Here is a 112,148-nt window from a genome sequence, read left to right on the forward strand (position 1 = left end):
CCAGAAGCTGGGCATGAACATCATCAGCACCAAGGACCATGGCCAGTCGTTCCTGACTCTGGAATCGGGCCGCGCGGTGGCGTTCATGATGGACGACGCGCTGCTGTACGGCGAGCGCGCCAAGGCCAAGAACCCGGCCGACTGGATCGTGGTGGGCAAGGCCCAGTCGCGCGAGTCGTATGGCTGCATGATCCGCAAGGACGATCCGCAGTTCAAGAAGCTGTCCGACACCGTGATCACCGGCATGATGAAGGACGGCGCGGTCAACACGCTGTACACCAAGTGGTTCATGCAACCGGTGCCGCCGAAGGGCCTCAACCTGGACTTCCCGCTGTCCGAAGACATGAAGACCCTGATCAAGGCGCCGAACGACAAGGCGCTGGACTGATCTGACCGGGACAGCAGTGCGAAACGGAAGGCATGTCCTTCCGTTTCTTTTTGAGGACGCAACATGAACTACAACTGGCATTGGGGAGTTTTCCTCGAACAGGCCGCCCAGAACGAGACCTACCTGGACTGGATGATCTCCGGCCTGAAGGTCACGCTCGCGCTGGGGCTTTCGTCCTGGGTCATTGCCCTGGTCATCGGGTCGGTGCTCGGCGTGCTGCGCACCGTGCCCAACAAGTGGCTGTCGGGTTTTGCCGCCACCTACGTCGAGATATTCCGCAACATCCCGCTGCTGGTGCAGCTGTTCATCTGGTATTTCGTCGCACCCGAGCTGCTGCCCGGCGGCGAGGCGATCAAGCAGATGAACCCGTTCGCGCAGCAGTTCCTGGCCGCGATGCTGTGCCTGGGCACTTTTACCGCCGCGCGGGTGTGCGAGCAGGTGCGCTCGGGTATCAACTCGCTGGCGCGCGGGCAGAAGAACGCGGGCCTGGCGATGGGCTTCACGCTGCCGCAGACGTACCGCCACGTACTGCTGCCGATGGCCTTCCGCGTGATCGTGCCGCCGCTGACCTCCGAATTCCTGAACATCTTCAAGAACTCGGCGGTAGCGTCGACCATCGGCCTGCTGGAACTGGCCGCGCAGGGCCGCCAGCTGGTGGACTACACCGCGCGTCCGTATGAATCGTTCATCGCGGTCACGCTGATGTACGCGCTGATCAACGTCACGGTGATGCTGCTGATGCGCTGGGTCGAGGCCCGCACGCGCGTGCCCGGCTTCATCGGCGGCAAGTAAGGGGGCGCCATGGCTTATTCCTTCGATTTCACCTCGATCAACCCCAGCACGCTGCACGTGCTGGGCGAGGGCATGATGGTCTCGCTCAAGATCACCGTCACCGCGGTGGTGGTCGGCATCATCTGGGGCACCATCCTGGCGATGATGCGGCTGTCGTCCTACAGGCTGCTGAACTGGTTTGCGCAGGGGTACGTGACCATCTTCCGCTCCATCCCGCTGGTGATGGTGCTGTTGTGGTTCTTCCTGATCATTCCGCAGGTGCTGCAGGGCATCTTCAACCTGTCGCCCGCGACCGACCTGCGCATGACGTCGGCGCTGGTGGCGTTCGCGCTGTTCGAGGCGGCGTACTACTCTGAGATCATCCGCGCGGGGATCCAGAGCGTGTCGCGCGGGCAGATGTTCGCGGCGCAGGCGCTGGGCATGACCTACGGGCAGTCGATGCGGCTGGTGATCCTGCCGCAGGCATTCCGCAACATGGTGCCGCTGCTGCTGACCCAGGGCATCATCCTGTTCCAGGATACGTCGCTGGTGTACGTGAGCGCGCTGGCTGACTTCTTCGGCCAGGCTTACGGCATCGGCGAGCGCGATGGGCGTATCGTCGAGATGCTGCTGTTCGCGGGCCTGGTGTACTTCATCATTTGTTTCTCCGCTTCGCTGCTGGTCAAGCGTTACCAGAAAAAGGTGGCTGTATGATCGAAATCAACAATGTTTCCAAGTGGTACGGCTCCTTCCAGGTGCTGACCGACTGCACCACCAAGGTTGCCAAGGGTGAAGTGGTGGTGGTGTGCGGCCCGTCGGGTTCGGGGAAATCCACGCTGATCAAGACCGTCAACGCGCTGGAGCCGTTTCAGAAGGGCGACATCCTGGTCGATGGCACCTCGGTGGGCAATCCCAAGACCAACCTGCCCAAGCTGCGTTCGCGCGTGGGCATGGTGTTCCAGAACTTCGAGCTGTTCCCGCACCTGTCGATCACCGAGAACCTGACCATCGCGCAGATGAAGGTGCTCGGCCGCTCGAAGGACGAGGCGATGGCGAAGGGCATGAAATACCTGGAGCGCGTGGGCCTGAAGAGCCAGGCGGAGAAGTACCCTGGCCAGCTTTCGGGCGGCCAGCAGCAGCGCGTGGCCATTGCGCGCGCGCTGTCCATGGATCCGATCTGCATGCTGTTCGACGAACCCACCTCGGCGCTGGACCCCGAGATGGTCAACGAAGTGCTGGACGTGATGGTGCAGCTGGCGCAGGAAGGCATGACCATGATGTGCGTGACCCATGAAATGGGTTTCGCGCGCAAGGTGGCCAACCGCGTGATCTTCATGGACCAGGGCAAGATCGTCGAGGATGCCGAAAAGGAAGAGTTCTTCGGCGATATCGAGCACCGCTCGGAGCGCGCCAGGCAGTTCCTGTCGAAGATCCTGCATCACTGAACGGACTGCCAGCCATAGGAAAAGGGACGCCTCGGCGTCCCTTTTCAGTTGTGCCTTCCGTTGTGCCAGGCTCAGGTACAGGCGTGCTCAGGTACAGGCGGTATTGGCCGCGTTCTTGGCCTGGACTTCGGGCGGGATCGGTACGGTCAGCGTCATCACCGGACGCCCGTGCTCGAACATGATCAGCTCGCCTGGGGCGAACTGGGTCCAGGTCTCGTTGTCAGTCAACGGGGCGGTGGCGATCACGGCAACGCGGTCGTCCGGCGTGGTCACCTGGGCGAAGTCGATCGACAGGTCCGCATCGATCAGGTGCGCGGTGGAAAACGGCCACTCCCGCACGATGTAGTACAGGCGAGTCGAGCAGTGGGCAAACAGGGCCTGGCCGTTGCTCAGCAGGAAATTGAACACGCCATGCAGCGTGATATCGCGCGTGATGTCGGCCAGCGCATGGCCCAGTTCATTCAGCGGCGGTTGCGAGCCCGGAAAGCGCTTGCGCAGGCCTTGCATCAGCGTGCAGAAGGCCAGTTCGCTGTCGGTATCGCCGACCGGCTGGTACACGCCCGACAGGAATGGCGAGAAATTCAGCAGGTCCCCGTTGTGGGCAAAGATCCAGTGGCGGCCCCACAGCTCGCGCATGAACGGGTGGCAGTTCTCCAGCAGCACGGTGCCCTGCGTCGCCTTGCGGATATGCGAGATGACGTTCTTGGACTTGATCGGGTAGCGCTTGATCAGGTCGGCCACCGGCGAGGTGCCGGCGGACTGGTTGTCGATGAACAGGCGGCAGGCCTTGTCCTCGAAGAAGGCGACACCGAAACCGTCGGCGTGGTGGTCGGTCACGCCGCCGCGGGCGGCGAAGCCGGTGAAGGAGAACGTCACGTCGGTCGGCGTGGCGCAGTTCATGCCTAGCAACTGGCACATATCGGGGCACCGGTCGGCAGCGGGCTGCCGCTTTGCAATAGAATGCAGACATTATCCCGCGCGCCCGGGCCGCTGCCAAGCAACCCGCGGGCGCTCCAGTGCGGTGCCACCGGTACCCCATACCTGCTAGCAATCCCGAGAACGATGAGCCAATACAAGATCGCCGTGATTCCCGGAGACGGAATCGGCACGGAAGTCATGCCCGAGGGCATACGCGTGATGGATGCCGCGGCGCGGCGCTTCGGCATCGACTTCCAGTGGGATCATTTCGATTTTTCCAGCTGCGACTACTACGCCCGCCACGGCAAGATGCTGCCTGACGACTGGTTCGACACACTGGTCAAGTACGACGCCATCTACTTCGGCGCGGTCGGCTGGCCCGATACGGTGCCCGACCACGTCTCGCTGTGGGGCTCGCTGCTGCAGTTCCGCCGTTCGTTCGACCAGTACGTCAACCTGCGCCCGGTGCGGCTGATGCCCGGCATCAAGAGCCCGCTGGCGGACCGCAAGCCCGGCGACATCGACTTCTACGTGGTGCGCGAGAACACCGAGGGCGAGTATTCCAGCATCGGTGGCCGCATGTTCCCCGGCACCGAGCGCGAGATCGTGGTGCAGGAAACGGTGATGAGCCGCACCGGCGTCGATCGCATCCTGAAGTTTGCCTTCGAGCTGGCCCAGAAGCGGCCCAAGAAGCACCTGACGTCGGCGACCAAGTCCAACGGGATTTCGATCACGATGCCGTACTGGGACGAACGGGTCGAAGCGATGGCCGCCAACTACCCCGGCCTGAAGGTCGACAAGTACCACATCGACATCCTGACTGCCCATTTCGTCCAGCATCCGGACTGGTTCGACGTGGTGGTTGCCAGCAACCTGTTTGGCGACATCCTGTCCGACCTGGGGCCGGCCTGCACCGGCACCATCGGCATCGCGCCGTCGGGCAATATCAATCCGGACCGCACCTTCCCCAGCCTGTTCGAACCGGTGCACGGATCGGCCCCGGATATCGCCGGGCGCGGCGTGGCCAACCCGATCGGCCAGATCTGGTGCGGCGCCATGATGCTGGAGCACCTGGGCCATGCCGAGGCCGGCGCGGCCGTGCTGGGCGCGATCGAAAAGGTGCTGGCCGCCGGGCCGGAGCATGCGCCGCTGACGCGCGATATCGGCGGCAAGGCCGGTACCGCAGACCTGGGCCGCGCCATCGCGGAGGCGCTGTGAGCGCCGCGTTCGCGGGGGACGCCCGCGCACTGCTGCTCGAGACCTTCCACGCCGCCGTGGCGGCGGCGGACCCGCTGCAGATCGTCGCGCAGCACCTGCCGCCGCCGCACGCCGGCGGCCGCACGCTGGTGGTGGGCGCGGGCAAGGCTGCCGCGTCGATGGCCGCGGCGGTCGAGCGCGCCTATGCCGGCAAGGCTACGCTCGAAGGGTTGGTGGTCACGCGCTACGCACACGGCATGCCGACCGACCATATCCGCGTGATCGAGGCCGGCCACCCGGTGCCGGACGAGTCCGGCGAGCAGGCTTCTGCCGGGATCCTGGCCGCGGTGCAGTCGCTGACACCGCAGGACCGGCTGCTGGTGCTGGTTTCGGGTGGCGGTTCGAGCCTGCTGTCGCTGCCGGCCGAGGGCATCCCGATGGCCGACCTGAAGGCGACCACAAAGGAATTGCTGCGCTGTGGCGCACCGATCACCGACATGAACATCGTGCGCAAGCATGTCTCGCGCATCCAGGGCGGGCGGCTGGCGCAGGCCAGCCAGGCGCCGGTGACCACTCTGATCGTCTCGGACGTGGCCGGCGACGACCCCAGCGCTATCGCCTCGGGCCCGACCGTGGCCGATCCCAGTACTTTCAACGACGCGCTCGAGATCCTGCGCCGCTATGGTGCACAGGTGCCGGCCAGCGTGCAGTCGCACCTGGAACGCGGCGCCCGCGGCGAGGTGCCGGAGACGCCCAAGCCCGGCGATCCCTTGTTCGACCGGGTCGACAACGTCATGATCGCCACCGCCCACGGCAGCCTCGAGGCCGCCGCCGCGCTGTTCCGCGAACGCGGCGTCACGCCGGTGGTGCTGGGCGACACGGTGACGGGTGAGGCGCGCGAAGTGGCGCGCGTCTACGCGGCGCTGGTGCGCGAAATTCGCGCGTACAATGCGCCGTTCGCCACGCCCGTGGCGCTGATCTCCGGAGGTGAGTGCACGGTCACTTTGCCGGCCGGCGGCGGTGCCAGCAAGGCGCGCGGCGGGCGCTGCTCGGAGTTTCTGCTGTCGCTGGCGGTCGAACTGGCAGGCATGCCCGGCGTGCACGCGATCGCGGCCGACACCGATGGCATCGACGGCTCGGAAGACAACGCCGGTGCGCTGGCCGATCCGACCACGCTGGCGCGCGCCGAAGCCGCCGGCCTGCCGGGCCAGCGCCAGCTCGACGCGCACGACGCCTGGGGCTTGTTCGGCGCCATCGGCGACCTGGTGGTCACCGGGCCCACGCGCACCAACGTGAACGATTACCGCGCCATCCTGATTCTCTGATTCTGAAATAGCGCCCGCCGCCGTCCCCCGCGGTGGGCCCAAGCAAGCCATGACCCAGAAGCTCACCATTACCCGCCCGGACGACTGGCACCTGCACCTGCGCGACGGCGCGGCGCTGGCCGCCGTGCTGCCCGACACCGCCCGCCAGTTCGCGCGCGCGATCATCATGCCGAACCTGAAGCCGCCCGTGACCACGGTGGCCCAGGCGCAGGCCTACCGCGCCCGCATCCTCGCGGCGCTGCCGGCCGGCATGCAGTTCGAGCCGCTGATGACGCTGTACCTGACCGATAACACCAGCGCCGAAGAGATCGTCGCGGCCAAGGCCAGCGGCTTCGTGCACGGCGTCAAGCTGTACCCGGCGGGCGCCACCACCAACAGCGACGCCGGCGTGACCGACATCCGCCGTTGCTACGCCGCGCTGGAAGCGATGCAGCGCGAAGGCCTGCCGCTGCTGGTGCACGGCGAAGTCACCGACCCGGCGATCGATATCTTCGACCGCGAGGCCGTGTTCATCGAGCAGGTGATGACACCGCTGCGCCGCGACATGCCTGAACTGAAAGTGGTGTTCGAACACATCACTACCAAGGATGCCGCCCAGTACGTGCTGGAAGCCAGCGGCCCGGTCGGCGCCACCATCACCGCCCACCACCTGCTGTACAACCGGAATGCGATCTTCACCGGCGGCATCCGCCCGCATTACTACTGCCTGCCGGTGCTCAAGCGCGAAACCCACCGCGAAGCGCTGGTCGCGGCCGCCACCTCCGGCAACCCGCGCTTCTTCCTGGGCACCGACAGCGCGCCGCACGCGCGCGGCCTGAAGGAACATGCCTGCGGCTGCGCCGGCTGCTACACCGCGCTGCATGCGATGGAGCTGTATGCCGAGGCCTTCGACGCCGCCGGTGCGCTGGACAAGCTGGAAGCCTTCGCCAGCTTCAACGGTCCGGCCTTCTACGGCCTGGCGCGCAACGCCGGCACGCTGACGCTGGAGCGTGAAGACTGGCAATTGCCGGCCGAACTGCCGTATGGCGACACCACGCTGGTTCCGCTGCGCGGCGGCGAAACGCTGCGCTGGAAGGCGCGCTGACCGCTTCGGCGTTGCAAGCCGAAGCAACCGCGGCGGGCGAATCCTTCGCCGCCGCGCTGGCCGGGATCGACTGGTCCCGGCCATGGTTCCAGCCCTTTGCCCCGCACGGCGCAGCGCTGGCGTCGGCAGTGCAGGGCGGTGCCGACCTGCGCGCGCTGCTCGATGCCCAGGCAAGCACGCTGGGCTTGCACAGCGCGCGCGGGGTGCCGCTGCGCTTTATCCCGCAGCAGGCCTTGCCCGAGGGCAGCGCCTATGAAGCGCACATCCACGCCACGGGCGAAGTCCCGACGCGCGACAACCTCCACGATTTCTTCAATGCGCTGGTATGGCTGCATTTCCCGCAAGCCAAGCGCGTGCTCAACCAGATCCAGGCCACGGTGATCGCGCGCGAGGGCGTGCAGACCACGCGCGGCGGCGTGCGTGACGCGGCCACGCTGTTTGACGAGAACGCGGTGCTGTTCCTGAGCGAGGGCGGCGAGCATGCCGACGCGCTGCGCGGGTTTGCCTGGCAGCGTCTTTTTGTCGCGCAACGCCACGCGTGGGGCACCGCGTGCAGGGTGGTGCCGTTCGGCCACGCGCTGCTGGAAAAGATGGTGCAGCCGTACAAGGCCGCGACCGCGCATGCCTGGATGCTGCCACTGGTGCCGGGCGACGCGCTGGATGGCGCGGTGGCGTCGTCGCTGGAAGAGGCCGCCGATACCGGCACGCTGCGCGGGGGTCGCTGCTTTGCGCCGCTGCCGGTCATGGGCATCCCCGGATGGTGTGCCGGCAACGCCTCGCCTGATTTCTATGCCGACACCACGGTGTTCCGGCCCGGGCGCATGCGGGACTTACGCCGGCAACCTGGCTGAATCGGTGTTAGACTGCGGCCCGCAAAGCAGGCCAGACAACCGCTGCCTGTACCGCAAGGTGCAGGGGGAGGAAAGTCCGGACTCCACAGGGCAGGGTGTTGGCTAACAGCCATCCACGGCAACGTGCGGAATAGGGCCACAGAGACGAGTCTTGCCGCCGGGTTCGCCTGGCGGGAAGGGTGAAACGCGGTAACCTCCACCTGGAGCAATCCCAAATAGGCAGGCGATGAAGCGGCCCGCTGAGTCTGCGGGTAGGGAGCTGGAGCCGGCTGGTAACAGTCGGCCTAGAGGAATGGTTGTCACGCGCCGCTGGCCGCAAGGCGGGCGGTGCGCACAGAATCCGGCTTATCGGCCTGCTTTGCTTCAGTCTTCGGCATGACCCGGCGCCTTCGCGGTCCGGGCCGGCCAACTTCCATCAGCCTTCGACGATTTCCATCGTGTGCGTGATCTCGGCCGTCTTGGCCAGCATGATCGACGCCGAGCAGTACTTTTCGTGCGACAGCTTAATCGCGCGCTCGACCGTGGCGGGGTTGAGATTCTTGCCGGTCACCACAAAATGGAAGTTGATGCGGGTGAAGACCTTGGGGTCTTCGCCGGCGCGATCGGCCTGCAGCTGGACGCTGCAGCCGCGCACGTCCTGGCGGCCGCGTTTCAGGATCAGCACCACGTCATAGGCGGTGCAGCCGCCGGTGCCGACCAGGACCATTTCCATCGGGCGGGGCGCAAGGTTATGGCCGCCGCCCTCGGGCGCGCCGTCCATCGCAACGATATGGCCGCTGCCGGTCTGGGCCACGAAGCTCATGCCGTCGGCGCCCATCCATGTTACTTTGCATTCCATTCTGTTCGTTCCTGTCGTTTGTGTTGTGAGATTGCGATCACTATCGCGTGATCTCGAATCTTGCAATTCTCAGTATATGGCATCGTCAAGTTCACGCCCGTGATGCCGATATCCCTGGGAAAGCTGAGGGTTTCCTCTAGTGTGACGGTTCTGTGACAACGGTTTTATGTGTATAAACCATTGTTTTAAAAGGAAAATATGGCGCAGAATGGAAGGGGCGTGTCATCCCGCCATATGAAATCGCATTTCGTACTACAAATTTCCCTTGCATCCGGGAAAACCCCATGTATAATTCCAATCATTGAACGACGGCGCTGACAGCGCGCCAGAGTGCGAAAGCGAAGCCTTCCGGATACGCCACCCGCACCGCCCGCAGTTTCCCCGTCGATCTCCAAGTGTCTCCTCCACCCTCCTCCTTTGGTGGATTCAAACCCAAGCTAAACCAGCTTGGGTTTTTTTTCGCCCCTGCGCGGAAGCGGTTCCGGTGGCCAGAGTGGCGTACGCTGCCCGGGCAGGCGATTTGTAGCAACGATCTTGACGAAAACCTCAGTCTTTGCTTGTGCCAGTCCGATAGCCGCCATTATAATCGTGGGCTTTTCCGTCATGCCCGCGGGAAAGAGAAGCAGTATCCGGCCAGTCCCAGACGGGCCACAAGACTTGCAGGGGCGAGTACAAGCCTTCGCGAGTCGGATTTCGGGCACGAACTAATAGTCAGGAAAAATCATGAAGACCTTTTCCGCCAAGCCTCATGAGGTAAAGCGCGACTGGTACGTGATTGACGCGACGGACAAAGTCCTCGGCCGTGTCGCCAGCGAAGTGGCACGCCGTCTGCGCGGCAAGCACAAGCCGGAATTCACTCCGCACGTCGACACGGGTGATTACATCATCATCGTCAATGCAGCCAAGCTGCGTGTCACGGGTACCAAGGAAACGGACAAGAAGTACTATCGCCATTCGGGCTACCCGGGCGGTATCTACGAAACGACGTTTGGCAAGATGCAGCAGCGTTTCCCGGGCCGTGCCCTGGAAAAGGCTGTGAAGGGCATGCTGCCGAAGGGTCCGCTGGGCTACGCGATGATCAAGAAGCTGAAGGTTTACGCCGAAGCCGAGCATCCGCACGAAGCGCAGCAGCCGAAGGCGCTGGAAATCTAAGGAGGCCAATCCATGATCGGTAACTGGAATTACGGTACTGGCCGCCGCAAGAGCGCTGTGGCTCGTGTCTTCATCAAGTCGGGCAAGGGCGAGATCGTCGTCAACGGCAAGCCCATCAAAGAGTATTTCGCTCGCGAAACCTCGCTGATGATCGTGCGCCAGCCCCTGGAACTGACCGCCCACGGGGAAACGTTCGACATCAAGGTCAACGTGACCGGCGGTGGCGAAACCGGCCAGGCCGGCGCAGTGCGCCACGGCATCACCCGTGCCCTGATCGACTATGATGCGACCCTGAAGTCGGCTCTGTCGAAGGCTGGCTACGTCACGCGCGATGCACGTGAAGTCGAGCGTAAGAAGGTCGGCTTCCACAAGGCGCGTCGTCGCAAGCAGTTCTCGAAGCGCTGATGCGTTTTCGCGGTACCGGTTCTGCCGGATACTGCGAAATCCAAAAAAACCGCACGCTTGCCGTGCGGTTTTTTTTTGCCACGACGCTACGGTTTCAGCGGAGGCTGCCGAAATAGCGGATGGGCCACCAGACTTTTGTGGGGTATGCGCTGCACGCGGCTACAATCACGCCCTGTCGCCATCGGCAAGCCGTCTGCCACGGCGACGCGCTCCGGGCCCGGCGGCCCGGTACGAACGAGAGAGGAGTGAGAGCGATGCTGTTTTCGAAGAAGAAGGGCCTTTCGATCGATACGCTGATCGGCGCGGACACCGCCATCGACGGCAACCTGGTGTTTGCCGGCGGCCTGCGCCTGGATGGGCGCGTGCGCGGCAATGTCACCGCGGCGCCCGGCAAGCCGAGCATGCTGGTGGTCAGCGAGAAGGGCATGGTCGAAGGCGAGATCAGCGTTGGCCACCTGGTGCTCAACGGCACGGTGAAGGGCCCGGTGCATGCGACCGACCTGCTGGAACTGCAACCGCAGGCGCGCGTGCTGGGTGATGTGCGCTATGCAGCGCTGGAGATGCACCAGGGCGCGCTGGTCGAAGGGCGGCTGGTCCCGCTGTCGCAGGGCGCGGTCGGCGAAATCAAGGCGTTGCCCAACGTGGTCGATGCCGGACCGGTCACTGAAGTGACGGAAACGCCGGCCGGGGACGATGCGGCGGCCGAGGAAACTCCGGTGGACGCCGCCAGTCCCACGGAAAAGGCCGCCTGAGCGGCCTGCCGCACGCTCGAAACCCTTGAAAACAAAGGGCTTCGGCACGATCTTCCAGTAACGCTTAGAATACAGGCGTATCGTGCGACACGCACTATCGTGTCCGGGCAGCTCCAACGTAAGGAGCATCGACCTTGTTGGGACACGGAAAGGCTTCTGCCAGACCGTCTAATCCCAACCAATTTCTTGCTTAGACGAACCCAGCCGAACAGCCAGGGGGAGTCCGATGTGCTGCGGGAGCCGGAGTATTGGCTACCCGCGGTTTGCTTTCTGCTGGATGAATTTCCAGCCATTGCCCAAGGGCGGGGACGCTCGCCTTTGGGCGAGTTTCTTTGTAAACGCCTCCTCTACGGAGGGTGCGGGCGGTTGCGCAACGTTAGTTTGGTTGCGAAGTCGTTACACGGCATTCAAACCGACCCAGTCGGGTCGGCGCTGTACGCCTTGGGACGGAGGTCTGCGCTCGAAAGAGTTCACCCACCGTCAAGCGCTCGCCAATATGGGAGCACATGAAGTAGGAAGTGAGGTCCCGGAGCGCAAGCTCTGCGCGTTATGGTTCGGTCGAATGTGCCCGTGAGGGTGTTTCGATAGAGAACCTGCTATGCGACTAGCAGTAGCCTAAGGGGACATGCGTCACTGGTAACGGTGGGGTGTGAAGCTCTCCTGACAATGTTTCCCCCGCAAGGGTGTCGCCTAGTCGTGAGACTGGACGGCAGAGACTCCGAGCAGCAATTGGGGTTGAGGAGCTAGGCTGGCTGGCATGGGCAACGTATGTGAACTGCTGGTAAACGTCGTCAGTATTGAGATGCCAAAGCTGCTGATAGGCATCAACCAAAAGGTGTGCGGTTGGTTGTTCCGCTGGTACGCCGGAACACGTCGCCATACAACCGCCGGCGGAAAGGCAGGCCCTAACCCGGTCGTGTAATGCGCAGGGAACGTGGTAAGCCCGTATGGCTGCCGGAGCGCAGTTTGGCTCAGGCAGGCGAACCGCAAGGAACGCTGTTGGCTGTGCGGGTATGGGAGGTTGGAGAAAGCGAATGCCGGGCTGTAATGGCTCGGATAGGGATTGAAACATCATCCCACGCGAAAGCGGGCAGACTTCCAACTGGTCAATCGTCGCAGGACGGCTGACTAATCTCGCTTGTTTAAATTTTCTTCCCTTGAGGGGCAACACGTCCCTCAAGGGGCGTGCTGTCTCTTGATGTTGGGGAAGATCCTCAAGATAGGAGAGCAGCATGGAAGCATTGATCCGCAAGGATGAATCTGCGCTCTCCGGCGGGCCGCAAACCTGGGGTGCCATTGATTGGCGCCGCGTGGAGCGGAACGTCCGAGAGATGCAGATTCGAATTGCGAAGGCGACACAGGAAGGGGATTGGCGCAGGGTGAAAGCTTTGCAACGGTCTCTGACCCGCTCGTTTTCTGCCAAGGCATCGGCAGTGAAGCGAGTGACGGAGAACCAAGGTAAGCGAACGGCAGGCGTCGATCGCGAAAAATGGGACTCGCCTGAAACCCGATGGGAAGCCATCGGGCGGTTGAAGCGCCGGGGATATAGACCTTTGCCACTACGGAGGGTTTTTATCCCCAAGGCCAACGGGAAGGAGCGCCCTTTGGGCATTCCGACCATGTTAGACAGAGCCATGCAAGCGCTGTATTTGCTGGCCCTGGAGCCGGTGTCCGAAGGGACGAGCGATCCGAACTCCTATGGGTTTCGGATCAACCGCTCTACCGCGGACGCCATGTCTCAGCTATTCCTAAACCTGTCCAGAAAGGCTTCGGCCCAATGGATCTTGGAAGCGGACATCAAAGGCTGCTTTGACCATATCAGTCACGACTGGCTGGAAAGCAATGTCCCTATGGACAAAGCAATCCTTCGGAAGTGGTTGAAAGCTGGCGTGGTATTTCAAGGCCAGCTTCAGGCGACCGAAGCCGGAACACCGCAGGGGGGCATCATTTCCCCCACTCTGGCAAACGTTGCGCTGAACGGGTTGGAACGACAACTGGTTAAGTCTCTCGAGACTAAACTGGGCGTGGTCAACACGAAGAAGCTAAAAGTGAATGTGGTGCGCTATGCGGACGACTTCGTGATCACTGGCAGTACGCCGGAGATCCTAGAAAGCGAAGTGAAGCCGTGGGTGGAACAGTTCCTGGCAGTACGGGGGCTGACGCTATCGACGGAGAAAACGCGGATCGTCAATATCGCTGACGGCTTTGACTTCCTCGGGTGGAATTTCCGGAAGTATTCGGGAACGCTGCTCATTAAGCCGAGCAAGAAGAATGTGCAAACGTTCTATCGCAAGGTGAAAGGGGTCATCAGTGCCAACAAGACGGCGAAGCAAGTGAACATCATCAACTTGCTGAACCCGATGCTAAGGGGCTGGGCGCAGTATCACAGCCCGGTGGTTGCGAAGGCCACGTTCAACCGCTTGGAGTACGCAGTATCCAAGGCTCTATGGCGGTGGGCGAAACGGCGACATCCACAGAAGACCACCGATTGGGTGCGGAAGAAGTACTACGCGCCAGTCGGGGATCGGAGCTGGGTGTTTGGAACCACGATCGTGGATGACGGCGGCAATAGCCGATGGGTGGGGCTTTATTCCCTTGCGGGTACGCCTATCCAAAGGCACAAGAAGGTTCGAGGGGACTATCACCCCTTCGACCCAGCGCAGGAAAGATACGGCGAAACGCTGCGTCAGGAGCGGATGTTAAACAACATGTCGCACCGGAAGCAGTGGATTAAGCTCTACATTTCCCAGCGGGGCTTGTGTGCGGTGTGTGAGTGCAAGATCACCAAAGAGACAGGATGGGAAGATCATCACATCGAGTACCGTACATACGGAGGCTCGGACGCTCTAGGGAATCGTGTGCTGCTACACCCTGATTGCCACAAGCAAGTGCACCACCACGGCAGACCCGTAGTGAAACCGGTACAATAAACCGTACTTTGAAAGGCTTGAGCCGTATGCGGGGAAACTCGCACGTACGGTTCTTAGGGGGGGATGGGTCAGCAATGACCTGTCCCTACCCAACTAAACAGGAGAACACCCCATGAACGCAGTCGCAGAGGCACCCGTTACCGAGGACGTGCCGGCACCGTTCGTCTTTACCGACAGCGCCGCCGACAAGGTCAAGCAGTTGATCGAGGAAGAGGGCAATGCCGAACTGAAACTGCGCGTGTTCGTGCAGGGTGGCGGCTGCTCGGGCTTCCAGTATGGCTTCACCTTCGACGAGGAAGTCAACGAAGACGACACCACCATGGTCAAGAACGGCGTCACCCTGCTGATCGACTCGATGAGCTACCAGTACCTGGTCGGCGCCGAGATCGACTACAAGGAAGACATCAATGGCGCACAGTTCGTGATCAAGAACCCGAATGCCTCGACCACCTGCGGTTGCGGCTCGTCGTTCTCGGTCTGAGCGGTTCCGACCCCAAAAAAACGCACCTTCGGGTGCGTTTTTTTGTTTGATGCCGTGACTACCGGCCGGCGCGCCAGACCACCGGAAACCAGTCCTCGCGCAATCGCTCGCCACTCTGCTGGCCGATGCCGGGAAACGGCGGCGAGGTACGCCCCGGCCGCTGCAGGAAGCGCACGTCGTCACCCAGGAAGCGTGCCGAGAACGCGCGCCGGCGGCCAGTGCCGGTATTGCCCGCCGCGCCGTGCACGGTGCGGAAGTCGAACACCACCGCATCGCCCGGTTCCATGTCGGGCGCGAGCAGCGTGTGGCTGCCGTCCTCGACATCCGGCATGTCCATGAACGCGCTGTCATCGTTGCCCCGGCCGCCATAGAAGTTTTCGTTGCTGGCCCAGCGCTTGGGCCGCACCAGCCGCGGCCAGCGATGCGAGCCGGCCACCACGCGCAGCGTATTGGCCTGCGTGACGGGGTCCAGCGGAATCCAGTAGCTCGCGGTCTGGGTGCCGTCGACGCAGTAGTAGGGCAGGTCCTGGTGCCACGGCGTGGGCTTGGCCGTGCCGGGTTCCTTGACCAGGATATGCTCGTGGAACACCTGCACGGCTTGCGATTGCATGATGCGGCCCGCGATGGCTGCCGCCGGCGACTGGCGGATAAAGGCATCGAACGGCGCGATGCGCTGCCAGTTGCAATAGTCCTCGAAAAAGCGCCCGCCTTCGCCGGGCCGTACGTTCTCGATGGCGAAGGGGCCGGGCACGGCCAGGTTCTGCGCGAAACCTTCGCGCAGCGGCTCGATCCAGTCCGCGAAGGCACCGCGCAGCACCAGCACGCCGTCGCGCTGGTAGGTCTCGATCTGTTCCTGGGTGATTTCCATGGGGGGGCTCCGGTTGGCGATGCTCGCAGTATCGGCATCCGGCATGGATAGGAAAAGCATATATTTCCTATGTTGCGATATAGGAAATCATGATTCCTTTTTCTTTCCGCCAGCTCGAGTACTTTGTCGCCGCCGCCGAGCACGGCAGCATCAGCGCGGCGGCCCGCGCCCGCCATGTGTCGCAGCCGTCGGTGTCGACCGCGATCGCGCAGCTGGAAGACACGCTGGGTGAGCCGCTGTTCCGGCGCCAGGTCAGCCGCGGCCTGTTGCTGACGCCGGCCGGCCAGCGCTTGCTTGGCCGTGCGCGCGATATTCTGGCGCTGGCGGCGGGACTGACCGCCGACGATGCCGGCGAGCGCGGCCTGAGCGGCCAGTTATCGCTGACGTGCTTCCAGGACCTGGGACCGTATTTCGTGCCGCGATTGCTGGCCGGCTTCCGCGCACGGCACCCCGGGGTCTCGGTGACCCTGTTCGAGGCTGACCTCGCCACCGTGCATCGCGCGCTGCAGGCCGGCAAGGCGGAACTGGCGCTGACCTATGACCTGGGCCTGGATGCGCGCACCGAGCGCTGCACGCTCGCGCAACTGCCGCCCTACGCGCTGCTGCCCGCGAGGCACCCGCTGGCGCGGGGCGCGGACGTGAGCCTGGCCGACCTGGCCGGCGAGCGACTGATCCTCGAAGACATTCCGCAGACACGCGAATACTTCCTGTCGTTGTTCTGGGCACATGGCCTGCAACCGGTGCTGCACCAGTACACGCAGACCTTCGAGATGCAGCGCGGGCTGGTGGCGCACAGCTACGGCGTGGCGTTGTCGTGCACGCGGCCGGCCGGCGATCACAGCTACGACGGCATGCCGATCGCCTGCCTGCCGCTGCGCGAGCCGGTGACGCCGCAGCGCGTGGTGCTGGCGCGCTCGCCGGCCATGCGGGCGTCGCCGCTGGCGCAGGCCTTCATGGCATGGGTGGAGGAGGGTGCTACCGGCGCGGCAGCTGCTTAGCGCGGATAGATCGCGCCCAGCACCCGCGGGCCGGCGGCGCCGGTCACGGTGGGCACGTTGCCAGGCAGGCGCAGTGCGCACTGGCGCGCCAGCCAGGCAAAGGCGATGGCCTCGACCTGCGAGACCGGCACGCCGTAGTCTTCCGAGGTTTCGATCGCCACGCCAGGCAGCGCCTGCGCCAGCCGCGCCATCACGAAGGCGTTGCGGGCGCCACCGCCGCAAACCACGAGGCGTCTTGCATCGCGCGCATGGACGCGTACGTCGCGGGCGATGGCTTCGGCGGTCAGCGCCGCCAGCGTGGCCTGCACGTCGGCGGGGGCAAGGTGCCCGAAAGCCCGCAGTTGGGAGTCGAGCCAGCCGGGGTGGAACAGGTCGCGGCCGGTGCTCTTGGGCGGTGATGCGCTGAAGTAGGGATCGGCGAGGCATCGCGCCAGCAGCGCGTCGTCGACGCGCCCACTGGCCGCCCAGTCGCCATTGCTGTCGAACGGAAACCCGCGATGGCGGTGGATCCAATGGTCGAGCAGGGCATTGCCCGGGCCGCAGTCAAAACCGCTGACGGCGCCGGCGGCAGGCAGGATGCTGATATTGGAGATGCCGCCGATATTGCAGGCGACGCGCGTCTCGGCGTCGCTGCCAAACAGGGCATGGTGCAGCGCCGGCACCAGCGGTGCCCCCTGACCACCCGCGGCGACATCGCGGCTGCGGAAATCCGCGATGACGTCGATGCCGGCCAGCTCGGCGAGCCGGGCCGGATGCTGGCTCTGACGGGTGTAGCCGATGCCGTCGTACTGGCCCGGCCGGTGGCGGATGGTCTGCCCGTGCGCGCCAATGGCGGCGACCGAGGCGGCCGGCACGCCAGCCTCGCGCAGCAACGTCGCCACGCAAGCCGCGTAGACCTCGGCCAGCGCGTTCGCCGCCAGTGCCTCGCGGTGGATCTCGTCTTCGCCCGGCTGCTGCAGGGCGCCGTACGCCGCGCGCAGGGTCTCGGGAAAGGGTTCGCTGGCGGCGGCCAGTACCTCTGGCCGCGTGCCGTTGAAATCGACCAGCACCGCATCGGCACCGTCCATGCTGGTGCCGGACATGATGCCGATATAGCGCTCGCTGCCTGGCACGGGCTGGGTCACGGTCGGCGCGTCAGTTGGAAGCGGTCAGCACGTTGTAGGCACGCAGTGCATTGATGCGGCTGAGCAGCCCGCTGGTGTAGGTCTGGAATTTCTGGCGTGACTTGCCGGTCAGCGGCGGCGATTCCATCAGCGTGATGGTCAGCGGGTTCTGCGGCACGTCGTTGAAGCGGAACTCATAGTGCAGGTGCGGCCCGGTGGCCCAGCCGGTCGAGCCGACGTAGCCGATCAGTTGCCCCTGCCGCACCGGTTGGCCCTGACGCATGCCGGCAAAGCCGGACAAGTGGGCGTAATAGGTCGAGTAGCCGTTGGAATGGCTCAGGATGACGATGTTGCCGTAGCCGTTCTGCTGGCCGACGAATTCGACCACGCCGTCGCCGGTCGCCAGCACCTTGGTGCCGGTCGGTGCGGCGAAGTCCACGCCCTTGTGCTGGGCCCAGTCGTGGTGCAGCGGATGCTCGCGGCCGCCGAAGCCCGACGACACGCGCGAGAATTCCACCGGCGAACGCAGGAACGGCCGCTTCATGCTGCGCCCGTCGAACGTGTAGTAGGCGCCGGTGCCATCCTTGCTGTCTTCGGGCGCGAACCACAGCGCCTGGTGCAGCTGGTTGCGGTTGATCAGTTCGATCGCGATCACGCGGCCGTTGCGCACGAAGGTGCCGTCGCGGAAGCCCGCTTCATAAATGATGCGGAAACGGTCGCCGCTGGCGATATCGTGGTGGAAGTCGATCACGCCGGAGAAGATCGACAGCATCTGCTGCACGACCTCGTCGGGCACGTTGGCCGCGTCCATGGCCTTGAAGAAGCCTGCGCCGGAAATCGCGCCCGAAGCCATCTCGTAGTGCACGTCGTTATCGACGCGCTGGACCTTGGCCTTGTAGCTGGCGGTGCCGCTGTCGGCAGCCGCGCGCACGCGCTCGATCACCAGCTCGCGCGAGGCCGCGGCGTCGCCGCCGAGGTTGGCCTGCAGCGACACCAGCATGTTGCTTTCGTCGATTTCCGCCTGAACTGCCTGGCCCGGGTTCAGGCTGAACAGGCCCCGTGCGGTCGGATTCTTGACGATAAAGGCCTGCGCATCGGGATCGTCCACGCCGAGGCGGCGCAGCAGGCTGCCGATGGTGTCGCCGCGCTGCATGCGCTCTTCGCGCACGTACACGGACTGGCTGTCGGTAAGCAGGTCGAGCTGCTCGCGCACGTCGGGCATGCGCAGGGGCTGCTCGGTGCGCGGGGCGAGCGGATCATCGAAGGCGCTGCGCGGTGCAACGCCCATCGCCGCGGCCATGCCGAGCGTGAAGATTGCGCCCACCGAGGCAGTAAGTTGCTTGCGCCGGCGCGCATGCTGGGGGTTGGTTGGGTCAACAAGAACCACCAGCTCGCGCGCGAAAACTTCGCGGAGTCTTGACCACATCACGTAAAATTCAACCTTGGTCTGAGCACCGCTGCTGCAACGATGTGTCTCGTCTGCCTTCCTCCCCCGAGGTGCGGCGCGTGCTGTTCACTTTATCGGGCCACCTGCATCGGATCGCGACCTCGATTTGGACCGAGTGCCGCGGCAGGTGACTAATGGCGCACAGGAAGCGGTTCCGCTGGCGCCCGGAAAGGCGGATTATACCAAAATCCGCCGCTCGCGGCTGTCGGAATCTTTCCTAAAATTTCATGTATTTCAAAGACTTACGTCATGACTGAAGTTTCCACGGGCCCCGCGGCCAAATTCCCGCTGACGCCGTCGGTGATGCACGCCCTGGAGGTCTCCAGGCGTGGCTGCGACGAACTGCTGATCGAATCCGAATGGGCGCAGAAGCTCGCGCGCAGCGAGGCCACCGGCGTGCCGCTGCGCATCAAACTGGGCCTGGACCCGACCGCGCCCGACATCCATATCGGCCACACCGTGGTGCTGAACAAGCTGCGCCAGCTGCAGGACCTCGGCCACCAGGTGATTTTCCTGATCGGCGATTTCACCTCGACCATCGGCGATCCGTCGGGCCGCAACAGCACGCGCCCGCCGCTGACGCGCGAGCAGATCGAGGCCAACGCGCAAACCTACTACCGCCAGGCCAGCCTGGTGCTCGACCCGGCCCGCACCGAAATCCGCTACAACAGCGAGTGGTGCGACCCGCTGGGCGCGCGCGGCATGATCCAGCTGGCGGCCAAGTACACCGTGGCGCGCATGATGGAACGGGACGACTTCACCAAGCGGTTCCGCTCCGGGATTCCGATCTCGGTGCACGAGTTCCTCTACCCGCTGATGCAGGGCTATGACTCGGTGGCGCTCAAGTCCGACCTGGAGCTGGGCGGCACGGACCAGAAGTTCAATCTGCTGGTCGGCCGCGAACTGCAGAAGGAGTATGGCCAGGAGCCGCAGTGCATCCTGACCATGCCGCTGCTGGTGGGCCTGGACGGCGTCGAGAAGATGTCAAAGTCCAAGGGCAACTACGTCGGCGTGACCGAGGCGCCCAACGACATGTTCGGCAAGCTGATGAGCATCTCGGACGACCTGATGTGGCAGTACTACACGCTGCTGTCGTTCCGCCCGCTTGCCGAGATCGACCTGATGAAGCAGGAAATCGCCGCGGGCCGCAACCCGCGCGACTGCAAGGTGCTGCTGGCGCAGGAGATCGTGGCCCGCTTCCACAGCCAGGCCGATGCCGAGAAGGCGCTGGAAGACTTCAACCACCGCGCGCGCGGCGGCGTGCCCGACGATATCCCCGCCATCAGCCTGGAAGGCGCGCCGCTGGGCATCGCGCAGCTGCTCAAGCAGGCCAACCTGGTACCGTCCACGTCCGAAGCCAACCGCAATATCGACCAGGGCGGCGTCAAGATCGACGGCGCCACGGTCAGCGACAAGGCCACCAAGGTCGCCGCCGGCACCTACGTCGTGCAGGTCGGCAAGCGCCGCTTCGCGCGCGTGACGCTGTCCTGAGGCGGCGGGCATGATCGCTCTGATCCAGCGTGTCGCGCAGGCCCGCGTGACGGTCGAGGGCCGCACCACGGGCGAGATCGGCGCCGGCCTGCTGGCCCTGGTCTGCGCCGAGCGCGGCGATACCGAGGCGCAGGCCGAGCGGCTGCTGGCCAAGATGCTGTCGTACCGGGTGTTTTCGGATGCCGCCGGCAAGATGAACCTGCCGGTGCAGAACATGGACGGCAACGGCAACCCGGGTGGCCTGCTGGTGGTGTCGCAGTTCACACTGGCGGCCGATACCAACAGCGGCACGCGGCCCAGCTTTACGCCGGCGGCGTCGCCGGAGGACGGCAAGCGGTTGTACGAACATTTCGTGGCAAAAGCGCGCACATCGCATCCGCTGGTGCAGACCGGCGAGTTCGGCGCGATGATGCAGGTCAGCCTGGTCAACGATGGGCCGGTCACGTTCTGGCTGCGGGTGCCGCCGGCCTGATACAGAACGCCAGACAGATCCCAAGCTGTCGCGCCCTGGCGCGGCACCAAGACAGGAGAGACAAATGAAACTCTGGAGCAAGTCCTTCAACGACAACGCGCCGATCCCTGGCGAGTTTGCTTTCTGCGTTCCCGACGCGGCCAGCCACGTTGCCTTGTCGACCAATCGCAACCCCGACCTGCACTGGGAAGACGCGCCCGCCGAGACGCGCTCGTTCGTGCTGATCTGCCACGACCGCGACGTGCCCAGCAAGGGCGACGACGTCAACCAGGAAGGCCGCGAAGTGCCGGCGTCGCTGCCGCGCGTGGATTTCTTCCACTGGGTGCTGGTCGACATTCCGCCGGGCCTGAGCTCGATCGCCGCCGCCTCGCACAGCGACGGCGTGATCGCGCGCGGCAAGCCGGGCCCCGAGGCCACCGGCGGCACCGCCACCGCGGGCGGCCTGCGCCACGGCATCAACGACTACACCGGCTGGTTCGCCAGCGATGCCGACATGAAGGGCGACTACTACGGCTATGACGGCCCGTGCCCGCCGTGGAACGACACGCTGATGCACCACTACGTGTTTACGCTGTATGCGCTGGACATCGACCGCTTGCCGCTGGATGGCACCTTCACCGGCGCGCAGGTGCGCGACGCGATCCAGGGCCATGTGCTGGCGCAGGCCAGCCTGACCGGCACCTACACGCTCAATCCCAAGCTGGCGAAGTAAGCGGCTTCTAGGAAACCGAAGGAATCGGCATGTCGCTAAGCCCCGGGCTGCAATCGCTGGCCTTTACCCACCTGATCGTAATCCGCCATGGCGAAACGGCCTGGAACCGGGAGCGCCGGCTGCAAGGCCAGCTCGATATTCCGCTGAACGATACCGGCCGCGCCCAGGCGCGCGCGCTGGCCGCCGCGCTGGCCGGCGAGCCGATCGACGCGGTGTATTCGAGCGACCTGTCGCGGGCCATGGAAACCGCGGCGCCGCTGGCCGAGGCGCTGGGGCTGCAGATACGCCCCGATGCGCGCCTGCGCGAACGCAGCTACGGCACGCTGCAGGGCAAGACCTACGCCGAAGTGGCCGAAGACTTGCCCGAGGAGTTTGCACGCTGGCAGGCGCGCGTGCCGGACTACGCGCCGCCCGAGGGCGAATCGCTGCTGGGTTTCCATGAGCGCACCGTCGACGCCGTGCTGGCGCTGTCGCGCCGCCACCCCGGCGAGCGCATCGCGCTGGTCGCGCACGGCGGCGTGCTCGACTGCCTGTACCGCGAGGCCACCGGCATGACGCTGGAAGCGCCGCGCCAGCATGAGCTGCTAAATGCCAGTGTCAACCGGCTGCGCAGCGACAGTTCCCACCTGATGCTGGCGGCGTGGGGGGATGTGAGCCATCTGGAAAACCTGGCGCTGGACGAGGTGGACCGGCGGGTGCCTTGAAGCTCTGGATGTCCTTCTCCCGCCCGGCGGGAGTGGGCCTCAGACCCGCACGCGGAACGGCGTGAAGTCGGTATGCCGGTCGAAGTAGTCCTCGTTCTCCGCCCGTTTCAGGAAACCCACCACCTTGTACGTCACCGGCGTCATCACGACTTCCCAGCCGGTCTTCAGCACATACTGCGCCACCGCCACCTGGAGAACTTTCTCCAGCGGCCAGATGCCGTAGAAGGCAATCACGTAAAACAGCGACGAATCCACCAGCTCGCCTGCCAGCGTCGAGCCGATCGTGCGCGTCCATAGCCACCGCCCCCCGGTCCACAGCTTCATCTTCGCCAGCACATAGCTGTTGGTGAAACTGCCGCAGCAGAACGCGATCAGCGATCCGAGCGCGATGCGCCAGGTGTTGCCGAACACGTCCTGCAGGCTCTTCTGGTAGTCCGCCATGAACGGCGCGACCGGCATGTTCAGTACCACCAGGCTCATGAAGGTGGCGAACGCCAGCGCGGCGAAACCGGCCCAGACCACGCGCCGGTCACGGCCATAGCCGTAGACCTCGGTCAGCACGTCGCCAAAAATGTACGAAATCGGGAAGAACAGCACGCCGGCGCCGAAGGTCACCGTGCCGATCACGGGCAGCGTCACCTGTGCCGCCTTGGCAGCACCGATCAGGTTCGAACACAGCAGCACGGTAACGAACGCCGCCATGACGAAGTCATAGTAGCGGTAGACGCGGCCCGGTTGGGTCGTGCTGGCGGGGACGGCGGACATGGGGGCTCCCGGTCGGTGGCGCTGGCGCGCGGTATTTTGGGCGCGATTATGCCAGCGGCGCCGCAATCGGGTGCCACGCTGTCCTGCAAAAGAAATTCCCGGCGAAAGCCGGGAATTGGGTTCTGAAGGCCCCCGCCGGGGGAGCAGCTGTGTCAGATATCCAGTTTGCTGATCTTGGAGCCGTTCACCGAGACGTCGAACATCAGGCCGGCGTTGGTCTGCACGAAGGCGATCACCGGCTGCTGGCTGGTCAGGGTGTCGAGCCTGCCGTCCGCGCCGACCTTGGCCACCGCCACGTTCGCATCCGCGCCGGCCGTCCAGCCCTTGCTGGACACGAACTTGTTGTAGGCCTCCGGCGTCATGAACATGATGATGACGGACTTGGACTGCCCGCCGGCGGTCAGCCCGACCGAGGCCTGCGTCGTGCTGTAGTAGCCGACCGTCGCACCCTTCGATCGCAGCGCCCCCTCGCCGTATTCGCCGCCTACCAGGAAGCCGGCTGCGATGACACGTGGGAACACCAGGACCCCTTGCGCGCGCTGCGCCAGGTCGCGTGCGCCGGCGTTGGCGGAGAACAGCCGGTTCAGCGCGCCGTCCACCCCGGCATCGATTTCCTGCTTCTTGGCGACCGGATCCTTCGAGGCGCTGGTACCGGTGGTGGTACAGCCTGCCGCCATTGCGGTGGCGACGAGCAGGCCCGAGCCGGCAACCCGGGTAACAAAGTGGCGACGATTCATAGGTAACCTCCTGGTGGGGAAAAGTACCGCGCCCGGCACGGCGGCTTAGTTGGCGGCGGCCGCCGCTGGGGCCTTGACCGTAATGGCCACGACTTCGCGGTAGACAAGCTTGGCCATCTGTCCGCGCTTGATCTGGTTCAGGTCGATGGCGGGATCCTCGACCTTGACGGTACGCAGCGTTTCACGCGGTCCGCGGAACGTGACCAGGCGCTTGGCCGGATCGACCTTGGTGATTTCCGCGGTCACCGTGGTGGTGATCTCGCGCATGATGCCCGGCTTGCCGCCCTCGGCGGCACGGGAGGTGCGATCGACCTGTTCGGCCATGGCCGTGGCCTTGCTGTCCAGCGGTTCCAGCGATGCCACCAGAGCCGCGCCGCGCGTCACGGTAACGATGTCGCCCTTGCGGATCTGGCCGAAGTTCTTCGCCTCGTCGCCCGCGACCAGTTCGACCACATTGCCACGCGGGCCTTGCACCAGCACAGCCTTGGAAGTGGGATCGATATCAATGATCTTGCCGCTGATCACGGCTTCCTCGGCGACGCCAACGGGGCCCTGCGCGCGCTGGGCGTTGGCGTTCCCGGCAGACAGCAACAAGATGGCGGCACTGGCCAGGCTGGCGGCGAGCAGGGACGAAGTGGAACGGCGCTGGGGACGGCTCATGGCATTCCTTGCAGGGTCGGAAACCGGTTCACAATGGCGCCGCAACCGTGGCAGGCGGCCCTTGGGGCCTCCCTGCGGGGGCGGTCATCGGCGGGCACCAGGCAGGTGCCGATGAAGCCATTGTGGACAAACGGGCATGGGCCAGCAATCCACTTCGAAAAAATTTGGTGGGCGAGATTAAAACGTTTAATTGGCTGATGCCGGCCCCCCGCCGGCGGCATCCCTGCGCCGCGCCTTACTGCCCGTCGAGCAACTCGCCGCCGCCGCCAGATTGCGGTGCCGCCAGCCCGAAATGCCGGTAGGCCGCCGCAGTGGCCACGCGCCCGCGTGGCGTGCGCTGCAGGTAGCCCTGCTGGATCAGGTAGGGTTCGAGCACGTCCTCGATGGTGTCGCGCTCCTCGCCGATGGCCGCGGCCAGGTTGTCCACGCCCACCGGGCCGCCGCCGAACTTGTGCAGCACCGCTTCCAGCAGCTTGCGGTCCATCAGGTCGAAGCCGACACGGTCCACGTCGAGCATGGCCAGCGCGGCATCGGCCATCTCGCGCGTGATGGTGCCGTCGCCTTTGACCTCGGCATAGTCGCGCACGCGGCGCAGCAGCCGGTTGGCGATACGCGGCGTGCCGCGGGCGCGCCGCGCGATCTCCAGCGCGCCCCGCGGGTCGATGCTGGCGTGCAGCAACTGGGCCGATCGCGTGACGATGCGCGCCAGTTCCTCGGCATTGTAGAACTCCAGCCGCGCCACGATGCCGAAGCGGTCGCGCAGCGGGTTGGTCAGCATGCCGGCGCGCGTGGTGGCGCCCACCAGCGTGAACGGCTGCAGGTCGAGCTTGACCGAGCGGGCAGCGGGGCCCTCGCCAATCATGATGTCGATCTGGTAGTCCTCGAGCGCCGGATACAGGATCTCCTCGACGACCGGCGAGAGCCGGTGGATTTCGTCGATGAAGAGCACGTCGTTGGCTTCCAGGTTGGTCAGCAGCGCCGCCAGGTCGCCGGGGCGCTCCAGCACCGGCCCCGAGGTCTGGCGCAGGCCCACCCCCATCTCGCGCGCGATGATATGGGCCAGCGTGGTCTTGCCCAGCCCCGGCGGGCCGAACAGCAGCACGTGGTCGAGCGCCTCGCGCCGCTTGCGCGCCGCCTGCATGAAGATATCGAGCTGCCCACGCACCTTTTCCTGGCCGACGTACTCGTCCAGCAGCTTGGGCCGCAATGCCCGCTCGAACGCCTCCTCCTGCGACGAGGCGGGGGTGGCGGAGATCACGCGGGCGGGGGCGGAAAGCTTGTCGGTCTCGATCATGGCGCTAATGGGGCATGCCCCGGAGGAAACCCCGCCATTCTACGCTTCAGCCCTTGGACAAGGCCTTGAGCGCCAGCTTGATGCCTTCGGACACGCCGGTGCCGGCCGGCACCTGCTTGATCGCCGCGGCGGCTTCCTTCTCCGAGTACCCGAGCGCGAGCAGCGCGTTGAGCACATCGACGGCGTTGTCGGGCACCGCCGCGGCGCCGGGCGCGTGGCCCAGCTCCGCGCCGAGCTTGCCCTTGAGCTCGAGCAGCAGCCGTTCGGCGGTCTTCTTGCCAATGCCCGGCACGCGCGTCAGCCGGCCCGCTTCCTGCAGCGTGATCGCCTGGGCCAGCTCGGACACCGACATGCCCGACAGTACCGCGAGCGCCATGCGCGCGCCGATGCCGCTGATCTTGATCAGTTCGCGGAAGGTATTGCGCTCGGCCGCCGTGCCGAAGCCATAGAGCAGGTGCGCGTCCTCGCGCACGATCAGCTGGGTCAGCAGCGTGACCGGCTGGCTCACCGCCGGCAGGTTATAGAAGGTGCTCATCGGAACGTCGACCTCATAGCCAACGCCGTGGCAGTCGACCAGCAGGTGCGGGGGATTCTTCTCGATGAGGGTGCCGGCGATGCGTCCGATCATGGTGTGGTATGTCAGGTAGGGGATGAGGCGGCCGCAAGTGTACCCCGCGGCCGTCCCGTGGCTTCAGCGGGTTGGCGTATCGACCGCGCGGCGCCCCAGCGCCGGGTCGTCGGTGAAGAAGCCATCGACGCCCGCGGCGATAAAGGCTTCCAGCTCGCGCACCATGCCCGACGGGCTGCGCGTAGCCTCGTCGCCGCCGGTCTGCAGTGGCTTGGGCAGGAAACTGTTCTCTGGGCGGAAGGTGTAGGGATGGACGAACAGGCCGGCGGCATGGGCCTGGCGGACGACCGCGGTCGGCGTGGCCAGCGCGCCCTGGGCATCGCGCGGCACCACACTGCTCTTCTCGGGCCCGATGCCGTCGGCATAGGTCGCGACTTCGCGCAGGCCGGTCGCATTCAGCATGTCGCCGAAGGTACGGTTGTCGCCGGCAAGCTTCCAGTCGGCGGGGCCCTTGCGCGGGTTGCCGACCAGCTGGACCAATTTGACGTTGGGCTGCGCGTGGCCGAACGTGCGCCGCAGCGCGCGCAGGCTTCCTGCCTCAAAGCACTGGATGTACAGCGGTGCCCGGCTCAGGTAAGGCTGGGCACGCACGGCGGCGGCGAGCTTGTCTTCCAGTGGCAGGCCGATGCCGCGAAAGTAGCTCGGATGCTTGAGTTCGGCGTAGATGCCGATGGGTTTGCCGGTGCGCAGCGAAGCCTGCTCGGCCAGCCGCACGATCTCGTCCAGGGTAGGCACCTCAAACTGGTCGTTCAGGCGCGCATTGGCCGGGCGCAGGCGCGGGATGCGTTCGCGCGCGCGCAATGTCTTGAGTTCGGCCAGCGTGAAGTCCTCGGTGAACCAGCCGGTGAGGCGCTCGCCGTCGATGACCTTGGTGCGCTTGCGGTCGGCAAACTCCGCCACGTCGGCGACATTGGTGGTGCCGGTGATGTCGTTCTCGTGGCGGGCCACCAGCACGCCATCGCGGGTCATGACGAGATCCGGCTCGATCGCATCGGCGCCGTCCTCGATCGCCTTGGTATAGGCGGCCAGCGTGTGCTCGGGCCGCAGTGCGCTGGCGCCGCGGTGGGCGATAACCAGCGCCTTGGGTTTTTCGGCGGTGGGGGGCTGCGGCGCGCCTGGTGCCGGGGTCGTGGCCGGCGCCGGTGCTGGCGGTGCAGGTGGCTTGGGCCGGGGCGCGGTGACACAGCCGGCGACCAGCATGGCGCAGGCCGCGGCCGTGGTGACGGGGAACCGCCAGCGCCGCAAGGCAAGCATTACGGGGCGGGCGAGGACATCAGTCTGGCTTGGCATTCAGTATTCCTGCGGGAAGACGAATGCCAGATTGTAAGAGACACGGGGCGCAGGACCCGCGTGAGATGAGGGGCAGGCTTAGCCGACCAGGCGGCCGCGCCGCACGCGCATGCCCTTGCGCACCAGTTCGGGGGCCATGCCTGCGAGCGTGCCAAGCGTATCGCCGCCATTGGCATGGCAGATTGCGACGCCCAGCGCGTCGGCCGCGTCGCTGCCGGGCTGGCCGGGGAGCATCAGCAGGCGGGTCACCATTTCCTGGACCTGGGCCTTGTTGGCCCGCCCGTAGCCGACTACTGCCACCTTCAGTTGCAGCGCGGTGTATTCGAATACCGGCAGGCCGTAGCCGACCAGCCCGCAGATCGCGGCGCCGCGGGCCTGGCCGAGCAGCAGCGTCGATTGCGGGTTGACGTTGACGAAGACCTTTTCGATCGCGGCGCAGTCGGGGGCATAGGTGCGAGATACCTCGCTGATGCCGTCGTAGAGCGTCTTCAGCCGTTGCGGCAGGCTTTCATTGCCGTTGCTCTTGATCGTGCCCGAGGCGATGTAGGCAAGCTTGTTGCCTTGCTTCTCGATCACGCCAAAGCCGGTGGTGCGCAGGCCGGGGTCGATGCCTAGGATTCGCATATTGGGTTGAATTGGTTGGGTCTTGGCGCTGTTGTCGCATGTCACCAACAGCGACAAGCCCCAGCCGTCAAACAAAACCCTTAATGCCGGAAATGCCGCGTCCCAGTCAGCACCATGGCAATCCCCCGCTCATCAGCAGCAGCAATCACCTCATCATCCCGCACCGACCCGCCCGGCTGAATCACGCAGGTAGCGCCAGCGTCCACAACCACATCCAGCCCGTCACGGAACGGGAAGAACGCATCCGACGCCACAGCGGAGCCAGCCAGCGTCAGCCCGGCATTCTGCGCCTTGATGCTGGCGATGCGAGCCGAATCCACACGGCTCATCTGCCCGGCACCGACACCCAGCGTCATACCGCCACCGCAGAAGACGATCGCATTGGACTTCACGAACTTCGCCACCCGCCAGGCAAACATCAGATCATCCATCTCCTTCGGCGTCGGATGACGGCGCGTCACCACGCGCAGTTCCGAAGGCTGAACGTTCTTGGCATCCGGGCCCTGCACCAGCAGACCGCCGCCAACACGCTTGAAGTCAAACTGGTTGATGCCCTTGCCCAGCGGAATCTCCAGCAGACGCACGTTCTGCTTGGCCGCGAACACCGCACGCGCAGCAGCGCTGAACGACGGCGCGATCAGCACTTCAACGAACTGCCTGGCCACGGCCTGCGCGGCGGCTTCGTCCAGCTCCACGTTGAAAGCGATGATGCCGCCGAAGGCCGAGGTCGAATCGGTCTTGAACGCCTTCTCATATGCTTCCAGCGCGTTGGCGCCCAGCGCCACGCCGCACGGATTGGCGTGCTTGATGATCACGCAGGCAGCGCCGTTGGCCGCGTCGAACGACTTGACGCATTCCCACGCCGCATCGGCGTCGGCGATGTTGTTGTACGACAGCTCCTTGCCCTGCAGCTGCACGTAGTTGGCCAGCGCGCCATCCACGGCCTTCAGGTCGCGATAGAAGGCGGCCGACTGGTGCGGGTTCTCGCCGTAGCGCATTTCCTGCACCTTGTCGAAGGCCAGGTTCAGCGTCTGCGGGTAGGCGCTGCGGCCCTGATGCGACTTGTCGGCGCCGAGGCTGGTCAGGTAGTTGGTGATGGCGCCGTCGTACTGCGCGGTGTGCGCGAACACCTTGGTCGCCAGGCGGAAGTTGGTGTCGTAGCCGACGCTGTTGCCGTTGGCGCGCATTTCGTCGAGTACCACGGCGTAGTCGGCCGGGTCGACGATCACGGTCACGTCGCGGTGGTTCTTGGCCGCCGAGCGCAGCATGGTCGGACCGCCGATATCGATGTTCTCGATCGCGTCAGGCAGCGTGCAGTCATCCTTGGCCACGGTCTGCTGGAACGGATACAGGTTCACCACCAGCAGGTCGATCGTGGGGATATTGTGCTCGGCCAGCGCGGCCATGTGCTCGGGCAGGTCGCGGCGCGCCAGGATGCCGCCATGGACCTTCGGGTGCAGCGTCTTGACGCGGCCGTCGAGCATTTCCGGGAAGCCGGTGTAGTCGGCCACCTCCGTCACGGGCAGGCCGCTGTCGGCCAGCAGCTTGGCGGTGCCGCCGGTGGAAAGCAGCGTCACGCCGAGCGCGTTCAGTTCGCGCGCGAATTCGACGATGCCGGTCTTGTCGGATACGGAAAGGAGGGCTTGCTTGATCATGGCTGTGGGAGACGCTTCAAATTCAAAGTAAACCGTGCTGCTGCAGCTTCTTGCGCAGCGTGTTGCGATTGATGCCCAGGTAGGCGGCCGCCAGCGACTGGTTGCGCTCGGCGCGCACCATCACGGCTTCCAGCAGCGGCCGTTCGACCGCTTCGAGCACCATGTTGTACATATTGGAAGGCTCTTCGCCGTCCAGGTCGCGAAAATACGTGTCCAGGCTTTCCCTGATGCACTGGTCGATAGCGTTGCGGCTCATGCGGCAAGCAACTCCCCGTTTTTGTTGTTGTTCGCTTCGTCTTTATCTTGTTTGCCCTGGTCGTCGTCCACGTACACCAGCCGGTCCGAGAACTGCGCCTGCTCTTCGAAGAAAGCGTTGACGGCCGCAAGTTGCTCGGTGGTGGATTCCAGCGTGTTCATCCGGTGCCGGAACAGGTTCGCGCCGCGCAGGCCACGCGTGTACCAGGCAATATGCTTGCGCGCGGTGCGCACGCCGGTGAACTCGCCGTAGAAGGCGTAGTGGTCTTCCAGGTGCGCGTTCATGATCGCGCGGATCTCGGCCACTTCCGGCGACTGCAGCATTTCGCCGGTCTTCAGGAAGTGCTCGATCTCACGGAACAGCCACGGCCGGCCCTGCGCCGCGCGGCCGATCATGATCGCGTCCGCGCCGGTCAGCGCCAGCACTTGCTTTGCCTTCTGCGGCGTAGTGATGTCACCGTTGGCGACCACCGGGATCGAGATCGCTGCCTTGACCGCGGCAATGGTCTCGTACTCGGCGTCGCCGTGGTACAGGTCGGCGCGGGTGCGCCCGTGGATGGTGAGCATGCTGATGCCCGCGTCCTCGACCATGCGTGCGATGCGCAGCGCATTGCGGTTCTCGCGGTTCCAGCCGGTGCGGATCTTCAGCGTGACCGGCACGCGCTCGCCGACAGCGGCGACCACCGCCTCGACGATGCGCACCACCAGCGGCTCGTTCTGCAGCAGCGCCGAACCGGCGGCGACGTTGCACACCTTCTTGGCCGGGCAGCCCATGTTGATATCGATGATCTGCGCGCCGCGGTCGACGTTGTAGCGCGCCGCCTCGGCCATCATCGCCGGCTCGGCGCCGGCGATCTGCACCGAGATGGGCTCGACCTCGCCGGCGTGGTTGGCGCGGCGCATGGTCTTTTCGCTTTTCCACAGCTGTGCGTTGGACGCCACCATTTCCGATACCGCATAGCCGGCGCCGAGCTGCTTGCACAGCTGGCGGAACGGCCGGTCCGTCACGCCCGCCATGGGGGCGACAAACAGGTTGTTGCGGAGTTGGTGAGGTCCGATCTGCACGATAGGGCGGCGGTTCTGCTGGGGCCCTGCCGCCCTGGCGGCGCGCGCGCCGGGAAGGGATCGGGATGGCCTGCTCTGGTTCGGGAGACCTTGTGACGATCGGGCGAAACAGAGACGAAACGGAAAAACATGCCCCTGCCGAAACTGCAGCCGGCGATGGATCGGGACATGTGCGAGGCCGAGATTCTACCGCCAAACGGGAGCGACTGCCCAAGAATTGAGCATCGGCGGCGCATTTTGCCCGGCACAACGCCAACAGAACGCCATATCAATCCCGCCATTTCGCCGGCCGCGGGCAATAACAGGCATACGCGGCGGGCGGACCATTACGCGCTGGCGCAATGGTCCGGTTCCTGTGTTGCGCCAGCGCCACTCACGCCAGGCCAGCGCCAGGGACTTTAGCGGCGCATGCCGAACATCATGTGGCGCGCCAGCGCGTGCCGCAGCGGCGGCAGGCAGGCCAGCGCCGCCAGCGACGCCCCGCGGGCATGCGCGGCAAGCGGGTAGGGCACGCCGAACAGGCGCGGCAGCAGGTCGGTGACGCCGATGGTGACCGCGCGGTCGAGCCGATGGCGGCTGGCAAACGCCTGCAGCGCCTGCGGCGTGCAGGCGGCGCGCAGCGAGTCGGCCAGCGCGAAGGCGTCGCGCAGGCCCAGGTTGAGGCCCTGGCCCGCCACCGGGTGCAGCGTCTGCGCCGCATTGCCTACCGCCGCGACGCGGCCGCTGACCGTGACCGGCGCGGCGTTCAGTCCCAGCGGGAAGGCATGGCGCTTGCCCGCCAGCGTGAAATAGCCCATCCGGTCGCCGAAGGCGCGTCCCAGCTCCAGCGCGAACTCCGCGTCGGGCAGGGCCAGCCGCCGTGCGGCCTGTTCCGGCGGGCAGCACCACACCAGCGCGTAGCCCGCGACGCCGTGCTCGTCGTGTGGCAGCAGCGCCAGCGGGCCTTCCTCGGTAAAGCGCTCCCAGGCCCAGCCGGGCTGCGGGCGCGAGCAGGTCACATGGGCGATCACGGCGGTCTGCCCGTAATCGCGCGTACGCGCGCCGCGGCCCTGGTGCCGCGCCTGCTCGTGGAACAGGCCACCCTCGGCCTGTATCGCGAGCCGGGCGAGAAAGCGCACCACCTGGCCGTCATGGGCAGTGCCGGTCAGCTGCACCGTGCCGGCGTCGGCATCGTCGCCGGTGCCGGCCGATGGCGGTTGCTCGATCTGGTCGATGCGGGTCTCGAATACGCGCTGGAGCCTGTCATCCGCGCAGGCCTGCGCGGCGCGCGCGAGGGCGCGTTCGAGCACATCGCACAGCTCGCCATAGCGGACCACATAGCCCAATGCCGGCACGCCGTAGTCGTCATGGTGCAGGCGAACATGGCCGAAGCGGCCGCGCTGCGACACATGGATATGCTCGATCGGGCTGCCGGGCACGGGCCAGGCGCCGATCTGCTCGAGCAACTGGCGGCTGCCGTGCGACAGCGCGATCGCGCGCGGGTCGCGCGCGGCGCGCGCAGGCGTGGCGGCGTCGATCAGCGCGATGCGCCAGTCGGTGGTGCGCAGCAGCTGGCAGGCCAGCGCCAGTCCTACCGGGCCGCCGCCGACGATGGCGATGTCGCGCATCTCAGCTGGCGCGGCCGGCATCGTCACTGCTTCCTGCATTGCCGCCAGGGGCAGCGCCGCCGTCTCCGGCCACTCGCTTCCAGCAGATCGCGTCAGTGCGCGACCTGCCGGCCGCGGCATCGCGCAGCGCGTTGTCGAGCTTCTGCTGGTTGAAGCCGGGCAGCGCGCGCAGTTGCTCGGCCAACGCAGCATAGTTGGCGGCATCGACCGGGACCACGCAACCCTGGCCGCTGTCGGGCGCGCCGACCAGGATCAGCCAGGCAGTGCCGGTCCAGGGCTCGCGGTTGGAGACGCGTACTACGACGCGTTCCAGTGCGTCCCACGCGATTTCCTCGCGCTGGCCATCAGGGCGGTGCACCACCACGCGGTCGTCGTACAGGTTGATGATGAACGGTTCCGACGGGTCGCGCGGTTGCGCGGCCGCGGCCTGGGTGCCGCCCTGTCCGGGGAAGAGTCTGCGCAGCCAACCGGTCATCGCTGGCCTCCGGCATCGCGCATCAGCGCTTCGATCTCGGCGGCATGCACCGGCACGCCGCGGGTGATCAGCTCGCAGTCGCCATCGGTGACCACGGCGTCATCCTCGATGCGGATGCCGATATGCCAGTAGCGCTCCGGCACGTCCTGCGCCGGGCGCACGTAGATGCCGGGCTCGATGGTCAGCACCATGCCCGGCTGCAGCGGCCGCCACGGGCGCTCGCCTTCACCATTATGGCTGGCGACGCGGTACTCGCCCACGTCGTGCACGTCCATGCCAAGCCAGTGCCCGGTGCGGTGCATGTAGAAGCGGCGGTAGCTGCCGCTGGCCAGTACGTCGTCGAGCGTGCCTTCCTTGTTGCGGTCGAGCAGGCCGGTATCGAGCATGCCTTGCGCCAGCACGCGCACGGCGGCATCGTGCGGCACGTTGTAGGGCACGCCGGCGCGGGTCTCGGCGATCGCGGCTTCCTGCGCTGCCACCACCAGGTCATACAGCTCGCGCTGCGCGGGGGAAAAGCGTCCCGACACCGGGAAGGTACGGGTGATGTCCGAGGCGTAGCCGTCAAGCTCGCAGCCGGCGTCGATCAGGCACAGGTCGCCATCCTTCAACTCGGCCGGGCCGGCCCGGTAGTGCAGCACGCAGGCATTGGGGCCGGCCGCGACGATCGAGTTGTAGGCCACGCTCTGCGCGCCGTGGCGGCGGAATTCATAGAGCAGCTCGGCTTCGAGGTGGTATTCGCGCAGGCCGGGGCGCGTGGCCTGCATCGCGCGCGCATGGGCCCCGGCGGAGATTTCGCCCGCGCGGCGCATGATGGCCAGTTCGCCCGCGTCCTTGAACAGCCGCATCTCGTCAAGCAGCGTGCGGATATCGATCGCCACCGACGGCGCGGCCACGCCGGCACGGCCCTGCATGCGCACGGCGTCGAGCCAGCGGCGCATCTGCATGTCGGTGCGGGTCGACTCGGCCAGCGGGTAGGCCACCTGGGCACGATTGGCCAGCAGCGGCGGCAGCGTCGCGTCGATCTCTTCGACCGAATGCGCTTCGTCAAAGCCAAACGCGGCGCGCGCTCCTTCGGGGCCGTAGCGGAAGCCGTCCCAGATTTCGCGCTCTTCGTGCTTGGGGCGGCAGAAGAGGATGCTGCGGTCGGCATCGGCGGGGTCGCCCGGCGCGCCGGCCACCAGCACCAGCACGGCTTCTGGCTCGGTAAATCCGCTCAGGTAATAGAAGTAGCTGTCGTGCCGGTACGGATAGTCGCTGTCGCGGTTGCGCATGGCTTCCGGCGCCGTAGGCAGGATCGCCACGCCACCGCCGCCGGCGCGCAGGTGCTGCAGCACACGGGCGCGGCGTTCGCGGCAGGCGGCGAGGAGGGCGTTGTCGGGTGCGGACATGATGTGGCCTGGTAAGAGGAGGATCAGGCCGATTCTACCGCCGGTAGGCGCGTTGCAGCGGCGGTGAAGCAAAAGGCGCGCAGCGCCACCGCCATGGCGCAGCGCCGGTACCCCTGAACTAACGCCCGACGGAGGCGGCCGGCACAGGTTCAATCCTGGCGTTCAATTCAGCCAGCTGCGCCGGCGTCCCCACGTTTTCCCAGCGCCCGTCGAAGCGTTCGCCGGTGGCGGTGCCATCGGCAATCGCGGCGCGGTAGAAGGGTGTCATCGGAACACGGGTGCCAGCCGCGATGCCGGCAAACAGGCGCGTATCGTACAGGCCGATATTGCCGAAGGTAAGGCGCTCGCCGATGGCCGGGTGCTCGTCCAGCGATAGCCGTCCTTGCGCATCCATGGCGAAGTCGCCGCGCGGATGGAAATCGGGGTTAGGCACCATGACCAGGTGCATGCGCGGCTCGGCGGCGCCGGCCATCGCGGCGGCGCGGGGCAGCAGCGTGCGGAAGTCGTAGTCGCAGAAGATGTCGCCCGACACTGCCAGGAAGATCTCGCCTCGGGCCGGGTCGTGCGAGAGCAGCGGCAGGGCCTTGGCGATGCCGCCGGCGGTTTCCAGCGCCTCGGTTTCGGGCGAGTACGCGATGCGCACCCCGAAGCGGCTGCCGTCGCCGAGCGCGGCTTCGATCTGCTCGCCTAGCCACGCGTGGTTGATGACGATGTCGCGCAGTCCAGCCCGCGCCAGCGCTTCGATCTTCCATACGATCAGCGGCTTGCCGCCCACGGCCAGCAAGGGCTTGGGGCAGGTATCGGTCAGCGGACGCATGCGGTCGCCGCGGCCGGCGGCGAAGATCATGACCTTCATCAGAACAGTGCCTCCAGGGCAAGCAGCGTGGCCATGCCGCCGGCAATGGTCCAGCCGACGCTGCGGGTACGCGCGGCGATCAGGATGGCGACCACGCCGGCCACCAGCCGCGCATTGGTTGGGGTGAGCGCGAGTTCGCCGCCCTGCATCAGCAGGTCGGGGGCGATCAGCGCCGACAGCATGGCGGCCGGCACGAACTGCAGCGCGGTCCGGAACCACGCTGGCAGCCGCACCCGGCCTTCCACGGCGATAAACGACAGGCGGATCAGGAACGTGGCCAGGCCCGCGGCGAGGAAGACCCACAGCAGGGTCATCGAATTCATGCGGCCTCCTTGCCGACCGATCCGGCATGGGCGGCTGCACGCGGGCCCGGGCGGTTTCCTCGGCCCAGCACCAGCATGCCGACGACGATGCCGCCCAGCGCCGCCACCATCAGCCCGAGCTTGTGCGGCAGGCCGAAGCAGGCCACCGCCAATACGCTGGCAGCCACCGCGGCGGCCACATGGGAGCGATGCTTGAGCCCGGGGACGATGATGCCGATGAAGGTCAGCGGCAGGAAAAAGTCGAGTGGCCAGTCGCGCGGCACCTGGGCGCCGACCAGCACGCCGGCCAGCGTCGATACCTGCCAACTGGCCCACAGCGCGAAGCCGCCGCCAAAGTAATACCAGTGACGGTATTGCGCGCGCGGACCCGTATCGCCCAGCCGGCGCGTCATCGCGGCGAAGGCTTCGTCGGTCAGCAGGTAGGCGATCAGCGCTTTCCAGCGGCGTGGCAGGTGTGCCAGCGTGGGCGCTATCGTCGCGGAATACAGCGCATGGCGCAGGTTGACCATAGCCACCGTCAGCGTGATCACCACCGCGGGCGTGCCGGCGGTCCACAGCTGGGTCAGGATCATCTGCGACGCGCCGCCGAACACGATCGCGCTCATGGCACAGGCCAGCCAGGCCGGCATGCCGGCGCCGACTGCCAGCACGCCGTAGATCAGGCCGAACGGCACCACGCCCAGCAGCATCGGCGCGAGCGCGCGCGCGCCTGCCAGCCATTCGCCGAAGGCGGTAATGGCTGGAGGCTGGGCCGGGTCGTTCACGTCAGGCACGGCGTCAGAATGTATAGCCGGCCGGGCTGGCCGCGCCTTCCAGCGCGTCCAGCAGCCGGATCAGCTTGCGCAGCTCGGTATAGCGGCCGGCAACGCTGCGGGTGTACTTCAGCACCAGCGGCAGGTTGGCGAGGTAGCCGTCCTTGCCGTCGCGGTGGTACAGGCGGGCGAAGATGCCCAGCACCTTCAGGTGGCGCTGCAGGCCCATCCATTCGAAATCGCGGTAGAACTCGCCGAAATCCGCGTTGACCGGCAGGCCGGCCTTGCGCGCGCGCTCCCAGTAGCGGATCAGCCAGTCGAGCTGCTGTTCCTCGTCCCATTCGATATAGGCGTCGCGCCACAGCGAGACCGCGTCATAGGTGATCGGGCCGATCACCGCGTCCTGGAAATCCAGCACGCCGGGATTGGCGCCGCCGTCCAGCACCATCAGGTTGCGCGAGTGATAGTCGCGGTGCACGTAGACCTGCGGCTGCGCCAGGTTGTTCTCAAGCAGCGCATCCATCACTTCGCGCAGGTCGGCCTGCTGGCTGTCGGTCAGCGTGGCGCCAAGGTGCCTGGCGACATACCACTGCGGGAACAGGTCGAGCTCGCGCTGCAGCAGCGCGCGGTCGTAGGCGGGCAGCTCGCCGGGGCGCGTGGCGGCCTGGATGCGGACCAGCGCCGCGGCGGCGTCGGCATACATGCCATGGGCGGTGGAATCGTCCAGCCGGGACAGGTAAGTCTGGTTGCCCAGGTCCGCGAGCAGCAGGAAACCCTGCGCCAGGTCCTGCGCCAGCACGGTCGGCACGGTCACGCCTGCGTCGCCGAACAGCTGGCAGACGTGGATGAAGGGTCGGCAGTCCTCATGTGCCGGCGGCGCATCCATGACGATGGCGGTCGGGTGCGCCGGGTTGCCGGTGCGCACGCGGAAATAGCGGCGGAAGCTGGCGTCGGCCGATGCGGGAGCGCAGGAGTCGGGATCGGCGGACCAGGCCGGGCCAAGGCCGGACACCCAGGCCTTGAGCTGGTCCAGGCGCGGGTCGTGGGGAAGAGCTGCCATACAGGAAGGGCGCGGAAAAATATCGTGGAGCGGGGGAAGCCGGCCGCAAGGGCAGGTTTGGTTGCCCCGTATAATACCCGACCAGACCCGGGCGCCGGGCGGCCCCCGGGAGGGGCCTTCGTTGCCCTGCAGCCTGCTCTGGCAGGGGTTGGCGGCTTGCAGGCGGCCGCAGCCCACGCCGAGACTGACAACCCGTGCGAATGACCGAACAACGACGAACACCGAATAACAGGGCCTTGCTTTCGCCTGCCCCCACTGGCGCCGCCGCCCGCGCCAGGCGTGCCGGCCGCCTGAGCGCTGGCCGGCTGCGTCCGCTGGTGCTGGCCATGGCCGGGCTGTCGGCCGGCGCCCAGGCGCAGATGTCGGGCTCGGCGATTCCGGACCTGGACCAGGTCGAGCCGGTGTTCGAAGCCGCGCCGCAGGCGCCCGAACTGCCCGCGGTTTCCGGCGAACTGGTGCCGCGGCTGGCCGAGCCCCCCAAGACCAGCGAGCCTGATTCCGGCGCACCGACGTTCATCGAGGGTGACCGCATGACCGGCTACAGCGAGCGCGGCGTCGAGCTCGAAGGCCATGCCGAGCTGCGTCGCGACGGCGGCGTGGTCAAGGGCGACAAGCTGAGCTACGACCAGGATACCGACGAGGCCCATGCCCAGGGCAACGTGCGGCTGTCGCGCAGCGGCACGCTGGCGGTGGGGCCCGAGGCCAAGCTGAAGGTCGAGGCCAACGAAGGCTACATGCTGTCGCCGGACTACTACTTCCAGCAGACCGGCGGCGCCGGCAAGGCCGAGCGCATCGACTTCCTGGACAAGGACCGCAGCACCATCAAGCGGGCGTCGTACACCACCTGCTCGCCGGACAACGCGGACTGGTATTTCAGCGCGAACCAGATCGACCTGGACAGCGACCGCCAGGTGGGCGTTGCCTATGGCGGCGTGCTGAATTTTTTCGGCGTGCCGATCGCGGCGGCGCCGGCGTTCAGCTTCCCGCTGAACGATGACCGTCGCAGCGGCTTCCTGGCGCCGCTGATGGGCTACGGCTCGCGCTCGGGTTTCGACCTGACGATGCCGTACTACTTCAACATCGCGCCGAACCGCGACCTGACCATCTACCCGCGGCTGATGACGGAGCGGGGCCTGCAGCTGGGCGGCGAGTACCGCTACCTGGGGCAGGGCTACTCCGGCCGCATCCGCGCCGAGTTCCTGCCTGACGACCAGAAGACCAACTCGAACCGCTGGGCCTACTCGATCCAGCACAACCAGAACCTGGCCAAGGGGCTGAACGCCTACCTGAACGTCAACCGGGTCTCGGATGACCAGTACCCGGACGACTTCAACCGCAGCGTGGCGCAGTCCGCGCAGCGCCAGTATGTGCAGGAAGGCGGCGTCACCTACAACTGGCAGGACTTCTTCCTGATGGCGCGGGTGCAGAAATTCCAGACGCTGCGCCCCAGCGAGCCGTCGTACGAGCGCGTGCCGCAGCTCAACGGCAAGTACATCCGCTATGACCTGGGCGGTTTCGACGTGCAGGTGGAGGCGGACTATACGCGCTTCCGAATCCCGCTGACGTCCACGGGCTTCCAGCAGCCGCAGGGCGAGCGCATGTTCATCCAGCCGAGCATCAGCTATCCGATCGTGCGCGCTGGCTGGTACGTGACGCCCAAGGTCACATTCAACGCGACCCAGTACCAGATGGAGTCGCAGGACAATACGCCCAACGCGCAGACCAATTTCTCGCGCGTGCTGCCCACGGTCAGCCTGGATTCGGCCATGACGTTCGAGCGCGATGCGCCGACTGTCAGCCGGCTGTTCGGCGTCAACTACCTGCAGACGCTGGAACCGCGCCTGTTCTACGTGTATACGCCGTTCCGCGATCAGAGCCAGTTTCCGCTGTTCGACACGGTTCAGTCCGACTTCGGTTACGGCCAGATCTTCAGCGAGAACCCGTTCACCGGCTACGACCGGATCGCCGACAACAACAAGATCACCGGCGGCCTGACCACGCGCCTGATCGAGGCCGACTCCGGCATCGAGCGTTTCCGCGGCACCATCGCGCAGCGCTACGACTTCACCGGGCAGCGCGTGCAGATCAATGGCACGCTGGCAGACCCCAAGCCCGGCGCCTCCGATCTGCTCGCGGCGACCACTATCCAGATGTTCCGGGGCTATTACCTGGACATGGGCGTGCAGTACAACCTCGATACCGACCGGGTCAACTACGGCAACGTGGCGTTTTCATACCGCCCCGAGCCGCGCAAGGTCTTCAACGCCGGCTACCGCTACCGCCGTCCGACCGCCGTGACCGACAACACCGCGATCGACCAGTTCGAGCTGTCAGGGCAGTGGCCGATCACGCGGCGCGCCTATGCCATCGCGCGCTTTGCCTTCGACCTGAGCGCCAGCCAGATGGTCGATACGCTGGCCGGCGTCGAATACGCCGCGGACTGCTGGGTCGGCCGCGTGGTCTATCAGCGTTTCCGCAACACCACACAGGGCTACACCGGGCGGGTCTTCCTGCAGGTGGAGTTCCGTGGCCTTTCCAAGATCGGGTCCAATCCGCTGAACATCCTGCGGCTGAACGTGCCGGGCTACGAGCCCGTGTCCGCCAAGCCGGTGCCGACGACCCAGTACGATCACTATGAATGACGGATTAAGATGAAACGTCAAGAATTCGCCGTGTTTTCCTTTCTCATGACGTCGTGGCACCGCCTGCTGCTGCCGGCGGTGCTGGCCGCGGTCGCCGTTCCGGCCGCCGCGCAGCTGAAGGCGCCGGGCGCGGGCCGTGCCACCGGCATCTTCGTGCCGCAGTCGTCCGACGTCACCGCGCCGGCGAGCCAGCCCAAGCTCGGCGTGCCGCAGCCTGGCGACCAGAAGCGCTCGCAGTTGGTGGACGAGGTGGTCGCCGTGGTCAACAGCAGCGTGATCACGCGCCGCGAGCTGCTCGACCGCGCCGACGAAATCGAAGGCCAGCTGCGCGCCGCCGGCCGTCCCGTCCCGCCGCGCGCTGACCTGCTCGGCGAGGTGCTGGAGCGCCTGGTGATGGAACGCGTGCAGACCCAGGCCGCGCAGGAAGCCGGCATCCGCGTGACCGACCAGGAGATCGACCGCGCCATCGAATCGGTGGCGCAGCAGAACCGCATGAACGCCACCGAGCTGCGCCGCCGCGTGGAAGCCAGCGGCATGACCTGGACCAAGTACCGCGACGAACTGCGCAAGCAGGTGCAGGTGATCCGCCTGCGCGAACGCGAGGTCGATTCCAAGGTGCAGGTCTACGACGGCGAGATCGACAACTTCCTGGCTGCCCGCGGTGGCCAGGCCGCGGCCACCGGCCCGACCGAGTACAACGTGGCGCAGATCCTCGTGCGCGTGCCCGAGAATGCCTCGGACGCGCAGAAGCAGGCGCAGCGCGCCAAGGCCGAGGGGCTGCTGAAGCAGGCCCAGGGCGGCGCGGATTTCGCGCAGCTGGCGCAAGCCAATTCGGAAGGCCCCGAAGCCGCGCAGGGCGGCGCCATGGGTTTCCGCGAGATCGGCCGCCTGCCGGCGCTGTTTGCCAACTCGGTGGTCGACCTCCAGCCTGGCGCCCTGGCGCCCCAGGTGGTGGAGAGCGCAGCGGGCTTCCATGTGGTCAAGCTGATCGCCAAGCGTGCCGCGCCGGCATCCGGCCCGGCCGCGGCAGGGAAGATCACCCAGACCCAGGTGCGCCACATCCTGATCCGCACCGGCCCGAACATGCCCGAGGCCGAGGCGCGCCGCCAGCTCAGCACGCTGCGCGATCGCATCACCCACGGCGGCGACTTTGCCGACGCGGCCAAGCGCTTCTCGCAGGACGGCTCGGCGCAGAACGGCGGCGATCTCGGCTGGGTCTCGCCGGGCGAGCTGGTGCCCGAATTCGAGCAGGCCATGAGCCGCCTGCGCCCGAACGAGATCTCCGAGCCGGTGGTCACGCAGTTCGGCGTGCACCTGATCCAGGTGCTGAACCGCCGCGAGACCGAGCTGTCGCCCGAGAAGCAGCGTGACTTCGCGCGCGCCGAGGTCCGCGAGCAGAAGCTGCGGGCCGCGTATGATGACTGGGTGCGCCAGCTTCGCTCGCAGGCGTACGTCGAGTACCGCATCAACCGGCAGCGCTGACACGCGCACTGCCGCCGACCCGCCCACGCCGACATGCCTGACCCGCTATCCCTGGCCATTTCCACCGGCGAGCCCGCCGGCATCGGTCCCGATATCACCATCGGGGCGTTGCTGCAACTCGCCGGCGCCACCCATGGCAACAACGGCGGCAGCGGGCACTACCGCTTCCATGTGCTGGGCGATGCCCGCCTGCTGGCCGAGCGCGCCGCGGCGCTGGGCGTGACCCATGCCTGGGAGCGGCGCATCGCCGCCGGCGACGTGGTGATCGAGGATATCCCGCTGGCGGTCGCGTGCGAACCCGGCCGCCTGGACGCGCGCAACGGCCCCTACGTGCTGGCGCTGCTGGATGCCGCCATTGACGGCTGCCGCGCGCACGGGAAGGCCGCGCCGCGCTATGCGGCCATGGTCACGGCGCCGGTGCAGAAGAGCACCATCAACGACGCCGGCGTGCCGTTTACCGGCCACACCGAATACCTGGCCGACAGCGTCCGCGTGCCGCGCGTGGTGATGATGCTGGCCGGCCCGCAGCCCGCCCACGACAACGCCATGCTGCGCGTGGCGCTGGCGACCACCCACCTGCCGCTGCGCGCGGTGCCGGATGCGCTTTCCATTCCGCTGCTGCTGCAGACACTGGCCATCATCGATGCCGACCTGCGCCGCTACTTTGGCATCGCGCGGCCGCGCATCCTGGTCACGGGCCTGAACCCCCACGCCGGCGAAAGCGGACACATGGGCCGCGAAGAGATCGACGTGATCGTGCCCGCGCTGGCGCAGGCCAAGGATGCCGGCATCGATGCGCGCGGTCCCTTTCCCGCCGACACGCTGTTCCAGCCGCGCCACCTGCGCGATGCCGACTGCGTGCTGGCGATGTACCATGACCAGGGGCTGGCGCCGCTGAAATACGGCACCTTCGGCCACGGCGTGAACATCACGCTGGGGCTGCCTTTCATCCGCACTTCGGTGGATCACGGCACCGCGCTGGACCTGGCCGGCACCGGCCAGGCCGAGCATGGCAGCATGATCGAGGCCATCCGCAGTGCGGTCACCATGGCCGGCCATGCCAACGGCCGCCATCCCGATGGCGCCGGCGCCAGCCATCCGGGCCATACCAATCCTGGCTTGCAGCCGCCTTGCTGAAGCCGGACCTCATGCTGCAACATCGAACCATGCGTTCCAACGTGCACCAGGGCCATGTGGCCCGCAAGCGATTCGGGCAGAACTTCCTGGTCGACGACACCATCATCCACGGCATCGTCAATGCCATCAGTCCGCAGGCCGAAGACGTGCTGGTCGAGATCGGGCCGGGCCTCGGCGCGCTGACCAGCCCGCTGCTCGAACGGATCCCGCAAATGCAGGTGGTCGAACTCGACCGCGACCTGGTCGAGCGCCTGCGTCGCCGCTACGGCGAGCGCCTGCAAGTCCATGCCGGCGACGCGCTGGACTTCGACTTCGGCAAGCTGGAAGTGACGGGGCGGCCGCTGCGCATCGTCGGCAACCTGCCATACAACATTTCCAGCCCGCTGCTGTTCCACCTGATGGAGTTTGCCGACCAGGTGCGCGACCAGCACTTCATGCTGCAGAAGGAAGTGGTGGAGCGCATGGTGGCCGAGCCCGGCAGCAAGGCCTTTGGCCGGCTCTCGATCATGCTGCAGGTGCGCTACTACATGGAGCATGTGCTGGACGTGCCGCCGGGCAGTTTCAACCCGCCGCCCAAGGTCGATTCCGCCGTGGTGCGCATGATCCCGTGGCCGCGGCATAACGATGGCCGCCTGCGCTCGCCGCATGCCGATTGCGACATCACCGTGCTCGGCGACGTGGTCACCGCGGCGTTCTCGCAGCGGCGCAAGGTGCTGCGCAATACGCTGTCGTTCCTGCGCGACCAGGTCGACTTCGACGCGATGGGCTTCGACCTCGGCCGCCGTGCCGAGGAAGTGCCCGTCGGCGAGTATGTCGAACTGGCCCGCCGCCTGGGCGGCGGCGCCGCAGGGCAGGCCGCCTGAAGCCCCAGATCAACGAACCCGAATTCCCGCGACCATTTCGTGCAAGACCGTCCCATGACAGCCCAGTCCCAATCCAGCCAAACCAACCGGCGTCCCGTGATCCTGACCGGCGACCGTCCCACCGGCCCGCTGCACCTCGGCCACTTCGTCGGCTCGCTGCAGAGCCGCGTGGCGCTGCAGGATTCGCATGAGCAGTACCTGCTGCTGGCCGACACCCAGGCCATGACCGACAATGCGCACGATCCCGACAAGGTACGCCGCAACGTGCTGGAAGTGGCGCTGGACTACCTGGCGGTCGGCATCGACCCGGCCAAGACCACCATCACCGTGCAGTCGCACCTGCCGGCGCTGGCCGAGCTGACGCTGATGTACCTGAACTTCGTCACGGTATCGCGGCTGGAGCGCAACCCGACCATCAAGGAAGAGATCCAGGCGCGCGGTTTCGGCCGCGATATCCCGGCCGGGTTCCTGTGTTACCCGGCCGCGCAGGCGGCCGACATTACCGCCTTCAAGGCCCAGGTGGTGCCGGTGGGCGAAGACCAGGCCCCGCTGATCGAGCAGACCAACGAGATCGTGCGCCGCATCAACAACCAGGTCGGCCGCGACATACTGCCGGAGTGCAAGGCGCTGATCCCGAAGTTCGGTCGCCTGCCCGGCGTCGACGGCAAGGCCAAGATGAGCAAGTCGATGGGCAACGCGATCGCGCTGGGCGCGTCGCCTGAGCAGATCAAGGCCGCGGTGCACAGCATGTACACCGATCCGAACCACCTGAAGGTGTCCGATCCGGGCCAGGTCGAGGGCAACGTGGTGTTCACCTACCTGGACGCGTTCGACCCGAACAACGAGGAAGTCGAAGCGCTGAAGGAGCACTATCGCAAGGGCGGCCTGGGCGACATGGTGCTCAAGCGCCGCATCGAAGGCATCCTGCAGGACATGCTGGCCCCGATCCGCGCGCGTCGCGAAGAGCTGGCCAAGAACCCGGACTATGTCTTCGATGTGCTGCGCCAGGGCACGCAGAAGGCGCGCGAGCTGACCCAGCAGACGCTGGAGGAAGTGCGCGACGCACTGGGGATGTTCTCGTTCGAGGCACGCCGCTGAGCGTGGCAATAAAAAACGGCGGCCCCGAGCCGCCGTTTTTATTGCAGGCATCCCGCCACTCACGCCCGCCGATTCACCAGCACAATCCCCGCCAGCACCAGCACGGCCGCCACCGCGAAGCGCGGCCCTACGGAGTCGTGCATCAGCACCACGCCGAAGGCCACGCCAAACAGCGGCGTGAGGAAGGAAAACACCGAAAGCCGCGACGCCAGGTAGCGCCGCAGCAGCCAGAACCATGTCAGGTAGCTCGCAAACGCGATCAGCACCGACTGGTAGAACAGGCTCGCCAGCACCACGCCGTCGATCTGCACGGTCGCGGTCTGGCCCGCGGCCACCGCCATCGCCAGCAGCAGCACCGCCGAGACCGCCAGCTGGTACAGCAGCGTCTTGCTGGCCGGTGCGGTTGCCAGCGGACTGGCGCGCACCACCACGGTGGTAGCGGCCCACAACGCCCCGGCCACGATGCCCAGCGCATCGCCGAGCAGCGTGCTGCCATGGGCCGACGGTGCCGCAATGCCATCGGCAAACGCCAGCGCCATGCCCACGAACGCCAGCGCCACGCCCAGCCATTGCCCGGCGTGCAGCCGCTCGCCGGGAACCACGAAATGCAACCCCAGCGCGGTGAAGATCGGCGCGGTGTACAGGAACACCGCCATGCGCGAAGCCGTGGTGTGGCCCAGCCCGACAAAGATGCAGAAGAACTCGGCGCCGAACAGCAGCCCCGCCAGCAGTCCGGCATTGAGCGTGCCGTCGCGGCGCCAGATCGGCGTGCCGCGCCAGGCGGCAAAGCCGAACACCAGCAGCGCCGCCACTGCCGAGCGCACGCCGGCCTGCAGCACCGCGCCCATCAGCGGCGCGGCCACCTTGATCACTACCTGTTGCAGGCCCCAGCCGGCGCACAGCACCACCATCAGGCCCACCGCCATGCCGTCCAGCGGCCGGCGGGTCAGGGTTTGCGCGTCCACGAGCGCGATGCTCAGGGACGGCTGGCGTCGCGGGTGGAATGGCGCTCGATCAGCTCGATCTTGTAGCCGTCCGGATCTTCGACAAAGGCGATTACGGTGGTGCCGCCCTTGACCGGCCCGGCTTCGCGGGTGACCTTGCCCCCGGCCGCGCGGATGCGCTCGCACGCCGCCGCGGCGTTGTCGGTCTCCAGCGCGATATGGCCGTAGGCGGTGCCCAGGTCATACTGGTCAACGCCGTAGTTGTAGGTCAGTTCCAGCACCGCGGTTTCGGTTTCGGGGCCATAGCCGACGAAGGCGAGGCGGTACTTGTATTCAGGGTTGTCGCTCTCGCGCAGCAGCTGCATGCCGAGAATGCGGGTGTAGAAATCGATGGAGCGCTGCATGTCGCCGACGCGCAGCATGGTGTGGAGGAGTCGCATTTGAGGGCCTTCAACTGTTTTAGGTATTGGAAGGCGCCATTTTAGTGCGTTTGGCCGAAACGCATCGGCTGCTTAAAACGTGGGCAGCAGCTCGGGCGGATGCGCGCGCAGCTGCGCGCGGGCGTCGCGGAATTCCGGGAAGATCGATTCCACGGTCTGCCAGAAGCGCGGCCCGTGGTTCATTTCCTTCAGGTGGGCGAGTTCGTGCGCCGCCACGTAGTCGATCATCGACAGCGGGAAATGCATCAGGCGCCAGTTCAGCCGGATCTTGCCGTCGGCGGTACAGCTGCCCCAGCGCGTTGCCGCCGAAGTCAGCGCAAAGCCGGTATGGCGCACGCCGAGCCTGTCGGCGTAGACGTCGAGCCGCTCGGCCAGCAGCCGGCGCGCCTGCTGCTGCAGCCAGCCCTGCACGCGGTCCTTGATCTGCTGCTCTTCCGCGTGCCCCGGCAGCGCCAGGTGCAGCACGCGGCGGTCTGCGTCGAACAGCAGCGCACCGATCGGTGATTCCAGAGACAGCGTCAGCGGCTTGCCCAGGAAGGGCAGGCTGGCGCCGTCGCGCCACTGCACCGTGGGCAGTACGCGGCGTGCCTCGCGGTGGCGCCATTCGCCAAGCTTGTTGAAGATCCAGCGCTGCTTTTCCAGGATGGCCGATTCGATGTCGGCCAGCGTGACCCAGCGCGGCGCGGTGATCGACAGGCCGCGGTCGTCGATGGTGAAGCCGATGGTACGCCGCGACGAGCGCTTGAGCGTGTAGTGCACCGGGCGCTCGCCCACGTGCAGCAGCCGCGCGTTGGGCTGCGGTACCGGCCATGCCGGCCGTTCCGGCACCGTTGGCGCGAGCGGCACCGACGGTGCGGACGTGGCTGGATGGGCGGACGGGGTCGCCTCCGCCAGCGGCAGCTCCAGCTGCGCGCCGTCGGCGTCGGAGGCGGGGCGCAGCAGCTTCATGCGGCCGGCTCTACCCGTGCTTCGCTGCGGTAGCTGTCCGCGTCGATGCGGCGCATGTCGCGCTCGATCCAGTCGGCCACTTCCTGGTTGAGCTGGTCGGCGGTCTTGTTGGCCGAGGCGATCGGCGGGCCGACCGAGATCGTCACCATGCCCGGGTACTTGAGAAACTTGTTGCGCGGCCAGACCCGGCCCGAGTTGACCGCCATCGGCAGCACCCAGGCACCGGTCTCGACCGCCAGGCGCGCGCCGCCGCTCTTGTAGCGCGTCTTTACCAGCCCCGACGGCGTGCGCGTGCCCTCCGGGAACATGATGATCCAGGCCCCTTCGGCCAGCCGCTCGCGGCCCTGGCGCACGGCCGAGGCGAAGGCGCGGGTGCCTTCCTTGCGATTGATATGGACCATCTTCAGCATGCCCAGCGCCCAGCCAAAGAACGGCACCAGCAGCAGCTCGCGCTTGAACACGAAGCACAGCGGCCTGGGCATCAGCGCCACGTAGGCCACCGTCTCCCATGCCGACTGGTGCTTGGACAGCAGCACCACCGGCTTGTCGAGCATGACATCCATATGCTCATGGCCTTCGATGCGGTACTGGATGCCGCAGATGCCGCGCGCGGCCCAGATCACCAGCCATGGCCAGCCGCGCACGAAGCGGAAGCGCTGGTCGGCATTCATGAAGGGAAACACGAGGAAGCAGGCGCAGGCGTAGGGAGGCGTCAGCACCAGCAGGTACAGCGCAAACAGCAGGGAACGGAGAAACGTCATGCGTGGGGGCGCAAAAAAAAAGGGTCGGTGCCAGCGTCAGCAATGGCTCAATGTGCGGACTCGCGGGTGGCGCCGTCGTTGCCGCCGTCGGTGCCGGTCAGCCAGCGCGCAAAGTCGCGCAGGTCGTCGTGCACCCGCGTGCCGGGGGGCAGGCCGCCTTTGTCGAGGGTCTTCAGGCCTTTGCCGCTGCGCACCAGGTGCGGCGTGCAGCCGACGGCGACACCGGCCTCCAGGTCGCGCAGGGAGTCGCCCACGATCGGCACGCCCTTGAGCTCGACGCCGAAGCGCTCGCTGATCTGTTCGAGCATGCCGGACTTGGGCTTGCGGCAGTCGCAGCCGTCCGCGGCGGTATGCGGGCAGAAGAACACGGCGTCGACGCGGCCGCCCACGCGCGCCAGCGCGGTGTACATCTTCTCGTGCATGGCGTTGAGCGCGCTCATCTCGAACAAGCCGCGGCCGATGCCGGACTGGTTGCTGGCGATCACCACGCGATAGCCGGCCTGGTTCAGCGCTGCAATGGCTTCCAGGCTGCCGTCGATGGGGATCCACTCGTCGGGCGACTTGATGAACTGGTCGCTGTCGAGGTTGACCACCCCGTCGCGGTCCAGGATGACGAACTTGGGCGGCGTCTGCGGCATGTGCGGCTCCGGTATCGCGTGCTGGCGGCGCTCAGGCGGCCAGCTTGGAGATGTCGGCCACGCGGTTGGCCAGCGCATGCAGCGTGGCCAGCAGCGCCAGGCGGTTGGCGCGCAGCTGCGCGTCCTCGGCCATGACCATCACGTCGTTGAAGAAGCGGTCGACGGCATCGCGCAACTGGGCCAGGTCGCGCAGCGCGGCGGTGAAATCGCCGCTGGCGAAGGCAGCTTCCACGGCCGGACGCACTTTCTCGATCGCCGCGTGCAGCGCGCTTTCGGCCTCTTCCTGGAACAGCGCCGGGTTCACCGCGCCGACCGGCTCGGTGTTCTTGCGCAGGATATTGGTGATGCGCTTGTTGGCGGCGGCCAGGGCCTCGGCCTCGGGCAGCGCGGCGAAGGTGCGCACCGCTTCCATGCGGCCCAGCACGTCGTGCAGCTGGTCGGGGCGCAGGCTGACCACGGCCTCGACCTCGTTGGTGGTGTAGCCCTTTTCCTTCAGGTAGCCGCGCACGCGGTCATACAGGAAGTCGGCGATGGCGTCCGGCGCCGGCTTGACCGCAGCGATGCCTGCGAACGTCTGCTGCGTCAGCGCCAGCAGCCCGGTCACCGACAGCGCCAGCGGCTTCTCGATCAGCATGCGCAGGATGCCCAGCGCATGGCGGCGCAGCGCGAACGGGTCTTTCTCGCCGGTCGGCTGCAGGCCGATTCCCCAGATGCCGACCAGCGTTTCCAGCTTGTCGGCCAGCGCCACCGCGGTGCTGACCGAGCCTTCGGGCAGCGCGTCGCCGGCAAAGCGCGGGCGGTAGTGCTCGGAGCAGGCCAGCGCCACGTCTTCGGCTTCGTCGTCGTGGCGGGCGTAGTACGTGCCCATGGTGCCCTGCAGCTCGGGAAACTCGCCCACCATGTCGGTCAGCAGGTCGGCCTTGGCCAGCTCGGCGCCGCGCATCGCGGCCGCCTTGTCGGTGGCCACGCCGGCGGCGTTGAGCGCATCGGCGACATGGCCGGCGATCTGCTGCAGGCGCTGCACGCGGTCCAGCTGCGTGCCGATCTTGTTGTGGTAGACCACGCTGGCCAGCTGCGGCACGCGCGAAGCCAGCGTCTTCTTGCGGTCCTGGTCGAAGAAGAACTTGGCATCGGCCAGGCGCGGGCGCACCACGCGCTCGTTGCCGGTGATGATCGACTGCGGCGTCTCGGTGGCCAGGTTGGAGACGATCAGGAAGCGGTTGCGCAGGTGGCCGTCGGCATCGGTCAGCGCAAAGTACTTCTGGTTGGTCTGCATCGTCAGGATCAGGCATTCCTGCGGCACGGCCAGGAAGGCTTCCTCGAAGTGGCAGGCGTAGACCACCGGCCATTCCACCAGCGAGTTGACTTCATCGAGCAGCGACTCGGGCATGATCACCTGGTCGGCGCCGGCCTCGGCCAGCAGCGCGGTGCGCATGCGCTCGCGGCGCTCGGCATAGCTCGCCAGCACGCGGCCGGCCGATTCGAGCTGCTTCGCATAGTCGTTGGCATGCGCGATCTCGATCGTGCCATGCGACAAAAAGCGGTGGCCCTGCGTCACGTTGCTGGCCTGCAGGCCCAGCAACGACACCGGCAGGATCTCGCTGCCGAACAGCGCGATCAGGCTGTGCGCCGGGCGCACGAAGTGCACGGTGCTGCCGTCCGGGCGCTGGTAGCTCATCAGCTTGGGGATGGGCAGCTTGGCGATGGTGTCTTCCAGCGCCGCCTGCAGCCCGGCGGCCAGTTCGGCGCCGCGCGCGGTGTAGCGGTAGAAGAAGGCTTCGGCCTTGCCGTCGGAGGCGCGCTCCAGCGACTGCCAGTCGATCTCGGCGACGCCGACCGACTTGGCCAGCGCGGCCAGCTTCTTGGCCAGCGGCGGGGTGGGCTCGCCGTTGGCGCCAAGCGCCACCGACAGCGGCAGGACCTTCTCGCGCTGCTCGCGGTCGGGCGCGCTGCGGCGCACGCCCGACACCAGCGCGGCCAGCCGGCGCGGCGTGGCGAACGGGGTCACGGTGGCACCCGGCTCAAGCAGGTCGCGCTCGCCCAGGCCGGCGAACAGGCCCTGCGCGAAGGCGTCGCCCAGACGCGCCAGCGCCTTGGGAGGCAGCTCTTCGGTGAACAGTTCGATCAGCAGCGAGTCGGTCATGGGTTGCGACATGAATCGTATCCAACAGGTTGTGGCGCGCGCGGCTGTCAGCAGCGCGGCGAATGATTAGGTTCCACTCCGGACAGCAGCCACAGGCCGTTCTGTTGCCGGAATTGCAGCGTGGTGAAGGCGCATTGCGCGGCCGCCGCGGCGCTGGCCGCACCGTTGCTGCCGCCGCGGCTGCCCGCTGCGGGGAAGCGCGCGTCGATGCGGCGCAGGCGCTTGTCGTAGCGGATTTCGTCGATGCGCCCGCCCACCCAGAAATCGATCTTCGGCGGCAACTGGGCCGCCGAGTAGTAGGTCTTGGTCTTGCGCCGGGTGCGGCCGTTGGTGGTTTCCACCTCCACCCAGGTCAGCGGGTAGCGGATCGCGCTTTCGTAGGCGCGCAGCGGCACGCGGTGCCAGCCCAGGTCGCGCTGGCCCGACAGGTCGCAGGCGAACGAGCGCACCAGCTGCGCCCACTGGTCGAGCGCGTTCAGCGACGGGCGCCAGTGGCGCGCCATGGCCAGTTGCAGCGCCTGCGGGTCGGCCTCGCACACATTGCTCAGTTCGGCCGGCAGCAGCAGCGCCTGCGGCGCGGGGGCGGCCACGGCGCGCGCGCCGGCGGCATTGCCCGCAGCCGACAGCGTGGCGATGGCCAAGGCGCAGCTCAGCGCGCTGCGCACCAGTTGCGTCATGCCCGGGCTCCGCCGTTGCCGCACATCGGGAAGCCGAGGGCTTCGCGCGAATCGTAGTAAGCCTGCGCCACCTGGCGCGACAGGTTGCGGATGCGGCCGATATAGGCGGCGCGCTCGGTCACCGAGATGGCACCGCGGGCGTCCAGCAGGTTGAACGTGTGCGCGGCCTTCAGTACCTGCTCATAGGCGGGCAGCGCCAGGCGCGTGCCGGTGGCCTGGCTCGCGTCGGAGCGGTCGGTGCCCTCGGCGCCGTCTGCATTGCCCATCAGCCGCTTGGCCTCGCCCTCGTGCTCGGCAAAATGGCGGAACAGGATTTCGGTGTTGCTGTGCTCGAAGTTGTAGGTCGACTGCTCGACCTCGTTCTGGTGGTACACGTCGCCGTAGGTCAGGCGGCGCGTCTCGCCGTTCTCGACCCACTCGGTCCAGATGAGGTCATAGACGTTCTCGACCTTCTGCAGGTACATCGCCAGGCGCTCGATGCCGTAGGTGATCTCGCCCGTGATCGGCTTGCAGTCGATGCCGCCGACCTGCTGGAAGTAGGTGAACTGGGTCACTTCCATGCCGTTGAGCCAGACTTCCCACCCCAGCCCCCACGCGCCCAGCGTCGGGTTCTCCCAGTCGTCCTCGACGAAGCGGATGTCATTCTGCTTCAGGTCCAGGCCCAGCGCCTCGAGCGAGCCCAGGTACAGCTCGAGGATGTTCTCGGGCGCGGGCTTGAGCACCACCTGGTACTGGTAGTAGTGCTGCAGGCGGTTGGGGTTCTCGCCATAGCGGCCGTCCTTCGGGCGCCGCGACGGCTGCACATAGGCGGCGCGCCACGGCTCGGGGCCGATCGCGCGCAGGAAGGTATGCACGTGGGAAGTGCCGGCGCCGACCTCCAGATCGATGGGTTGCAACAGCGCGCAACCCTGCCGGTCCCAGTAGGCCTGCAGGGTCAGAATCATTTGTTGGAAGGTCAGCATATGAAGGCTAGGTAGTGGCTGATCGGTCGGCTGGGGGCGAGTTTGCGCCGCCCGGCGTGCTGGCGGCGCAGCGCGTGCCGGGGCCGCCGCATACGGATTTTGCCAAACCCTGAATTCTATCGGCTTTTTGGCCGCTCGCCCCGTTTGGCGGGGTGTGGGCGGGTGGGCGGGGGTGCGCGCGGATGTCGGTCTTTCGCAACGCATGGGGAAAATACCGACCCCATTTTCAAGTTGCGGGAACGCTAGCCGATAACGTTTTTGTATACAGTATGAATAAGCAACCCGTTCGAGAGTGTTGCGGTTGGCAGGCCTAGCCGTCCTGCCGGTAGACGATTAACGATGGGGACTTGGGATCATGGCACTCCTTTCTCGCAAACCTTACCTGGTCGCAATCGCGGTCATGATCGCCGCGGCCGTCGTGTCGGTCGCGACCGGGCTGCTGAACTGACGCAGCCGGCGCGCGCCTGACGCGCCACGGACGCCGCGGGTCGGGAATCCGTGGCGCGGGGATTGCTGCGCCAACCGCGCCCGCGAGGTCTGGGCTTCAGCCCGCGCGCCGCGCGCGCCAGGCAGCCGCGCCCAGCACCAGCGCAAACAGCGCCAGCACCGGCGCGTTCCCCCAGCGGATATAAGGGGTCAGCCCCTGCATGCCCTGCACCTCGGCCACCAGCGTGCCGACCGTGAAGGTGGGCAGGCGCGCCTGCACGGTGCCGTCCGGGCGTACCACCGCGGTCATGCCGGTATTGGTCGAGCGCAGCATCGGACGGCGCGTTTCCAGCGCGCGCATGCGCGAGATCTGCAGGTGCTGGTCCAGCGCGATGGTGTCGCCGAACCAGGCCAGGTTGGTCAGGTTGGCCAGCACGTTGGCGGGCGCGGGCTGCTGGCGCAGCGTCTGCGCGATCTCCTCGCCGAACAGATCCTCGTAGCAGATATTGGGTGCGACGCGTACGCCGCGCACCGGCAATGAAGGCTGGTCGAGACCGCCGCGGCGGAAATCGCCCAGCGGCATCTTCATCATGTCGACGAACCAGCGGAAGCCCAGCGGGATGAATTCGCCGAACGGCACCAGGTGGTGCTTGTTGTAGCGGTACAGGCGCTCGGTCAGCGGTCCCAGCCCGAACACACTGTTGGTGAAATCGACCGGCGAATCCGCGCCCGCCGCGCCGAACAGCACCGTGGTGCCGCTCTGCAGCGCGTAGTCGCGCACCGCCACGGCGACGTCGACGGGCAGGTCCTGCAGTATCACCGGGAAGGCGGTTTCTGGCGTCACCACCAGGTCGGCGGGCGCGGCGGTGATCATGTCGCGGTACAGCGCAATCGAGCGCTGGATGCCGGCGGCCTCGAACTTGATGTCCTGCGGCACGTTGCCCTGCAGCAGCCGCACCGTCAGCGGCTTGCCGGCCGGCGTGGTCCAGGCCAGCGGCGACAGCACCCCGCCAAGCGCCGGCAGCAGCAGTGCCAGCGCCAGCGATGCGACGGCAAGCGTGCGGGCACCGTGCCCCAGCCCGCGCACCGCGCCGGCCAGCAGGGCGGCAATGGCCGCCGCCAGCGCGCCGATGCCGTAGACACCAACCAGCGGCGCATAGCCGGCCAGGGGCCCGTCGGTATGGGCATAACCGCCGGACAGCCATGGAAAACCCGTGAAGACGACGCCGCGCAGCCACTCCGACAAGCCCCACGCAGCCCCGAACGCCAGCGGCGCGAGCAGCGCCGCGGCCCATGTGCCGGCACGCAGCCGTGCCGTCAGCCGGTGCCACAGCGCGCCCGCCAGCGCCGGCCACAGCGCCAGGTAGCCCGAGAACAGCACCACCGCCAGCGCCGCCATCCACGCCGGCATCTCGCCGTAGACGTGCATGCTGATATAGAGCCACCAGATGCCGGACAGGAACCAGCCCACGCCGAAGGCAAAACCGGTGGCCGCGGCGATGCGCGCGCGCGGCGCGTCGGCCATCAGCGCGGCCAGGCCGGCCAGCGACAGGATCTGCAGCCACCACCAGTCATGCGGAGCGAAGGCCTGCGTATGTGCGACGCCGAGCACGCCGGCCAGCAGCAGCCGGGCCATGGCGGCGGCACGCGAACGCGCGCCGGGCACGCTGTCAGCACCGGCGTCGGCAGCAGCGGCGCCGTTGGGAATCGGGGCGGGATGCTTCATGCGCCGGCAGCGCTCGCGCCGTCAGCCAGGGACTCGCGGCGCACCTGCAGCAGGTGCACCTGCCGCGCGTCGGCGCGCAGCACTTCGAAGCGGATCGGCGGCAGGGTGATGACCTCGCCGCGGTGGGGCACGTGGCCCACATGGTTGGACAGCAGTCCGCCCACGGTGTCGACATCGTGGTCGGAAAAGCCGGTACCGAAGGCTTCGTTGAACTGGGCGATCTCGGTCAGGCCGTGCACGCGCCAGCTGCCGTCGGGCATCGGCAGGATATTGTCCTGGTCTTCGTCCAGGTCGAACTCATCCTCGATATCGCCGACGATCTGCTCGAGAACGTCCTCGATCGTCACCAGCCCGGCCACGCCGCCGTATTCATCCACGACGATGGCGATATGGTTGCGGTTGATGCGGAATTCACGCAGCAGGATATTCAGGCGCTTGGATTCGGGGATGAACACCGCCGGCCGCAGCGTTTCGCGCAGGTCGAAGGCGGGATCGGTGTAATAACGCAGCAGGTCCTTGGCCAGCAGGATGCCGATGATATTGTCACGGCTGCCTTCATAGACCGGAAAGCGCGAGTGCGCGGTCTGCTGCATGAACGGGATGAAGGTCTCCGGCGCGTCGACGATATTGACCATATCCATCTGCGCGCGCGGCACCATGATGTCGCCGGCGGTCAGTTCGGAGACCTGGAACACGCCCTCGATCATCGACAGCGAATCGGCGTCGATCAGGTTGCGCTCATGCGCGTCCTGGAGCACTTCGAGCAATTCGGCGCGGGTGTCCGGCTCGGGGGAAATCAGGTCTGACAGGCGTTCGAGAAGCGATCTGGGGCGATCGGTCTGCTTCAGGTAAGCGGGCTTCGAACTGGGATAGGGGTCGTTCATTTCGCGGCGAGCGCGTGGTGGAGATCGACTGAAGGATACACCAAAAGGCTGTCGGTCCCGTGACAGCCGCCGGGTGGCGGCTGCTGAATATGATGCTGGCTGCACTTGTCTGGTGCCGCCGGTGCGCCGTCAATCATGCGGTGCCGGTGCGCTCGGCGAGGTAGGGATCCGCGTAGCCCAGCGCCTGCAGGGTCTCGGTCTCGATCGCCTCCATTTCCTCGGCCTCGGCGTCTTCCTCGTGCTCGTAGCCCTGCGCATGCAGCACGCCATGCACCACCAGGTGCGCATAGTGCGCTTCCAGCGGCTTGCGCTGCTCGCGTGCCTCGGCTTCGACAACCGGGCAGCACAGCACGATATCGCCGCTCACCGGGTCGTCCTCGTTCTCGGCATAAGCAAAGGTCAGCACGTTGGTAGCGTAGTCCTTGCCGCGGTAGGTGCGGTTCAGCAGGCGGCCTTCTTCCTCGCCGACGAAGCGGATCGTCAGCGCGGCATCGGCATACAGCGCCGACTTGACCCAGGTCTCGATCTTCTTGCGCGGGGGCAGGCCATCCTGCTTGCCGATGCCGTCGCCTTGCTGGATCTCCAACTCCAGCGCCGGCGGTGTGGCCGGGGTGCCGGTGGTGGTCACGACCGGCGTGGCGGTCACGGCCACGGACAGCGAGTCATGGTTGTCCGGGCGCACCAGCAGGCCGGCCTGCTGGTTGGTGTCGGTGTGCTCGGCCAGCAGCGCGACCACGCCGTCGGCGGCCAGCGACAGGTCCAGCGTCAGGCTGCGGCCGTCCGGCAGTTGCACGCGCAGCGCGTGCGCGGCGCTCTTGCGCGCGCGGCCTTCGCCATCGAACAGGGTCAGGCTGACGCCCGGGGCCTTGGATTTCTGGATTTTCGGGGATTTCAATTACGCGTCCTTGTGCTGGGCGTGGTATTCGTCATAGGCATCGACGATGCGCGCCACCAGCGGATGGCGCACCACGTCGATGCTGGTAAAGCGGGTGCAGGCGATGCCGCGCACGTCGCGCAGCACGTGCTGCGCATCCACCAGGCCGCTCTTCTGGCCCTTGGGCAGGTCGATCTGCGTGGTGTCGCCGGTGATCACGGCCTTGGAGCCGAAGCCGATCCGGGTCAGGAACATCTTCATCTGCTCGGGCGTGGTGTTCTGCGCCTCGTCCAGGATGATGAAGGCGTGGTTCAGCGTGCGCCCGCGCATATAGGCCAGCGGCGCGATCTCGATCATCTGGCGCTCGAACATCTTCTGCGTGCGGTCGAAGCCGAGCAGGTCATACAGCGCGTCATACAGCGGGCGCAGGTAAGGGTCGACCTTCTGCGCCAGGTCGCCGGGCAGGAAGCCCAGGCGCTCGCCGGCTTCCACCGCCGGGCGCGTCAGCACGATGCGCTTGACCGAATCGCGTTCCAGCGCGTCAACCGCGCAGGCTACCGCCAGGTAGGTCTTGCCAGTGCCGGCCGGGCCGATGCCCATGGTCAGGTCGTGCGCCAGGATATTGCGCAGGTATTCTCGCTGCGCCACGGTGCGGCCCTGCAAGCCGGTGCGGCGGGTGTGCAGCACCGGCGATTCGTCGTCGAACTCGCGCTCGTCGTCGTTGCCCTTGTCGTCCTCGTTGCCGGGCAGATAGCTGCCATGCGCGCTGAGCTGGCGCGTTTCCACCAGGCCCAGTTGCACGTCGTCGATCGACAGCGGCGTGCGCGCATGGTTATAGAAGCGCTCCAGCGCCAGCGCGGCGTCCTGCGCGTGGGTGCCGCGCACCGTCATGCGATGGCCGCGCCGCTGGATGGTCACGTCCAGCGCCTGTTCGATCTGGCGCAGGTTTTCGTCGAGCGGCCCGCACAGGTTCTGCAGCCGGGCGTTGTCGTCCTTGGGAGCGACGAATTCTGCGGAAGGGACTTTCATCTTGTGGCGATGGCCTCGCTATGTGCTGTGCCTGGATTACTGCCGGACCACGATCTCGCCGCGCAGCGAGTGCGGGAATGCCTGCGTGATGCTGACGTCGACCATCTGGCCGACCAGCCGGTCGCGGCCTGCCTGGGGCACGCCGGGCAGCGCAAAGTTGACCACGCGGTTGTTCTCGGTGCGGCCATGCAGCTCGGTCGGGTCCTTGCGGGCCGGGCCTTCCACCAGGATGCGCTGCACCGTGCCGACCATGTTCTGGCTGATGCGCTGTACGTTTTCCTCGATGGTGGCCTGCAGGCGCTGCAGCCGGCGCAGCTTGACCTCGTGCGGGGTGTCGTCGTGCAGGTTGGCCGCGGGCGTGCCCGGGCGCGGGCTGAAGATGAAAGAGAACGAGGTGTCGTAGCCGATCTCTTCGATCATCGCCATCAGCTTCTCGAAGTCGGCATCGGTCTCGCCGGGGAAGCCGACGATAAAGTCCGACGACATCGACATCTGCGGGCGCAGCGCGCGCAGCTTGCGGATGATGCTCTTGTACTCCAGCACGCTGTAGCCGCGCTTCATCGCCATCAGGATGCGGTCCGACGCATGCTGCACCGGCAGGTGCAGGTGGTTCACCAGTTTGTCGCAGCGGCCGTACAGCTCGACCAGGCGCGAGGTGAATTCCTTCGGGTGGCTGGTGGTGTAGCGGATGCGCTCGATGCCCGGGATCTCGGCCACGTATTCGATCAGCAGCGCAAAATCGGCGATCTCGCTGGTGTCGCCCATCTTGCCGCGGTAGGCGTTGACGTTCTGGCCCAGCAGCGTGACTTCGCGCACGCCTTGCCCCGCCAGGCCGGCGACTTCGGCCAGCACGTCCTCGAACGGGCGCGAGACTTCCTCGCCGCGGGTGTAGGGCACCACGCAGTAGCTGCAGTACTTGGAGCAGCCTTCCATGATCGACACGAAGGCACTCGGGCCATCCACGCGCGCCGGCGGCAGGTGGTCGAACTTCTCGATCTCGGGGAAGGAAATATCGACCTGCGACTGGCCGGTGCGCTGGCGGCGCGCGATCAGGTCTGGCAGGCGGTGCAGGGTCTGCGGGCCGAACACCACGTCGACGTACGGTGCGCGCGAGACGATGCTGGCGCCTTCCTGGCTGGCGACGCAGCCGCCGACGCCGATCACCAGGTCGGGCTTGACCGCCTTGAGCGCCTTCATCCGGCCCAGTTCGGAGAACACCTTCTCCTGCGCTTTCTCGCGCACCGAGCAGGTGTTGAACAGGATCACGTCGGCGTCTTCGACGTTGTCGGTGGGTTCCAGCCCCTGGCTGGCGTTGAGGACGTCGACCATCTTGTCCGAGTCATACTCGTTCATCTGGCAGCCGTACGTCTTGACGAAAACTTTCTTCATATGCCGATCTCAGTGGTTGACCTGGGGGCATCAGGGTGTTGCAACAACGCGCGGTCGCGTGGGGCACGCCGCGCTCTTTCGGGGGACTACGATTTCTGTTTCAGCGCCTTCTGCTCCGGCTCGCTCAGCACCCAGGCGGTCAGCAGCTGGCCATAGAGGTCCAGCTTGTACCGCACCGGCAGCTTCTGACCCGCCACCGCGGCGGAGGCCAGCAACTGGTTGTCGGTGCCAAACAGGCGCAGGCCCGGTGCCACGCCGACGGTCTTGCCGTCCAGCGTGGCGGTCTGCGGCGCGGTGGCCGCCGGGGCGGCGATCACCAGCTTCGCCGCCTGCGCGTCCTCCGGAATCACCCGCACCGGCTGGGCCGAGGCGGTGGCCGCGCCGAGCAGCAGGGTTGCTACGCTCGCCAGCCACGGCAACCGCCCGCGCAAGGATCTGGCATTTTCCGGCGCCTCGCGGCGCGTATCACGACCTGCTGGCATGGGGAAACTCCGTCAAGTGAGGCGAAGCGTGGGTGGGGGAGGGCCCGGAGCGGGCGCAACCCGCCATTTTACTCGCTTGGCGCCTGCCCGGGGCGGACCGGCAAGACGGTGTTCAGAAGAGGCAGGATGCTTCTTGCAGCACACGCTGCTTCGACACGGTGCCGATCAGCTCACGGTCGACCGTGTCCCGCACCAGCGGGATCCGGTTGATGCCGTGTGCGGCGAACACCTCAAGCGCATCGCGCAGGCGCGAATCGGGGGTCAGCGCCGGGAAGTCGCGTTCGGCCAGTTCCAGCACGCCTTGCTGCGAGCCTTCGCGCTGGGCGCGCTGCACCGCGTGGATCGACAGTGCCCCCAGCAGGCGGCCGTCGAACTGCACCAGATATAGATAGCGGGTACCGGTCTCGGCGAACTTGTCGGCCGCCTCGGCGAGGGTGGCATTGGGGTCGAGCACGGTGGCGGTCGGGTCGCACAGCCCCGCCAGCGTCATGGTGCGCGCATGCTCGGCCGCGGCCGACGCCTGCGCGCGCTCGGCGATCACGCTGTACAGCGACAGCGTCTGGCAGCGCGACGCCGTGTAGTACGCCGCCACCGCGCCGATCATCGACGGCAGCAGCAGCGCCGGCGCCAGCGTCATTTCGAACACCATCAGCACCGACATCAGCGGCGCCTGGCTGGTCGCCGCCAGGAACGCGCTCATCCCGACCAGCGGCAGCAGCGGCGTGGCGCCGTCGGCCACGCCATGCATGGCCAGCGCCAGCAGTTGCCCCAGCGCCGCGCCAACGAACAGCGACGGCGTAAACACCCCGCCGACCGCGCCCGAGCCCATGCTGATCACCGTAGCCACCAGCTTGGCCAGCAGCACTGCGGCCACCGGCACGCTCAGCGGCTGTTCCTGCAGGATGGTCTGGATGGTGTGGTAGCCGTTGCCCACCACTTCGGGCACGGCCATCGCCAGCACGCCGACCAGCGCGCCGCCCAGCGCCAGCCGCGCCACCGGCCCGCCCGGCACCGCGGCAAAGCGGCTGCGGGCGAAGCCCGACGCGCGCATGAACAGCGCGCCGACGATGCCGGCCGCCACGCCGAGCCCGGCGGCGGCCAGCAGGATATGCGGGCGCAGGTCGGGCGCGATTTCCAGCCCCGGATACAGTGGCTGCAGTCCGCCGTGCCACTGGCTGACCATGGCACCGGCTACCGACGCAAGGAACAGAGGCATCAGCCGCTGGACGGCCAGCGCCCCAAACACCACTTCGGCAACGAAGACGGCCGCGGAGAAAGGGGTGTGATAGACGGTGGCCAGGCCCGCTGCGGCGGCACAGGCCGTCAGCATCCGGCGCATGTTCGAGCCGCCGCCGCGCTCCAGCCGCGTGGTCGGGAACAGCGAGCCGCATAGCGCCGCCAGCTGGATCATCGCGCCTTCCTTGCCGACCGAGCTGCCGCTGACGATGGAGAAGAATGACGACATGGCGCGCAGCAGCGTGATCCGCACCGGCAGCCGGCCGCTGCCGTTGGCAACCGCTTCCATATAGTCAGTTGCGCCGCTGTGGCTGCTGGCCAGCCGATTGGACAGCACCAGCAGCGCGCCGGCCAGCGCGCCGCCCACCGCCGGCACGACTACGCGCCAGCCCAGTGCCAGCGCGGCAAAGACGACCACCACGTCGGCATGGCTGGAGAACAGCACCACGCCGGCACCGTCCAGCGCCTCCTTGAACAGCGTGGTCGCGATGGCTGCCACGATGCCGACCGGGATGGCCGCAAAGAGGGTGACTTCCTGGTCTTCAAGGAAACGCAAGCGCATGGCGCGGGCTCCGGGGCGCAGCAAAGTGCCGGGGCAGGCAGGGCTGGCCTGGCATCACTGCGGCGTTTTTGGGGCGGGCCGTTGTCGGCAGCGCCCGCCATGATAGCGCAGCGCCACTCGCTCCGCGCCGATGTGCGCCGTACCGCATGTGGCGCCGCCGCATGTGCAGAACCGGCTCGGCCCGGACTGGTACACTAGCGACCTTTCCCGCGGACGGGCCATTGGCCCGCCAGGCCGGCCTTCCGGCCGCTCCTGTCACCGATACCGAACATCAATTACACGAGCCATCCCGCGATCGGCGCACCGCGTGCGCAGGGATGGCCGAAGCAGCAATTCATGTCTTTCTCCGAACTCGGCTTGTCCGAAAAGATTGTGCGTGCGGTGGCCGAACAGGGCTACACCTCACCGACTCCCATCCAGGCCCAGGCGATCCCCGCCATCCTCAAGGGTGGCGACCTGCTCGCAGGCGCCCAGACCGGCACCGGCAAGACCGCCGGCTTCACCCTGCCAATGCTGCAGTTGCTGTCCGCGTCCGCCGCGGCCCGCGCGGCCGGCAACGCGCCGCGTCCCGGCAAGCCGGCCGTGCGCGCGCTGGTGCTGACGCCCACGCGCGAACTGGCTGCGCAGGTCGAGGAAAGCGTGCGCAACTACGGCAAGTACCTGCGCCTGCGCTCCATGGTGATGTTCGGCGGCGTCGGCATCAACCCGCAGATCGAGCAGCTCAAGCGCGGCGTCGATATCGTGGTGGCCACGCCAGGCCGCCTGCTCGACCATGTGTCCCAGCGCACCGTCGACCTGTCGCAGGTAGAGCTGCTGGTGCTCGATGAAGCCGACCGCATGCTCGACATGGGCTTCATCCACGACATCCGCAAGATCCTCAACGTGCTGCCGGCCAAGCGCCAGAACCTGCTGTTCTCGGCGACGTTCTCGGACGATATCCGCGCACTGGCCGACCGCCTGCTGAACAACCCCGCCTCGATCGAGGTGGCGCGGCGCAACACCACCGCCGAGACCGTCGACCAGCGCGTCTATGCGGTCGACCGCGAACGCAAGCGCGAGCTGCTGGCCCACCTGGTGCGCCAGCATGACTGGCACCAGGTGCTGGTGTTCACCCGCACCAAGCATGGCGCCAACCGCCTGGCCGAGCAGTTGACCAAGGACGGCCTGTCGGCGCTGGCGATCCACGGCAACAAGAGCCAGTCGGCGCGCACGCGCGCGCTGTCCGAATTCAAGGCCGGCACGCTGCGGCTGCTGGTGGCGACCGATATCGCCGCACGCGGCATCGACATCGACCAGCTCCCGCATGTGGTCAACTTTGACCTGCCGAACGTGCCCGAGGACTACGTGCACCGCATCGGGCGCACCGGTCGCGCCGGCGCCGAGGGCGAGGCGATCTCGCTGGTCTGCGTGGACGAGCACGCGCTGCTGCGCGATATCGAACGCCTGATCAAGCGCAAGATCGAGCAGACCGTGCTGACGGGGTTCGAGGTCGACCCGACCATCGCAGCGGAACCGATCCAGAAGGGCCGCCAGCAACGCGGCGGCGGCCAGGGACAAGGACAGGGCCAGGCCCAGGGCCGCGGCCGTAGCCAGGCACGCCCGGCAAACGCCGACGGTGAGCCGGCACCGCGCGCACGCGCGCCGCGCCAACCCCAGGACGCACCGCGCCAGGGCCAGGGCGGCCAGCCGCGTCAACGCCAGGCCGAAGGCGGCCAGCGCCGCGGCGGTGGCAACGGCAACGCAGGCAGCAACCATAATGGCAGTAGCAATGGCGGCGCCCGCAACGGCGCACCGCGCCAGGGCAGCCAGGAGCCGGCACGCGGCCAGCAACGCGCCGCCGCCCAGCCGGCACGCCAGCCGCACGATGCTGCCCCGGCGCCCGCCCGCAACCGCCGCCCGGCGCCGCAGGCCGCGCTGCTCGGCGGCAACCGCAACCGCGACTGACACCATGACAGCGTCCACCGCCCCGGCCGATTCCGGTATTCCCTATGCCGGCCTGACGCCTGAGCGGATGCTTGACGCGCTCGAAAGCGCCGGTCTGCGCCCCGACGGGCGCCTGCTGGCGCTCAACAGCTATGAGAACCGGGTGTGGCAGGCCGGCATCGAGGACGCCGCGCCGGTCATCGCCAAGTTCTACCGCCCCGGCCGCTGGACCGACGCGGCCATCCTGGAAGAACACGCCTTCGTGCAGCAGCTGGCCGATGCCGAGATCCCGGCCGTGCCGGCGCTGGCCTTGCCGGCCGGTGCGCCGGATGCGGGCACGCTGCGCCACCACGCCGGCTTTCGCTTTGCGGTGTTCCCGCGCTGCGGCGGCCGCGAACCCGCGCTTGACCGCAAGGACACGCTGACCTGGCTCGGCCGCTTCATTGGCCGTATCCATGCCGTCGGCGCGGCGCAGCCTTACCAGGCCCGGCCCGCACTGGATATCGACACCTTCGGCGTTGCCCCGCGCGACTGGCTGCTGGCCAGCGGCTGCATTCCCGCCGATTTGCTGCCGGCGTGGCAATCAGTCGCCGACCTCGCGCTGGACGGCGTGCGCCGCTGCTACGAACGTGCGGGCGACGTGCCGCTGCAGCGCGTGCATGGCGACTGCCACCGCGGCAATGTGCTGTGGATCGACGAAGACGATGCGCGCGGCGGCAGCCACGGCGCGCCCGGCCCGCACTTCGTGGACTTTGACGACAGCCGCATGGCGCCGGCGATCCAGGACATCTGGATGCTGCTGGAGGGCGACCGCGCGGCGATGCAGGACCAGCTGGCCGATATCGTGGCCGGCTATGAAGATTTCGCTGAATTCCGCATGCGCGAACTGTGGCTGGTGGAAGGGCTGCGCACCCTGCGCCTGCTGCACTACAGCGCCTGGCTGGCCAGCCGCTGGACCGACCCTGCCTTTCCGGCGGCGTTCCCATGGTTCGGCACCGCGCGCTATTGGCAGGACCGCATCCTGGAACTGCGCGAACAGGTCGCGCTGATGGACGAAGCGCCCCTGTGGGGCGCCTGAACAACGATACGCGGCGCTATGCGCGCCGCGCTTTGGGTTTGTCTACTTCTTTTCCGGTGCCTTGACCAGCAGCACCGGGCAATCCGCCTGCGCCAGCACGCGCCCGGCCACCGAGCCGATCACCGCATCGAAGAACGAGCCGCGGCCGTGCGTGCCCATCACGATGGCTTGCGCACTCACCGAACGCGCGTAGGTCACGATGCGCTCCGGCGCGAAGCCATGCAGCGCATGCCGCTCGAAGGGCACGCCGGCCCCCGACAGGATCTCGCTGACACCCGCCATCGCCTTGTCGCTGGCCTCCTTGTGCCAGTCGTCGATCGTCTCCTTGCTGACAAAGGCGCGCACCTGGCCGCTGACTTCCGGGGCCACATGCACGACATGCACGGTAAAGCCGTTCTGCAGCAGCTTGCCTTCGGCAATAAAGCGTGCCGCGGCATCGCTGAAGGCCGAGCCATCGGTGGCGAGCACGATATTGGTCATGACGGGAATCTCCTCGATTGGGGGCTGTCGGGACGAGCCAGGTTGAAGAACACCTCCTGGCGCTGCCGCCGTGGGGCGCCGGCGCCATCTGAAACCATCATCGCAGCTAGTCTGCCGTTGTGACCCGACTTAGATCAAGTTGGTTCGGAAAACTACGATTCCGCCGGTGCCGCGCGTGCGATAGCCGGCCGCATGGCAAATCCGACAACACGGCTGGCAGTTTCGGCCATTGCCGCCCCGGCGCCGTGGCGCGTAGCATGCTCCCGAGCCCCATGACAGACCGGCAGGCCTCCAGGCCTCCAGGCCATCAGGCCGCCGTACTGGCGCGGCGCACGACACATCCCACACAGCTGGCCCGGGGCCCGGATCCCGGATCCCGGCGCACGGCAACCGGAGACAAGCAAGATGAGTGAGCATGGCAAGCTGCTGCCCCTGCGCGGCATCAAGGTGGTGGAGTTCGAAGGCATCGGCCCCGGCCCGCTGTGCGGCGCGATGCTGGCCGGCCTGGGCGCCGAGGTGACGCTGGTGACCCGCCCGGTCGCGCCCGACGCGCGCCGCATCCTGCGCGGCCAGGCCGTGCCGCCGGAGATGGAGCTGGAGCACGGCAAGCAGGTCGTGCAGCTGAACCTGAAATCGCCCGAGGGCGTGGCCGCGGCGCTGGAGCTGGTGGCTGGCGCTGACGCGCTGATTGAAGGGCTGCGCCCCGGGGCGATGGAGCGGTTGGGCCTGGGCCCCAAGGCCTGTCACGCCCGCAATCCGCGTCTGGTGTACGGCCGCATGACGGGCTGGGGCCAGAGCGGCCCGCTGGCGCAGAGCGCCGGGCATGACCTGAACTACATCGCGCTGACCGGCCTGCTGTCGATGGCAGCACGCGACGACGCGCTGCCGATGGTGCCGCCGACCGTGATGGGCGACGCCACCGGCGCGCTCGGCCTGGCCTTTGGCCTGACCAGCGCCATCCTGAGCGCGCGTGCCAGCGGCGAGGGCTGCGTGGTCGATGCGGCGATCACCGACATCGTTGCCATGCTCGGTTCCCTGGTGCAGGTGTCGCGGGCCGCCGGCACGCTGGGCGGGCCCCAGCCCAGCCCATTCCACGATTCGCCGTTCTATGACGTCTACCGCTGCGCCGACGGCCGCGCCATCACGCTGGGCGCACTCGAGCCGCAGTTCTACCGCGAACTGCTCGAACGGCTGGAACTGACCGACCTCGATCCCGCAACGCAGTACGACCGCGCCCAGTGGCCCGCCCTCAAGGCGCGCATCGCCGCCTGCATCGCGGCGCAGCCGAGTACGCACTGGGAAGCGCTGCTGGGCGGCACCGATGTCTGCTTCGCGCGCGTGCTGACGCTGGACGAGGCCGCCCGCCATCCGCACAACCAGGCGCGCGGCACCTACCAGCTGTACCGGCAGGGCGAGCGCGAGGTGCCGCGCTCGACGCCGGCGCCGCGCTTCCTGCCCGCGGGCACGGAGTGAGCGGCCGGTTCGGCCAACACCTTTCGGCTAACATCTGTCATCACCTCATCACCGGAGACAGATGCCATGGCCGAACCCAGCCAGAATCCCCACTACGCCCCCACGCCCGCATTCGCGGCCGGGCTCGAGGTCCGCACCGAGGTCCTTGGCCCGGCGCATGTGCAGCGCGCGCTCGATGCCGCGGCCCAGCAGGGCGATACCAGCCTGCAGCAACTGGTCACGGAATTTGCCTGGGGCACGGTGTGGACCCGCGAGGGGCTGGACCGCAAGCAGCGCAGCCTGGCGACGGTATCGATGCTGATCGCGCTGAACCGGCCGCAGGAGCTGGCCGGCCACCTGCGCGGCGCCCTGGCCAACGGCGTCACCCCCGAGGAACTGCGTGAGCTGATGGTGCACAGCGCCGTTTACTGCGGTTTCCCCGCGGCGCTGGACGCGAGCCGCAAACTGACTGAAGTGCTCGACGCCGCCAAGTCCTGACGCGCGGGCCGGCCTGGCGCCACCAGGCTGTCCACCCCTGCGGAATTGCCCGAGGGCCGCGCAGATTCTGCTGCATTCGAGCAGCGAGAATTCGGCGCTTCAGCACGCAGCGAGGCCCTTAACCTTGGCAACTGCCCAAGCTGTCAAGGAGCTCCAATTGCACCACGCGCTGATCGTCGACGAGCCTTCCCGGTTCCGCACTACGCTGTCCGGCCAACTGACAGCGGCATTGGATGCCGCCGAAGTGCTGGAAGCCGACGGCGTGCGCGATGCATTCCGGCTGGTGCGCGACCACCGGCCCGGGCTGGTGCTGGTCGATGTCGAGTATTTCGGCAATCCTGGCGTTGATTTCGTCCGACGCGTGTCGGCGACCTTTCCCGCGGTATACGTGCTGGTGCTGTCCGGTACCGACGCCACCGCCGCGCCGGTGCGGGCGTTGCGCGCCGGCGCGCATGGCTTCGTGGTCAAGCACCGCGGCGTGCCCGAGGTGCTGCAGGCCGCGCGAGGCGTGCTGAGCGGCTATCTGGTGTTCCCCATGCGCACGCTGGAGGCCGCGAGACAGCTTGGCGAAGCGCTCGACTCCGGCGTTCCGCGGCTCAGCAACCGCGAGATCACTATCCTGCAATACCTGGCGCGCGGCCATTCCAACAAGGCGATCGCCGGGGAGCTGCTAATCAGCAGCAAGACGGTCAGCACGCACAAGGCCAATATCATGGCCAAGCTCAATGTGAACTCGCTGGTGGAAATGGTCGACTACGCGCGGCGCCACCAGCTGGTGTGGTGAGAGGTTGCATCAGCGCGTGCAAAGGGCGTCCCTGACAACCATCGCCGCCGTGCCATTGCCGGGCTTGCCGAGGTCGTAGTGCAGCGTGCAGGCATCGCCGCCGGCCTGGCCCCACCGCGCTGTCAGCCCGCGTACCAGCACGCGGCCTGCCTGCGCCACGGTCCCCACCGGCCTGCCGTCTCCATTGAACACCTCGGCGCCAAACGGCAGCGGCGCGTCATCTGGCAGGCGTGTGCGCAGGATTGCCGCGCGGCCGGGATTTTCGGTCTTGAAGCGCACCCGCACTACAGCGCCCGCGGTGGGCGCGACCCGCTGCAGCGTCGACTTGAGCTCGACTTCCAGCGGCAGGCCCTGCGGATCGATCTCGATTTCGTTACGCGCGAACGGCACCAGGTTCGATACCACCGCATGGCCCCACGGGTCGACGCGCAGCCCGGCGCCATTGGCGAGGCGCGCGCCCGCGGCGTCTTTGGCCTCGACCACCGCGACCGTATCGCCGAGCGTCGGCGAAAATGCCACGCCATCCGCATAGGCCACGATACCGCCGGAAATGCCTGCACCGGCCTGCGCATAGGCGGTGCTCCTGGATGCGCTGGCGGTCATCGTTGCAAACGGCGACACATAGGAGGCACTACCGCCGATGCTGTTGGCGCTGCCGGACGCGCCGCCGCTACGGCCCGCATTGAGCGAGTAGCTGAAGGCGTTGTCGCTGCCGAGCGTGCCGGTCACGGTCTCCTGCGCCGTGCCGGTGCCGTCGGAGCCACGCTCGAGGCTGGTCAGCGAGTAAGGCGCGTGTGACGACTTGCCCAGCGGCACGCCGACGGTCAGCATCACGCGCGTGTCCCACTTGCCGGTGGCGACATTCAGCTGCCGCGACGCCGACACGCCATAGGCAATGGCGCGGTAAGCATTGTTGTAGCCGGCCTGGAACTGGCTGGCAGTGCCGCTGCCCTGCCAGTAGCTCTGCACCGATCCGGTCAGGTAGAAATTGCCATAGCCGGCCGGCAAGGCCTGGTTGATGCTCAGCTGCAGCTTGCCCCGCGCGGTTGGCAGGCTTTGCAGCCGCCCCGCCTGGTCCAGCGCGAGCCAGGACATGGCATCAGCGAGGCCAAGGTAGCCGCGGCTGGAGTAGCGGTACGCCGCTACCGAAACATTGGTGTTGGTTGGTGCTACCAGCTTGCTGTAGCTCAGCCGCACGCTCTGGCCGCTGCGGTCGGGTTGCCCCTGCAGCCGGGTGCTGGCATGCGTGATGTCCGCGCCGAAAGCGCCCAGGTCGGTGTTCAGCGCAATACCGGCGGCGATTGCACCATAGCCTTGCGCGGCCACGAAGCCACCGTAGCCGGTGACCATGTTGGCGAAGCCATGCAGGTAGGTGCCCTGCAGCAGCAGCGTCGAGCCCTGCATCACGGTACTGCGGTACTGGCCCGCGGTGACGCTGTACCGGCTCTGGCCGGCGCGCAGGGCATTCACCGCGGCGGCGTACGGCATTGCCGACACGTGCACGCTGCCGTCCGCCTCGGTGACAACGACCTCGATATCGCCGCCATAGCCGGTCGGGTACAGGTCATCGATCTCGAACGGCCCCGGTGCCACCGTGGTTTCGTAGAGGATGTTGCCTTGCTGGCGGACCTGCACGCGGGCATTGCTGCGCGCGATACCGCGCACGATGGGGGCATAGCCGCGCAGCGATTCGGGATACATCCGCTCGTCGCTGGCCAGGCGCACGCCGCGAAAGCCGATGCTGTCGAACAACGTGCCGTCAGTAAAGGCATCGCCGATCACCAACTGGCTTTTCCATGGTGCAATGGCGCGCTGAAGGTTGGTCAGCACGCTCTGGTAGCGCGTGCCTTGCCGTTCGTCACGGTTCAGGCTGCCCTGGTGGCTGAAGCGCCACGGTCCCACGTTGATGCCGGCGTTCAGGCCCACATAGGCCTGCGTGGTCGACAGGCTGGATGCGTCGGAATGATAGACGTTGGCGTTGTACTGCAGGCGCGCCGCCGGTACGCCGTCGTCCCAGTTCTCCGGGCTGACGTAACCACGCGCGCGGCGCACCATCGCAGCCTGTGGCACGCTGACATCGAGCCGCTGCTCGCCGTTGTCGAAGCTCGCCGTGGCGTCGGCGACCAGAGCTGGCAGCGGCTGGCAGCCGTTGCCGTCCAGCGATGCGGCGGCCGGCAACCTGGCCAGATCGACACCGACGCGCTCCAGCAGGCTGTGATCGAAGCACGGCACCGCAGGGGCAGCGGGGTCTCCGGACTGGCGCAGCTCCACGTCGGCGCGGCCCAGCCAGATCTCGTTGACATACAACTCGGCACGGTAGTGGCCGGGCAGCGCCGGATTGCCCTTGCTGAAGCGGCTCAGGTCGGCAACGCCGCCCGCCGTGCCCTGCAGGAAGGTATCGCTGAACTCCACTTCCTGTACGGGGCGGGCACGCTGCGGGCTGGCGTCGGGTTGTCCGGCCGCGCCTGCGCCGCTGGCGAACAGGGCCAGCAGCACGGCATGAAGCGGGCGCAGGCGAAACGGGACGTGACGGGAAGGCATTGGCAGCATGGCACCGGCGTGTCGACGATGGCCGCACGCGAGCGCCGGCAGCCGGCGGCCGCCGAAAGGGCGTAACGGACCGTGGGTTGATGGGGCTAGCGGGAGCCGGAGGCGCTCAGCGGCGCGCTGAATTTGTCCCTGCCGCCGAAGTCGTTGATGCAGTGCACGCGCACGGTGGCGCCGGCAGGGTTGCGGACATTGCTGTCCAGATGGAAGGCCGCGGTGGCGCCAGGCGCAATCATGTCCGGGTCTGTCGCCTTGACAATGTGTTCGCCGGCGATGACTTCGACGGTGACCGGCGAAACGTGGTAAGGCGTGGGGTTATGCGCTACCAGGGCGGGTTTGCCGTCGCGGCTGCCAAGTTCCCAGCGCAACGCAGCAGGCGCCTCCATGGCGCTGCCCGGCAACCCGCTGGGCCGAAAAAAGAGTTTGAAACGCGAACGGAACGCCATTTGCAGCGAGTTGACACCGCTCTCATCGGCCGACGGCTTCGGCGGGACTTCGAGCACGTTGAGCCAGAACAACGACTCCTTGTCCTGCGGCAACCGCTCGCCGGTATAGAGGATGCGCAGCGTCTGGCCTTTGCCGGGATCGATGCGCGTGATGGGCGGCGTGACCGTGAAGGGCACTTCGATCGATGTGGGGCTGGGGGTTGCCGTGCCGGCATCGATCCACGCCTGCGTCAGTGCGGGAGACTGGCCTTCATTGGTCAGCTTCAGCGTGACTTCCTTGTCCGTGCCGCGATAGACCACGCGGGTGCCGCCGACGACGACCGAGGCGCTTGCGGGCAGAGCGAACGACAGCACCAGCACGGCCAGCGCGGAGGCCAGCGAATTACGTAGGGATGTGGGCAACATGTTGAGGCCTGGGAACAGACGCCACCGCGAGCCCCCTCTGCTCTCAGGGAAAGAACAGGGACGCGGTCGCGTCGGCGATCGCGTCAGGGATACGCGATGGTGTACATCACGCTGGAGTTGGCCGCACCTGCGGTTGCCTTGTCGGTCGCTACGTACTCGGCAAAGTAGGACAGGTTGGCGACGCCGCCGACCAGGTCCACCGGCAGCGAGTTCTGAACGCCGTCCGCGAAGCCGGCCTTGATCGGCGTGAAGTTGGAGTTCAGCAGCCCGATCTGCACGTTGGTCGCCGTGCCGGCACCGCTGTTCAGCACCAGGTTGCCGGTGCTGGCATCAGTGGTCGGGCCGGGTTCGAAATAGGTATGCACCGCGCCGGTATCCGCGTCGCAGTTCAGTGCGATGACGAACGGGGTGCGGCCCGCGCGGGCGCCGGCGGTTTCCAGTGTGGACGCCGACACGGTCGGCAGCGTGACCGTGAACGACTTCGCGCCGCTGCCGTTGCCGTTGATCGTGCACGAGGTGGCGGAGATGTTGCCGTTAAAGGTAATCGTGCCGTCGACGGCATGCGCGGATTGCGCAGCGAAGACGATGCTGGCGGCAAGCACCACCGGTGCGAATGCAAATTTCATATCGGGTCTCTTGATTGTGGAGGGGCATGCCGCGGCACGATTGCCACGCATGCGGGCGTTCCAAGGCAGCGTCTGCGTGACATGGGAATTGCCTTGTGAACGGGGGCCAGTGTAGGAATGCGGCGATACGCCCACGCTATGAAACTTCCGAGGAAGCTGGGTGAATGGGCTGAATCTGCCAGGGAAATTCATAGATCTGCCGGGCTGGCCGCTTGCATTTTTCGAACTGTTGGCGTAAAGCCGATTTCCGCCGGATAGGCCGCTTTTTCCCCGGGCTCGTCAATTTCCGATCCGATGTCATCACGCAGCGTTTTCCGTGCGGTGCAAACGCCGCTTCACTAACACAGGTAGACTGTGGGCGTGTGCCACGAAACGGGCCCATCCCCACGATGCCTTCGTTCCCGACAGCCACGCGCCCGAGCGGCGCCAGTCTTGCCGCAGTCAAGGCTGCCCTCCCTTCGCTTTGCCTGGCTGCGCGTCATGCCAGCGACCACCGCCCTGGCGCCATGAAGCGTGCGCTCGCGGCACTGTTGCTGGCAGGCGCTGCCGCAGCACCGGTCCTGGCCCAGCCTCCCCAGACGACCCAGACCCCGCAAGCGCCACAAGCGTCAGCACCACAAGCTTCCCCCGTCGCCCAGGGTCCGCTCTGGTTCGCGCAGGGCAGGCCCGTGCCGGAAGCCAAACTGGCGGTCGACGCGCTGGCCGGGGCGGCCGCTGACGGCCTGGATCCCCGCGACTACGATGCCGAGGCGCTGCGGCAGGCAGTGCACCAGGCGGCCACTGGCCCGGTGTTCGCGCCCGATGCCGCCGCCCGGCTGGACGCCGCGCTGACCGCCGCGATGGAGCGCATGCTGGCCGACCTGCACGGCGGGCGTATCAATCCGCGCGCCGTCCACGCCAATTTCGCGCCACAGGAAGAACGCCCGTACGACGCCGCGGCGGTGCTGCGCGAAGCGGTCTCGCAACACCGCCTGCCAGACGCCGTGCGCCAGGCCGCGCCCACCTTTCCGCTGTATGGCACGCTGCGCGAGGCGTTGGCCCGCTATCGCGAGATCGCCGCGCAGCCAGTCTGGTCCCAGCCGCTGCCGGCGCTGCCCGCCGGGAAGCTGACGCCGGGGCAGCCCTGGGCGGGCACCGCCGCGCTGACGGCGCGCCTGGCCGCGCTGGGCGACCTGCCGGCCGGCACGAAGCCGCCCGCGCGCTATGACGGCGCGCTCGTCAATGGCGTCAAGGCGTTCCAGTCACGGCATGGTCTGGAGCCCGACGGCGTGATCGGCGCGGGTACGCTGGCGCAGCTCAATCTGCCCATGGCCAGCCGGGTGCGGCAGATCGAACTGACCATGGAGCGGATGCGCTGGACCCCGCTGGACGGCCCGCGCATGATCGTGGTCAACGTGCCGGAGTTCATGCTGCGCGCCTACGAGATCCGCGATGGCAAGCTCGACATCAAGCTGGAGATGAAGGTGATCGTCGGCAAGGCGCTCGATACCCGCACGCCGTTGTTCGAGGAGGGCATGCGCTATATCGAGTTCAGCCCGTACTGGAACGTGCCGCCGTCGATCGCCAAGCGTGAGACGATTCCGCGGCTGCGGCGCGATCCGGCGTATTTCAACCGGCAGGGCTTCGAATTCGTGACCGGCGAGGGCAAGGCCGTGACCACGCTGTCAGAGGACAACCTCGACGCCGTGCTCAACGGCCGCATGCGCATCCGGCAGCGGCCCGGACCCATGAATGCGCTGGGCGACATCAAGTTCGTGTTCCCCAACAACGAGAACATCTACCTGCACCACACCCCGACGCCGCAACTGTTCAAGCGCGACCGGCGCGACTTCAGCCATGGCTGCATCCGCGTGGAATCCCCAGTGGCACTGGCGCAGTTCGTGCTGCAGGATATGACGGACTGGAACGAGGCGCGTATCCGCGAGGCGATGACACGCGGGAAGTCAAACACGGTGCGGCTGCAGCAACCGCTGCCGGTGGTGCTGGCCTATGGCACGGTCATCGCCCGGGCCGATGGTCGTGTATCCTTCCTGCCTGACATCTACGGTCACGACAAACTGCTGGACAAGGCGCTGCGGCAACGCACCGGGCGCTCCTCGCCGCCAGCCATCGCGCGCGCCGCTGCTGCCACGCAATAAGGCGCGCTCAGCACTTGCAGAGGAAGTACCATGAATGATGCGACGCGCAAGGCACGCCGCCGCTTTCTACATACCACCGGAGGCTTGGCCCTTGCCGCCGGCCTGATGCCCCTGGCGCCGCGCCAGGCGCTTGCCAGCCTGCCCGATGCGCGCTCGCTGGCGTTCGACCATACCCATACCGGCGAGCGCATCAAGCTCGTCTTTGCCCTCGGCGATAGCTTTGTTCCCGAGGCACTCACGTCGCTCAACGGTTTCCTCCGCGACCATTATTCGGGTCAGGTTGGAGTGATTGATCCACAACTGTTCGACCTGCTGTACCAGCTGCGGCGAGAGCTCGGGACCAACGAACCGTTCCAGGTCATCTCCGGCTATCGCAGTCCTGCCACCAATTCGCGCCTGCGGAATTCGCGCGGCGGCGGTGTCGCCAGGCACAGCCTGCATATGGACGGCAAGGCTATCGACATCCGCGTCGCCGGCGTGCCGCTGGGGGACCTGCGCGATGCCGCGAAGACGCTGAAGGGCGGGGGTGTCGGTTTTTACCAGGGCGAGCAATTCGTACACCTGGACACGGGCCGGGTCCGCTACTGGTAATTGCCCCGGCAGGTCGTCACAGCCGACGACCGATAGCTGTCCGGGCACGTCGATGCCCATCGCGGCGGCCTTGAACAGGTCGCCCCCGGCGCCAGCACCTCCTTCCCCGCCAGCACCTCTCTCCCCTTAGCAACTGCCGCAGGGCGATCCGCAGATCGCCGATGATCTGCTGCAGTCCCGCGCGCCGAAGGCGCCGACCCTCGTTCAACTAAGTGATATATATGAGTTAGTTGACATGGATCTTTTGCTTGCCTAAGATGGTTTCACAGGCAACCCGCAAAGACGACCCACACAGAGGAGACAACGATGATTCACGTAGTGCTGCACGACGCCAGGGACACCGTGGCGGTGGCTGTGGTGGAAGGCATCCAGGCTGGTACCAAACTCAACGCCTGGATCATGGATGAGGACAAGATCGTGACCGTGACCGCGCTGCAGCCGATCCCCATCGGCCACAAGGTGGCGCTGTGCGACATGGATCCCAACGACACCGTCTACAAGTACGGCATCGACATCGGCAAGGTAGTGGCGCCGATCAAGGCGGGCGAACACGCCCACGTCCACAACATCAAGACCAAGCGCTGGTAAGCCGCGCCCCGGTCCCCGCCACTTATCTCCCCACTCCATACCCGAGACCCAAGCCATGTCCGTGATCGATCAAAACACCACCTTCTGGGGCTACCGCCGCGACAACGGCCGCGTCGGCGTGCGCAACCACGTCATCATCCTGCCGCTGGACGACCTCTCCAATGCAGCCGCCGAGGCGGTCGCTGTCGCCATCAAGGGCACCATGGCGATTCCCCACCCGTATGGCCGCCTGCAGTTCGGGCCGGACCTGGACCTGCACTTCCGCACGCTGATCGGCGCGGGCAGCAATCCCAATGTCGCCGCCGTGGTGGTGATCGGGATCGAGGATGGCTGGACCAAGAAGGTGGTCGATGGCATCGCCAGGACCGGCAAGCCGGTGGTCGGCTTCGGCATCGAGGGCCATGGCGACCATGACACCATCATGCGGGCGTCGAAGGCGGCGAAAGAATACGTGCAGTACGCCACCGCGCTGCACCGGGTGGAATGCCCGATCAGCGAGCTGTGGGTGTCCACCAAGTGCGGCGAGTCGGATACCACGTCCGGCTGCGGCGCCAACCCGACCGTCGGCAATGCCTTCGACAAGCTGCATCCGCTCGGCACCACGCTGGTCTTCGGCGAGACCTCGGAGCTGACCGGCGGCGAGCACATCGTGGCGGCGCGCTGCGCCAACGATGAAGTGCGCCACCAGTTCATGGCCATGTTCGAGCGCTACCAGGGCATGATCGACCGCTGGAAGACCTCGGACCTGTCGGAGTCGCAGCCGACCAAGGGCAATATCGCCGGCGGCCTCACCACGATCGAAGAGAAGGCGCTGGGCAATATCCAGAAGATCGGCAAGAAATGCACGGTCGACGGCGTGCTCGACAAGGCCGAGGAGCCGACCCACCCGGGCCTGTGGTTCATGGATTCATCTTCGGCCGCGGCGGAGATGGTCACGCTGTGCGCCGCCGCCGGCTATGTGGTGCATTTCTTCCCGACCGGGCAGGGCAACGTGATCGGCAACCCGATCGTGCCGGTGATCAAGCTGTGCGCCAACCCACGCACGGTGCGGCTGATGAGCGAGCACATGGATGTCGATTGCTCCGGCCTGCTGCAGCGCGAGCTGACGCTGGACCAGACCGGCGACAAGCTGCTCGAATGCATGCTGGCCACGGTCAACGGGCGCTGGACCGCGGCGGAAGCGCTCGGCCACCGCGAGTTCGTGCTGACCCGCATCCACGAGTCGGCATGATGAAGCGCATCTGCATCAGCGAGTTCATGGACGATGCCGCGGTGCAGGCGCTGCGGGCGGGCTTCGACCTGCGGTACGAGCCGGGCTGGGTGGACCGGCGCGCCGAACTGCTCGACGCGCTGCCCGATGCGCAGGCGCTGATCGTGCGCAACCGTACGCAGGTCGACGCGGCGCTGCTGGCCGGTGCGCCTTCGCTGCGTGTGGTCGGGCGGCTCGGCGTAGGGCTCGACAATATCGATGTCGATGCCTGTCGCGAGCGCGGCATCCGCGTCATCCCCGCGGCCGGAGCCAACGCGCGCTCGGTGGCCGAGTACGTGGTCATCACCGCGGCGTCGCTACTGCGCGGCGCCTACGGCAGCAGCGCGCAAGTGGCCGCGGGGCAGTGGCCGCGCGCACGCTTGTCGGAGGGCAGGGAGGCGCTCGGCAAGACGCTGGGGCTGATCGGCTTTGGCGACATCGGCAGACAGGCCGCCGCGCTGGCGCAGGCGTTCGGCATGCAGGTGGTGGCGTTCGACCCGATGCTGGCCGCCGACGACCCGGTATGGGCCCGGACCGGCGTGCGCAGCCTCGCGCTCGACCCGCTGCTGGCGCAGGCCGATGCGGTCAGCCTGCATGTGCCGCTGGTCGCCGCCACGCGGCATCTGCTCGATACGCAACGGATCGCAGGCATGAAGCGCGGCGCCGTGCTGATCAACACCGCGCGCGGCGGCGTGGTCGACGAGGCCGCGCTGGCGCAGGCGCTGCGCGACGGGCATCTCGGCGGCGCCGCGCTCGACGTCTTCGAATGCGAGCCCTTGCCGGCAGGCAGCGTGCTCGCCGACGTGCCCAACCTGATGCTGACGCCGCATATCGGCGGCGTGACGCAGGAGGCCAATGCGCGGGTCTCGATGATGATCGCGCAACAGGTGCGGCAGACGCTGGAGGTCATGTCATGAGCCGGGTGCCGATCGCGCAGTTGGAGCGGATCGCCAATGCCGCGCTGCGGCGTGCGGGCGCGAGTGCGCTGCAAGCCGATGCGACGGCTGCGGCGCTGGTGCGCGCCGATGCGGCGGGTCTGGCCTCGCATGGCGTATCGCGGGTACCCATGTATGTCGCGCACCTGCACGCGGATCGTGTCGATGGCCGTGCCACGCCAGCGGTGCGCTCCGCGCGCGCCAGTGCCGCGCTGGTCGATGCCGGCTGCGGCTTCGCCTTCCCGGCATGCGACCTGGCGATCGCCGAGGCAATGGGCCGCGCCTACGAAACCGGTGTCGGTGTTGCGGCGGTCACCAACAGCCATCACTTCGGCGCGGCCGCGCTGCCGCTCGATGCGGTGGCGCGCGTCGGCATGGTGGGCATCGCCATGGGCAACTCGCCGGCCGCGATGCCTGCCTGGGGAGGAAGGCGCCCGCTGTTCGGCACCAATCCCATTGCCGCGGTGTTTCCGCGCCGGCGCCACGCGCCGGTCGTGATCGACCTGTCGTTGTCCGAGGTCGCGCGCGGCAAGATCATGGTGGCCGCGAAGCAGGGCAAGCCGATCCCGCTGGGCTGGGCATTGGACGAGACCGGCCAGCCGACCACCGACGCGCAGGCCGCGCTGCGCGGCTCGATGCTGCCGGCGGGCGGCGTCAAGGGCGCGATGCTGGCGTTAATGGTGGAGTTGCTGGTGACGTCGCTGGCGGGCGCCAGTTTCGGCGCCGAAGCGGATTCCTTTTTCACCGACGCCGGCAATCGGCCGCGTATCGGCCAGCTCTTCATGGTGCTGGACCCGGGCGCCTTCGCGGGCTCGGACGCCTATGCCGAACGCGTGGAAGCCTTGCTGCAAGCGATGCTGGACGATGAAGGCACGCGCCTGCCCGGCGCCCGCCGCGATACCGCGCAGGCTGACGCGCAGGCCCATGGCATAGAGATCCCGGACGCCCTGCTCAACGAGCTGCGCGAACTGGCGGGCGAGGCAGTGCAGGAGGGCCGGGCCTAGAGATTCGATTTCCACCACATTTCCACCACAAAGGCGGACCCGACACAGAACGGGCCAGCGACCACAAAACGGAGACACACCATGGTTCGAGGTTTGATTCGCACCGCGCTCAGGTACGGAGCCGGCGCGCTTGTCGCATTGTCCGCAGTATCCACGCTCACCGGTCTGGCCTCGGCGCCGGCCGCGGCACAGGGCGCGGCGCAGGCATCGGTTCCCGCCCATGACTATCCAGGCAAGCCGATCCGCTACGTGGTCCCGTTCGCGGCCGGTGGCCTGACGGACATCATGGCGCGGCAGGTCGGGCACCAGCTGGCGGAAGAGTGGAAGCGGCCCGTGGTAGTCGACAACAAGCCCGGCGGCAACGCGAACATCGGCGCCGACCAGGTCGCCAAGGCACCCGCCGACGGCTATACCTGGCTCGCGGTCACGCTGACGCATGCTTCCAATGTCACGCTGTTCCCCAAGCTGCCGTTCAGCATGCAGAAAGACCTGGTGCCGGTGGCGCGCATCGCCTCGTCGCCGATGCTGGTGGTGGTGCCGGTGAGTTCGCCGGTCAAGTCGATGAAGGACCTGGCCGCGGCGGCGCAGAAGGGCAAGCTCAATGCCGGCTCCAGCGGCAACGGTACGCCCCCGCACCTGACCCTGGCCCTGTTCGAAAGCCTGACCGGCGCCAACCTGACCCATGTGCCGTACAAGGGCGGGGCGCCGTCGATGACCGACCTGATCGGCGGCCAGATCGATGTAGTGTTTTCCAATTTCCCGGAGTCGCTGGCCTACGTGAAGGGTGGCAAGCTGCGCGCACTGGCGGTGACCACGCGTGAACGGCACCCGCTGCTGCCCGACGTGCCGACGGTGGCCGAGGCGGGCTTTCCCGACCTGATCGTCGAGAACTGGACGGGCCTGATGATGCCGGTCGCCACGCCCAAGCCGATCGTCGACAAGGTCGCCGCGTCGGTGGCGCGCATGCTCCAGTCCGACGCCATGCGCGAGCGCATCGTGGCGTCCGGATTCAGTCCGGCGCCGCAGACCAGTGGCCCCTTCGCCGAATACTTCAACGGCGAGGTGACGCGATGGGCAAGGTTGATCGAAGAGAAACACATCCGCGCCGAATAGGATCGGATAGCGCGGGCTGGCCGCGACAGGCGCCGATAGGCGCAAGTTGGCCTCCGGTATGATCTGGCTTATCTAGATGAATCGGCCCGCTCCGCGCGGCGGCGCGGGCCACCGAACAGGGATTTCAACGTGGGTGCCAGATTTGATGCGGCCAGCGCGATTGGCGGCGTCCTGTACAAGGACGTCAAGCAGGCCATTCTCTCCGCGCTGGCGGAGGGCGAGTGGAAGCCGGGTGAAGCCATTCCGTCCGAGCGCAAGCTGATCGAACGCTTTGGCGTGTCGATCGGCACGTTGCGCAAGGCGATCGACGAACTGGTGGCCGAAGGCATCATGATCCGGCACCAGGGCCGCGGCACCTTCGTCGCCACGCACCGGCAGGAGGATCACTTCTTCCGCTTCTTCCGTATCGTGCGCCAGGATGGCCATCGCGAATACCCGACCGTGCGCCTGGCCAGGTTCCGCCGCGCGAAGGCCGACAAGGACGAGGCGGCCGCGCTCGGCCTGGCGGTGGGCGAACCGGTGTTCCGCTTCATCAATGTCCTGTCGCTGGAAGGCATGCCGATGATGACCGATGCCATCACCGTGCCGGAAGCGCGCTTCAAGGGCCTGACCGAAAAGATGCTGCGCGAGCGGCCCAATACGCTCTACAACTTCTACCAGGATGCCTTCGGCATCAATATCATCCGCACCGAAGAACGGCTGCGCTCGGCGCTGGCCGACGAGGATGCCCACGAGTTGCTGGGCGTTCCCGTGGGCAGTCCGTTGCTGAAGATCCTGCGGGTGGCCTCGTCCTACCACGACGAGCGGATCGAGTACCGCGTGTCGCGCCTCGATACCAGCCGGCATGAATTCCTGTTGTCGCAGCCGTAGGGCGTGACGCTTCCGGCATCGAGAGGTGCCGGCAGCGTGCCTGGCAGTCCAAAGAAAAAAGCCGCGTCCTCTTGCGAGAGCGCGGCTTTTCAAATAGATGGTGGCGAATCAGGGACTCGAACCCCGGACCTGCGGATTATGATTCCGTCGCTCTAACCGACTGAGCTAATTCGCCAACGAAGACTGAGATTATACAGGGGCTTTCGGCACTGTCAACACCTCGTGCGAAGATTTTTGCGGGGCGCCGGTGTATGAAAAAACGGCAGGCCGGGCGGCCTGCCGTTGTGGTCACGGTTTCGTCAGACCGACCGTTCAATCGTGGGCGTAGATATCCACGTCCTTGGTTTCCCGCACGAACAGCGCACCGATCACGAAGGTGATCGCCGCGATGATGATCGGGTACCACAGGCCGTAGTAGATATTGCCGTTCTGGGCCACCAGCGCGAAAGAGATGGTGGGCAGCAGGCCGCCGAACCAGCCGTTGCCGATATGGTAGGGCAGCGACATCGAGGTGTAGCGGATGCGGGTCGGGAACAGTTCCACCAGCATGGCGGCGATCGGACCGTACACCATGGTCACGTAGATCACCAGGATGACCAGGATCACCAGCACCATGATCGTGTTCATCTGCGCCGGGTCGGCCTTGGCCGGGTACCCGGCCGAGGACATGGCGCCGCTTACCTCCTTCTTGAACGCCGCGATCTGGGCCTTGCTGGCATCGTCAAAGGCATGGCTGTTGGCAAGCTTGGCGTCGAAGGCCTTGATCTCCTTTTCGCCGATCTTGACCGTCGCCACCGTGCCGGCCGGGGCTTCCACCACCTCATAGCTGGCCGACGACTGGGCCAGGGTACGCTTGGCGATATCGCAGGAGCTGCGGAAGTCGATCTCGCGGGCGATCGGGCTGCCCTGGAACGAGCACTGCTTCGGATCCGCGGTCACCACGATCTGCGCGGTCTGCTGCGCGCGCTCCAGCGCCGGGTTGGCGTAGTGGGTCAGTGCCTTGAACAGCGGGAAGTAGGTCAGCACGGCCAGCGCGCAGCCCGCCATGATGATCCACTTGCGGCCGATCTTGTCCGACAGGGAGCCAAAGAAGATAAAGAACGGCGTGCCGATCACCAGTGCGCCGGCGATCAGCAGGTTGGCCGTCTTGGCATCGACCTTGAGCACCTGCGTCAGGAAGAACAGCGCGTAGAACTGGCCGGTGTACCAGACCACGGCCTGGCCGGCGGTCAGGCCGAGCAGGGCCAGGATCACGATCTTCAGGTTGCGCCACTGGGCGAAGGATTCGGTCAGCGGAGCCTTGGAGGTCTTGCCTTCGGCCTTCATGCGCTGGAATGCCGGCGATTCATTCATCGACAGCCGGATGTACACCGACATCCCCAGCAGCAGGATCGACAGCAGGAACGGGATGCGCCAGCCCCAGACTTCAAAGTTCGGGCCAGTCAGCTCGCGGCACAGCAGGATCACGATCAGCGACAGGAACAGGCCCAGCGTGGCCGTGGTCTGGATCCACGAGGTGTACGCCCCGCGCTTGCCGTGCGGCGCGTGCTCGGCCACGTAGGTGGCGGCACCGCCGTACTCGCCGCCGAGCGCCAGGCCCTGCAGCATGCGCAGGATGATCAGGATCACCGGGGCGGCCCAGCCGATGGTGGCAAAGCCGGGCAGCAGGCCGACGATGAAGGTCGACAGGCCCATCAGCAGGATGGTCACCAGGAAGGTGTACTTGCGCCCGATCATGTCGCCCAGGCGGCCGAACACCAGCGCGCCGAACGGCCGCACGATAAAGCCGGCGGCAAAGGCGAGCAGCGCAAAGATGAAGGCCGAGGTCGGATCCAGTCCGGCGAAGAACTGCTTGGCGATGATCGCCGCCAGCGAGCCGTACAGATAAAAGTCGTACCACTCGAACACCGTGCCCAGCGACGAGGCAAGGATCACCTTGCGCTCCTCGCGTGTCATCGGCGCGTTTTGCGCACCCCCTCCGGGTACCGCAACGTTTTGCACGTTTGCCATCTTGTCTCCTCCGTCTGGAATGGATCTCGGGCAAGGCGCGGCAACATCGCGGAAAAGCCCCGTGCCGCTGGCCGGGAGCCTGAGTTGCAGTGGATTGTGGGTGGCGAAACTTACTGCGTTCTGACAGATTTCGGCGTGCAAGTGCCAAAAATATCGGGGTATACGCTAGCCGTTTTCAGGCCTGCGCATGCTGCAATGCAGCCTGTCCTGGCCGTTTCACGGCACTGCTATGCGGCCGGCACGGCATGTCGCTATGCAGCATCGGAACCTGGGCCGCGCAAGGTACCCTGCGAAGGCAGGGGGGCGGGTGTGTCCGCTTCGTCAACGGTTTCATCGGCGCGGTTCATGCGCCAGGCATAGAGGGCGGCCATCAGCACGTAGACCACCAGCGCTCCCTGGGCGCCCACCCAGAACGAGAACGGCCAGCCGAAGAAGTCGAAGCGCAGCTCGCGCGCGAACCACGCCACCACGAAGGTGACCACGAACCAGACCGCCAGCAGCCCCGCGATCCAGCGCAGGTTGCGGTGCCAGGCCTGCCGCTGGCGCGCCTCGGCGAGATCGGGGGCGGCAGCGGGGGCGGGGGTGTCGTTCATAGTGCGGAGAGATCGGTGGGGCGGCGCAGGGTCACGCGGAAATGCGCGCCGGCCAGGCGCGGCGCCTGCTGGTAGACGTGGTCGGAAATCTGCACGTCGCCACCGTGCTGCTGCACGATCTCGCGCACGATGGCCAGGCCCAGCCCGCTGCCTTCGGTATTGGTGCCGAGCACCCGGTAGAAGCGCTCCATTACGCGTTCGCGCTCGGCCGGCGCAATGCCTGGGCCGGTGTCTTCCACGTCCAGATAGGCGAACGGCTCGAAGGCATCGGCGCTGACGCGCACCGTCGCGTGCCCGCCGCGCGGCGTGTAGCGGATGGCATTGTCGAGCAGGTTGTTGAGCATCTCCGTCAGCATCAGCCGGTTGCCGAGCACCGTCACCGGATGGTCGTCCGCTTCCAGCCCCAGGTCGATGTCGCGCGCCCAGGCTTGCGGCAGCCATTCCTTGACTACCTCGCGCGCCAGGGCACCCAGGTCCAGTTCGCCCATGCCGCCGGTGCCCGCCAGGTTTTCCATGCGCGCCAGCGACAGCAGTTGGGTGACCAGGTGCGCGGTGCGCTCTGAGCTGCCGGCGATCTGGGCCAGCGAGCGCCGCAGCTCTTCCGGCGACTGCTCGCGCTGCGCCAGCTCGGCCTGCATGCGCAGCCCCGCCAGTGGCGTCTTCATCTGGTGCGCGGCATCGGCGATAAAGCGCTTCTGCGTCTGCACCGACTGGTCCAGCTGCGCCAGCAGGTCGTTGAACGATCCCACCAGCGGCGTGATCTCCTGCGGAGCGGCGCGTTCGTCGATGGGGCTGGTGTCGCCCGGGGTGCGCGCGCGGATGCGCTGCTGGATCGCGGTCAGCGGCGCCAGCCCGCGCGAGAGCCCGAACCACACCAGCACCACCGCCAGCGGCAGGATCACGAACTGGGGCAGGATCACGCCCTTGATGATCTCGTTGGCCAGGCGCGCGCGCTTGTCGAGGGTTTCGGCCACCTGCACCAGTACCGGCTGGTTGCCGCTGACATTGCGCAGGTCGATGTAGGTGTAGGCTACCCGCACGTCGTTGCCGGCGACGCGGTCGTCGCGCAGCGATACCAGGCCGGCGTGGCCCTGGTCTTCTTCCGACGGCAGCGGCAGGTCATGGTCGCCGGCAATGTATTCGCCGCGCTTGCCGACCACCTGGTAATAGATATTGTCGGTCTCGTCCGCGCGCAGGATTTCGCGCGCCGACAGGGGCAGCTGCAGGGTGACGCGGCCGTTGACCTCGCGCAACTGCTGCGACAGCACGATGGCGCTGGCTTCCAGCGCCCGGTCGAACGGGCCGTTCGCGATCGACTTGGCCACCAGGTAGGTCACCGCGATGCTCATCGGCCAAAGCAGCAGCAGCGGCGCCAGCATCCAGTCGAGGATCTCGCCAAACAGCGAGCGCGGCGCGGGCGTGGCGGTGCTTTCCTCCAGATGCGGCAATGCGTCGGCCAGTTCCTGGTCGGCGGTGCCGGGCATGGCAGGGGACGCAGCGGCAGGGGAGGGTGGCGGCACGGCGCGGTGCGCGCGCCGCCAGCGCAGTTGCAGCAGGCTCATCTCGACGGTGGTCGCTCGGTTGCGGTCGTGCTCGCCTGCAAGGGTGAGGCTAAGGCGCGGCTCGCGTCAATGCTGCGCGGCCACGGCCGGCTGGAATTTCTCCAGGCAGTAGCCCAGGCCACGTACCGTGGCGATGCGGATGCCGCCCACCTCGATCTTCTTGCGCAGGCGGTGCACATAGACTTCGATGGCGTTGTTGCTGACTTCTTCGCCCCACTCGCACAGGTGGTCGACCAGCTGTTCCTTGGACACCAGCCGGCCGCAGCGCGTGAGCAGGATTTCCAGCAGGCCGATCTCTCGCGCCGACAGGTCGAGCATCTGCTCGTTCAGGTAGGCGATGCGGCCGACCTGGTCGAAAGCCAGCGGCCCGTGCCGCATCAGCGTGGCGCCGCCGCCGGCGCCGCGGCGCACCAGCGCGCGCACGCGGGCTTCCAGTTCGGACAGCGCGAAAGGCTTGGCCATGTAGTCGTCGGCACCCAGGTCCAGGCCCTTGACGCGTTCGTCGACGCTGTCGGCCGCGGTCAGGATCAGCACCGGCAGCATCGCGCCGCGCGCGCGCAGGCGCTTGAGCACCTCCAGGCCGGACATGCGCGGCAGGCCCAGGTCCAGGATCAGCAGGTCGAAAGTCTGGGTCGACAGGGCCGAGTCGGCACCCAGCCCGTCGGCAACATGGTCGACGGCATAACCAGAGTGACGTAACGAGCGCGTCAGCCCATCGGCCAACGTGTCGTCATCTTCGGCGATCAGAATACGCATGGTTGTCTCCACCTGGCCGGCATAGCCGGGCGCCCGCGGAACGGGCGCGATGGGGCTTGCCAAGCATACTGTTTTTTTATACAGTACCCGCACATTCCGCTGGGGCCGCCCGGGATGCTTCCTGACTGATGTTTCCCGGATGGCGGCCGCGCAGACAGCCGGGCCGGCGCTGGAGCCGGCAAAAGCCGGTGCCGCGCCACATGCGGCCTATTTATACACCATTTGATTCAAGGACGACCATGGACGACAAGAAGGCAGGTGCGGGCGTGAGCGCCGAGAAGCAGAAGGCGCTTGCCGCCGCGCTCTCCCAGATCGAGAAGCAGTTCGGCAAGGGCTCGATCATGCGCCTGGGCGACGGCGAGGTCGAAAAGGACATCCAGGTGGTCTCCACCGGTTCGCTCGGCCTGGACATCGCGCTTGGCGTCGGCGGCCTCCCGCGCGGCCGCGTGGTCGAGATCTATGGTCCGGAATCGTCGGGCAAGACCACGCTGACGCTGCAGGTCGTGGCCGAGATGCAGAAGCTGGGCGGCACCTGCGCCTTTATCGACGCCGAGCACGCGCTGGACGTCAGCTACGCCAACAAGCTGGGCGTGAACGTCGGCGACCTGCTGATCTCCCAGCCGGACACCGGCGAGCAGGCGCTGGAAATCACCGACGCGCTGGTGCGCTCGGGCTCGATCGACCTGATCGTGATCGACTCGGTGGCGGCGCTGGTGCCCAAGGCTGAAATCGAAGGCGAAATGGGCGACTCGCTGCCCGGCCTGCAGGCCCGCCTGATGAGCCAGGCGCTGCGTAAGCTGACCGGCACCATCAAGCGTACCAACTGCCTGGTGATCTTCATCAACCAGATCCGCATGAAGATCGGTGTGATGTTCGGCTCGCCGGAAACCACCACCGGCGGCAACGCGCTGAAGTTCTACGCCTCGGTGCGCCTGGATATCCGCCGCATCGGCTCGATCAAGAAGGGCGACGACGTCATCGGCAACGAGACCAAGGTCAAGGTGGTCAAGAACAAGGTCTCGCCGCCGTTCCGCGAAGCCTTCTTCGACATCCTCTACGGCCAGGGTATCTCCCGCCAGGGCGAGATCATCGACCTCGGCGTGGACGCCAAGATCGTCGAGAAGTCGGGCGCGTGGTACAGCTACAACGGCGACAAGATCGGCCAGGGCAAGGACAACGCGCGCGAATACCTGCGCGAGAACCCGGACATCGCCGAAGAGATCGAGAACAAGGTGCGAGTGGCGCTGGGTGTGGTACCGACCAACCCGGTGGCTGCGGAAGCGCTGGAAGGCTGATCGCGCCGGCGCGCAAGACGCAACACGATTGCAGCAGCCGGAAGGGGCCGGAGCATCAGCCGATGCGCCGGCCTTTTTTATTAGGGATTTTTCACCAAGCCGCCAATGGCCCCCCGCCCCCCGCTTTCCCTGAAGGCCCGCGCCGTCGGCTACCTGTCGCGCCGCGAGCACAGCCGGGCCGAGCTGGCACGCAAGCTGGCGCCCCATGCCGAGTCGCCGGAACAACTGGAGCAGTTGCTCGATGCGCTCGAGCGTGAGAACTGGCTGTCCAACCAGCGCTTTGCCGACAGCCTGGTCCATCGCCGCGGCGCCCGCTATGGCACGGCCAGGGTGATGCAGGAAGCCAAGACCCACAAGCTGGGCAGCGAACAACTGGGCGAACTGCAGGAAAGGCTGCGCGCCACCGAGACCGAACGTGCCCGCGAAGTCTGGCGCAAGCGTTTCGGCGTGCCGCCAGAGTCGCCAGAGGCCCGCGCCAAGCAGATCCGCTTCCTGGTGGCGCGTGGATTCTCGCGTGGGGTGGTCAGCAAGATCATCCAGGGCGCCGACGAAGCGTACGGCGACGACGAGTAAGCATCTGCGTGCGGTATCGTCCGCAATTGACGGGCCATTATCTGCACTGCCCTCAGGGTATTCGCGCGCCAGTCGGCCGACAATGCGGCGCGACAGTCGCCATACAAGGATGTTCCCGGGCAAACCGGCGCGGCATGTTAAACTCCCCAAGTTATTCGGTGCTCCGGCGCCGCCGTTCCCAAGCCCCCAGTATTCCAGCCTGGCCATGCCTCTGTCCCAGCCCGTCAACCGCTCCCTGCGCCATCGCCGTGCCATTACGGCCGAGGCGTACCAGAGAGAGGACGGCCTGTGGGATGTCGAGGTGCGCCTGACCGACACCAAGCCCCGCGATATCGAACTTGCCGGCGACCGTATCCGCCCGGTGGGCCAGCCCCTGCACGACCTTTGGCTGCGCGTCACGATCAACGAGGACATGACGGTGCTGGATGCCGAGGCCTGCTCTGACTGGGTGCCGTATCCGTCGCAATGCGACACCATCGGCCCGGCCTACCGCAAGCTGATCGGCCTGAACCTGCGCAAGGGCTTTCGCAAGGCCGTGCGCGAGCGCCTGGCCGGCATCAACGGCTGCTCCCACCTGACCGAAGCCGCCGGCGTGCTGCCCAGCACCGCGATCCAGGCGTTTGCCGGCGAAGTCATCAGCATCCGCGACAACGGCGAGGACGATCCGAATCCGGAGCCGCCCTATCAGTTGAACGGCTGCCACGCGCTGCGTTTCGACGGCGAGGTGGTCCGTGAGTTTTACCCGCGCTGGTATGGTCACCAGCCGACGCCCAAGGCAAGGGCCGAGGCCGCACCTGCCGTCGCAACCGCGCCTCGGGCGCCCGCCGTGGCCAATGGCGACCGCGGTGGTCAAGCCAACGACGACGGCAATGACGCTGTCCCGGCCGACAGGCCAACCGGCACTTCCGGCTGATTCTCAGGATCAGCCAGCAAGACGAGAGAGTTCGTCTCCTTTTTCAGATTCTTCCCTCTACCTTTTACGCCTACCCGAAAGGAAACACGCATGAATATCCATGAGTATCAAGGCAAGGAACTCCTGCGCAAATACAATGTGCCGGTTCCGCGCGGCATCCCCGCGTTCTCGGTTGACGAGGCCCTGAAGGCCGCAGAACAGCTCGGCGGCCCGGTGTGGGTTGTCAAGGCGCAGATTCATGCGGGTGGCCGCGGCAAGGGCGGCGGCGTCAAGGTTGCCAAGAGCATCGAAGACGTCAAGACCTATGCTTCGAACATCCTGGGCATGCAGCTGGTCACGCACCAGACCGGTCCGGAAGGCAAGAAGGTCAACCGCCTGCTGATCGAAGAAGGCGCCGACATCAAGAAGGAACTGTACGTTTCGCTGGTGGTGGACCGCGTTTCGCAGAAGATCGCCCTGATGGCGTCGAGCGAAGGCGGCATGGACATCGAAGAAGTCGCTGCCCACACCCCGGAAAAGATCCACACCCTGATCATCGAGCCGTCGACCGGCCTGACCGACGCTGACGCCGACGACATCGCCCGCAAGATCGGCGTGCCCGACGCTTCGGTTGCCCAGGCTCGCCAGGCCCTGCAAGGCCTGTACAAGGCGTTCTACGACACCGACGCTTCGCTGGCCGAAATCAACCCGCTGATCCTGACCGGCGAAGGCAAGGTCATCGCGCTGGACGCCAAGTTCAACTTCGACTCGAACGCGCTGTTCCGTCACCCGGAAATCGTGGCCTACCGCGACCTGGATGAAGAAGACGCCAACGAAATCGAAGCCTCGAAGTTCGACCTGGCCTACATCTCGCTGGACGGCAACATCGGCTGCCTGGTGAACGGCGCCGGCCTGGCCATGGCCACCATGGACACCATCAAGCTGTTTGGCGGCGAGCCGGCCAACTTCCTCGACGTGGGCGGCGGTGCCACCACCGAGAAGGTGACCGAAGCCTTCAAGCTGATGCTGAGCAACAAGAACGTGCAGGCCATCCTGGTCAACATCTTCGGCGGCATCATGCGTTGCGACGTGATCGCCGAAGGCGTGATCTCGGCCTCGAAGGCCGTGTCGCTGAACGTGCCGCTGGTCGTGCGCATGAAGGGCACCAACGAAGATCTCGGCAAGAAGATGCTGGCCGAATCGGGCCTGCCCATCATCGCCGCCGACACGATGGAAGAAGCCGCCCAGAAGGTGGTGGCCGCTGCCGCTGGCAAGTAAGCCGTCGCACGAACGCAACCATACGCGAACGCGAGCCGTGCGCAGGCGCTCCCTTGAGCCCCTGTGCGCGCGGCTCGTAGAAAAGCAAAGGATTACAGCATGTCGATTCTGATCAACAAAGACACCAAGGTCATCACCCAGGGCATTACCGGCAAGACCGGCCAGTTCCACACCCGTGGCTGCCGCGACTACGCCAATGGCAAGAACGCCTTCGTAGCAGGCGTGAACCCGAAGAAGGCCGGCGAAGACTTCGAAGGCATTCCCATCTACGCCAGCGTCAAGGACGCCAAGGCCCAGACCGGCGCTACCGTGTCGGTCATCTACGTGCCGCCCGCAGGCGCCGCTGCCGCAATCTGGGAAGCCGTTGACGCCGACCTGGACCTGGTGGTCTGCATTACCGAAGGCATCCCCGTGCGCGACATGATGGAAGTCAAGGACCGCATGCGCCGCGAGAACAAGAAGACCCTGCTGCTGGGACCGAACTGCCCGGGCCTGATCACGCCGGACGAAATCAAGATCGGCATCATGCCGGGTCACATCCACAAGAAGGGCCGCATCGGCGTGGTGTCGCGCTCGGGCACCCTGACGTACGAAGCCGTGGGCCAGCTGACCGCGCTGGGCCTGGGCCAGTCGTCGGCTGTTGGCATTGGTGGCGACCCCATCAACGGCCTGAAGCACATCGACGTCATGAAGATGTTCAACGACGATCCGGAAACGGACGCCGTGGTCATGATCGGTGAGATCGGTGGTCCGGACGAAGCCAACGCCGCCAACTGGATCAAGGACAACATGAAGAAGCCGGTGGTTGGCTTCATCGCTGGCGTGACCGCGCCTCCGGGCAAGCGCATGGGCCACGCCGGCGCGCTGATCTCGGGCGGTGCCGACACCGCCCAGGCCAAGCTGGAAATCATGGAAGCCTGCGGTATCAAGGTGACCAAGAACCCGTCGGAGATGGGCCGCCTGCTGAAGGCGATGCTGTAAGGTCTGCTTGCCGTTCCCGCTGTTGCGGGAATGACAGACTTGTGATGCCCCCGCCCCTCGGCGGGGGCATTGTCTTTTCCGGGGAGTGATTCCGGCGCCATGAATCCCCCGAAAGATTACAGGATTGAAATGTAATCGAAAGGTTCGTGGGTTAAACAGTCATGTCTGCGCTTTCAGACATCCGAAAACCCGTCAGATGACGGGGCGCGCCGTCACATAGAACCGCCAATTACATAGAACTCGAGGAGCCTCCCCGTGGAACTGCTGTCTTCCACCACTTTCTGGATTGCGTTGGGATCGATCATCCTGACCAACATCGTCCTGTCCGGCGACAACGCGGTGGTGATCGCGCTCGCCTCGCGCAACCTGCCGCCGGCCCAGCAGAAGAAGGCCATTTTCTGGGGCAGCGCCGCCGCCATCATCATGCGCGTGGTGCTGACCGTGGCCGCGGTCAAGCTGCTGAGCCTGCCGTACCTGAAGATCGTCGGCGCCGTGCTGCTGGTCTATATCGGCGTGCAACTGCTGACCGGCGATGACGACGAGGACGGCCACGACGGCAAGGACAATATCTGGGCCGCCATCCGCACCATCCTGATCGCCGACCTGGTGATGTCGCTGGACAACGTGGTGGCCGTGGCCGCCGCCGCGCAGAAGGGTCCCGAGGGCAGCCAGCTGATGCTGCTGATCATCGGCCTGGGCCTGTCGATCCCGCTGATCGTGTTCGGCAGCACGCTGCTGCTCAAGGTGATGGAACGCTTCCCGGTCATCATCGTGCTGGGCGCCGCGCTGCTGGGTTACCTGGCTGGTGAGATGCTGGTCAGCGACCCGGTCGATGCCGCCTGGTTCGAGGTCCACGTCCCGCACGCCCACCTGGTATTCGGCGCCGCCGGCGCGATCCTGGTGGTGATCCTCGGCAAGCTGCTGAGCCGCCGGTCGGCGCAGACGGCCTGACGGGAACCTGCATCGCACGAAAGGGCGGCCGGTTGGCCGCCCTTTTTTGTTGCCCCTTCGCGGAACTCACCCTGTCGGTGGGACAGCCCACTAACTCATGTGAGTGATCGCACTTTTTGTCGCTTTGGCGGGTGGTAGTGCGGCCAGGTGACAAAATTTGGCGCATGTGGCGGGCTTCTCCGTGCCGGGTGACGAAATTTGTCGTTTTTTGCCCCCTACGGACGGGGGATATGCCTGGCACGCTTACTGCTGATTAGTCCCCGCGTCACGAAACCGAAGACGTGCAACGCTTAACCAAAAATCTCTTCGAGGGGTCAAATCATGCAACGGGTACAACAACTGAAGAAGCTGGGCCGTCGAGTCCAGAAGGGCTTTACGCTGATCGAACTGATGATCGTGGTGGCGATCATTGGTATCTTGGCGGCGATCGCAATTCCGCAGTATCAGGACTATGTGACGAAGTCGAAGTGGCAGAACAACATCTCGGACTTGGCTGCACTGAAGACGGCTGTGAGTCAATGTCTCCAAGTCAATGCCGGTGACGGATCGTTGTGCGATACGGCTTCCGATTTGAACATCACTTCGCTACCGACGCCGAAGTACGCAACCGCCGCAGTTGTGCTGACTGGTACTGCTGCCGTTGGTGGTGCGACCCCGACTCCCGGTAAAGTGAACGTTACGTTCACCGGCAAGCCCGACGTTGGTAGCTTCGTCTATGCAGCTGATTGGGCGCCTGACGCAAGCGGAACTCAAGTTACGTACACTAAGGTCGCGGCTGACACCATTCCGACAAACATTATGCCGGCCGCCAATCGCTGATAAACCTTGGTGTGTGGCGGTCAAAGCGCCTTCGGGCGCTTTTTCTTTGCCCGCCCCCCAAGCTATCATGCGCCTTTCCCCAAATCAGGCGCCTCGATGCCGCCGTCCCGGACAACCTTCCCGTCGGCTGCCCTCATCGCAGCAATCGTCTTCCCGCTGCTAGTCTCCCGGCATACGCTCCCACTCGCGACGTTCTACGGCGAATGGACCGCCGCATGCTGCGCGCTCGCCCTGATCGCGTTCCAGGCACTTCGCAAGCCCGCCATACCAGCGGCATACGCGACGATTTCGCTGCCGTGGGTAGCCTTGCTGTTCTGCTGGCTCGCAGCCGTCGGGCTCACTCGCATCGCTCTCGGCCACGCCGACATCACCGGCAGCGCGACTCTCACCGTCCTGACCCTGTTGCTCGGCGCCACCGTGACATGCGCGGCATGGTCGTACCGCCGCAGTCGGGCATCCGGGACGCTCGATGCCGGCGACACCCTGGCCATCGCGTTCCTGATCGCCGGCCTGCTCGGCACCGTCACGCAGTGGGTCCAACTCTTCCATCTCGAACGCAGCACCTTCGGCCTCGTTTCCACCTACTTCTACGACGATAACCGCCGCCTCTGGGGCAACCTGAACCAGCCCAACCACCAGGCCACCGTGCATGGCATCGCACTGGTCGCGTCAGTCTGGCTGGCCTCGCGCGGCAGGCTGCGCTTCCCGATGTGGCTGGCAGCGGTAGCACTGCTGGAGAGCGGCATCGTGCTATCCGGATCGCGCACCGGCGTGCTGCATGTCGGTCTGGCCGCGCTCTACGCACTGGTGGCCGCCTGGCTGCAGCGCGGCATGCCACGCGAGGTGGATCCGATGCGGCGCACGACCGGACTGCTGGTGGCCGCGGCCGCCATGGTTGCAATGCTGCTGGTGCTGCAGCCAGCGATCCGCAGCGCCGGCCAGCTGCTTGACTGGCGCCTGTTCGACACGATCGCGCAACTGGAAGCCGAGGACCAGATGTCGGCCCGTGGCGCGCTCTGGGCGCATGCGATGGCGATGTTCCGCGCGCACCCCTGGATCGGCGTCGGCTGGGGCGAGTTCGGCTGGGCGCAATTCATGCAGCTGCCGCAGGTCGGCGTGAAGGTGGAGATGTCCCTGCACGCCCACAATGCCGTGCTGGACCTGCTGGCCAAGACCGGCATCGCCGGCACGCTCGGGGTCGCGCTGATTCTCGCGGCGTGGCTGTGGCGCGTGGTGCGGGCGCGGCTCTGGCAGGCAGAACATGGAGAGCGCCGCGAAGCGGGGCTGATGCTGACGTGGCTGGCGATGCTGTGCGCGCATTCGATGCTCGAATACCCGTTGCACTACCTGTACTTCTTGCTGCCGTTCTGTTTCCTGCTGGGCTGGCTGGAGCCTGCCGCGGCCGGACCATGGCGCGTCCGGGCCAGCGTGGCGAAGGGCCTCAGCGTGGCGTTCATTGCGCTTGCCGTTGCCATCCTGGCCACCATGTGGCAGGACTACCGCCGCGCCGAGGCACGCGAGTACGCCGCCAGCGAAACCCGCAACACCCTGCCGATGCCGCGCTTCTGGTTCCGCCAGCATGCGCAGGCCGATGCCGCGGGCCTGGCCGTCATCACGCCGCAGAATGCAGCGCAACTTCTGCCCGCGCATATCGCCGCGGTGCACCTGCTGCCGACCCCGACGATGATCGCACGCACGGCATGGCTGCTCGCGCTGACCGGCGATGCCGCGCAGGGCCGCCTGTGGATGGAGCGGCTGCGCTGGTATTACCTGGGCGATGAAGTCACGCAATACGCCGACATCGTGAAGTCATGCCGGGAATTGTCCGCCGACGAACGCCCGCAGGCGTTCTGCGCCTGGGTTACCGACCGCTCGCGCCGGTTCTCCGCGTGGGGACGCAAGTGACCTAGTAGTAGGGCGCGTAGTAGGCCGGCGGCGGCGCGTAGTAGTACCGCGGCGCCGGCGCAGGTGCCGCGGCAACCCGCCCCGATACCGGCACGCGGTTGCCGCTGGCATACATGCACTGCACGTAGGCGGCATCGTATTGCCGCTGCGTGCCATAGCCCGCGTACTGGGCGTTGCCCGCGCCCACCGCCGCGCCCGTCAGCAGGCCAACGCCGGCGCCAACCGCCGCGCCTGATCCGCCATTGAACGCCGCACCGGCCGCCGCACCGAGGGCGGAGCCGACCACGGCGCTGCCGACCGCCGCGTTGTTCGCGGCCTGCGAGGAAGTCACGCCACCAACCTGCCCGAAGGCGAACTGGCGGCAGTTGTAGTCGTCGGCGCGGAACTGGTCGAAGCTCTTGCCGGTGCCCGGCAACGCCATCACGCTCGGGCCCGAAGGCATCACGACGCAGGCGCCGAGGGCCAGGGTGGCCACGGCGAGCGTGGCGCGGGTCAGGACTCGCATGCTGCGCTCCACGCTGTCAGGAGTTTGCCGGCGGCTGAGCCGGCACGCGTTGCCAGCCTCCCGGGCAGGATTGCACGTAGGGGTAGTAGCCTTCAGGCTGGTTGCAGTGGTACCACCAGCCCTGGTCCTGCGGCACGGCCCGTTCGGGACCCGGGGCGGGCACCGGCCCGTTGGGCCCCTGCTCGATGTATTGAGGTGGCTCGACCGGCACGGCGACGGCCGGAGCCGGGTAGTAATACGGCGCCGGGTACGAAGGGTAGTAATACGGGTAGCCGCCGAACACGACGCTGGGGCCAAAATAGATACCCACGCCGACACGCGTCTTGATCATGCCGCCGCGTGTGTCGGCGCCATGCCAGTCGGCATTGTGGATATCGGCCCGCCCGGCAAGGGCGGCGCCGCTCGCGGCCGTGGCCGCCAGTGCCAGTACCAGCTGGCAGAGCTTGCGCCCGTTCATGGTATTCACCTTTCCCCCGCGTGGCCGGAAGGCACGCCGCGGGCAGAGGCAGCCGGCCGCAAAATGCGCCGGCCCGCAATCGTATTGAATACCAAATTGTGAAGCGCGGGCATGCCGCCGGCGCGGCTGGAAATGCGGCGTTACCTTTATTACCGAGGAACGACAGGCCGGTAAGACGCCGTGACCTGACACGACACCTGACGCGACATGCCAGGTCCGTCGTCCCCGCATCCGCCCATGGGCGCCGACCTATTCGGCGAACAGGTCTGGACCAAACACCTCGTAATGAATGCGCGATTCATGGACGCCTAGATTCTTCAGTGCGTCATGCTGCATTCGCATGAATGGAATCGGGCCGCAGATGTAGTAATCGGCGTCAGGCAGCAGAATCGATTTTTCGATTTGCTTTACGTCGACCAGGCCCGCGTGGTCATAGTCGCGCCCTTGCACGTCTTCTGGCAGCGGCTGGTCATAGAAGACGAAGAGTTCAAGGTTCTCATAGGTCTTCGCCGCCTCGCGCAGCTTGTCTCGCATGGCGTGCACTGCACTATTGCGGGCGCCATGCGCGAAGACGACTTTCCGCGGCGGCGCCTGCAGCGCGGTCTTGAGCATGCTGATCATGGGCGTCAGCCCCACGCCGCCGCTGATCAGCACAATGGGCGTGGTGGCGTTGACGTCGATATGGAAACTCCCATATGGCGTGGCAAGCTTGACCTCATCGCCGACATTGACGTGATCGTGCAGCAGGTTGGAAACATAGCCAGGTGGCTGGGTGTCGCCGCTTTCCCGCTTGACTGAAATCCGATAGCTGCGCCCGTTCGGCATATCGGACAGGCTGTATTGGCGGATTTGCTGCAGGCCGAGTGCGGGCACATCGACTGCAATGCTGGTGTATTGACCGGGCTTGAAGTTCGCGACCGGCTTGCCGTCGGCCGGCTCAAGGACGAAGGACGTGATCACGCCGCTTTCGGGGCGCTTCTCGCGGACGACAAAGGTTCGCCACCCGGTCCAGCCGCCGTCCTGCCCGGCCGAACCTTCGTACAGGGCGCTCTCCATGCCCATCAGGACATCGGCCAGGTTGCCATAGGCTTGCGCCCACGCGGAGATGATTTCCTCGGTCGCTGCGCTGCCCAGGACTTCCCTGATGGCCGCCAGCAGGTGCTCGCCGACGATGGGGTATTGCTCCGGCTTGACGCCCAGGCTCGCGTGCTTGTTGGCAATGTTGTTCAGCACGGCCATCAGGCTGCTGGGGTCTTCGATATTCTCCGCATACGCGTAGACCGCCCGCGCCAATGCCTGCTGCTGCTCGCCCCGTTCCTGATGCGCCATGTTGAACACATTTTTCAGTTCGGGATGCGCTTCGAACATGCGCTTGTAGAAGCACTTGATAATGTCGTAGCCGTGTTCCGCCAGTACCGGGGCGGTGGCTTTCACGATGTCCTTCGTCTTCTGGGTAAGCATTGCCTCTTCTCCTTTGGCAAGGTGATGGGAGCCAGGCGGTGACGCTGCGTCCGTGCGGGCGCGATTCGCGATTCTCGTTTTCCGGCTGCCCTGAGCAATGTCTAGTCTAGGTGCGGTGATTGCCGTTTGGCACGTGCCGGCCCACGGGCGGTGCAGCCAGGCCGGTCACTGAGCTGTGGCGGCCACCCAGTCGCCCGACTTGCCGCCATGCTTTTCCAGCAGCTTCACATTGCCGATCACCATGCCGCGGTCCACCGCCTTGCACATGTCGTAGATCGTCAGCAGCGCCACCTGCACGCCGGTCAGCGCTTCCATCTCGACGCCGGTCTGTCCGCGGGTCTCGGTGCGCACGGTGCAGGCGACGGTGGCGCTGGCCTCGTCGAGCGCAAAGTCGACCGCGACCTTGGTCAGCCCGATCGGATGGCATAGCGGGATCAGGTCGGCGGTACGCTTGGTGGCCATGATCGCTGCCACCCGTGCAATGCCGAGCACGTCGCCCTTCCTGGCATTGCCGTCGCGAACCAGCGCGAAGGTGTCGGGCAGCATGGTGATGGTGCCGGTGGCTACGGCCACGCGGTGCGTGCTGGACTTGTCGCCGACGTCGACCATATGGGCCTGGCCGGCGGTATCGAAATGGGTGAGCTGGGTCATGGCTGGGCGTTATGCAGGGCGTTGTGCAGGAGGCCTTTGGCGGGGGCGGGAACCGTCTGATGGGAACGGCCACCGGAGGCCGCTATCATAGCAACATGCCAAAACAACCATCGCTTCGCAGGTCTGCCGCACCCGGCCATTGCGCCGCGGCGGATGCCGCGCCTGCCGGTTCCGCGTCACATCGTGGTGGCGCCGGGTCGCCATGGCGGCGGCCGCTGGCGGCGGTGCTGGCGCTGAGCATTGCATCGCCGGCGTGGCCGCAGGCAACGCCCCGCGCGCCTGCTTCGGCCCCGGCCGCCGCCGCACCGGCCACGCCGGTGGCATCCACGCGGGCGCCGCAGCCGGTGCCGTCGTTGTCCGGCGATGCCAGCGACCAGGTCTACGACAACCTGAACCGCAGCATCAAGGCGGGCCAGAAATCCGAGTTCGGCCTGCGTACCAACAACCCGGTGGTCGAGGGCGGCGGAGTGCAACTGCCGGACCTGGGCGACCCGTCCACGGCAGCGCTGTCGCCCGACATGGAGAAGCGCCTGGGCGACCGCATCATGCGCGACATCCGCCGCGATCCGCTGTACGTGCCGGACCCGCTGCTGTCGGATTACCTGAACGCGCTCGGCTACCGGCTGGTGCAGGCGGCGCGGCGGCAGAGCATCTCGGGCTCGACCGGCGCCGGCACCTTTGCCACCGGCTTCGACCTGTTCGCGGTGCGCGACCGCAGCATCAACGCCTTCGCGCTGCCGGGCGGCTATATCGGCGTGCATACGGGGCTGCTGGTGCAGTCCGATACAGAGTCGGAACTGGCCTCGGTGCTGGGCCATGAAATCGGCCACGTGATGCAGCGCCATATCGCGCGCGGCATCACCTCGCAAGACCGGTCAATGTGGATCGCGCTGGCCTCGATGGTGCTGGCCGGGCTGGCCGCCACGCGCAGCCCCGATGCCGCGGCGGCGCTGGCGATGGGCGGGCAGGGCGCCGCCATTGCCAACCAGCTGTCGTTCTCGCGCGGCGCGGAGCGCGAGGCCGATCGCGTCGGCTTCCAGATCATGACCGCGGCGGGCTTCGACCCGCAGGGCATGCCCGATTTCTTCGCGCGGCTGCAGCGCGTGTCCGGCATCTCGGAAAGCTCGGTGCCGTCCTATGTGCGCACCCACCCGCTGACTTCCGAGCGTCTTGCCGACATGCAGGACCGCGTGAGCCACGCCAACGCGCGCAAGGTGCCCAATACGCCCGAGTACGAGTTCGCCCGGATGCGCGCGCGCGTGATCCAGGAATCGTCGCCGAGCGACCTGCAGGCGTTGCGCAACTCGCTGAACGCGCAGTTGCCGGGTGCCTCGGCGCTGCGGGCGCCGGCGCTGCACTACGGCCTCGCCTTCACCGAGCAGCGGCTGGGCCGCACCGCCGCCGCCGAACAGGAACTGGCCGAGGCGCGGCGCCTGTACGGCACCATCCCCGGTGCCAGCTCGGGCAGCCCCATGCTGGACGTGATGGCGATCCAGCTGGCGCGCACGCAGGGCCGCGTGCCCGAGGCGCTGGCACAGGCCACGGCGTCGATGAAAGCCTTCCCGCTGTCGCATGCGGTGTCGGTCACCTATGCCGAGACCCTGGTCGGCTCGGGCCGCTACGACGAGGCGGTGCGCTTCCTGCGCGAGCGCACGCGCCAGGAAACCAGCCGCAGCGACTGGTGGGAAATGCTGGCACGCGCGTACGCCGGCCAGGGCAAGCGGGTGCAGCAGCACCAGGCGCTGGCCGAGAAATATGCGATGGACGGCGCCTACCAGGCCGCGATCGAACAGCTGCAGATCGCGCGCAAGGCCGGCGACGGCGACTTCTATACGCTGTCCGAGGTGGATGCCCGCCTGCACCAGCTGGAACGCCAGTACCGCGAGGACAAGCAGGACAGCAAGGGCATGCCGAACTGAGGCAAGCCCGGCCGCGCGGCGTCAGGCCGCCGGCTGGCGCACGAAGCCGAAGCGCTTCGGCAGCTCGCTTTCCGCGATGGGCTCGATCGGGAGGTCGCGGCCGTCGTGGTGGAAAAGGCCCAGCTCGGTGCCGCAGGCTTCGCCATGCCAGGTGCTGCTGCTGCTGAAAGTTTCCAGGTCATGGTCATGCAGCAACGCGGCCTGCGTGCCATCGACACCGTCGACCGTCCCCGCCAGTACCACGTTGCCGTGCTCGTCGGCATAGCAGGCCTGCAGCCTGAACGGCTGCCGCGAGGTCGTGCTTAGCGCGCCCTGGTGCAGCCGCACGATCCACGGCGCGTACGCCAGCCCCACGAAAACCTTTTGCGGCCCGTTCTGGAAATACCACGCGCCGCGCTCGTCGCTCAGGTAGTTGCGTTCGATAAAGCCGATCAACGCTTCATTGCGCACCGGCTCGCCGGTCAGGCCGTGCTGCTGGGCGTATTCATTGCGCAGGCGCCACTGCCCGCGCCGGTCCAGCGCGAGCCAGCCATAGGCGTTGGGCACGTTGGGCCAGCGCGCCATGGCTTGCCTGACGATGTCGTCCATCTCCGTCTCCTCCGCCGGCAAGGCGCCACGCACGCCGCCGGCCTTACATCATGCTGTCGAAAAAGCGCAGGATCCGCGCCGGGAGCCATTCGATGTGGCCGCCGAATGCCACGCCTGACTGGCTGTCGGGCAGCCACAGATGGCGCCGCCAGCCTTCCTCCGGGGTCATGAAGCCGACATGGCCGCCGTACTCCGGCTGCTCCAGCCACACCTGCGGGCTAACGTCGGCCGGGCCGGGCAGGTGCCGTTCGGGCAGGAAGGGATCGTTGCGCGCATTGAGCACCAGCGTGGGCACGGCAATCGCGCCCAGCACCGGCTTGCTGGCGGCGCGGCGCCAGTAGTCGTCGGTGTCGGCATAGCCGTGCAGCGGCGCCGTGACCACGTTGTCGAAGGCGTACAGGTCGCGGCTGGCCAGCATCGCCTCGCGGTCGAACAAGCCCGGGAACTGCTGCAGCTTGGCCAGCGACTTGCGCTTGAGCGTCTGCAGGAACATGCGCGTGTAGAGCAGGTTGAAGCCGGCCGACAACGCCGCGCCGCCGGCAGCCAGGTCCAGCGGGGCCGAGATCGCGGCCGCGGCGGACACGTGGCCGGCAGCGGCGCCGTCTTCGCCGAGCAGGCGCAGCAGCGCATTGCCGCCCAGCGAAATGCCGACCACCAGCAGCTTGCGGCCCTGGGCGCAGTGCTGGCGGTGCACGCGTTCCAGCACCCAGCGCAGCTCGGCCGAGTCGCCGGAGTGGTAGAAGCGCGGCGCCAGGTTGAGCTCGCCGGAGCAGCCGCGGAAATGCGGGATCACGCCCTGCCAGCCGCGCGCGCCGAGCGCGTGCATCAGCGCCTGCGCGTAGTGGCTGTTCGAATTGCCCTCCAGCCCATGGAACATCACCACCAGTGGCGTGTCAGGCTGCACCGGGTGGGTGGTCCAGTCGAGGTCGATGAAGTCGCCGTCAGGCGTGTCCCAGCGCTCGCGCCGGTAGGCGACGCGTGGCGGGCGGCGCGTAAAGCGGGCGGGGATGATGGTCTGGGCATGGCCGCCGCGCAGCCACCAGGGAATGGCGATGCCGTCGCCGTAGCCATGGCCATGCCCGTGCGGCGCGGCGGCAGGCGTCAAACGATGCGGCGGGAGATCGGGGCGCTGCGTCATGACAGCTCGGTATTGCAGGGTGCGGTAGTGCGGCAGTGCGGGATTGCAGTCTTGCGGCCCTGCGCCATGGCGGGCGGGCCGTGCCGCCCGCCAGGCTCAGTGCAGCGCCTGGCCGGGTGCTGCAGCCACCGCGGCCACCTGCACGGCGTTGGCCGGGCTGCAGTGGATATGCGCCAGGCGCCAGCCTTCGTGGTTTTGCATCAGCACGTAGGTGGTGTGCACGTACAGGTCGGCTTCGACCCGGTCGCCGCCGAAGCGCAGCGCCTCGGTCACGTCGAAGATCGACACGGCCATCGACGCGTGGCTGCTGGTTTCGATCGCATCGACCAGCACCGGCTGCTCTTCCAGCAGTTGCGAGAACGCCTGGCGCAGCTGTTCGTGGCCGATCATGCGCTGGCCGTCGGGCAGCACGCAGGTGATCGAATCCTCGTCCAGCCACAGGCGCAGCGCGCCTTCGGCATCGCGCTGCTTGAGCGCCTCGCGGAAGGCTTCGACGATGTCTTCGGCAGAATCGAACAGGCGGGCAAAACGAGGCATGGTGGCAGTGTCAGGGTATCAGGGCCGGTGCAGCAGCTTGCGCAGCTCAACGAAGACCATTTCGGGTTCGATCTCTTTCAGGCAGCGCAGGTGGCCCAGCGGGCACTCGCGCTTGAAGCACGGGCTGCACTCCAGCTGCAGCCACATGATACTCGCTGCCTGTGACAGCGGCGGCGTGTGGCGCGGATCGCTCGAGCCATAGACCGCCACCTGCGGCCGGTTCAGCGCCGCGGTCACGTGCATCAGCCCGGAATCGTTGCAGACCGCGGCCTCGGACAGCGCCAGCAGGTCGACGGCGTCGTCCAGCGAGGTCTGCCCGCACAGGTTGCGCACGAACGGCGCGTCCTTGACGATCTCGGCGGCGATCTCGGCGTCCTTGGCCGAGCCCAGCGTGATCATCTGCGCGTACGGGTAGGAGCGGCGCAGCATCTGCGCCAGCCTGGCGAAGTGGCCGGCGGGCCAGCGCTTGGCGGGGCCGAACTCGGCGCCCGGGCAGAACGCGATCACGCGCGTGTGCGGGGCAATGCCGAAGCGCTCGGCGGTCGCCGCCATGCGCGTCGGGTCGACGCGCAGGCGCGGCTCGGGGATGTTCTCGGGCAGGCGCGCGCCGGGCTTGAGCGCGAGGCGGGCATAGTGCTCGACCATCGGCGGGCGGTGGTCGCGCGGCGGGTTGGCATGGCGCACGTTGAGCATGCCGAAGCGCGCTTCGCCACGGTAGCCGATGCGCAGCGGAATGCCGGCCAGCCACGGGATCAGCGCCGACTTGAGCGAATTCGGCAGCACGTAGGCGAGGTCGTAGCCTTCGTTCTTGAGCTGCTGCGCGAACATCAGCCGCGCCGACAGTTGCAGCTTGCCGTGCGCCAGGTCGGACGGGAACACGCGGTTGATCTCGGGCATGCGCGCGAGCACCGGCGCCACCCACTTGGGCGCGAGGGCGTCGATGGCCAGGCGCGGATGGCGCGCCTTGAGCAGCGCGAACAGCGGCTGCGCCATCAGGGCGTCGCCGATCCAGTTGGGGGCGATGACGAGGGCTTTCTTCATGGGCGGGGCGCGGGGAGCCGGTTCGCGGGCGCGATCTTCGGCGCAATCGTCGGCACAATCGCAGAAGCGATCGCCGACAAAATCACCGGGAACAGCAACGCTCCGGGGCGCCAACAGGCGGCCCGGAGCGTCGGGGTCGTGCGAATACCGGCGGCTCGGGTCAGTGGTGGCCCTTCAGCACGGTGCCCGGCTTGAGCTTGTAGACGGTACCGCAGTAAGGGCACTTGGCTTCGCCGGTGTCGGCCACGTCCAGGAACACGCGCGGATGGTAGTTCCAGGCCGGGGTGTTGGCGGTGGGGCAGTGCAGCGGAATGTCTTCGGCGCCGATTTCGATGATGGTGGCGGTTTGCGTCATGGTGTTGCGGGGATTGAGGCTGATTGTTCGTCAAAACAAGGCATGCCCCGCGCGCACGGCGGCGGGTGCGGGGCACGAGGGCTGGCGGCCGGTGCTCAGACCAGCGTCAGCCACTTCTTGTACTTTTCGTTGGTGCCGCCCACGGCGGCAAAGAACGCGTCCTGGATCTGCCTGGTCACCGGGCCGCGGCGGCCTTCGCCGATGATGCGGTCATCCAGTTCGCGGATCGGCGTGACTTCGGCGGCGGTGCCGGTGAAGAAGGCTTCGTCGGCGCAGTACATCTCGTCGCGGGTGATGCGCTTCTCGCGCACTTCGATGCCCAGGTCGCGCGCGATGGTCAGCGTGGCGTCGCGCGTGATGCCGTCCAGGCACGAGGCCAGGTCAGGGGTGTAGATCACGCCGTTGCGCACGATAAAGACGTTCTCGCCCGAGCCTTCGCTGACATAGCCTTCGGTGTCGAGCAGCAGCGCTTCGTCGTAGCCCAGGCCGGTCGCTTCCTGGTTGGCCAGGATCGAGTTGATGTAGTAGCCGCTGGCCTTGGCGCGCACCAGCGACACGTTGACGTGGTGGCGGGTAAAGGACGAAGTCTTCACGCGGATGCCGCGCTCCATGCCTTCCTCGCCCAGGTAGGCGCCCCACGGCCACGCCGCGATCGCCACGTGGATGGTGTTGCCCTTGGCCGACACGCCCAGCTTTTCCGAGCCGATCCACACGATCGGGCGGATGTAGCAGGATTCCAGGTTGTTGGCGCGCACCACTTCGCGCGTGGCGGTTTCCAGCGTGGCCTCGTCGAACGGCATCGCCATCTGGAAGATCTTGGCGGAGTTGAACAGGCGGCGGGTGTGCTCTTTCAGGCGGAAGATGGCGGTGCCTTCGGGCGTCTTGTAGGCGCGCACGCCCTCGAACACGCCCATGCCGTAGTGCAGCGTATGCGTCAGCACGTGGATCTTTGCATCGCGCCATTCGATCAGCTTGCCGTCCATCCAAATCTTGCCGTCGCGATCCGCCATCGACATCTCTATTCTCCCAGCGCCGTGAAAGTAGCAAAAACGACATTGTAAGCCCGGGGGGCATGGGTGCCAACGCAGCCGGCAGGGGGAAGGGGGCAGTGGCGGACTAGAATCCTCATTTCCGTGCGTTTGCCGGCTCGCCGGTTGCATCGCCCGCGCCTGCCCCGACGCCATACCGTTTTCTTCGTGCCTTTGACTACACATTCCGACCCGCATGCCGAACCCGGCCAGCCCGGCTGGGAGCAGGCGCTGGAAGCGCTGCGCGCGCTGGCCAGTGCCGAGCCCGCCGCTGCCATCGAAGGCGGGCGCCGCCTGCTGTGGGCGCTGACGCTGGAACCGGACGGTGCCGTGGCCACCATCGAGCCGCTCGAGCAGGTGCGCGGGGCGCGCGGCTGGGGCAAGCCCAGGCCCATACCGCTGGCGCGCGTGGCCGAGGACGACCGGCTCGAGCCGTGGGACGCACGCATCGCGCGTGCGATCCGGCGCGATGCCTCGCACAACCGGCGCTATGTGCTGGACCGCGCTGCCGCCGCCATGGCGCTGGTCGGCCACCCGGGCGTGGTGCTGGTTCATGCCCCGGCACAGACGCTGGACGTAGTTGAAGACGCGCCCGCGCTGGAGGCCGTGCACAGCGCCGGCCGCTTCGTGCTGCGCCTCTACCCCCCGCTGCGCGAGGCGCCGGCGATGGAGGCCTTGCTGCCCGCCGCCGCGCGCCAGGAAGCCGAGGCGCTGCGCCAGGTCAGCGTGCTGCGCGACGGGCCGCACCGGCTGAAGGTGCTCCGCTTCACCCCGGCGCAGTTCGATGCCGCGCGGCTGATCGGCGACGGGCTGGCGATCCCGGAGGATGGCCAGGCCCAGTTGGACCGCACCCTGCGCGCGCTGGCCGGCCACTTCCAGGTCCATGCCGACCAGGCCGCCGGCACGCGCCCGGTCGAAGCCGACGCGCGGCTGCGCGCGGAGGTCGCGCCCATCGGCGGCGTGGCCGGGCGCGGCATCACGATGCGGCTGGTGGTCACGCCGCTGGGCCAGCTCGGGCCCCGCCTGGCGCCGGGCGCGGGCAGGGAGCGCCTGATGGCCGCGGTGCGCGGCGAGACGCTGGTCACCCAGCGCGATCTCGATGCCGAACTGGCCAGCGTGGCCGAGGTCTTCGCCGCGCTTCCGGTGCTTGTCACGCAGTCGCCGCCGGGCGGCGAGTACACCTGGACGCTGGACGATCCCGAAGATGCGCTGACCGTGCTCGAAGCGCTGCCCGGCCTGCCCGCGGTGCAGGCCGTGGAATGGCCGCGCGGCAAGGAAATCCGCATCGTCCCCGCCGATCTGCCGCAACTTGGCGTGCATATCGAAAGCCGCGGCGCGTGGTACCGGCTGGCCGGTGAGCTGCGCGTGGCCGAGGGGCTGGTGCTGGAGCTGGGCAAGCTGATCGACTGGACCGGCAGCCACGCCGGCCGCTTCGTGCCGATGGGGCAGGGTGTCTTCGTGGCGCTGACCCGCGCGCTGCGCGGCCAGTTGCGCGACCTGGCGTCGGTGGCCGAGCGCATTCCCGACGGCATCCGCGTGCCGCAGATGGCCACGCCGTGGCTGGACGACGTGCTGGCCGGCGTGGGGATCGATCCGGACGCGCATTTCCGCCAGCGCATCGCCCGCCTGCGCGCGGCGCGCGACACGCCAATCACCGTGCCCGCCACGCTTGCGGCGGAACTGCGCCCCTACCAGGAGGCCGGCTACCGCTGGGCGATGACGCTGGCCGCCTCGGGGCTGGGCGCCTGCCTGGCCGACGACATGGGCCTGGGCAAGACCGTGCAGGCGCTGGCGGTGCTGGTGGCGCGCGCGGCCGGCGGCGCCGCGCTGGTGATCGTGCCCACCTCGGTGTGCGGCAACTGGGCCGCCGAGGCACGACGCTTTGCGCCGACCCTGAATGTCCACGTCTATGCAGAGGGCGAGCGCGATACGCTGCTAGAGCAGGCCGGCCCGCATGACCTGGTGATCGTCTCGTACACGCTGCTGCAGCAGGCGCGACAGGACTTCTGCGCGCGCGACTGGCATACCGTGGTCGCCGACGAGGCGCAGGCGTTCAAGAACGCCATTACGCGGCGCGCGCAGGCGATGTTCGATTTGCGCGCGGACTTCCGCATGGCGTTGAGCGGCACGCCGGTGGAAAACCGGCTGGCCGAGCTATGGTCGGTGATGCGCTTCTGCAACCCGGGTTTGCTGGGCTCGCTGGCCCGCTTCAACGAGCATTTCGCCAACCCGATCGAGCGCGGCGGCGTGCGCGAGGCCCGCCAGCGCCTGCGCCGCATGATCGCGCCCTTCGTGCTGCGGCGGACCAAGGCCCAGGTGCTCGACGAACTGCCGCCGCGCACTGAGCTGGTGATCCGGGTCGAGCCCGAGCCGGTGGAGGCCGCGCACTACGAAGCCCTGCGCCGTCAGGCGCAGACCCAGGCCGAAGCCGCGCTGGCGCGCGTGGATGCGGCGCGCAAGGCCACGCATGGCGCGCCGGCCGGGGCAAAGGCGCGCGCGCTTGCCCAGGCGCAGCAGCAATCGCAGGCGCGCATCCATGTGCTGGCGCAGATCATGCGCCTGCGCCGCGCCGCGTGCGACCCGCGCCTGGCAACGCCCGAAATCGGCAGCCAGATGGAGGAGGGCGCCAAGCTGCGCGCCTTCGTGGCACTGGCGAGCGAACTTGCCGCCAGCGGCCACAAGACGCTGGTGTTCAGCCAGTTCGTCGACTTCCTGCAGTTGCTGAGGCGGGGCCTGGAGCGCGCCGGGCTGGCGCTGCAGTACCTGGACGGCGCCACGCCGGCGGCCGAGCGCACGCGCCGCGTGGCCGCTTTCCAGGCGGGCGAGGGCGATGTCTTCCTGATCAGCCTGAAGGCCGGCGGCTTCGGCCTGAACCTGACCGCGGCCGACTACGTGATCATCGCCGACCCCTGGTGGAACCCCGCGGCCGAGGACCAGGCCATGGGCCGCGCGCACCGCATCGGCCAGCAGCGCCCCGTGACGGTGTACCGGCTGATCAACGCCGGCACCATCGAGGAGCGCATTGTCGCCCTGCACCGCGACAAGCGGGCGCTGGCCGACGGGCTGCTGGATGCAGATGACGAAAGCGCCGCCGGGACCGGCGCGCCATTGCCGGATGTCGACGAGCTGGTGGGCCTGCTGCGCCGCTGAACGTCACATCAGGTCGCACACCGGCGCACCATATGCCCCCACGGCATACCTTCAAGCGAACTGGTTCGTTTGGTTTTGGCAGGATCCTTGCTATCTTGTTGCGCTGGCCCGGGGCTCAGACCCCGGCCGCTATTTTGTGCTGACCTTCCTGACGGTGCCCCCATGCCCATTTCGTCCCGCCTGCCGCGCTTGTCCTTCCGTTCCGCTTCCCGCCTGGCCGCTGGCATGGCCGCCCTGTGCGCCGCCGCTGCCGTGAGCGCGCCCGCCCAGGCCCAGGGCGAGTGGCCGACGCAGCCGGTGACCATCCTGATGGGCTTCACCGCCGGTTCCGGTGTCGACATGGTGGGCCGCACGCTGCAGGAATCGCTGCAGAAGTCGCTCAAGACCACGATCATCTATGACTACCGTCCGGGCGCGGGCGGCAACGTCGCCTCTGAAGTGGTGGCGCACGCCAAGCCGGATGGCTACACGCTGCTGCTCGGCACCGCGGCCACGCACGGGATCAACCCGGCGCTGTACAAGAACCTGCCGTTCGACGCCGAAGCCGATTTCACGCCGGTGGCGCCGCTGGTGGAAGTGTCCAACGTGCTGACCGTCAACCCGGCCGTGCTCGACGTGAAGACGGTGAAGGAATTCATCGAGAAGGTGAAGGCCAACCCGGGCAAATACAACTATGCCTCGACCGGCAACGGCACCGGCACGCACCTGGCCTTCGCGGAATTCAATGCCCGCGCCGGCCTCGACATGGTCCATGTGCCGTACAAGGGCGGCCCGGACGCGCTGCAGGCCGTGGTCAAGGGCGAGGTCTGCTGCATTTTCAACCAGGTGCAGAGCGTGCTGCCGCAATACCGTGCCGGCAAGGTGCGGCTGCTGGGCGTGACCACCAGCAAGCGCGTGCCGGTGATCCCGGACGTGCCGACCATTGCCGAGAGTGGGGTGGCGGGCTACAACAGCACCATCTGGTTCGGCTTCTTCGGGCCCAAGGGCCTGGATCCGAAGATCGCGCGCAAGATCAATGACGCGGTCAAGGTGGCGCTGGAAACGCCGTCGATCCGGCAGAAGCTGGTCGAGGCCGGCAATACGCCGCGGATCGAGTCGGTGGAGCAGTTCAAGGCTACCGTCAAGGCGGACCGGCAGAAGTGGGCGGGGGTGGTGAAGACCGTGGGGGCTTCAATCGATTGAGGCTTCGATTGAGGCTGCATCGATTGCGGCCATATCGGGGGCTTTACTTCGTTGAGGCTCCTGCCCTCTCCCCCGGCCCCTCTCCGGCACGCGGGAGAGGGAAGCAAACCGGCGGGCACCCTGACTAAGCCCGCACCCCCAGGCGCGTCAGCAGATGCGCCAGTTGCGCCTGCGTGCCCGTAGCAGTCTTGTTGAAAATAGCCTTCAACTGCGTCCTCCCGGTCTCGCGCCGAATCCCAATCTGCTCGCAAGCCTCGGGCAACCCCATCCCGCTTGACAACTGCAGCGCCAACCGCGTTTCCGCCGGCGTCAGCCCATACAAATCCCGCAGCACCGCCGGCAACGTCATCGGCGCGACGCCGGGTTCATGGATCGCCACCAGTACGCTGGGGCGCTGCCAATCCATCGACAGTTGATGTGCCGGCGGCAACGGCAACAGGATGATCTGCGCCTGCCGCCCGCCACTATCCACCGCCCGCAGCGCCTGCGCCGGCTGCGGGTTGCCCGGATCGCACGCCGCCTTCAACGCATCGGCAAATGGCCGCGACAGCCGCCATTCATCAGCCCGCCCGCTCGCCGCCGACACCGTCGCGGCGCTGGTTTCGATCGACACGGCCGGCAGCAGCCGACGCACCCAGGCCTCCCCGGTGCTGTTGGCAAGCAGCGTCTTGCCATCGTCGCGCAGCACGATCACGCCAAACGGCAGCCGCTCCAGCAACTGGCTCGACGCATGCGCCAGCGCCGACACCTGGTGCGTGCGGTCGCGCAGCGCCATGGCATGGCGCACATGCGGGATCGCCCAGTCGAGCGCACGCGCGTCCTCGGGCGAGTACTGGTTGCCACCCAGCGGCCGCTGCAGCGACAGGAACACTTCATAGTGCGGCTTGCGCTCGATCAGGCAGGCCATCACCGACGATTGCTCGAACTGGTGCAGGAAGTCGCCGTAGAACGGCGACTGGCGCATCGTCTGCGAGCCGAGCTCGCGCGAATCGATGTACCAGTTGCCCACCGACATGCGCTGGGCGAAGGGCAGGCCCGGATCGATGCTTTCGTAGTATTCGCTGTAGGCCGCCACCGCTTCGGGCACGGGATTGACCACCTGGTTCACCAGCACGCGTTCGTGGACCGTATCGCGCACCAGCAGCAGCGCATGCGAGCTGTCGCTGGCCTGGCATAGCGCACCCAGGCTGCGGCGCCAGGCATCGGCGTCAAAGATCCCCTCGTACAGCGCGCGGATGGTGTCATGCATCGGCGTGTTGCTCATGGTTTTTCTTCTTTCTTCTTTTTCGTACTTTTGGTACTTCCTTCGCGCGGCTGTGCCGAAGCCGCCGGTTGGTTGCCGGCTGGCGTACCGCGCGAGGGTGGAATTCAGGCCCCTTCCAGCGCCGCGCCCAGGCGCGAAAGCAGGTGGGTGAGCTGGGCCTGGCTGTTGGTGCCGGTCTTGTGGAAGACGGCCTTGAGCTGCGTGCGCGCCGTTTCGTGGCGGATATTCAGCTGCTGGCTGGCTTCGGGAAGGCCCTGGCCACCGGCCAGATGGGTGGCCAGCCGCGTTTCCGCCGGCGTCAGGCCGTACAGGTCGCGCAGCACGGGAGCCAGCAGCAGCGGCGCGCTGTCGTGCTCGTGCACCACCACCAGCGCCGCCGGTTCCTGCCACTGTGCGGCGAACGCGTGCGAGGGCGGCAGCGGCAGCACGATCACCTGCGCGCTGGCGCCGTTGCCGTCGGTGGCGCGCGCGGCCTGGGCGGCCACCGCGCGCTGCGGGTCGCAGGCCGCGGCCAGCATCTCGCCGAACGGGCGCGACAGGGTCCAGTCGGAGACCTTGCCCGCCGGATCCAGGCGTCGCACCCAGCGTTCGCCGGCGCGGTTGCTCAGCAGCACCTGGCGCTGCGGCGAAAACACCAGCAGCGCGAAATTGAGCCGCTCCACCAGCTGCGACGACAGCCGCGCCAGCACGGTCAGCCCCAGCGTGCGGTCGCGCATGGCCATGGCGCTGCGCATATGCGGGATGATCCAGTCCATGCCACGGGTGTCGTCGGTCGAGAACAGCGGCTGCGTGCGCCCGCGCTGCATCGAGAAATAGACTTCGTAGTGCGGCTGGCGCGCGACCAGGCACGCCACGTAGGAGCGCAGGTCGTAGCGGTGGAAGAAGTCGCGGTAGAACGGGTGCCGCGCCATGGCGCCTTCGCCCAGCTCGCGCGCATCGACGTACCACGCGCCCGGCTGCAGCCGCGGGGCGAACTGCTTGGCCGGGTCGATGGCCTGGAAATCCGATTCGTACTCGGTGAACAGCTCGACCACCGGATTGACGATTTCATTGACGGTGACCTGGTCGCGTACCGTGTCCCAGACCATCATCGAGGCGTGCGCCGAGCCGGCCATATCGGTCAGGGTGCGCAGGCTCTGCTGCCACGCACCGGGATCGAGAATGCCCTCGTACAAGCCACGGATCGCTCCGTGCATGTCGGCTTCTTTCATCTGATTACCCCCCTGCATTCGCGACAAAACAATGCGCGGCGCCGGCTGTGCGTCCATGCGCACGCCGGCATGCCTTGTTATCCGCCTGGTGCCTTCTCTGGCCGTTGCTTGCCCGGCTCTTTGTCAGTGCGTGTCTGTTGTAGCAGACGTTGCATACATTACCGCACTCGGCGCGGCAGGGGGGCATCCCCTTGCCCCTTCTTTCGTGGGGAGGCAAGGAATGATGCGGCCGGCGTGAAGCCTCGTTGTGCTCGCTGCCGCACATTGTAAGTCCGTTGCACCCCGGAATCGCCAAAGCGTTGACCGCGATCAGGTAAAATCCCCGTTTCCCCGATTTTTCAGCGAAATCTCGCGCCTTTCACCGTCATGACCACTGTCCTGCGTCTTTCCGATCTGATTTCCCAAGGCAAAATCTCCGGCAAGCGGGTGTTCATCCGCGCCGACCTGAACGTGCCGCAGGACGACGCCGGCCATATCACCGAGGACACCCGCATCCGCGCCTCGGTGCCCGCGATCGAGGCCTGCCTGGCCGCCGGCGCCGCGGTGATGGTCACCTCCCACCTGGGCCGCCCGACCGAAGGCGAGTTCAAGCCGGCAGACTCGCTGGCGCCGATCGCCACGCGCCTGTCCGAGCTGCTGGGCAAGCCGGTCAAGCTGGTGCAGAACTGGGTCGACGGCGTCGAAGTCGCCCCCGGCCAGGTGGTGCTGCTGGAAAACTGCCGCGTGAACAAGGGCGAGAAGAAGAACAGCGACGAGCTGGCCCAGAAGATGGCCAAGCTCTGTGACGTGTATGTGAACGATGCCTTCGGCACCGCGCACCGCGCCGAGGCGACCACCCACGGCATCGCCAGGTACGCCCCGATCGCCTGCGCCGGCCCGCTGCTGGCCGCCGAGATCGACGCGCTGGGCAAGGCGCTGGGCCAGCCGGCCCGTCCGCTGGTGGCGATCGTGGCCGGCTCCAAGGTCTCGACCAAGCTGACCATCCTGAAGTCGCTGGCCGACAAGGTCGACAACCTGGTCGTCGGCGGCGGCATCGCCAACACCTTCATGCTGGCCGCCGGCCTGAAGATCGGCAAGTCGCTCGCGGAAGCCGACCTGGTCGGCGACGCCAAGACCATCATCGACATCATGGCCAGGCGCGGCGCCTCGGTGCCCATCCCCGTCGACGTGGTCTGCGCCAAGGAGTTCAGCGCCACCGCCGTGGCGACCGTCAAGGACGTCAAGGACGTGGCCGACGACGACATGATCCTGGACATCGGTCCCAGGACCGCTGCCCAGCTGGCCGACCAGCTCAAGGCCGCCGGCACCATCGTCTGGAATGGCCCGGTGGGCGTGTTCGAGTTTGACCAGTTCGGCAACGGCACCAAGGTGCTGGCGCAGGCCATCGCCGATTCCAGGGCGTTCTCGATCGCGGGCGGCGGCGACACGCTGGCCGCCATCGCCAAGTACGGCATTGCCGACCGCGTGGGCTATATCTCCACCGGCGGCGGCGCGTTCCTGGAATTCCTGGAAGGCAAGAAGCTGCCCGCCTTTGAAGTGCTGGAGCAGCGCGCAGCAGGCTGAAGCATCCGCCGGGCCTGGCGCCGTGCCGGGCCCCCGTCCTTCACCAAGGAAACCCGCGCATGACCCGTTCCACCAAGATCGTTGCCACCATCGGCCCCGCTTCCAGCTCGCTGGAGATCCTGACGCGCATGATTGCCGCGGGCGTCGACGTGGTGCGGCTGAATTTCTCGCACGGCAGCGCGCAGGACCATATCGACCGCGCCCGCCTGGTGCGCGAGGCCGCCCAGTCGTGCGGGCGCGAGGTCGCCATCATGGCCGACCTGCAGGGCCCCAAGATCCGTGTCGGCAAGTTCGAGCAAGGCAAGGTCACGCTCAAGCCGGGCGCCCCCTTTGTCCTCGATTCCGCCTGTCAGCTCGGCAATGAAGAACGCGTTGGCCTGGACTACCAGGACCTGCCGCGCGACGTCGGCCCCGGCGACCTGCTGCTGCTCAACGACGGCCTGATCGTGCTGGTGGTGGACCGCGTGCTGGGCACCGAGATCTTCACCACCGTGCGCATCGGCGGCGACCTGTCCAACAACAAGGGCATCAACCGCCAGGGCGGCGGCCTGTCGGCGCCGGCGCTGACGGCCAAGGACATGGACGACATCAAGACCGCCATGGCCCTGGGCGCGGACTATGTCGCGGTCAGCTTCCCCAAGAACGCC

At 66.9% G+C, this 112,148-nt stretch carries 106 protein-coding genes, 1 tRNA gene and 1 other RNA gene (2 of these 108 running past the window's edge); 50 read left to right on the top strand and 58 right to left on the bottom strand.

Annotated elements, in window-relative coordinates; all coding sequences use genetic code 11:
* From CTP10_RS02100 to CTP10_RS02115, 4 genes are all read left to right on the top strand, one after another.
* Window positions 1-388, top strand: partial view of a glutamate/aspartate ABC transporter substrate-binding protein gene (locus CTP10_RS02100; RefSeq protein ID WP_116317104.1) — the 3' portion only. It extends 512 nt beyond the left edge of the window; 388 of the gene's 900 nt are visible here — the last part of the coding sequence; its start codon lies off the left edge, out of view; the stop codon is at window positions 386-388.
* Between the two features lie 63 nt (window positions 389-451).
* Window positions 452-1,180, top strand: coding sequence for an amino acid ABC transporter permease (locus CTP10_RS02105; RefSeq protein WP_116317105.1), 729 nt, complete (start codon window positions 452-454; stop codon window positions 1,178-1,180).
* Window positions 1,181-1,189: 9 nt separating this feature from the next.
* Complete coding sequence (gltK, locus tag CTP10_RS02110) at window positions 1,190-1,873, top strand: glutamate/aspartate ABC transporter permease GltK (RefSeq protein ID WP_116317106.1); 684 nt, start codon at window positions 1,190-1,192, stop codon at window positions 1,871-1,873.
* A complete protein-coding gene (locus CTP10_RS02115; protein ID WP_116317107.1) occupies window positions 1,870-2,604 on the top strand; it encodes an amino acid ABC transporter ATP-binding protein in 735 nt (244 codons plus the stop codon). The genes gltK and CTP10_RS02115 overlap by 4 nt, the downstream gene beginning before the upstream one ends.
* An 87-nt stretch (window positions 2,605-2,691) precedes the next feature.
* Here CTP10_RS02115 and CTP10_RS02120 read toward each other — a convergent pair whose 3' ends face one another.
* Window positions 2,692-3,522 carry a class II glutamine amidotransferase gene (locus CTP10_RS02120; RefSeq protein ID WP_029048545.1) on the bottom strand — a complete coding sequence of 277 codons (831 nt, stop codon included), beginning with the start codon at window positions 3,520-3,522 and terminating at the stop codon, window positions 2,692-2,694.
* A 144-nt stretch (window positions 3,523-3,666) separates the two neighbouring features.
* On the opposite strand from CTP10_RS02120, the gene CTP10_RS02125 reads away from it, so the two are divergent.
* The 5 genes from CTP10_RS02125 (at window position 3,667) to rnpB (ending at window position 8,343) form a co-directional block, all read left to right on the top strand.
* Entirely contained in the window at window positions 3,667-4,740 is a 1,074-nt protein-coding gene (locus CTP10_RS02125; RefSeq protein ID WP_116317108.1) for a tartrate dehydrogenase, read from the top strand.
* Entirely contained in the window at window positions 4,737-6,044 is a 1,308-nt protein-coding gene (locus tag CTP10_RS02130) for a glycerate kinase type-2 family protein (RefSeq protein ID WP_116317109.1), read from the top strand. The genes CTP10_RS02125 and CTP10_RS02130 overlap by 4 nt, the downstream gene beginning before the upstream one ends.
* A 49-nt stretch (window positions 6,045-6,093) precedes the next feature.
* Window positions 6,094-7,128 (top strand): dihydroorotase, encoded by a 1,035-nt coding sequence (gene pyrC, locus CTP10_RS02135; protein WP_116317110.1) that lies wholly within the window; start codon window positions 6,094-6,096, stop codon window positions 7,126-7,128.
* An 11-nt stretch (window positions 7,129-7,139) separates the two neighbouring features.
* Window positions 7,140-7,979 carry a DUF3025 domain-containing protein gene (locus CTP10_RS02140; protein WP_116317111.1) on the top strand — a complete coding sequence of 280 codons (840 nt, stop codon included), beginning with the start codon at window positions 7,140-7,142 and terminating at the stop codon, window positions 7,977-7,979.
* Window positions 7,980-8,002: 23 nt separating this feature from the next.
* An RNA gene (gene rnpB, locus CTP10_RS02145) (RNase P RNA component class A) lies at window positions 8,003-8,343 on the top strand.
* Window positions 8,344-8,394: 51 nt separating this feature from the next.
* Here rnpB and CTP10_RS02150 read toward each other — a convergent pair.
* Window positions 8,395-8,817: an OsmC family protein gene (locus CTP10_RS02150; protein WP_116317112.1), complete on the bottom strand. Its 423-nt coding sequence runs from the start codon at window positions 8,815-8,817 to the stop codon at window positions 8,395-8,397.
* A gap of 723 nt (window positions 8,818-9,540) precedes the next feature.
* On the opposite strand from CTP10_RS02150, the gene rplM reads away from it, so the two are divergent.
* The 5 genes from rplM to erpA all read left to right on the top strand — a co-directional run bounded on the left by rplM (window position 9,541) and on the right by erpA (window position 14,537).
* On the top strand, window positions 9,541-9,969 hold the full coding sequence (gene rplM, locus CTP10_RS02155; RefSeq protein WP_010813907.1) for a 50S ribosomal protein L13: 429 nt from the start codon (window positions 9,541-9,543) through the stop codon (window positions 9,967-9,969).
* A gap of 12 nt (window positions 9,970-9,981) precedes the next feature.
* Window positions 9,982-10,374, top strand: a complete 393-nt coding sequence (gene rpsI / locus CTP10_RS02160; RefSeq protein ID WP_116317113.1) for a 30S ribosomal protein S9 — start codon at window positions 9,982-9,984, stop codon at window positions 10,372-10,374.
* A gap of 254 nt (window positions 10,375-10,628) precedes the next feature.
* The gene (locus CTP10_RS02165) at window positions 10,629-11,126 is read left to right on the top strand and encodes a bactofilin family protein (RefSeq protein WP_116317114.1); all 498 of its coding nucleotides are present in this window, start codon (window positions 10,629-10,631) and stop codon (window positions 11,124-11,126) included.
* A 1,232-nt stretch (window positions 11,127-12,358) separates the two neighbouring features.
* Window positions 12,359-14,056, top strand: a complete 1,698-nt coding sequence (ltrA, locus tag CTP10_RS02170) for a group II intron reverse transcriptase/maturase (RefSeq protein ID WP_116317115.1) — start codon at window positions 12,359-12,361, stop codon at window positions 14,054-14,056.
* A 112-nt stretch (window positions 14,057-14,168) separates the two neighbouring features.
* The gene (gene erpA / locus CTP10_RS02175) at window positions 14,169-14,537 is read left to right on the top strand and encodes an iron-sulfur cluster insertion protein ErpA (protein ID WP_010813904.1); all 369 of its coding nucleotides are present in this window, start codon (window positions 14,169-14,171) and stop codon (window positions 14,535-14,537) included.
* A gap of 58 nt (window positions 14,538-14,595) precedes the next feature.
* Here the strand turns inward: erpA and CTP10_RS02180 are convergent, their stop codons facing one another.
* Entirely contained in the window at window positions 14,596-15,405 is an 810-nt protein-coding gene (locus tag CTP10_RS02180) for a phytanoyl-CoA dioxygenase family protein (protein ID WP_116317817.1), read from the bottom strand.
* A gap of 89 nt (window positions 15,406-15,494) precedes the next feature.
* Here CTP10_RS02180 and CTP10_RS02185 point away from each other — a divergent pair, with 89 nt between their 5' ends.
* On the top strand, window positions 15,495-16,403 hold the full coding sequence (locus CTP10_RS02185) for a LysR family transcriptional regulator (protein WP_116317116.1): 909 nt from the start codon (window positions 15,495-15,497) through the stop codon (window positions 16,401-16,403).
* Here the strand turns inward: CTP10_RS02185 and CTP10_RS02190 are convergent.
* Together CTP10_RS02190 and CTP10_RS02195 are read right to left on the bottom strand one after the other, a co-directional pair.
* The gene (locus CTP10_RS02190) at window positions 16,400-17,527 is read right to left on the bottom strand and encodes an anhydro-N-acetylmuramic acid kinase (RefSeq protein WP_116317117.1); all 1,128 of its coding nucleotides are present in this window, start codon (window positions 17,525-17,527) and stop codon (window positions 16,400-16,402) included. The genes CTP10_RS02185 and CTP10_RS02190 overlap by 4 nt on opposite strands.
* 10 nt (window positions 17,528-17,537) lie before the next feature.
* Complete coding sequence (locus tag CTP10_RS02195; protein WP_116317118.1) at window positions 17,538-18,932, bottom strand: M23 family metallopeptidase; 1,395 nt, start codon at window positions 18,930-18,932, stop codon at window positions 17,538-17,540.
* Window positions 18,933-19,202: 270 nt separating this feature from the next.
* Here CTP10_RS02195 and tyrS point away from each other — a divergent pair, with 270 nt between their 5' ends.
* From tyrS to CTP10_RS02215, 4 genes are all read left to right on the top strand, one after another.
* A complete protein-coding gene (tyrS, locus tag CTP10_RS02200) occupies window positions 19,203-20,444 on the top strand; it encodes a tyrosine--tRNA ligase (protein ID WP_116317119.1) in 1,242 nt (413 codons plus the stop codon).
* A 10-nt stretch (window positions 20,445-20,454) separates the two neighbouring features.
* A complete protein-coding gene (gene dtd, locus CTP10_RS02205) occupies window positions 20,455-20,916 on the top strand; it encodes a D-aminoacyl-tRNA deacylase (RefSeq protein ID WP_116317120.1) in 462 nt (153 codons plus the stop codon).
* Window positions 20,917-20,980: 64 nt separating this feature from the next.
* A complete protein-coding gene (locus CTP10_RS02210) occupies window positions 20,981-21,628 on the top strand; it encodes a YbhB/YbcL family Raf kinase inhibitor-like protein (protein ID WP_116317121.1) in 648 nt (215 codons plus the stop codon).
* Between the two features lie 29 nt (window positions 21,629-21,657).
* Window positions 21,658-22,332 carry a histidine phosphatase family protein gene (locus CTP10_RS02215; RefSeq protein WP_116317122.1) on the top strand — a complete coding sequence of 225 codons (675 nt, stop codon included), beginning with the start codon at window positions 21,658-21,660 and terminating at the stop codon, window positions 22,330-22,332.
* Window positions 22,333-22,371: 39 nt separating this feature from the next.
* Here CTP10_RS02215 and CTP10_RS02220 read toward each other — a convergent pair whose 3' ends face one another.
* From CTP10_RS02220 to CTP10_RS02300, 17 genes are all read right to left on the bottom strand, one after another.
* Window positions 22,372-23,097 carry a queuosine precursor transporter gene (locus CTP10_RS02220; protein WP_116317123.1) on the bottom strand — a complete coding sequence of 242 codons (726 nt, stop codon included), beginning with the start codon at window positions 23,095-23,097 and terminating at the stop codon, window positions 22,372-22,374.
* 152 nt (window positions 23,098-23,249) lie between these two features.
* On the bottom strand, window positions 23,250-23,834 hold the full coding sequence (locus CTP10_RS02225) for a BPSL1445 family SYLF domain-containing lipoprotein (RefSeq protein ID WP_116317124.1): 585 nt from the start codon (window positions 23,832-23,834) through the stop codon (window positions 23,250-23,252).
* 45 nt (window positions 23,835-23,879) lie between these two features.
* Complete coding sequence (locus CTP10_RS02230; protein WP_116317125.1) at window positions 23,880-24,494, bottom strand: hypothetical protein; 615 nt, start codon at window positions 24,492-24,494, stop codon at window positions 23,880-23,882.
* A gap of 235 nt (window positions 24,495-24,729) precedes the next feature.
* Window positions 24,730-25,788, bottom strand: a complete 1,059-nt coding sequence (ruvB, locus tag CTP10_RS02235) for a Holliday junction branch migration DNA helicase RuvB (RefSeq protein WP_116317126.1) — start codon at window positions 25,786-25,788, stop codon at window positions 24,730-24,732.
* A 46-nt stretch (window positions 25,789-25,834) separates the two neighbouring features.
* Window positions 25,835-26,416: a Holliday junction branch migration protein RuvA gene (ruvA, locus tag CTP10_RS02240; RefSeq protein WP_116317127.1), complete on the bottom strand. Its 582-nt coding sequence runs from the start codon at window positions 26,414-26,416 to the stop codon at window positions 25,835-25,837.
* Window positions 26,417-26,479: 63 nt separating this feature from the next.
* Window positions 26,480-27,706, bottom strand: a complete 1,227-nt coding sequence (locus CTP10_RS02245) for a glycerophosphodiester phosphodiesterase (RefSeq protein ID WP_199414495.1) — start codon at window positions 27,704-27,706, stop codon at window positions 26,480-26,482.
* A gap of 78 nt (window positions 27,707-27,784) precedes the next feature.
* A complete protein-coding gene (gene ruvC, locus CTP10_RS02250) occupies window positions 27,785-28,330 on the bottom strand; it encodes a crossover junction endodeoxyribonuclease RuvC (protein WP_116317129.1) in 546 nt (181 codons plus the stop codon).
* A gap of 80 nt (window positions 28,331-28,410) precedes the next feature.
* Window positions 28,411-29,985, bottom strand: a complete 1,575-nt coding sequence (gene purH, locus CTP10_RS02255) for a bifunctional phosphoribosylaminoimidazolecarboxamide formyltransferase/IMP cyclohydrolase (protein ID WP_116317130.1) — start codon at window positions 29,983-29,985, stop codon at window positions 28,411-28,413.
* Window positions 29,986-30,007: 22 nt separating this feature from the next.
* Entirely contained in the window at window positions 30,008-30,241 is a 234-nt protein-coding gene (locus CTP10_RS02260; RefSeq protein ID WP_010813887.1) for a Fis family transcriptional regulator, read from the bottom strand.
* Window positions 30,238-31,305, bottom strand: coding sequence for a tRNA dihydrouridine synthase DusB (dusB, locus tag CTP10_RS02265; RefSeq protein WP_116317131.1), 1,068 nt, complete (start codon window positions 31,303-31,305; stop codon window positions 30,238-30,240). The genes CTP10_RS02260 and dusB overlap by 4 nt, the downstream gene beginning before the upstream one ends.
* Before the next feature lie 398 nt (window positions 31,306-31,703).
* Window positions 31,704-32,933 carry a UbiH/UbiF/VisC/COQ6 family ubiquinone biosynthesis hydroxylase gene (locus CTP10_RS02270; RefSeq protein ID WP_116317132.1) on the bottom strand — a complete coding sequence of 410 codons (1,230 nt, stop codon included), beginning with the start codon at window positions 32,931-32,933 and terminating at the stop codon, window positions 31,704-31,706.
* Window positions 32,914-33,387, bottom strand: a complete 474-nt coding sequence (locus tag CTP10_RS02275) for a hypothetical protein (protein ID WP_116317133.1) — start codon at window positions 33,385-33,387, stop codon at window positions 32,914-32,916. Before CTP10_RS02275 ends, CTP10_RS02270 begins: the two co-directional genes overlap by 20 nt.
* A complete protein-coding gene (locus CTP10_RS02280; RefSeq protein ID WP_116317134.1) occupies window positions 33,384-34,775 on the bottom strand; it encodes an aminopeptidase P N-terminal domain-containing protein in 1,392 nt (463 codons plus the stop codon). Before CTP10_RS02280 ends, CTP10_RS02275 begins: the two co-directional genes overlap by 4 nt.
* Before the next feature lie 118 nt (window positions 34,776-34,893).
* Entirely contained in the window at window positions 34,894-35,631 is a 738-nt protein-coding gene (murU, locus tag CTP10_RS02285; protein ID WP_116317135.1) for an N-acetylmuramate alpha-1-phosphate uridylyltransferase MurU, read from the bottom strand.
* A complete protein-coding gene (locus CTP10_RS02290; protein WP_116317136.1) occupies window positions 35,631-35,954 on the bottom strand; it encodes an AzlD domain-containing protein in 324 nt (107 codons plus the stop codon). The genes murU and CTP10_RS02290 overlap by 1 nt, the downstream gene beginning before the upstream one ends.
* A complete protein-coding gene (locus CTP10_RS02295; protein WP_233527972.1) occupies window positions 35,951-36,643 on the bottom strand; it encodes an AzlC family ABC transporter permease in 693 nt (230 codons plus the stop codon). The genes CTP10_RS02290 and CTP10_RS02295 overlap by 4 nt, the downstream gene beginning before the upstream one ends.
* A gap of 88 nt (window positions 36,644-36,731) precedes the next feature.
* Window positions 36,732-37,766 (bottom strand): aminoglycoside phosphotransferase family protein, encoded by a 1,035-nt coding sequence (locus tag CTP10_RS02300; RefSeq protein WP_116317138.1) that lies wholly within the window; start codon window positions 37,764-37,766, stop codon window positions 36,732-36,734.
* Window positions 37,767-37,966: 200 nt separating this feature from the next.
* Here CTP10_RS02300 and CTP10_RS02305 point away from each other — a divergent pair, with 200 nt between their 5' ends.
* Genes CTP10_RS02305 through trpS form a run of 5 tightly spaced genes read left to right on the top strand, consistent with a single transcriptional unit; the run spans window position 37,967 to window position 44,988 of the window.
* Complete coding sequence (locus CTP10_RS02305; protein WP_116317139.1) at window positions 37,967-40,408, top strand: LPS-assembly protein LptD; 2,442 nt, start codon at window positions 37,967-37,969, stop codon at window positions 40,406-40,408.
* A 9-nt stretch (window positions 40,409-40,417) separates the two neighbouring features.
* On the top strand, window positions 40,418-41,890 hold the full coding sequence (locus tag CTP10_RS02310) for a peptidylprolyl isomerase (protein WP_116317140.1): 1,473 nt from the start codon (window positions 40,418-40,420) through the stop codon (window positions 41,888-41,890).
* Between the two features lie 33 nt (window positions 41,891-41,923).
* Window positions 41,924-43,027 carry a 4-hydroxythreonine-4-phosphate dehydrogenase PdxA gene (pdxA, locus tag CTP10_RS02315; protein WP_116317141.1) on the top strand — a complete coding sequence of 368 codons (1,104 nt, stop codon included), beginning with the start codon at window positions 41,924-41,926 and terminating at the stop codon, window positions 43,025-43,027.
* Window positions 43,028-43,056: 29 nt separating this feature from the next.
* Window positions 43,057-43,890, top strand: a complete 834-nt coding sequence (rsmA, locus tag CTP10_RS02320) for a 16S rRNA (adenine(1518)-N(6)/adenine(1519)-N(6))-dimethyltransferase RsmA (protein ID WP_116317818.1) — start codon at window positions 43,057-43,059, stop codon at window positions 43,888-43,890.
* 54 nt (window positions 43,891-43,944) lie between these two features.
* Entirely contained in the window at window positions 43,945-44,988 is a 1,044-nt protein-coding gene (gene trpS, locus CTP10_RS02325) for a tryptophan--tRNA ligase (protein WP_116317142.1), read from the top strand.
* Between the two features lie 59 nt (window positions 44,989-45,047).
* Here trpS and CTP10_RS02330 read toward each other — a convergent pair whose 3' ends face one another.
* The 15 genes from CTP10_RS02330 to CTP10_RS02400 form a co-directional block, all read right to left on the bottom strand.
* Window positions 45,048-45,914 (bottom strand): DMT family transporter, encoded by an 867-nt coding sequence (locus CTP10_RS02330; RefSeq protein ID WP_199414511.1) that lies wholly within the window; start codon window positions 45,912-45,914, stop codon window positions 45,048-45,050.
* A gap of 50 nt (window positions 45,915-45,964) precedes the next feature.
* Window positions 45,965-46,372, bottom strand: a complete 408-nt coding sequence (gene gloA, locus CTP10_RS02335; RefSeq protein WP_116317144.1) for a lactoylglutathione lyase — start codon at window positions 46,370-46,372, stop codon at window positions 45,965-45,967.
* A 72-nt stretch (window positions 46,373-46,444) separates the two neighbouring features.
* The gene (locus tag CTP10_RS02340; RefSeq protein ID WP_116317145.1) at window positions 46,445-47,320 is read right to left on the bottom strand and encodes a M48 family metallopeptidase; all 876 of its coding nucleotides are present in this window, start codon (window positions 47,318-47,320) and stop codon (window positions 46,445-46,447) included.
* Window positions 47,317-48,081, bottom strand: coding sequence for a lysophospholipid acyltransferase family protein (locus tag CTP10_RS02345; protein ID WP_116317146.1), 765 nt, complete (start codon window positions 48,079-48,081; stop codon window positions 47,317-47,319). The genes CTP10_RS02340 and CTP10_RS02345 overlap by 4 nt, the downstream gene beginning before the upstream one ends.
* A 47-nt stretch (window positions 48,082-48,128) precedes the next feature.
* On the bottom strand, window positions 48,129-48,719 hold the full coding sequence (gene gmhB, locus CTP10_RS02350; RefSeq protein ID WP_116317147.1) for a D-glycero-beta-D-manno-heptose 1,7-bisphosphate 7-phosphatase: 591 nt from the start codon (window positions 48,717-48,719) through the stop codon (window positions 48,129-48,131).
* A 31-nt stretch (window positions 48,720-48,750) separates the two neighbouring features.
* Complete coding sequence (gene glyS / locus CTP10_RS02355) at window positions 48,751-50,874, bottom strand: glycine--tRNA ligase subunit beta (protein WP_116317148.1); 2,124 nt, start codon at window positions 50,872-50,874, stop codon at window positions 48,751-48,753.
* Between the two features lie 35 nt (window positions 50,875-50,909).
* Window positions 50,910-51,539: a hypothetical protein gene (locus CTP10_RS02360; RefSeq protein ID WP_116317149.1), complete on the bottom strand. Its 630-nt coding sequence runs from the start codon at window positions 51,537-51,539 to the stop codon at window positions 50,910-50,912.
* Entirely contained in the window at window positions 51,536-52,501 is a 966-nt protein-coding gene (glyQ, locus tag CTP10_RS02365; protein ID WP_116317150.1) for a glycine--tRNA ligase subunit alpha, read from the bottom strand. The genes CTP10_RS02360 and glyQ overlap by 4 nt, the downstream gene beginning before the upstream one ends.
* A gap of 544 nt (window positions 52,502-53,045) precedes the next feature.
* On the bottom strand, window positions 53,046-54,653 hold the full coding sequence (gene lnt, locus CTP10_RS02370) for an apolipoprotein N-acyltransferase (protein WP_116317151.1): 1,608 nt from the start codon (window positions 54,651-54,653) through the stop codon (window positions 53,046-53,048).
* Complete coding sequence (locus CTP10_RS02375; protein WP_116317152.1) at window positions 54,650-55,537, bottom strand: HlyC/CorC family transporter; 888 nt, start codon at window positions 55,535-55,537, stop codon at window positions 54,650-54,652. The genes lnt and CTP10_RS02375 overlap by 4 nt, the downstream gene beginning before the upstream one ends.
* Window positions 55,538-55,670: 133 nt before the next feature.
* On the bottom strand, window positions 55,671-56,432 hold the full coding sequence (gene ybeY, locus CTP10_RS02380) for an rRNA maturation RNase YbeY (protein ID WP_116317153.1): 762 nt from the start codon (window positions 56,430-56,432) through the stop codon (window positions 55,671-55,673).
* Window positions 56,433-57,440, bottom strand: coding sequence for a PhoH family protein (locus tag CTP10_RS02385; RefSeq protein ID WP_116317154.1), 1,008 nt, complete (start codon window positions 57,438-57,440; stop codon window positions 56,433-56,435).
* A gap of 36 nt (window positions 57,441-57,476) precedes the next feature.
* Window positions 57,477-58,829 (bottom strand): tRNA (N6-isopentenyl adenosine(37)-C2)-methylthiotransferase MiaB, encoded by a 1,353-nt coding sequence (gene miaB, locus CTP10_RS02390; protein WP_116317155.1) that lies wholly within the window; start codon window positions 58,827-58,829, stop codon window positions 57,477-57,479.
* 86 nt (window positions 58,830-58,915) lie between these two features.
* Window positions 58,916-59,311 (bottom strand): hypothetical protein, encoded by a 396-nt coding sequence (locus CTP10_RS02395; protein ID WP_116317156.1) that lies wholly within the window; start codon window positions 59,309-59,311, stop codon window positions 58,916-58,918.
* Window positions 59,312-59,423: 112 nt separating this feature from the next.
* On the bottom strand, window positions 59,424-61,130 hold the full coding sequence (locus CTP10_RS02400) for a ClcB-like voltage-gated chloride channel protein (RefSeq protein ID WP_334223306.1): 1,707 nt from the start codon (window positions 61,128-61,130) through the stop codon (window positions 59,424-59,426).
* Between the two features lie 315 nt (window positions 61,131-61,445).
* Here CTP10_RS02400 and CTP10_RS02405 point away from each other — a divergent pair, with 315 nt between their 5' ends.
* Both CTP10_RS02405 and CTP10_RS02410 read left to right on the top strand, forming a co-directional pair.
* Entirely contained in the window at window positions 61,446-63,053 is a 1,608-nt protein-coding gene (locus tag CTP10_RS02405) for a DEAD/DEAH box helicase (protein ID WP_116317158.1), read from the top strand.
* Between the two features lie 4 nt (window positions 63,054-63,057).
* Entirely contained in the window at window positions 63,058-64,110 is a 1,053-nt protein-coding gene (locus CTP10_RS02410; RefSeq protein WP_116317819.1) for a serine/threonine protein kinase, read from the top strand.
* Between the two features lie 42 nt (window positions 64,111-64,152).
* On the opposite strand, the gene CTP10_RS02415 is transcribed toward CTP10_RS02410, so the two are convergent.
* On the bottom strand, window positions 64,153-64,590 hold the full coding sequence (locus tag CTP10_RS02415; RefSeq protein WP_116317159.1) for a universal stress protein: 438 nt from the start codon (window positions 64,588-64,590) through the stop codon (window positions 64,153-64,155).
* Window positions 64,591-64,995: 405 nt separating this feature from the next.
* Between CTP10_RS02415 and CTP10_RS02420 the strand changes: the two genes are divergently transcribed.
* From CTP10_RS02420 to CTP10_RS02430, 3 genes are all read left to right on the top strand, one after another.
* Window positions 64,996-66,063, top strand: a complete 1,068-nt coding sequence (locus tag CTP10_RS02420; protein WP_116317160.1) for a CaiB/BaiF CoA transferase family protein — start codon at window positions 64,996-64,998, stop codon at window positions 66,061-66,063.
* Between the two features lie 66 nt (window positions 66,064-66,129).
* Window positions 66,130-66,540 carry a carboxymuconolactone decarboxylase family protein gene (locus CTP10_RS02425; RefSeq protein ID WP_116317161.1) on the top strand — a complete coding sequence of 137 codons (411 nt, stop codon included), beginning with the start codon at window positions 66,130-66,132 and terminating at the stop codon, window positions 66,538-66,540.
* Between the two features lie 157 nt (window positions 66,541-66,697).
* Entirely contained in the window at window positions 66,698-67,324 is a 627-nt protein-coding gene (locus CTP10_RS02430) for a response regulator transcription factor (protein WP_116317162.1), read from the top strand.
* A gap of 9 nt (window positions 67,325-67,333) precedes the next feature.
* Here CTP10_RS02430 and CTP10_RS02435 read toward each other — a convergent pair whose 3' ends face one another.
* From CTP10_RS02435 to CTP10_RS02445, 3 genes are all read right to left on the bottom strand, one after another.
* On the bottom strand, window positions 67,334-69,865 hold the full coding sequence (locus CTP10_RS02435; protein WP_233527942.1) for a fimbria/pilus outer membrane usher protein: 2,532 nt from the start codon (window positions 69,863-69,865) through the stop codon (window positions 67,334-67,336).
* A gap of 95 nt (window positions 69,866-69,960) precedes the next feature.
* Window positions 69,961-70,722 carry a fimbria/pilus periplasmic chaperone gene (locus tag CTP10_RS02440; protein ID WP_116317164.1) on the bottom strand — a complete coding sequence of 254 codons (762 nt, stop codon included), beginning with the start codon at window positions 70,720-70,722 and terminating at the stop codon, window positions 69,961-69,963.
* An 83-nt stretch (window positions 70,723-70,805) separates the two neighbouring features.
* On the bottom strand, window positions 70,806-71,348 hold the full coding sequence (locus tag CTP10_RS02445; RefSeq protein ID WP_116317165.1) for a fimbrial protein: 543 nt from the start codon (window positions 71,346-71,348) through the stop codon (window positions 70,806-70,808).
* Between the two features lie 506 nt (window positions 71,349-71,854).
* Here CTP10_RS02445 and CTP10_RS02450 point away from each other — a divergent pair.
* From CTP10_RS02450 to CTP10_RS02485, 8 genes are all read left to right on the top strand, one after another.
* Complete coding sequence (locus CTP10_RS02450; protein WP_116317166.1) at window positions 71,855-73,486, top strand: L,D-transpeptidase family protein; 1,632 nt, start codon at window positions 71,855-71,857, stop codon at window positions 73,484-73,486.
* A 30-nt stretch (window positions 73,487-73,516) separates the two neighbouring features.
* A complete protein-coding gene (locus CTP10_RS02455) occupies window positions 73,517-74,077 on the top strand; it encodes a YcbK family protein (protein ID WP_116317167.1) in 561 nt (186 codons plus the stop codon).
* A 306-nt stretch (window positions 74,078-74,383) separates the two neighbouring features.
* Window positions 74,384-74,665 (top strand): UxaA family hydrolase, encoded by a 282-nt coding sequence (locus CTP10_RS02460; protein ID WP_116317168.1) that lies wholly within the window; start codon window positions 74,384-74,386, stop codon window positions 74,663-74,665.
* Window positions 74,666-74,720: 55 nt separating this feature from the next.
* Entirely contained in the window at window positions 74,721-75,896 is a 1,176-nt protein-coding gene (locus CTP10_RS02465; protein WP_116317169.1) for a UxaA family hydrolase, read from the top strand.
* The gene (locus tag CTP10_RS02470) at window positions 75,896-76,831 is read left to right on the top strand and encodes a hydroxyacid dehydrogenase (RefSeq protein WP_116317170.1); all 936 of its coding nucleotides are present in this window, start codon (window positions 75,896-75,898) and stop codon (window positions 76,829-76,831) included. Before CTP10_RS02465 ends, CTP10_RS02470 begins: the two co-directional genes overlap by 1 nt.
* Window positions 76,828-77,853, top strand: coding sequence for an Ldh family oxidoreductase (locus tag CTP10_RS02475; protein WP_116317171.1), 1,026 nt, complete (start codon window positions 76,828-76,830; stop codon window positions 77,851-77,853). The genes CTP10_RS02470 and CTP10_RS02475 overlap by 4 nt, the downstream gene beginning before the upstream one ends.
* A gap of 81 nt (window positions 77,854-77,934) precedes the next feature.
* Window positions 77,935-78,966, top strand: a complete 1,032-nt coding sequence (locus tag CTP10_RS02480) for a tripartite tricarboxylate transporter substrate binding protein (protein WP_116317172.1) — start codon at window positions 77,935-77,937, stop codon at window positions 78,964-78,966.
* 129 nt (window positions 78,967-79,095) lie between these two features.
* Window positions 79,096-79,836: a GntR family transcriptional regulator gene (locus tag CTP10_RS02485; RefSeq protein ID WP_116317173.1), complete on the top strand. Its 741-nt coding sequence runs from the start codon at window positions 79,096-79,098 to the stop codon at window positions 79,834-79,836.
* A gap of 98 nt (window positions 79,837-79,934) precedes the next feature.
* Here the strand turns inward: CTP10_RS02485 and CTP10_RS02490 are convergent.
* The 5 genes from CTP10_RS02490 to CTP10_RS02510 all read right to left on the bottom strand — a co-directional run bounded on the left by CTP10_RS02490 (window position 79,935) and on the right by CTP10_RS02510 (window position 84,757).
* Window positions 79,935-80,011: transfer RNA gene (locus CTP10_RS02490), tRNA-Met, on the bottom strand.
* 137 nt (window positions 80,012-80,148) lie between these two features.
* Window positions 80,149-81,846: an MFS transporter gene (locus CTP10_RS02495; protein ID WP_116317174.1), complete on the bottom strand. Its 1,698-nt coding sequence runs from the start codon at window positions 81,844-81,846 to the stop codon at window positions 80,149-80,151.
* Between the two features lie 251 nt (window positions 81,847-82,097).
* Entirely contained in the window at window positions 82,098-82,439 is a 342-nt protein-coding gene (locus CTP10_RS02500) for a DUF4212 domain-containing protein (protein ID WP_116317175.1), read from the bottom strand.
* Window positions 82,436-84,001 carry a sensor histidine kinase gene (locus CTP10_RS02505; RefSeq protein WP_116317176.1) on the bottom strand — a complete coding sequence of 522 codons (1,566 nt, stop codon included), beginning with the start codon at window positions 83,999-84,001 and terminating at the stop codon, window positions 82,436-82,438. The genes CTP10_RS02500 and CTP10_RS02505 overlap by 4 nt, the downstream gene beginning before the upstream one ends.
* A 66-nt stretch (window positions 84,002-84,067) precedes the next feature.
* Window positions 84,068-84,757, bottom strand: coding sequence for a response regulator transcription factor (locus CTP10_RS02510; RefSeq protein ID WP_116317177.1), 690 nt, complete (start codon window positions 84,755-84,757; stop codon window positions 84,068-84,070).
* A gap of 239 nt (window positions 84,758-84,996) precedes the next feature.
* On the opposite strand from CTP10_RS02510, the gene recA reads away from it, so the two are divergent.
* The 8 genes from recA to CTP10_RS02550 all read left to right on the top strand — a co-directional run bounded on the left by recA (window position 84,997) and on the right by CTP10_RS02550 (window position 93,451).
* Window positions 84,997-86,052 carry a recombinase RecA gene (gene recA, locus CTP10_RS02515; RefSeq protein WP_116317178.1) on the top strand — a complete coding sequence of 352 codons (1,056 nt, stop codon included), beginning with the start codon at window positions 84,997-84,999 and terminating at the stop codon, window positions 86,050-86,052.
* 105 nt (window positions 86,053-86,157) lie between these two features.
* Window positions 86,158-86,625: a recombination regulator RecX gene (gene recX, locus CTP10_RS02520; RefSeq protein ID WP_116317179.1), complete on the top strand. Its 468-nt coding sequence runs from the start codon at window positions 86,158-86,160 to the stop codon at window positions 86,623-86,625.
* A 205-nt stretch (window positions 86,626-86,830) separates the two neighbouring features.
* Window positions 86,831-87,538 (top strand): DUF2889 domain-containing protein, encoded by a 708-nt coding sequence (locus CTP10_RS02525; RefSeq protein ID WP_116317180.1) that lies wholly within the window; start codon window positions 86,831-86,833, stop codon window positions 87,536-87,538.
* 90 nt (window positions 87,539-87,628) lie between these two features.
* Window positions 87,629-88,795 (top strand): ADP-forming succinate--CoA ligase subunit beta, encoded by a 1,167-nt coding sequence (sucC, locus tag CTP10_RS02530; RefSeq protein ID WP_116317181.1) that lies wholly within the window; start codon window positions 87,629-87,631, stop codon window positions 88,793-88,795.
* A 99-nt stretch (window positions 88,796-88,894) separates the two neighbouring features.
* Window positions 88,895-89,776 (top strand): succinate--CoA ligase subunit alpha, encoded by an 882-nt coding sequence (gene sucD / locus CTP10_RS02535; protein WP_062796940.1) that lies wholly within the window; start codon window positions 88,895-88,897, stop codon window positions 89,774-89,776.
* Window positions 89,777-90,031: 255 nt separating this feature from the next.
* Entirely contained in the window at window positions 90,032-90,727 is a 696-nt protein-coding gene (locus CTP10_RS02540) for a TerC family protein (RefSeq protein ID WP_116317182.1), read from the top strand.
* Window positions 90,728-91,048: 321 nt separating this feature from the next.
* A complete protein-coding gene (locus CTP10_RS02545; protein ID WP_116317183.1) occupies window positions 91,049-91,546 on the top strand; it encodes a pilin in 498 nt (165 codons plus the stop codon).
* 96 nt (window positions 91,547-91,642) lie between these two features.
* Complete coding sequence (locus CTP10_RS02550) at window positions 91,643-93,451, top strand: PglL family O-oligosaccharyltransferase (RefSeq protein ID WP_116317184.1); 1,809 nt, start codon at window positions 91,643-91,645, stop codon at window positions 93,449-93,451.
* A 1-nt stretch (window position 93,452) separates the two neighbouring features.
* On the opposite strand, the gene CTP10_RS02555 is transcribed toward CTP10_RS02550, so the two are convergent.
* The 4 genes from CTP10_RS02555 to moaC all read right to left on the bottom strand — a co-directional run bounded on the left by CTP10_RS02555 (window position 93,453) and on the right by moaC (window position 96,525).
* Window positions 93,453-93,956, bottom strand: a complete 504-nt coding sequence (locus CTP10_RS02555; protein WP_116317185.1) for a hypothetical protein — start codon at window positions 93,954-93,956, stop codon at window positions 93,453-93,455.
* Between the two features lie 16 nt (window positions 93,957-93,972).
* Window positions 93,973-94,413: a hypothetical protein gene (locus CTP10_RS02560; protein ID WP_116317186.1), complete on the bottom strand. Its 441-nt coding sequence runs from the start codon at window positions 94,411-94,413 to the stop codon at window positions 93,973-93,975.
* A 249-nt stretch (window positions 94,414-94,662) separates the two neighbouring features.
* Window positions 94,663-95,874, bottom strand: coding sequence for an NO-inducible flavohemoprotein (gene hmpA, locus CTP10_RS02565; protein ID WP_116317187.1), 1,212 nt, complete (start codon window positions 95,872-95,874; stop codon window positions 94,663-94,665).
* 165 nt (window positions 95,875-96,039) lie between these two features.
* On the bottom strand, window positions 96,040-96,525 hold the full coding sequence (gene moaC, locus CTP10_RS02570) for a cyclic pyranopterin monophosphate synthase MoaC (RefSeq protein ID WP_116317188.1): 486 nt from the start codon (window positions 96,523-96,525) through the stop codon (window positions 96,040-96,042).
* 95 nt (window positions 96,526-96,620) lie between these two features.
* Here moaC and CTP10_RS02575 point away from each other — a divergent pair, with 95 nt between their 5' ends.
* Window positions 96,621-98,444 (top strand): beta-barrel assembly-enhancing protease, encoded by a 1,824-nt coding sequence (locus CTP10_RS02575; protein ID WP_116317820.1) that lies wholly within the window; start codon window positions 96,621-96,623, stop codon window positions 98,442-98,444.
* A 21-nt stretch (window positions 98,445-98,465) separates the two neighbouring features.
* On the opposite strand, the gene CTP10_RS02580 is transcribed toward CTP10_RS02575, so the two are convergent.
* The 6 genes from CTP10_RS02580 to CTP10_RS02605 all read right to left on the bottom strand — a co-directional run bounded on the left by CTP10_RS02580 (window position 98,466) and on the right by CTP10_RS02605 (window position 103,119).
* Window positions 98,466-99,032: a DUF2946 family protein gene (locus CTP10_RS02580; RefSeq protein ID WP_116317189.1), complete on the bottom strand. Its 567-nt coding sequence runs from the start codon at window positions 99,030-99,032 to the stop codon at window positions 98,466-98,468.
* Between the two features lie 43 nt (window positions 99,033-99,075).
* A complete protein-coding gene (locus CTP10_RS02585; protein ID WP_116317190.1) occupies window positions 99,076-100,170 on the bottom strand; it encodes a YheT family hydrolase in 1,095 nt (364 codons plus the stop codon).
* 96 nt (window positions 100,171-100,266) lie between these two features.
* Window positions 100,267-100,707, bottom strand: a complete 441-nt coding sequence (locus CTP10_RS02590; protein ID WP_116317191.1) for a YybH family protein — start codon at window positions 100,705-100,707, stop codon at window positions 100,267-100,269.
* An 18-nt stretch (window positions 100,708-100,725) separates the two neighbouring features.
* Entirely contained in the window at window positions 100,726-101,748 is a 1,023-nt protein-coding gene (gene waaF / locus CTP10_RS02595) for a lipopolysaccharide heptosyltransferase II (RefSeq protein ID WP_116317192.1), read from the bottom strand.
* A gap of 160 nt (window positions 101,749-101,908) precedes the next feature.
* On the bottom strand, window positions 101,909-102,103 hold the full coding sequence (locus tag CTP10_RS02600; protein WP_010812205.1) for a zinc-finger domain-containing protein: 195 nt from the start codon (window positions 102,101-102,103) through the stop codon (window positions 101,909-101,911).
* Window positions 102,104-102,198: 95 nt separating this feature from the next.
* Window positions 102,199-103,119 (bottom strand): branched-chain amino acid transaminase, encoded by a 921-nt coding sequence (locus CTP10_RS02605; RefSeq protein WP_116317193.1) that lies wholly within the window; start codon window positions 103,117-103,119, stop codon window positions 102,199-102,201.
* 180 nt (window positions 103,120-103,299) lie between these two features.
* On the opposite strand from CTP10_RS02605, the gene CTP10_RS02610 reads away from it, so the two are divergent.
* The gene (locus CTP10_RS02610; RefSeq protein ID WP_116317821.1) at window positions 103,300-106,281 is read left to right on the top strand and encodes a DEAD/DEAH box helicase; all 2,982 of its coding nucleotides are present in this window, start codon (window positions 103,300-103,302) and stop codon (window positions 106,279-106,281) included.
* Window positions 106,282-106,443: 162 nt separating this feature from the next.
* Window positions 106,444-107,463, top strand: coding sequence for a Bug family tripartite tricarboxylate transporter substrate binding protein (locus tag CTP10_RS02615; protein WP_116317194.1), 1,020 nt, complete (start codon window positions 106,444-106,446; stop codon window positions 107,461-107,463).
* Window positions 107,464-107,587: 124 nt separating this feature from the next.
* On the opposite strand, the gene CTP10_RS02620 is transcribed toward CTP10_RS02615, so the two are convergent.
* Window positions 107,588-108,727 carry a helix-turn-helix transcriptional regulator gene (locus CTP10_RS02620; RefSeq protein ID WP_116317195.1) on the bottom strand — a complete coding sequence of 380 codons (1,140 nt, stop codon included), beginning with the start codon at window positions 108,725-108,727 and terminating at the stop codon, window positions 107,588-107,590.
* A gap of 104 nt (window positions 108,728-108,831) precedes the next feature.
* Window positions 108,832-109,938, bottom strand: a complete 1,107-nt coding sequence (locus CTP10_RS02625) for a helix-turn-helix transcriptional regulator (RefSeq protein WP_116317196.1) — start codon at window positions 109,936-109,938, stop codon at window positions 108,832-108,834.
* A 366-nt stretch (window positions 109,939-110,304) separates the two neighbouring features.
* Here CTP10_RS02625 and CTP10_RS02630 point away from each other — a divergent pair, with 366 nt between their 5' ends.
* Window positions 110,305-111,501, top strand: a complete 1,197-nt coding sequence (locus CTP10_RS02630; RefSeq protein WP_116317197.1) for a phosphoglycerate kinase — start codon at window positions 110,305-110,307, stop codon at window positions 111,499-111,501.
* Between the two features lie 59 nt (window positions 111,502-111,560).
* Window positions 111,561-112,148, top strand: the 5' end (the start) of a protein-coding gene (gene pyk / locus CTP10_RS02635; protein WP_116317198.1) for a pyruvate kinase. Its footprint extends 849 nt past the window's final position; 588 of the gene's 1,437 nt are visible here — the first part of the coding sequence; the start codon lies at window positions 111,561-111,563; its stop codon lies off the right edge, out of view.

Source organism: Cupriavidus sp. P-10, assembly GCF_003402535.2.
In the GTDB taxonomy this organism is placed as follows: domain Bacteria; phylum Pseudomonadota; class Gammaproteobacteria; order Burkholderiales; family Burkholderiaceae; genus Cupriavidus.

Coding starts and splice junctions, on each gene's coding strand:
- CTP10_RS02125 (WP_116317108.1), top strand. CDS start 3,667: ATGAGCCAATACAAGATCGCCGTGATTCCCGGAGACGGAATCGGCACG.
- CTP10_RS02270 (WP_116317132.1), bottom strand. CDS start 32,933: ATGCCGGCCGCGCCAGCTGAGATGCGCGACATCGCCATCGTCGGCGGC.
- CTP10_RS02625 (WP_116317196.1), bottom strand. CDS start 109,938: ATGAAAGAAGCCGACATGCACGGAGCGATCCGTGGCTTGTACGAGGGC.
- CTP10_RS02290 (WP_116317136.1), bottom strand. CDS start 35,954: ATGAATTCGATGACCCTGCTGTGGGTCTTCCTCGCCGCGGGCCTGGCC.
- gloA (WP_116317144.1), bottom strand. CDS start 46,372: ATGCGACTCCTCCACACCATGCTGCGCGTCGGCGACATGCAGCGCTCC.
- CTP10_RS02590 (WP_116317191.1), bottom strand. CDS start 100,707: ATGCCTCGTTTTGCCCGCCTGTTCGATTCTGCCGAAGACATCGTCGAA.
- CTP10_RS02455 (WP_116317167.1), top strand. CDS start 73,517: ATGAATGATGCGACGCGCAAGGCACGCCGCCGCTTTCTACATACCACC.
- CTP10_RS02195 (WP_116317118.1), bottom strand. CDS start 18,932: ATGTGGTCAAGACTCCGCGAAGTTTTCGCGCGCGAGCTGGTGGTTCTT.
- CTP10_RS02385 (WP_116317154.1), bottom strand. CDS start 57,440: ATGAAAGTCCCTTCCGCAGAATTCGTCGCTCCCAAGGACGACAACGCC.
- hmpA (WP_116317187.1), bottom strand. CDS start 95,874: ATGCTTACCCAGAAGACGAAGGACATCGTGAAAGCCACCGCCCCGGTA.
- CTP10_RS02115 (WP_116317107.1), top strand. CDS start 1,870: ATGATCGAAATCAACAATGTTTCCAAGTGGTACGGCTCCTTCCAGGTG.
- CTP10_RS02425 (WP_116317161.1), top strand. CDS start 66,130: ATGGCCGAACCCAGCCAGAATCCCCACTACGCCCCCACGCCCGCATTC.
- recA (WP_116317178.1), top strand. CDS start 84,997: ATGGACGACAAGAAGGCAGGTGCGGGCGTGAGCGCCGAGAAGCAGAAG.
- CTP10_RS02500 (WP_116317175.1), bottom strand. CDS start 82,439: ATGAACGACACCCCCGCCCCCGCTGCCGCCCCCGATCTCGCCGAGGCG.
- CTP10_RS02585 (WP_116317190.1), bottom strand. CDS start 100,170: ATGACGCAGCGCCCCGATCTCCCGCCGCATCGTTTGACGCCTGCCGCC.
- CTP10_RS02165 (WP_116317114.1), top strand. CDS start 10,629: ATGCTGTTTTCGAAGAAGAAGGGCCTTTCGATCGATACGCTGATCGGC.
- CTP10_RS02410 (WP_116317819.1), top strand. CDS start 63,058: ATGACAGCGTCCACCGCCCCGGCCGATTCCGGTATTCCCTATGCCGGC.
- glyQ (WP_116317150.1), bottom strand. CDS start 52,501: ATGCTGACCTTCCAACAAATGATTCTGACCCTGCAGGCCTACTGGGAC.
- CTP10_RS02475 (WP_116317171.1), top strand. CDS start 76,828: ATGAGCCGGGTGCCGATCGCGCAGTTGGAGCGGATCGCCAATGCCGCG.
- recX (WP_116317179.1), top strand. CDS start 86,158: ATGGCCCCCCGCCCCCCGCTTTCCCTGAAGGCCCGCGCCGTCGGCTAC.
- CTP10_RS02340 (WP_116317145.1), bottom strand. CDS start 47,320: ATGAAGCTGCTGCGCCCCGCCTCCGACGCCGACGGCGCGCAGCTGGAG.
- CTP10_RS02180 (WP_116317817.1), bottom strand. CDS start 15,405: ATGGAAATCACCCAGGAACAGATCGAGACCTACCAGCGCGACGGCGTG.
- CTP10_RS02480 (WP_116317172.1), top strand. CDS start 77,935: ATGGTTCGAGGTTTGATTCGCACCGCGCTCAGGTACGGAGCCGGCGCG.
- CTP10_RS02300 (WP_116317138.1), bottom strand. CDS start 37,766: ATGGCAGCTCTTCCCCACGACCCGCGCCTGGACCAGCTCAAGGCCTGG.
- waaF (WP_116317192.1), bottom strand. CDS start 101,748: ATGAAGAAAGCCCTCGTCATCGCCCCCAACTGGATCGGCGACGCCCTG.
- miaB (WP_116317155.1), bottom strand. CDS start 58,829: ATGAAGAAAGTTTTCGTCAAGACGTACGGCTGCCAGATGAACGAGTAT.
- CTP10_RS02525 (WP_116317180.1), top strand. CDS start 86,831: ATGCCTCTGTCCCAGCCCGTCAACCGCTCCCTGCGCCATCGCCGTGCC.
- CTP10_RS02420 (WP_116317160.1), top strand. CDS start 64,996: ATGAGTGAGCATGGCAAGCTGCTGCCCCTGCGCGGCATCAAGGTGGTG.
- tyrS (WP_116317119.1), top strand. CDS start 19,203: ATGACTGAAGTTTCCACGGGCCCCGCGGCCAAATTCCCGCTGACGCCG.
- gltK (WP_116317106.1), top strand. CDS start 1,190: ATGGCTTATTCCTTCGATTTCACCTCGATCAACCCCAGCACGCTGCAC.
- ruvC (WP_116317129.1), bottom strand. CDS start 28,330: ATGCGAATCCTAGGCATCGACCCCGGCCTGCGCACCACCGGCTTTGGC.
- CTP10_RS02555 (WP_116317185.1), bottom strand. CDS start 93,956: ATGCGAGTCCTGACCCGCGCCACGCTCGCCGTGGCCACCCTGGCCCTC.
- CTP10_RS02445 (WP_116317165.1), bottom strand. CDS start 71,348: ATGAAATTTGCATTCGCACCGGTGGTGCTTGCCGCCAGCATCGTCTTC.
- CTP10_RS02600 (WP_010812205.1), bottom strand. CDS start 102,103: ATGACGCAAACCGCCACCATCATCGAAATCGGCGCCGAAGACATTCCG.
- CTP10_RS02395 (WP_116317156.1), bottom strand. CDS start 59,311: ATGCCAGCAGGTCGTGATACGCGCCGCGAGGCGCCGGAAAATGCCAGA.
- CTP10_RS02545 (WP_116317183.1), top strand. CDS start 91,049: ATGCAACGGGTACAACAACTGAAGAAGCTGGGCCGTCGAGTCCAGAAG.
- sucD (WP_062796940.1), top strand. CDS start 88,895: ATGTCGATTCTGATCAACAAAGACACCAAGGTCATCACCCAGGGCATT.
- CTP10_RS02470 (WP_116317170.1), top strand. CDS start 75,896: ATGAAGCGCATCTGCATCAGCGAGTTCATGGACGATGCCGCGGTGCAG.
- CTP10_RS02360 (WP_116317149.1), bottom strand. CDS start 51,539: ATGACGCAACTGGTGCGCAGCGCGCTGAGCTGCGCCTTGGCCATCGCC.
- trpS (WP_116317142.1), top strand. CDS start 43,945: ATGACAGCCCAGTCCCAATCCAGCCAAACCAACCGGCGTCCCGTGATC.
- CTP10_RS02375 (WP_116317152.1), bottom strand. CDS start 55,537: ATGAACGACCCCTATCCCAGTTCGAAGCCCGCTTACCTGAAGCAGACC.
- CTP10_RS02215 (WP_116317122.1), top strand. CDS start 21,658: ATGTCGCTAAGCCCCGGGCTGCAATCGCTGGCCTTTACCCACCTGATC.
- CTP10_RS02575 (WP_116317820.1), top strand. CDS start 96,621: ATGCCAAAACAACCATCGCTTCGCAGGTCTGCCGCACCCGGCCATTGC.
- gmhB (WP_116317147.1), bottom strand. CDS start 48,719: ATGCCGCAGACGCCGCCCAAGTTCGTCATCCTGGACCGCGACGGGGTG.
- ruvA (WP_116317127.1), bottom strand. CDS start 26,416: ATGATCGGACGCATCGCCGGCACCCTCATCGAGAAGAATCCCCCGCAC.
- CTP10_RS02305 (WP_116317139.1), top strand. CDS start 37,967: ATGACCGAACAACGACGAACACCGAATAACAGGGCCTTGCTTTCGCCT.
- rsmA (WP_116317818.1), top strand. CDS start 43,057: ATGCGTTCCAACGTGCACCAGGGCCATGTGGCCCGCAAGCGATTCGGG.
- CTP10_RS02120 (WP_029048545.1), bottom strand. CDS start 3,522: ATGTGCCAGTTGCTAGGCATGAACTGCGCCACGCCGACCGACGTGACG.
- rplM (WP_010813907.1), top strand. CDS start 9,541: ATGAAGACCTTTTCCGCCAAGCCTCATGAGGTAAAGCGCGACTGGTAC.
- CTP10_RS02310 (WP_116317140.1), top strand. CDS start 40,418: ATGAAACGTCAAGAATTCGCCGTGTTTTCCTTTCTCATGACGTCGTGG.
- CTP10_RS02280 (WP_116317134.1), bottom strand. CDS start 34,775: ATGTCCGCACCCGACAACGCCCTCCTCGCCGCCTGCCGCGAACGCCGC.
- CTP10_RS02225 (WP_116317124.1), bottom strand. CDS start 23,834: ATGAATCGTCGCCACTTTGTTACCCGGGTTGCCGGCTCGGGCCTGCTC.
- lnt (WP_116317151.1), bottom strand. CDS start 54,653: ATGAAGCATCCCGCCCCGATTCCCAACGGCGCCGCTGCTGCCGACGCC.
- CTP10_RS02220 (WP_116317123.1), bottom strand. CDS start 23,097: ATGTCCGCCGTCCCCGCCAGCACGACCCAACCGGGCCGCGTCTACCGC.
- CTP10_RS02435 (WP_233527942.1), bottom strand. CDS start 69,865: ATGCCTTCCCGTCACGTCCCGTTTCGCCTGCGCCCGCTTCATGCCGTG.
- CTP10_RS02495 (WP_116317174.1), bottom strand. CDS start 81,846: ATGGCAAACGTGCAAAACGTTGCGGTACCCGGAGGGGGTGCGCAAAAC.
- CTP10_RS02550 (WP_116317184.1), top strand. CDS start 91,643: ATGCCGCCGTCCCGGACAACCTTCCCGTCGGCTGCCCTCATCGCAGCA.
- CTP10_RS02580 (WP_116317189.1), bottom strand. CDS start 99,032: ATGGACGACATCGTCAGGCAAGCCATGGCGCGCTGGCCCAACGTGCCC.
- ruvB (WP_116317126.1), bottom strand. CDS start 25,788: ATGATCGAGACCGACAAGCTTTCCGCCCCCGCCCGCGTGATCTCCGCC.
- CTP10_RS02605 (WP_116317193.1), bottom strand. CDS start 103,119: ATGTCGATGGCGGATCGCGACGGCAAGATTTGGATGGACGGCAAGCTG.
- CTP10_RS02510 (WP_116317177.1), bottom strand. CDS start 84,757: ATGCGTATTCTGATCGCCGAAGATGACGACACGTTGGCCGATGGGCTG.
- CTP10_RS02295 (WP_233527972.1), bottom strand. CDS start 36,643: ATGCTGCTGGGCGTGGTGCCGTTCGGCCTGATCTACGGCGTGCTGGCA.
- CTP10_RS02460 (WP_116317168.1), top strand. CDS start 74,384: ATGATTCACGTAGTGCTGCACGACGCCAGGGACACCGTGGCGGTGGCT.
- CTP10_RS02345 (WP_116317146.1), bottom strand. CDS start 48,081: ATGACGTTTCTCCGTTCCCTGCTGTTTGCGCTGTACCTGCTGGTGCTG.
- pyrC (WP_116317110.1), top strand. CDS start 6,094: ATGACCCAGAAGCTCACCATTACCCGCCCGGACGACTGGCACCTGCAC.
- CTP10_RS02505 (WP_116317176.1), bottom strand. CDS start 84,001: ATGAGCCTGCTGCAACTGCGCTGGCGGCGCGCGCACCGCGCCGTGCCG.
- dtd (WP_116317120.1), top strand. CDS start 20,455: ATGATCGCTCTGATCCAGCGTGTCGCGCAGGCCCGCGTGACGGTCGAG.
- CTP10_RS02405 (WP_116317158.1), top strand. CDS start 61,446: ATGTCTTTCTCCGAACTCGGCTTGTCCGAAAAGATTGTGCGTGCGGTG.
- erpA (WP_010813904.1), top strand. CDS start 14,169: ATGAACGCAGTCGCAGAGGCACCCGTTACCGAGGACGTGCCGGCACCG.
- CTP10_RS02260 (WP_010813887.1), bottom strand. CDS start 30,241: ATGAGCCGCAACGCTATCGACCAGTGCATCAGGGAAAGCCTGGACACG.
- murU (WP_116317135.1), bottom strand. CDS start 35,631: ATGAAGGTCATGATCTTCGCCGCCGGCCGCGGCGACCGCATGCGTCCG.
- CTP10_RS02415 (WP_116317159.1), bottom strand. CDS start 64,590: ATGACCAATATCGTGCTCGCCACCGATGGCTCGGCCTTCAGCGATGCC.
- CTP10_RS02330 (WP_199414511.1), bottom strand. CDS start 45,914: ATGGCGGTGGGCCTGATGGTGGTGCTGTGCGCCGGCTGGGGCCTGCAA.
- pdxA (WP_116317141.1), top strand. CDS start 41,924: ATGCCTGACCCGCTATCCCTGGCCATTTCCACCGGCGAGCCCGCCGGC.
- CTP10_RS02620 (WP_116317195.1), bottom strand. CDS start 108,727: ATGAGCAACACGCCGATGCATGACACCATCCGCGCGCTGTACGAGGGG.
- CTP10_RS02210 (WP_116317121.1), top strand. CDS start 20,981: ATGAAACTCTGGAGCAAGTCCTTCAACGACAACGCGCCGATCCCTGGC.
- purH (WP_116317130.1), bottom strand. CDS start 29,985: ATGATCAAGCAAGCCCTCCTTTCCGTATCCGACAAGACCGGCATCGTC.
- CTP10_RS02230 (WP_116317125.1), bottom strand. CDS start 24,494: ATGAGCCGTCCCCAGCGCCGTTCCACTTCGTCCCTGCTCGCCGCCAGC.
- sucC (WP_116317181.1), top strand. CDS start 87,629: ATGAATATCCATGAGTATCAAGGCAAGGAACTCCTGCGCAAATACAAT.
- CTP10_RS02465 (WP_116317169.1), top strand. CDS start 74,721: ATGTCCGTGATCGATCAAAACACCACCTTCTGGGGCTACCGCCGCGAC.
- moaC (WP_116317188.1), bottom strand. CDS start 96,525: ATGACCCAGCTCACCCATTTCGATACCGCCGGCCAGGCCCATATGGTC.
- CTP10_RS02185 (WP_116317116.1), top strand. CDS start 15,495: ATGATTCCTTTTTCTTTCCGCCAGCTCGAGTACTTTGTCGCCGCCGCC.
- CTP10_RS02560 (WP_116317186.1), bottom strand. CDS start 94,413: ATGAACGGGCGCAAGCTCTGCCAGCTGGTACTGGCACTGGCGGCCACG.
- rpsI (WP_116317113.1), top strand. CDS start 9,982: ATGATCGGTAACTGGAATTACGGTACTGGCCGCCGCAAGAGCGCTGTG.
- CTP10_RS02275 (WP_116317133.1), bottom strand. CDS start 33,387: ATGACCGGTTGGCTGCGCAGACTCTTCCCCGGACAGGGCGGCACCCAG.
- CTP10_RS02450 (WP_116317166.1), top strand. CDS start 71,855: ATGAAGCGTGCGCTCGCGGCACTGTTGCTGGCAGGCGCTGCCGCAGCA.
- CTP10_RS02630 (WP_116317197.1), top strand. CDS start 110,305: ATGACCACTGTCCTGCGTCTTTCCGATCTGATTTCCCAAGGCAAAATC.
- ltrA (WP_116317115.1), top strand. CDS start 12,359: ATGGAAGCATTGATCCGCAAGGATGAATCTGCGCTCTCCGGCGGGCCG.
- CTP10_RS02615 (WP_116317194.1), top strand. CDS start 106,444: ATGCCCATTTCGTCCCGCCTGCCGCGCTTGTCCTTCCGTTCCGCTTCC.
- CTP10_RS02150 (WP_116317112.1), bottom strand. CDS start 8,817: ATGGAATGCAAAGTAACATGGATGGGCGCCGACGGCATGAGCTTCGTG.
- CTP10_RS02105 (WP_116317105.1), top strand. CDS start 452: ATGAACTACAACTGGCATTGGGGAGTTTTCCTCGAACAGGCCGCCCAG.
- glyS (WP_116317148.1), bottom strand. CDS start 50,874: ATGTCGCAACCCATGACCGACTCGCTGCTGATCGAACTGTTCACCGAA.
- CTP10_RS02245 (WP_199414495.1), bottom strand. CDS start 27,706: ATGCCAAGCCAGACTGATGTCCTCGCCCGCCCCGTAATGCTTGCCTTG.
- CTP10_RS02440 (WP_116317164.1), bottom strand. CDS start 70,722: ATGTTGCCCACATCCCTACGTAATTCGCTGGCCTCCGCGCTGGCCGTG.